This is a genomic window from Devosia sp. CN2-171, from assembly GCF_049354815.1.
Classification (GTDB): domain Bacteria; phylum Pseudomonadota; class Alphaproteobacteria; order Rhizobiales; family Devosiaceae; genus Devosia_A.
The window spans coordinates 1,459,715-1,571,593 of sequence record NZ_CP186479.1 but is presented as its reverse complement, the minus strand read 5'-3'; the positions used below and the strand labels follow the sequence as shown (position 1 = coordinate 1,571,593).

The following is a 111,879-nucleotide window of genomic DNA, read 5'->3' as shown; positions in this document are numbered from 1 at the left end:
GCCGCTACGACGTCGCCTGTCCGCCGCAGACCGCGTGGGACCTGCACCAGGCCTGGCCCGAGGCGGAGTTCATCATGGTCGAAGGCTCGGGGCACGCGCTCAGCCAGCCCGGCATCCTGCATCACTTGATCGAAGCGACCGATCGCTTCGCTGGAGGTGGAATGTGACCGACGACAGCTATCGTTTCCGCGAATATTCCGGCGGCTGCCAGTGCGGCGCGGTCCGTTTCCACGCCAAGGAGTTGCGCGACAACCCGCACTTCTGCCACTGCCGCATGTGCCAGAAGGCAAGTGGCAACATGTTCGCCGATCTCGTCGGCATCCGCCACGAGCATCTGACCTGGACCCGCGGAAATCCCAGCGAGTTTAACAGCTCGGATGTCGCAGCCCGCGGCTTCTGCAAGGATTGCGGCACGCCGCTGTACTATCGCTCGCTCGGCGGCCCGCACGTGTCGATGACCATCGGCTCGTTCGACACCCCGCACCTGATCCCCATCCTCTACGAAATGGGCCTCGAGAGCCGCCATCCGGGCCTTCGGCCCGTTCCGGGAGCCGAGCAGGTCGGCACCACTGAGGAGGGAGACGGCGTCGAGGCCGTAGAGCGCGTCCGCGCCTCCAATCACCAGCATCCCGACCACGACACGGCCGAATGGCAGGCGTACCATGGTTGACCTGCCCCTCACCGGCGGCTGCCAATGCGGCGCCGTGCGCTATCGCGTCGAAGGCACGGTAGTCGATGCTGGCGTCTGCCACTGCCGCATGTGCCAGAAGGCCGGTGGCAATTTCGGCATGGCCTTCTTCGGGGCACCGGATCTCGAGTTCACCCGCGGTGCGCCGGCAGCCTTCGAATCCTCGCCCGGCGTCCTGCGCGGTTTCTGTCGCGATTGCGGTACGCCGCTGTTCATGCGGTATGCCGGCCAGCCCTACGACGTCACCATCGGCTCGCTCGATCGGCCCGACGACGTGCCGCCGCTCAGGAGCCAAGTCGGCATCGAAAGCGAATGCCGCTGGTTCCGCGACCTCGCCGGCGTGCCCAAACATCTCACGACAGCCGTCGAGGGTGATCGCCCGCCCGGTACCACCTTCCAGCACCCCGACCACGACACCACCGACTGGGTCCCGAGGCCTCGCCATGACTGAAGTCCTCTCCGGCGGCTGCCAGTGCGGCGCCGTGCGCTATCGCTTCACCATAAGGCCTGACGGCGCGCATCTGTGCCACTGTCGCATGTGCCAGAAGGCATTCGGTGCGTTCTATGCTCCGCTAGTAGGCGGGCCCCGAGACACCTTCATGGTGACGCGAGGCGAGATCGCATTGTTCCGGTCCTCGGATCTCGTCGAGCGGGGCTTCTGTCGCGACTGCGGAACCCCGCTTTCGTTCGCCGATATCGGCGGCCGTCACATCAGTGTTTCCATCGGGTCACTGGATGATCCCGAGGCCTTTCCGCCGATCGACCAGCACGGCACCGACAGCCGCATGAGCTGGGCCAATGGTCTCGGCAGCCTTCCCGATGTCCCTACCATCGAGGAACGCCACCCCCAGTCCGCCGCAGCAATCCGCGCCTCCAACCACCAGCACCCCGACCACGACACGGCCGAATGGCCGCCCCGTAACTGAGTATCCTCCGATGACTGCCCAAGAATCTGGCAAGGAACGCCTCTACCTGTTCGACACCACGCTTCGCGACGGCGCGCAGACCGCCGGGATCGAGTTCTCGCTCGAGGACAAAATTTCGGTCACTGCGCTGCTCGAGCGGCTTGGCGTCGACTACATCGAGGGCGGCTATCCCGGCGCGAATGTCGTCGACGATCAGTTCTTCCAGGAATCCCGCACCCGAGACGCGACCTTCACCGCCTTCGGCATGACCAAGCGGGCAGGGCGGTCGGTCGGCAACGATCCGGGCGTGCAGGCCATCCTCAACTCCGCCGCCGACGCAGCCTGCTTCGTCGCCAAGGCCTGGGACCACCAGGTTCGCATCGCACTCGAAATTGCGCCCGAGGAGAACCTCAAGGGGTTGCGCGAGACGGTCGAGGCCGGCGTCGAAGCCGGCAAGGAGGTGCTGGTCGATTGCGAGCACTTCTTCGATGGCTTCAAGGGCAACCGCGACTATGCGCTGAGCTTCGTGAAGACCGCGCTCGTGGCCGGGGCGCGCTGGGTCGTGCTCTGCGACACCAATGGCGGCACCATGCCGTCGGAGGTTTCGGCCATCGTCGCCGAGGTGCTGAAGGTCGCCCCCGGCGACAGGCTCGGCATCCACGCCCATGACGATACCGGGCAGGCCGTCGCCAATACGCTGGCCGCCGTTACGGCCGGCGTGCGCCAGATCCAGGGCACGCTCAACGGCATCGGCGAGCGCTGCGGCAACGCCAATCTCGTCACCATCATCCCGACGCTGATGCTGAAGCCCAGCTTCGCCGATCGTTTTGAGGTCGGCATCAGCCCGGCGCAGCTCGAGGACCTGACTTCGATCTCGCGCGCCTTCGATGATCTGCTCAACCGCGCTCCCGCCCGGCAGTCGCCCTATGTCGGCACCGCCGCCTTCGCCACCAAGGCCGGCATCCATGCCTCGGCGCTGGCCAAGGACGTGTCGAGCTACGAGCACGTCTCGCCCGAAAGCGTCGGCAACGAGCGCCAGATCATGGTCAGCCAGCAGGCCGGCCGCTCCAATCTGCTCGCCGCGCTGAAGCGCCATGGCATCGTGCTCGCCAAAGACGATCCGCGCATCGACAAGCTGCTCCGCACCGTCAAGGAGCGCGAAGCGCGCGGCTATTCCTACGATGGCGCCGATGCCTCCTTCGTGGTGCTGGCGCGCGGCATCCTCGGCACGCTGCCCGAGTTCTTCGATGTCGAGAGCTACCGCGCCAGCGTTGAGCGCCGCCACAACGCCAAGGGCGAGCAGATCACTGTCACTGAGGCCGTGGTGAAAATCCGCATCGGCGATGAACTGCTAATGTCGGTGGCCGAAGGCAATGGTCCGGTGAATGCGCTTGACCTTGCCATGCGCAAGGATCTCGGCGTCTTTTCCGAGCGCATTTCCGATCTCGAGCTGGTCGATTTCAAGGTGCGTATCCTCGACGGCGGCACGGGCGCGGTCACCCGTGTGCTGGTCGAAAGCCGCGATGGGACGGGCGAGCGGTGGTACACGATCGGCGTGTCGCCCAACATCATCGACGCCTCATTTGAGGCGCTTTACGAGTCGATAACCTATAAGCTCATGAAGTCAGAGGCAGCCTGAATTCCGCTAACGGTAGTACAGGACAGGCTGTCCCGTATTGCCCGGAGGCCCTGCTGAGCCGGACCGACGACCGTAGAACTCTGCTTATCGCCCTCGCTGCGGCCGGGGTGACGGTCGTGATCGGCCTGGGCATCATCGGTGCTCCACTTGTACAGGCCTGCGCCGGCGACAGTCGCGGCGTGGTGACCTGCCTGCGCGAAATGGCCGACCGCCGGTTCGATCTGCCCGGCGAGGCGGATTCGCCCGCCCGCGTGGTGGACACACAGGCGGTGCCCGCCGCCGCTGTTCCAGACGTTGCTCTTGCAGAGGTGACCACCGAGGAGCAGGCTGCCGCAGCGGACGTTGTGCCCAAGTGGTCAGCGCCCTCCGACGAGGCCAAACCTGCCGAACCTGCTATGCCCGTCGCCAACCCGCCCCCGGGGCAGGGCGGTCCGCTGCTACCGGCGGCGCCGACTGCGATCAACTCCCCGCCTTCCAGGCCGGCGGAGCCGGCCCCACCGGTCCTGCGCGAAGCGGCTATCGATGAGACCGCCGCGACGCCGGAGACTGCACCTTCAGTGCCCGTCGTGCCGGCGCCGACGGGCCTGCCCGCGACGGAAGCCTTCTCGATCACGCCGTTGGAGAACCCGCCGGCCGAGGCCCGGGAGGCTTCGCTGCCTGACGCAGCCCCACCGGTTGCTCCGCCACCAGTGTTCGAGGCACCTGTCTCGCCGGCACCCGAGCCGCCAGCTGCGCAGAGTCCGCCCGCTCCGGAGCCCGTGGTCGAGGCGGCCGGCGACGAGCCACTTCCACCCCCGCCGGCGCCTGCAGTCACCGCGCCGCTGGTCCTCGCGCCGACCATCGATGCGATCGAACTCGAAGGCGCGTCGAGCTACATTTCCGGTTCCGGTCCGGCGGGTGCGGTTGTCCGGCTTTATTCCGATGGCAAGTTCCTGGGCGAGAGCCCGGTCGAGGAAGGACGCTGGCTGGTCGAGGCCGGCGACATCCTCGCTACTCCCAGCAGCGAGCTGCGGGCCGAGGCTATCGAGCCCGACAGCGGCAAACGGTTGGGCGAGTCCGTCATCACGATCGAGATCGAACTGCCGCAGAAGCAACCCGCTGGGCCGCCGCCAGACGCTGCGCCGGCTGAACTGGCCCCTTCGGAAGTCGCGCCACCACCGGTCTCGGCGCCGCCATCCGATCCTGAACCGGCACAGCGGGGCGGGAGCGATTCCGTCGCCCCCGCGCCCGATGCTGGGTCACCCTCCGACTTGCCGGAAACGGGCAGCGATACCCCCTCGACCGATGCCCTCGATCCGGCGGAACTCCCGCCCGTGCAGGAAGAGCCGTCGCCCGAGTCGCTATCGCCATCGAGCCCCGCTCCTGTCGACGCCGAACGGCCCGCGCCGCTCGTCGCCAATCCAGAGACGGACTTGCCTCCACCTGCGCCGGCCGCCCAGGGAATAGTTGAGCCCCCTGCGGTGCCCGACGCCCTGGCTTCCGAAGCAGATCTGCCCCCGCTCGCGGCCATCATCCCGGACAAAGACTCCGCCTCTGTAGAGATCCTGCCGCCCAGCCCGTCAGAACTCGACGCGCTGCCGCCCATCGGCGCCACCGACCACGAGTCCGCGACGATCGAACTCGACCCGCCCAGTGGCCCCGCCCTGATGGCCGAGTTCTCCTTGCCCAAGCCGAGGCCCAGTGCGCCATCGGTCACGGTGCTCCGCCTGTTTCCCTTCGGCGACCCGGTCTATGGCCGCTTCTCGGGCGGACAGGCGATCATCCGGCGCGGCGACACGCTATGGAGCCTCGCTCACCGCTACTATGGCGCCGGCATCCACTACCGCACGATCTTCGAAGCCAACCGCGACCAGATCAGCCGGCCCTCGAAGATCTACCCCGGCCAGGTCTTCGACCTGCCGCTGGTAACGAAGGAGTAGGCCGCGCAGCCGTCTCTCTCAGTCAGGCACAATCCCTGCCACCGTCACGTCAACCACAACCCACAACTCCCCCTTCAGGCAGGTCATTTCGCCTTGCCTTGCCGCGGCCGATCTTCTATCGGTCAAAGACGATGAACCCGCTGTCCGACGACGATATTGCCAACATGATGCGCGCCCTGGGCCACCCGGTGCGGCTCAGCATCATGCGCATTATTGCCGAGCAGAATGCGGGGGACTGTTGTTGTACCGACGTGACTCAATGCTTGCCGCTGGCGCAGTCGACTGTCAGCCAGCATATCAAGGTTCTGCTCGATGCCGGTCTGGTCGAGCGTCATGCCAAAGGCACGCGCAACTGCTACAAGCTGCGTGCTGATCGTCTGGCCGAGTTCAACTCCGCCTGTTCCGGCCTCTTCGCCGGCCTTGCCACCACCGTTTCCCCGGTCAAAGAGCTCGCCTGATGTCTGTCGCCGATGAGGCGCCCAAGAATCCTACCGTTAACGCGGAGGAGGGTGGGCTGCTTTCCACTGTTCGCAACCTTTGGCAGTACATGTGGCCGGCCGGCAGGCCGGACCTCAAGCTGCGGGTGATTCTCGCCATTGGCGCGCTGCTGGTTTCGAAGGTTGCGACGACGCTCGTTCCCTTCGCCTACAAGTGGATCATCGACAGCCTCGACGGCTCGACGCCCGATCCGGGGCTGGTCATGGGCCTTGCCGTCCCCATCGTGCTGGTCGTTGCCTATGGCGTCGGCAACATCATCGATGCCGGCTTCCAGCAGTTGCGCGACGTGCTCTTCGCCTCGGTCGGCCAGCATGCCGTGCGGAAGCTGGCGCTGCAGACCTTCGAGCACCTGCACAAGCTCTCGCTCCGCTTCCATCTCGCCCGCCGCACCGGCGGCCTTTCCCGCGTCATCGAGCGCGGCACCAAAGGCATCGAGACCATCGTGCGCTTCACGATGCTCAACACCGCCCCGACGCTGGTCGAGTTCATCATCACCGGCGTCATCTTCATCGTGATGTTCGGCGTGAGCTACCTTTCGGTGCTCGTCGTCACCGTCTGGCTCTACCTCTGGTTCACCATCAAGGCCTCGAACTGGCGCATCGCCATCCGTCGCGACATGAACGACAGCGACACCGACGCCAACGGCAAGGCCATCGACAGCCTGCTCAACTTCGAGACGGTGAAGTACTTCGCCAACGAGAAGATGGAGGCCGCGCGCTTCGACAAGTCGATGGAGAAGTACGAGCGCTCCGCCGTGCGCATCTGGACCTCGCTGGGTTTCCTCAACTTCGGCCAGGCGCTGATCTTTTACGCCGGCACCGTCGTCATCCTCATCATGGCCGTGATCGGCGTGATGAACCGCACGCTGACGCTCGGCGATTTCGTACTGCTCAATACCTTCCTGATGCAGATCTACCGGCCGCTCAACTTCATCGGCTTCGTCTACCGCGAAATCCGCCAGGGCCTCACCGACATCGAAGAGATGTTCAAGCTGCTCGATCGAGCTCCCGAGATCCAGAACAAGCCCGGCGCCCAGCCTATTCGCATCACCGGCCCGGTCATCCGCTTCGAGGACGTGAAGTTCCACTACGATCCCGATCGCCCGATCCTCAAGGGCGTCAGCTTCGAGGTTCCGGCCGGCAAGACCATCGCTGTCGTCGGCCCGTCGGGCGCCGGCAAATCGACCATCTCGCGCCTCCTCTATCGCTTCTACGATGTGAGCGAGGGCCGCATCACCATCGATGGGCAGGATCTGCGCGACGTCACGCAGGAGAGCCTCCGCGCCGCCATCGGCATGGTTCCGCAGGACACCGTGCTGTTCAACGACACCATTGCGTATAACGTCCGCTACGGCCGGCCCGACGCTTCCGACGAGGAAGTGCGCAAGGCCGCGGACCTCGCGCAGATCGGTCCCTTCATCGAAGCGCTGCCCAAGGGCTTTGACACCCAGGTCGGCGAGCGCGGGCTGAAGTTGTCCGGCGGCGAGAAGCAGCGCGTCGCCATCGCCCGCACCATCCTCAAGGCGCCGGCCATTCTCATCCTCGACGAGGCGACTTCGGCGCTCGACACCAAGACCGAGCAGGACATCAAGTCCGCCCTCGATCTCGTCTCGGCCAACCGCACCACCCTCGTCATCGCCCACCGGCTCTCGACCGTCGTCAATGCCGACGAGATCATCGTGCTTCGCGACGGCCAGATCGCCGAGCGTGGCAAGCACATCGACCTGCTGCGCGACGCCGGCCTCTATGCGCAGATGTGGAACCGCCAGCGCGAGGCCAGCGAAGTCGAGGAACTCGCCCGCAAGGTCGCCAACGACCCCGAAGGCTTTGTCAGGCGCGGACTGCCCGCGGCGGAGTAGCGGCTTTGGGGTTCGTTCGGTGGAACCGACCGCTTGACCAACCCGTTGCGCTCCACCACCACAGCGTCGGCCCATGGCTCCACCACCCTCCCGCAATGCGTCGCTCGACGCCCTTCGCGTTCTGAGCCTTCTTGGCATTGTCACCCTGCACGTCGCGGGCGGCGGTTTCGCCGACAACAGGCCGCTCGGCTTCCTCGTCGATGAGTTGAGCCGCTTCGCCGTCCCGGTCTTCTTCCTGCTGTCGGCCTACTTTTGGAAGGACGCCGACCTTGCGCGCCCGCTTCGCCTCGCCGGTAAAGTGGCGCGCCGCGTCCTCCCCGCCTTCGCCGCTATCCTGGCGATCACCATCGCCCTGCGCCTCATCGAGCACGGTCGCCCCGGTTTCTCGCCGAGCCCTGAGGGCGTCCTGCTGCTACTCTGGACCGGCGGCCCGGCCTTCCACCTCTGGTTCCTACCGGCCCTCGTCCTGGGAAGTTTGATCGTCGGCACGCTCTTGAAGCAGTTTGGCCTGGGCTGGACGATCGGGGTCGCCATCGCGCTCTACCTCACCGGCACCATCATCGGAGCCTACTCGAAGCCGCTCTTCGGCCACGGCTTCCCATTCTGGATGGACCGCAACGGCCTCTTCTTCGCGCCAATCTTCCTCGTCGCCGGCGTCACCCTGCGCCGCTACGGCGATCGGCTGGGCAACCTCCCGATCGCCACCATCGCCGCAGCCGTAGTGACATTCGCGGCCCTGCACGTCGCCGAAGGCTACTTCGTCGTCGGGCGCTATGCCCTCGGCCACGACTACTCGATTGCCACTCTCGGCTACGCCCTCTCGGTCGCGATCCTCTTCACCCGCCTCGAACTCAGGAGCCAGATCTGGTCGACCGTCGGCCAAGCCACCTTCGGCGCCTACCTCATCCACCTGCTGGTACTGGACGTCCTGGCTTCGGACCTGAAGCTCGGGGCCAACTCACTGCTGCTCATCGCCCTGACCTTCGCCACATCGCTGGCAATCGGACTGGGGTGGCAGTGGGTGGTCGGTGCTTTGCGCCCGAGACGGCCAGCCCACGCTGTGGAGTAAACGGAACCGAGCCTGGTTGCGATTACCTTCGCTTGCCGGAGAAGATGATTCGGCGGACGTCATCGGCGAAAAGCAAAAGGCCCGGGACTATGCCCGGGCCTTTCTTAACTCGCATTGTCGGAGGCTATTCCGCCGCTTGCCGGCTGACCACCGTCACGCCGTCCTGCTCCTTCTCCACCAGGCCCGAACCTTCGGTCTTGATGAAGCGCTTGGAGCTGTCGACGTCGGCCGGGATCTCGACCGTCTGGCCGTCCGGTGTCACTGCCACTGCCGTCTTGCGGCCGAACAGGCCGCTGAAGGCATTGGCGATGGCGGTTGCGATGCGACCGCGGCGGATGACGGAGGGCGCGGTGATCATCACCGGCACCATCACCAGCGTGAGGGCGGTGGAGACGAACAGGCCCGACACCAGCGCGGCCGAGAGGTGCGTGAACCACGACCCCGCAAGGCCACCCCACACCACCTCGCGGCGGATGAAGTCGAACTCCATGTTGATCGCCATCGGGATCACGCCCAGGGCCGTCACCGTTGCGGTGAGCAGCACCGGCCGCACGCGCTGGCTGGCAGTGATCAGCATGGCCTTCACCGGCTCGACGCCATCGCCACGGTTGTAGTGGTTGTAGGTGTCGATCAGCACGATGCCGTTCTTCACCACGATGCCCGCGAGAGCCACGATGCCGAGGCCGGTCATGATGGCCGAGAAGCTCATGCCGGTAATCGACATACCCAGCACCACGCCGGCGATCGACATGACCACCGTCGAGAGCGTCACGACCACCTGGTAGAAGCTGTTGTACTCAAGCAGCAGCACCAGGGCGATCATCGCCAGCGCGGCCATCAGCGCACCAACGATGAAGGTATTGGTGTCGTTGATCTGCTCGTCGGCACCTCCGAACACGACGTTCGTGGTCGACGGGAAGCCCTGCTCGGCAACCCAGGTCTTGAGCTGCTCGATCTTGGCATCCGCCGGCACGCCCGGCAGCAGGTTGGCGGCGACCGTCATCTGGTAGCTGCCGTTCTTGCGGGTGATGTTGGCGACCTTAGGCACGGCCGTCCGCTGGATAAAGTTCGACACCGGCACGAGACCTTGCGCCGTCACGATACGGAGCGAGTCGAGGCTGTCGAAGCTGCGTTCATCGAGCGGCAGGCGCACCTTGATGTCGAGTTCGTCGTCGGCATCGTCCGGCCGGTAGGAGCCGAGCGTTACGCCCGATGTAACCAACTGGACATAGGGGCTGAGCTCGCGCACGCCGATGCCATATTTGGCGGCAGCGGCACGATCGATCGTCACTTCCCAGTCGATACCGGGGGAGGGACGGCCGTCCTCGATGTCGATGGTGTCGCCGAGCTGGTTCTCGATATAGTCGCGCAGCTTGGTCACGACCGGAGCGAGGTCGTCGTAGACAGTGCTTTCAACGCTCAGGTTGATCGCCTTGCCGGCGGGTGGGCCGTTTTCCTGCGCCGCGATCTGAACTTCGAGACCCGAGATATCCTTCACCCGGTCGCGGATGTTCTGGAAGATCTCCTCGGCCTTGACGCGCTCGTTCCACGGCTGCAGCTGCAGATTGAACTGCCCGATGGTGTCCGGAGGACCGCCGCTCGAGAAGCCGTCGCCGCCACCGCCCGAGAAGGTCATGATCGAGTCCTGGACGCCCTGCACCTGCAGGATTTGCGTCTCGACCTCGGCCAGCATGTCGCGGATCTCGACCGGCGAGTAGTTGCCCCGGGCGATCACGTTGACCGTGCCGAACTCGGCCTCCGAAGCCGGGAAGGCTTCGACGCCGGTCGGATTGCTTATGTAGACGGCGAACATGCCTATGACGACGGCAAAGCCGACCGTCAGCGTGATGAGCGGGTGCCGGATCAGGTGCTGGAGCGTCCGCACATAGATGCCGGTCGCCCCCTTCACCTTGTTCACGTCGAACTTGTCCGGGTACATGACGACGTCGGCCGCTTCCTTGGCCTTCTCGTCGACATGGCTCGAAGCAATGATCGCGCCGATCACGGGCATGAATACCAGCGCCGAGAGCAGCGAGGCGATCATGACCACGATCACGATGATCGGCAGGTAGCTCATGAACTTGCCGATAATGCCCGGCCAGAACAGCAGCGGGACGAACGCGCCCAGCGTCGTGAACGTAGCCGAAACCACGGGCACGAACATCTTGCGCGCCGCGAGGATGAAGGCCTCCTTCTTGGAGACACCCTCCTGCAGCTTTCGTTCCGCGTATTCGACCACCACGATTGGATCGTCGACGAGCACACCCACCGCCAGCACGAGGCCGAACATGATCATCATGTTGATGGTCATGCCGAGCATCTGCACGACGAGGAAGGCGATCATGAACGAGATCGGGATCGAGGTGCCGATCATGAGGGCAGGGCGCACACCGAGGGTGGCGACACAGACCGTCATGACGAGCGCGACAGCAGTTAGCACCGCGGCTTCGAGCGAGCGGAACAGATTCTTGGTGGTGTCCGCCTGGTCGATCAGGAAGCTGTGCTGAATGCCGGCCGGCCACGCCTTGGTGAACTCGGTCGTGACCGCACGCACCTGGTCCGAGACATCGATGACGTTGGTCCCGAGCTCCTTGATAACGCCCAGGGTGATCGCCGGCTGTCCGTTGACGTGCGCATACTGCGTCGCGTCCTCGAAGGTACGGGTGATGGTCGCCACGTCGCCGAAGGTGACGACATTGTCGCCATCGGACTTGATCGGCAGCGAATAGACGTCCTCGGCCGAAGTAATGAGACCAGGCACCTCGACGTTGAACGAGCCCTGTCCGGTGTCGAGCGTGCCGCCCGGTACCACCATGTTGTTCTTGGCGAGCGCGTCCAGCAGTTCGCCGGCCGTGAGGTTATAGGCCTCGAGCCGGCTCATATCGATGGTGACCGCCAGCATCTCGTCGCGCGATCCGGAGATCGTGACGCTCTGCACGGTCGGAATTTCTTCGAGCCGGTCCTGCAGGTCCTTGGCGTTCTGGACCAGGGCGCGCTCCGGCACGTCGCCGTAGATCGCCACCGAGATGGAAGGCTGATTGGTGAACGAGATTTCGGTCACCGACGGCTCCTTGGCGTCTTCCGGCAGCTCTGAAGAGACGCCGTCGAGCTTGGCGCGAATGTCCGCAAGCGCCTTGTCGCTGTCGGCATTGACGTTGAACTCGAGGAAGACCGAGGCATGGCCGGTCGTCGCGGTCGAGGTGTAGTTCTCGAGCCCGTCGATGTCCTTGACGCGATCCTCGATCGGCTTCGCCAGGAGGCGCTCCGCATCACGTGGGGACACGCCGGTCTGGCTGACCGAGACGTAGAAATAGGGGATGTCGATGGCCGGGAAGCTTTCCTTGGGCAATGACATGTACGCGCCAAAGCCGGCAAAGAGCAGCAACGCCATCACCGTCAACACGACCCGCGGCATGCGCAGGACGCGTTCGAGGAAATTCATCATGACTGCACCCCTTCAGCAGCGGCCTCGGACTCTTCGGACTGAGGCGTCCCCGTAACGTTGGTCGCGTTGACCTTCTGGCCCGGCACGACATACTCCTGGCCCATCGTGATGACATCCACCGTCGGTGGCAGGCCAGTCACCCAGACGCCCTCGCGGGAGTCCGACAGGATGGTCACGGCGTAGAATTCCACCACACCATCCTTGACGGCGCGCACCCCAAGTGCGCCCTCGTCATTCAGCGTCAGCACCGACTGCGGCAGCAGGTGCGCCGGCAGCGTACCCATGCTCACCGTCGCGGTTGCCGTAACACCTGACAGCACCTTGCCATCGGTATTGGGCAGCTCGATCTCGATCGGGAACGAGCGGGTCGCCTCGTCGGCCAGCGAGGCGATATAGCTCACCTTGCCCTCCACCGACTGGCCGGTAACCGTCGTGATCTTGGCCGGCAGGCCGAGTTCAGCGCGCGCGATCCGGGCTTCCGGCACGTTGGCGACGAACAGCATCGGATCGAGCTCGACCACGGTGGCGCAGGGCTGGCCAGCCTGGATCATCGTCCCGACGGTCACGACAGGATCCTGCACGACGCCCGTTGCCCACGATTTCACCTGCGTGCGGTCGAATTCCTGCTTGGCCTGGTCGAAGGCCGCCTGCGCCGCCTTGAGGGCAGATTCCAGCGCATTGGCCGTATTGGCCGCTGCGAGGCCCTTCTCGCGCAACTGCTTGTTGGTGTCGAAGTCGACCTGCGCCTGAGCCAGCGACGCCTCGGCCTGCGCAACGGCGGCGGCACGAGTTCCCTCGTCGATAGTGCAGATCACTTCACCCTTGGCGACCTTCTGTCCCTTCACGACATTGACCGCGGACACGATGCCGGTGGTCTCCGGTGCAACCGAAACCACCGACTTGGCCTTGGTACGGCCACGCAGCGGCACCTCCAGCGGCATCGGCTGCACGCTGTAGGTTTCGGTGCGGACCGACTGCAGCGGCGCCTCGGCGCCCGTCGATTCCGCCACGCGCTCGGCAATGGTCAGATGCGGATCGATCTCGCCTTCGACGTGGTGCTCCGCACTCTCCGCCGACGGATCGATGAAGGCAATGATCGGGCGTTCGCCGTTGCCCGGCCCGTTGCCGCCGGCGACGAACGTGCCGCTGCCCAGCCAAAGGGCGCCAATAACGAGGATTGCCCCGGCCGTGCCGTAGGAATAGATCGCACGCATATTCTGAAAGTCCCTCTACTCAGCGGCGGCGGCCGCGTCCCGGTCCGGACGCGCCAACGCAATAAGTTCAGCCCCGTGCGCCTCGATGTAGTTACGGGCCGCCTGCATACAAGTCCGGCCGTAATCGATGACCCAGGCATCGCCGGGATGGTTGTGTTGTTGTTTGAGCCGATCGAAATCGGCAAGCATCGTGTCGACTTCGGCGAGTCGTTCGCTCAAACGCTCTTCGACCAGCGATTGCGGCAGCTCGGACGCGAAGCGTGCGAACAGCAGGAATTCGCTGCGGAACTCGTCTTCGCCGAGCTTCTCGAACAGCGACTGGATGAAGGCCGAACGGCCTTCCGTCGTAATCGAGTAAATCTTCTTGGCCGGCTTGCCGTCCTGCTGCTCAACCCTTGATGTGACGAGCTTTTCCTGCTCCAGCCGAGCCAGGGCCGGATAGATCGAACCGTAGCTGGCATCGATGAAATAGGAGTACTCGCCCTCGATGGAGAGCTTCCTGATCTCGTATCCGGTGGCTTCCTCGTCATACAAGATGGCGAGGCAGATCGTCCTGACGTTCATGGCTTCCTATCTGTCCGACATATAACGGACCAGCATATGCCGGGCCTATATATGGAACGGGCGGAAACCGCAACAAGGGGATGAGTCGGGGCTGCCATGCATTTTTCTCATGGCCCAACCGTTTGAATACTAACGGTATTCAGCCTCAGGTTTCGGCGAAGCGCACCATATGCGCCAGGGCCGCCAGTGCCAGGTCCCGGCTCGAAGCCGCCACGAACCAAGTGTTCAGGAACTTCTGTTCGGGGTGTCCGCAGGTCAGCGGCACCCCGTCGAGATCCAGCACGACGCCCCCGGCTGCTTGAAGCACGGCCTGGCCCGCGGCGGTGTCCCATTCCGAAGTCGGGGTGAATCGCGGGTAAAGTTGGGCCTCGCCGCTGGCGAGCAGGCAGAACTTCAGCGACGAGCCGACCGACACATCCTCGGCCACTTCGAGTGCAGCGCAGAGTTCGGCCAGCGCCGCGTGCCCATGCGACCGGCTGGCGACGATCCGCGGCCGCGGGGCGTGACTGACCTGGAGGGAGCCTACCCCCGTAATCTCGCCGTCGCGCACCTCACCGGCGAATGCACCTTCCGGACCGCCCCAGTAGATTTGCCCGGTCGCCGGTGCCAGCACCACGCCGCGCACCGGGTGCCCATCTTCGCAATAGGCGATGTTGACGGTGAACTCGCCGTTGCGCTTCAGAAACTCCTTGGTGCCGTCGAGTGGGTCGACCACGAAATAGCGTCCGCCCAGTTCGGGAATGCGGCCCGCGGCGACGCTTTCCTCCGCCAGCACCGGCAGCCCGGTTTCCGCCAGTATGGCGAGGATGATGGTTTCGGCCTTCTGGTCGGCCTCGGTCACCGGCGAGCCGTCCGCCTTCTCGGAGGCGATGGCGCCGCGCAGATAGACTTCCATGATCGCGTCGGCGGCAGCGATCGCCGCTTGGTTCATCAGCGCGGTAAAGTCGGCAGTCATCGGATCTCCACATCCAGTCCCAGGTCGAGCGGCTTCGCGCCCATCGTGATCTGGCTCGACGAAATGAAGTCGACGCCGGTCTCGGCGATCCCCCGCACCCGCTCGAGCTTCACCCCGCCCGAAGCCTCGAGCCGCGCCCGCCCATGATTGAGCCTTACAGCTGCCTTCAGCAGCTCGTTGTCCATGTTGTCGAGCATGACGACGGTCGCGCCGGCTTCGAGTACTTCCTCGAGCTCGCTCAGCGTCGTCACCTCGATCTCGATCGCAACCAGATGCCCCGCCGCCTCTCGTGCTGCGCGAAAAGCCTTGCCCGCCCCGCCGGCCACCGCGACGTGGTTGTCCTTGATAAGGATGGCGTCGCTCAGCGCGTAACGGTGGTTCGCACCACCGCCGCAGCGTACCGCGTATTTCTCGAAGGCACGCAGCCCCGGCGTGGTCTTCCGCGTATCGCAGATGCGTGCCGTCGTCCCCTCGACTGCTTCTACGAACTTATGCGTAAGCGATGCGATCCCGCTGAGATGATTCAGGAAATTGAGCGCCGTCCGCTCTCCGGCGAGCAGCTGCCGCGCGTCGCCCGACACCACCGCGACGATGTCACCCTTGCCAACCAGTGCCCCATCGTCGACCTGCGGATTGACGTCCACCCCGCCGCCAAGCTGCCGGAATACCTCGAGCGCCAGCGGCAACCCAGCGATGATACCCGGCTCGCGCGCCGAAAGCGTCGCCGTGGCAACTGCCGCCACCGGTATCGTCGCCTGGGACGTAAGATCGCCCGCCAGCCCGAGGTCCTCCGCCAAAGCGCGGCGCACCGCATCCTCAACGAGGGCAGGGGGCAGGACGGGAACGTGAAGGATATCGCGCATCGGGCGAGGATTTACGCGACCCGGCACCCCCGCGCAATGGCGCCAGTCCGAAAGGCAGTGACGACGCATATCTGCGGAATCGGAACAATTCGCCCTTCGTATCCGTTCTGACGGTGCGCAGTTCCGGGCCGGGTGGCTGTTGCATCATAAGAAGAATGGAGAAACCAATGCAACTCAAGCGCTTGTTGATAACGACCACAAGCCTCTGCATGCTGTCGCTGATGCCGCTTCCGGCGTTCTCGCAGGATGCTGGTCTGACAGCTGCCTACAACGCCTATGTCGAAGCGCAGAGCGGCGAAGATGCCGACGCCAAGGCGGCCGCCGAGGCTGCCTTCCTGGCCGAGTGCCAGCGTGTCGGCGCGCCGGACCTGCAACAATGCATCGCGATCGCGACCGGTGCGGCGACCGTGGAAGCCCCCGCACCGGCCGAGGAGCCGGCACCGCCGGCCGAGCAGCCCGCTCCGGCTGAAGGGCCTGCACCGGCGCCTGCGGAACAGCCCGCTCCGGCCCCCGCCGAACCGGCGCCCGCCCCGGCTGAGCCTGCTGCCGCGCAGCCTGCTCCCGCCGAGCCTGCACCAACCGAACAGGCACCGGCTGAGCCGGCGCCCGCCGAGCAGCCCTCTGCTGCCAGCGATCCAGCCCTCATTGCCGCCTATTCGGCCTATGTGTCGGCCAGCTCCGGTACGGATGCCGACGCCAAGACAAGTGCAGAAGCCGCCTTCCTCGCCGAATGCAACCGGCTGGGTATCGCCTCGCTTGACGAGTGTCTCGCCCTGATGGGCGGTGCGCCCGCTACGCCTACGGCGCCCACCGACCCGGCCCAGCCTGCGACCGATCAGTCAGGCCAGCCACTGGAGCAGGTCCCTGACCAGCAGACGCCGGATGCTCCTGTTGCTCCGGTTCTCGATAGCGCCAAGGACGCGAGCGGCGCCGGCACCGAGGCACCTGCACCGGCCGCCCCGGCTGAGGCCACGCCTCCGCCGGCCTCCGATACCGAAGCGCAGGCAGGCCCCCCGCCGGCCGCCACCGAGGTTACGGCGACCGTCGAGGCTCCCGGCGAGAAGGTGGATCAGCTGCCGGCCATAGAGCAAAAGCCCAACGCCAAGGACGTCCGCGAGACCGATGACAACCGGTTGATCATCACCATCGGGCTGAACATCAACCTCTTCACCCCGTACGAGGATCGCGACCGCATCGGCCGCGACAACGAGGTCACCTACGAGCGGCTCGAAAACGGCCGCTACCGCCAGACCGTCATCCGTCCCGATGGCACGCGCGTCATCACGGTGTGGAACCGCTACGGCGAGATCATCCGTCGTGTGAAGGTGCTGCCGGATGGAACCAAGATCATCATCATCTTCGCCCAGGACGACCGCGAGGACGGCGGTTGGCGCGATCCGGGCGATGACCTGCCGCCGTTCTACCTGCCGATCCCCGTCAACGAGTACGTGCTCTATAGCGAGCGGGCCGACGAGGACGATATCGAGCTGTTCCTCAGTGAACCGCCGCTCGAAAAGGCTGCCAGGGTCTACACCGTGGACGAGGTCAAGCATTCGGCCCGTCTGCGCGACACGATCCGCCGGGTGGAGATCGGTGATCTGACCTTCGACACCGGTTCGGCCCAGCTCGGCCGCGACCAGGTCGGCTCCTTGAGCAAGGTGGCCGCTGCAATGAAGAAGATTCTCGACCGCAACCCGGGCGAAGTCTTCCTCGTCGAAGGCCACACCGACGCCGTCGGGGCGGACGAGTCCAATCTCGTTCTCTCCGATGAGCGCGCCGAAACGGTCGCCAACCTGTTGAGCGAGTTCTACGACATCCCGCCGGAGAACCTCACGACGCAGGGCTATGGCGAGCGCTACCTGAAGGTTGAGACCGACGGTGAAGAGCGGGCCAACCGCCGCGCAACCATCCGCCGCATCACCAACCTGGTCGCCCCCAGCGCCAGCTGATCGGCCCCACGCAACGATCTCTCTCCCCTCTTGGGGAGGGAGACCCCACCAGATCGACGCCATCGACACGCCGCAATTGCCGGGCTAATTGAACATCGTTCACGGAGTTGCACGATGGCCCGTCGCGCCGATCATTCGAAGGAAGAGCTTGCCCGGCTGGTGGTGGATACCGCCGAGGAGCTGATCGCGGAGGAGGGGATCGACAATTTCTCCGCCCGCTCGCTGAGCCGCGCCATCGGCTACACGGCCGGCACGCTCTACCACCACTTCAAGGATCTCGACGACATCGTCACCCAGGTGAACACGCGCACGCTGGTCGGCCTCGCGCAGGCCTTCGCGTCCGCGACACCCTCCGACGATCCGCGCCGGATGCTCCACAACTACGCCGATGCCTTCCTCGGCTACATCACGCTCAAGCGGAACCTGTGGAACGCACTGTTCGAGTTCCGGCGCAAGCCCGGCCAGCCGGTGCCACCTTGGTATGTTGAAGCCATCGCCTCGCTGATCCGCATCGTCGCGCAGTGCTTTGTCGAGATACGTTCCGATCTCGGCGACGCCGCCGCCCGCCAGTCCGGGCAACTGGTCTTCGCCTCGATTCACTCCGTCGTCTCGCTAGAAAGCTCCGGTCGCCTGAGCCTCATCATGGACAGGGACATCGGTAGGGTCGTGCACGAACTGGTCGACATGCACATCCTCGCCTACACGCACCGCCCCTGATCCTCCCCCGCGGGGATGGGGAGGGGCGGCACCAAGTGCAACTCCGTCGCTTTGTTGCGCCAGATCGCGGCCCAGACAAGCTCACTCGCATTCGATTCAACTACAAAATAAACGCCGTTCAATTTAGCACTTGAACGGCGTTTAGAATTCGGTATGTTGCATTTCATGAACAGCGTTCAATTAACGCTGGGACCGCAACGATGGGAGACGACATAGCCATGCTGAACGTCCTGAAGACCCTTTTCTTGGGCGCATCTGCCCGTGCTGAAGAGCAGCTCACCGATCACTTCGCGATCGATCTGATCGAGCAGAAGATCCGCGAATCCGAGAATGCCCTCTCGCTCGCCAAGACCACGCTCGCCGCGCTGATCATCCGCCAGCGCAACGAGCAGACCACGCTCACCCGCCTCGATACGCAGGTCGCCGATCTCGAGGATCGGGCCCGGCAGGCCCTCGGCGCCGGCCGCGAAGATCTCGCTGCCGATGCCGCCTCGGCAATCGCCGATCTCGAAAACGAGCGGGCAGTGCGCCGCGACACCCTCGCGCAACTCGCCAATCGCGTCGCCCGCACGCAGCAGGCGGTGGAGAAGGCGCATCGCCGCATCATCGACCTGCGCCAGGGCATGATCTCGGCCCGCGCCGCCGACGCCGAACGCAAGGCCCAGAAGTCGCTCAACCGCTCGATCGGGTCGAATGCCTCGATCCGCGAGGCCGAGGAACTGATCGGCCGCGTGCTCAACGGACCCGATCCCTTTGTCGAGAGCGAAGTGCTGGACGAGATCGATGCAGGTCTGAGCGGCACCGACATTCGCGATCATTTGGGTCAGGCCGGCTTCGGCGCCAAAACCAAGGTCGATGCTTCGGATGTGCTGAAGCGGATTAAGGCTTCTTCCACGACTGCCTGACTATCAACAACAACAACTTAAGTTCAAATCCAAAGGAGACTTTATCGTGAATAATGAATCCAACAACGGCGTCTATATTGCTTTCAATGCTGCCGGCGTGGCCGCGGCTCTCTTCCTCCTGGCGCTGTCGCTCTGGCTGGCGCCGGTGGACCTGTCCACCAAGGGTTACTGGGGCATGGGCATCGTGCTGCTCATGGCGAGCCTGGTGAACCTCGTCAAATACCGTACCGACGACCGCCACAACCAGGAAATCGTCCGCCAGCTCGAGCAGGCCAAGAACGAAAAGATCCTAAAGGACTACGTGGGCAACCAGTAATCCCTGGGGTCACCGCCTTCTCTGTCCTCCCGCGAGGGGTGGCGGAAGGGCCAGCGAAGCTGATGGAGGGGGCATCCGCAAGCGCGGTTGCCTCCTCTTGTTGCGTAGTGTCTGACCACATTGCCTTTTCCGTCAGCCCGAACCATTCTGCTTTGACCAACCGGTAAAAGCCGGACGACGACCAAGGGCAGGGCCTCTATGCAGAAGATCATCGCCGCGCTTGAACAGCGGCGGAACGACGCCCGGCTTGGCGGCGGACAGAAGCGCATCGACGCACAGCACGGCAAGGGCAAGCTGACGGCGCGTGAACGCCTCGATGTCCTCCTCGACCCCGGCTCCTTCGAAGAATACGACATGTTCGTCACCCACCGCGCGGTGGATTTCGGCATGGAAGAGACCATCATTCCCGGCGACGGCGTGGTCAGCGGCTGGGGCACCATCAACGGCCGCCTCACCTACGTCTTCTCACAGGACTTTACGGTGTTTGGCGGCTCGCTGAGCGAGACCCACGCCCAGAAGATCTGCAAGATCATGGACCTCGCCGTGCAGAATGGCGCGCCGGTGATCGGCCTCAACGACAGCGGCGGCGCCCGCATCCAGGAGGGTGTCGCGGCCCTCGGCGGCTATGCCGAAGTGTTCTGGCGCAACGTCCAGGCATCGGGCGCCATCCCGCAGATCAGTGTCGTGATGGGCCCCACCGCCGGCGGCGCGGTCTACTCGCCCGCCATGACCGACTTCATCTACATGGTGAAGGACACGAGCTACATGTATGTCACCGGCCCCGATGTGGTGAAAACCGTCACCTCCGAGATCGTGACGCACGAGGAGCTCGGCGGCGCCAGCACCCACACCAAGGTCAGCTCGGTCGCCGATGCCGCCTTCGACAATGACATCGAAACCCTGCTCGAAGTCCGGCGCCTGTTCGATTTCCTGCCGCTGAGCGCCACGCAGAAACCGCCAGTCGTCGCTGTCGAGGATACGATCGGCCGCGAAGAGCCGAGCCTCGACACCATCATCCCCGACAGTGCCGCAAAACCCTACGATATGCGCGAGGTGATCGAGAAGATCGCGGACGAGGGCGACTTCCTCGAAATCCAGAAGGACCATGCCGGCAACATTCTCGTCGGCTTCATCCGCCTGAACGGCTCCACTGTCGGCGTCGTCGCCAATCAGCCGCTGGTGCTGGCCGGTTGCCTCGACATCAACTCATCGAAGAAAGCCGCCCGCTTCATCCGCTTCTGCGACGCGTTTTCGATCCCCATCCTCACCCTCGTCGACGTCCCCGGCTTCCTCCCCGGCGTCGCCCAGGAATACGGCGGCATCATCAAGCACGGCGCCAAGCTGCTGTTTGCTTATGCTGAAGCCACCGTACCCAAGGTCACGGTCATCACCCGCAAGGCTTATGGCGGCGCCTATGACGTGATGGCGAGCAAGCACATCCGCGCTGACGTGAACTACGCCTGGCCGACGGCCGAGATCGCGGTGATGGGCGCCAAGGGCGCGACAGAGATTCTGTACCGCTCCGAACTCACCGACAAAGAGAAGATCGCTCAGCGCACGGCGGACTACGAAGCGAGGTTCGCCAACCCGTTCGTGGCGGCAGAGCGCGGCTTCATCGACGACGTTATCATGCCAAGGGAAACGCGCCGGCGTGTAGTGCGGGCGTTCGAGACGCTGAAGGGCAAGAAAGCCGTGATCCCGGTTAAGAAACACGGGAACATTCCGCTGTGACCATGTTCTCCTCCCTCCTCATCGCCAATCGCGGCGAGATCGCATGTCGTGTCATCCGCACCGCCAAGCGCATGGGCATCCGCACCATTGCGGTCTATTCCGATGCCGACCGGGATGCCATGCATGTGAAGCTGGCCGACGAAGCCGTCCATATCGGCGGTTCTGCGGCCCGCGACAGCTACCTCTCGATCGAGAAGATCGTCGCCGCCTGCAAGGCGACCGGCGCCGACGCCGTCCATCCCGGCTACGGCTTCCTCTCAGAAAACGCCGCCTTCGCCGCTGCCTTGGAAGCCGAGAACATCATCTTCGTCGGCCCGCCGGTGAAGGCCATCGAGGCCATGGGCGACAAGATCACGTCCAAGAAGATCGCGGCAGAAGCCGGCGTTTCCACTGTGCCGGGCCACATGGGGCTGATCGCCGATGCCGAAGAAGCGGTCCGCATCAGCAAGTCCGTTGGCTACCCCGTGATGATCAAGGCTTCGGCCGGCGGTGGCGGCAAGGGGATGCGCATCGCCTGGAACGACGCCGAAGCCCGTGAAGGCTTCGAGCGCTCCAAGTCGGAAGCCGCGTCCTCGTTCGGCGACGATCGCATCTTCATCGAGAAGTTCGTCACCGAACCGCGCCACATCGAAATTCAGCTGATCGGCGACCAGCACGGCAACGTGCTCTGGCTCAACGAGCGCGAGTGCTCGATCCAGCGCCGCAACCAGAAGGTGATCGAAGAGGCCCCATCGCCCTTCCTCGATGCGGCGACCCGCAAGGCCATGGGCGAGCAGTCGGTCGCCCTCGCCAAGGCTGTCGGCTACACCTCGGCCGGCACGGTCGAGTTCATCGTCGACAAGGACCGCAACTTCTACTTCCTCGAGATGAACACCCGCCTGCAGGTCGAGCATCCGGTCACCGAGCTGATCACCGGCCTAGATCTCGTCGAGCTGATGTTCCTCGCTGCTGCCGGCGAGAAGCTGCCCATCACGCAGGCCGATGTCGGCGTCAACGGCTGGGCCCTCGAGAGCCGCATCTACGCCGAGGATCCGTACCGCAATTTCCTGCCTTCGGTCGGGCGCCTCACCCGCTACAGCCCGCCGGCGGAGGAAGCGAGCCCCGAACTCGCCATCCGCAACGACACCGGTGTCGCCGAGGGCGGCGAGATCTCCACTTTCTACGACCCGATGATCGCCAAGCTCTGCACCTGGGCGCCGAGCCGCATCGCGGCGATCGACGCGATGGAGGTTGCGCTCGACGAGTTCGAGCTCGAGGGCGTCGGCAACAATATCCCGTTCCTCTCGGCCGTCATGGCGCAGGATCGCTTCCGCGAGGGGCGCCTGACCACGGGCTACATCGCCGAGGAATTCCCCAGCGGTTTCAGCGGCGTAGAGCTCGATCCGGAATCTCTCACGCATCTGGCCGCGCTCGCCTGCACCTCTGCCTTCGCCCTCGACAAGCGTAATTTCCCGGCAACGCCCGAACCGCGTGCCGTCATAATCGGCGACCAGCGCTGGGACTTTTCCGTGCGTGCCGATGGCATCGAGTATTGGCTCACCGCGCCGGATGGAAAGAAGCTACTGGTCGAGACCGGCTGGAAGCCCGGCATGAGCCTCTGCATCGCCCGCGTCGATGGCCAGCTGCATCACGTTAAACTTCAACGAGTTACCGGCGGCTTCCGCCTGCGCTGGCGCGGCGCGGACCTCGTCGCCCGCGTCCTGCTCCCCCACGTCGCCGACCTGATGCCGCTGATGCCGGTGAAGGTGCCGCCCGATCTCAGCAAATTCCTCCTCTGCCCCATGCCCGGCCAGATCGTGCGCATCGATGTCGCCGAGGGTGATATCGTCGAGGACGGCCAGACCCTGGCCATCGTCGAGGCGATGAAGATGGAGAACGTGCTGAAGGCCGAGAAGCGCGCGCGGGTGAGCAAGGTGCGGGTGAAACCCGGCTCGGTGCTGGCGGTGGACGAGGTGATCCTGGAGTTCGAGGCGGTATGAGCGGGCCTACCTTCGCCGATTGGGCAAAGCTCGCCCAGAAGGACCTCCGCGACGCGCCGGTCGAATCCCTCAACCGCGACTACGGCGATCTCCCGATCCGTCCTGCCTATTTCGCCGAGGACGTCACCGCCGATCCCGGCCTGCCCGGCGCCGCCCCGTTCACCCGCGGCGTCCGGGCTACCATGTATGCCGGCCGCCCCTGGACCATCCGCCAATATGCCGGCTTCTCCACCGCGCGTGAATCCAACGATTTCTACCGCAAGAACCTCGCAGCCGGGCAAAAGGGCCTGAGCGTCGCGTTCGACCTCGCCACCCACCGAGGCTATGACAGCGACCATCCGCGCGTCACCGGAGATGTCGGCAAGGCCGGCGTGGCGATCGACAGCGTCGAGGACATGAAGATCCTGTTCGACGGCATCCCGCTCGATCAGATGAGTGTCTCGATGACCATGAACGGCGCCGTGCTGCCGGTGCTCGCCATGTTCATCGTCGCTGCCGAAGAGCAGGGGGTGAAGCAGGCGCAACTCGACGGGACCATCCAGAACGACATCCTCAAGGAGTTCATGGTCCGCAACACCTATATCTACCCGCCCGCGCCGAGTATGCGGATCGTCGGCGACATCATCGCCTACACGGCGCAGCACATGCCCAAGTTCAACTCGATCTCGATTTCGGGCTACCACATGCACGAGGCCGGGGCGACGGCGGTGCAGGAGCTCGCCTACACCATCGCCGATGGCATCGAGTACGTGCGCGCGGCACAAGCCCGTGGCCTCGACATCGATGGCTTTGCACCACGCCTCAGCTTCTTCTTCGGCATCGGCATGAACTTTTTCCTCGAGGTCGCGAAGCTCAGAGCAGCTCGCTTCCTCTGGCAGAAGTTCATGACGCAACTCGGGGCCAAAGATGGAAGATCACTTGTGCTGCGTACCCACTGCCAGACCAGTGGCGTGTCCCTCACCGAGCAGGATCCGCACAACAATATCGTCCGCACCACCATCGAAGCACTCGCGGCGGTGCTCGGTGGCACGCAGAGCCTCCACACCAACAGTTTCGACGAAGCCATTGCGCTGCCAACGGAATCCTCCGCCCGCATCGCCCGCAACACCCAGCTGATCCTCCAGCACGAAAGCCGCGTCACCGACGTCGTCGATCCCCTGGGTGGCAGCTACTTTATCGAAGCCCTCACCGCCGACTTGGTCGACCACGCCAGCGCATTGATTTCTCAGGTGGAATCCCAAGGTGGCATGACCGCCGCGGTGCAGGCCGGCACGCCGAAACTCGAGATCGAAAAAGCCGCCGCCCTCCGCCAGGCTCGTGTCGATCGCGGCGAGGACGTCATTGTCGGCGTCAACCGCTATCGCCTTGAAAACGAAGGCCCAATCGCCATCCGCGAAATCGACAACCACAAGGTCCGCGACGAGCAGATCGCCCGCCTCGCCGAAGTCCGCCGCACTCGCGACGCCGATGCGGTAGATGGGGGGCTCGCCGCCCTCCGCGAAGCCGCCCGCACCGGCGGCAACCTCCTCGCCGCCAGCATCGCCGCCGCCCGCGCCCGCGCCACCCTTGGCGAGATTTCCACCGCGCTCGAAGCCGAGTTCGGCCGCCACTCCGCCGTCACTCGTGTCATCTCAGGCGTCTATGCCGCGAGCTACACCGACGACCCACAATACGCCGAATTGCAGAAGCGGATCAAAGGCTTCGAAGCTGCCGAGCGCCGGCCGCCAGCCATCTTCATCGCCAAGATGGGGCAGGATGGCCACGACCGCGGCGCCAAGGTGATCGCTACCGCCTTCGCCGATCTGGGCTTCACCGTTCACATGGGCGACCTGTTCGAAACCGCCCCCGAAGTGGCGGATCACGTGGCGCAGATGCAGGTCGATGCCGTCGGCGTCTCCTCCCTCGCCGCAGGTCACAAGACGCTGGTTCCTGAACTGATCGGTGAACTCAGGGGCAGGGGCCTTGGCGATGTCACCGTCATCGTCGGCGGCGTGATCCCCGAGCAAGACTATGATTTCCTGCGGGAGGCAGGCGTGGCGGAGATTTTCGGCCCCGGCACCAACGTGCTCGAAGCCGCGTTCTCGGTGCTGAGTCAGATCGAGGGGAGGCTGAGTAATCGATGATCGGCCGCCTCAACCACGTCGCCATCGCTGTGCCCGACCTCGCCGCTGCCGCCGCGAAATATCGCGATCTGCTCGGTGCCGATGTGCACCACCCGCACGATCTGCCGGAGCATGGCGTCACGGTCGTTTTCGTGCATCTGGAAAACACCAAGATCGAGCTGATGACGCCGCTCGGCGCCAGTTCGCCGATCGCGAAGTTCCTCGCGGACCACCCGTCGGGCGGCATCCACCATGTCTGCTACGAGGTCGGGGATATCGCTTCGTCGATCCGCACGCTCACCGAGGCTGGCGCCCGGGTGCTGGGCGATGGCAAGCCGAAGATGGGTGCCCACGGACTGCCGGTCGTGTTCCTGCATCCCAAGGATTTCGACGGTACGCTGATCGAGCTCGAAGAGGTAAAGCCGGAACTCCAGCCAGCCTGACTTATCCCCTCGCACCGACGTGGCTTTATCCTTCGCAAAAGCCATGCGAGGGACATCGTGACCACCAGCACACACCTGAAACTGCCGTTCATCCTGCCGGCCCAGGCCGGCAAGCACATTACCCACAACGAGGCGATTGCCGCGCTCGATACCCTGGCGCAACTTGCCGTGCTCGACCGGGACCTCGCCGCGCCGCCCGGTAGTCCGGTGACCGGCGCGCGCTACATCGTGGCGGTAAGCCCGACCGGCGCCTGGGTGGGCAAGGCCGGGCAGGTCGCCGCTTGGGATGGTGCCGCGTGGCTGTTCCACGCACCCGAACCGGGCTGGCTCGCGTACCTCGTCGACGAGAACGGCCTCATCGTCTGGACTGGTGCGACCTGGCAGCCGACAGTAGGCCTCGATGGCCAGGTGGCAAAGCTCGGCATCAACGCAGCCGCTGACGACACCGACCGCCTCTCCGTCGCAAGCGAGGCGGTTCTGTTCAGCAACCCGTCAGGCGGCGTTCATCTGAAGGTCAGCAAGCATTCATCTTCGGATACGGCAGCATTGCTGTATCAAACCGGCTTCTCCGGCCGCGCCGAGATCGGCACGACCGGCGACGACAAGCTGCACATCAAGGTCAGTCCCGATGGCTCGGCCTGGACCGAGGCACTGGTGATCGATGCCGCTACCGGCCGCGTCGGCCTCGGCACGGCGACGCCTGCCGTGAAGCTCGATGTGGATGGCCCGGTCCGGGCCAAATCTTACACGGTCGCAGGCGTTCCGGCCGCCAACGCGGGGGCGGGGCAGATGATCTTCGTCTCCAACGAAGCCGGCGGCGCCACGCTGGCATTCTCGGATGGCACCAGTTGGCGCCGTGTCACCGATCGGGCCGTGATCAGCTAGGCCGATTGGCCTCGGCGCGCGCCTGTGCTAGGCGAGCGCCGACAACGCCGAAGGGGCCGGATGCGGAAGATTCTCGCCAATGCGTGGGCTGACATGGCGGCGGGTTACGACCGGCGCAGTGTGTGGATCGCGCTGGCCACCGAAGATATCGGCGATCAGCACCGGCGGACGACGCTTGGGCCGCTCTGGCTGCTGGTCAACTATTTCGCCTTTGCCGCCACCTTTATCTTCGTGTTCGCACCGGTCCCGTCCGCCCAGTTCGCGATCTACGTCGCCACCGGGCTGCTGGTCTGGAACTACATGAACGACTCGATCTCGCAGGCCGTAACCCTGTTCGAGCGCGAGCAGAGCTTCATCAAGGGCACCAACCTGCCGCTCTCGGTCTATGTGATGCGCGTCACGCTGCAGAACATCATCCGCGGCATCTATGCGGTGTTCGGCTGCGGCGTGATCCTAGTGCTCGCCCAGGTCGAGATCACGCCTGCCTGGCTGTGGTCGGGGCTCGGCCTGCTGATCATCCTCGTCTGCTCGCCGGCGGTGGTCGCTCTGTTCGGCTTTCTCGGCGTGTTCTTTCCCGATAGCCAGTTCGTCGTCACCAACCTGATGCGGGTGGCGATGTTTGCGACGCCGCTGTTCTGGACGCATGAAGGGGAGGGCGGCATCCGCGGCGCGCTATATTATTGGAATCCCTTCACTTATTTCCTCGATATGGTGCGCCAACCGATCGTCGATGGCACCGTGAGCTGGAACGCCTTCGGCGTCTCCATCCTCTTTACCCTGGTGATCTGGGCGCTCGCCGTGCTGCTGCTCGGCATCTATCGCCGCAAGGTGGCGCTGATCGTCTGATGGTCAAGATCTCCGCCCACGACCTGCGCCTTGTCTACGAAGTGCGTGAGAAGCTGTCGCTAAGGCCGCGCGACAAGCGCGTCGAGCAGAAGACCGGAGGCACCATTTCGGGCAGCGGCAACCGGCGGTTTGTGACGGCCCTCGATGGGGTGAGTTTTGAGCTGAAGGCTGGGGATAGATTGGGGCTCGTCGGGCCAAATGGGGCCGGAAAGACCACGCTTCTCAAGGTGTTATACGGGATCTACGAGCCGACAGCTGGCAGCCTCGAGGTGAGCGGGCGGATCGATGCGCTGTTCAACATCGACCTTGGCTTCCGGGCCGAAGCGACCGGGCGAAGGAACATCCTGCTGCGCGGGTTGATCAACGGGTGGAACGAGGATGAGATCGCGGCGAAGACCGATGAAATCATCGCTTTCTCCGAGCTCGGCGAGTTCATCGACATGCCGTTCAAGAGCTATAGTCAGGGCATGGGCGCACGGCTCGCGTTTTCTATTGCCACGTCGCTCGAACCGCAGATTCTGCTTATGGATGAATGGATTGGCGCCGGCGATGCTGACTTTCAGGCCAAGGCGGCGCGGCGCATGGACGAGCTGGCAGAGAAGGCCGGTATCATCATTCTTGCCAGCCACCAGCCGGACCTGATCGAGCGCACCTGCAACAAGGTGCTGGGGCTCGAGCATGGTAGGGTGACTCGTTTCGAGGCCATCGGACCGAGCTAGAACTCGCGGGCCAGCTCCATACCAAGTGCGGGATATTCCGCCGCTTCGTCATGGAAGTCTGGCCCTTACATCAGCCCCGTCATCATCATCAGCTTCTGCCGCAACGTGCCGTGCATCATCGGCTCGCCGCGCGCGGTGACGAGCGCGTGGAACTCGGCGAACTCGTCCTCGGTGAGGAACGGGGCAAAGCTGTCGAGCTCACCCAGCCCGTAGATCGAGCGCAGCACTAGGTCGAGCTTGATGATCGGCATCTGCAGGTACTGCGTCAGCAGCAGAGCGCCCCAATGGATCTGGCTGCCCTGGAACACATAGTCGAGCAGGTCGCGCTGCAGCTCGCGGCGAGACTGTGCCGTCAGGTCCTGTACCAGGTCCTCAGGCGAAAGCGGGACGGTCAGGCTGGCACTTTCGAGCAATGTTGCCCGGCTGATGGGTAGTGCATCACGAACCGGCTTTCTTGCCTCGTGCAGCAATGTCCGGATCGGGTTCTGGCCATGGTAGTTCGCAGGCATCCGCGACGCCGAGACCGCCAGCTCGCGCCAACTGGCCCGGTTCAGTGCGCGGTCGAGCCGTTGCAGCGAGTAGATTACCCGCGGCCGCACCTTGATCGTTTGCTCAACCAGCTTGCTGAGGGCGGCCTCACCCTGCCAGATCACGCGCGGCCGGATCTCGGTCGAACGATAGTCTTGCCAGTATTCGCGGAAGCGCGGATCGGTGATCACTTCCGGACCGAAGCTCAGGGCGTAGCTGCCGATATGGTGGCTGATCTCGTGGTTCTCACTCGCTCCGATGAAGCCGTTGCCGCGTGCCATTTCGGTGAAGAACTCGCGTAGCCCGCGGCGCGCATAGAAGATGCTGTCGTTGAGCAGCATCAGCCGTTCGGGTGCATGACTGTCGAGCACATGCAGCACGCCGCGCCGGTAGCCGCCGAAGTCGCGGCCGAAGTTTCGGCGCTGGATGAAGGTGTGGAGGTAAGGCTTCAGCCGCTCCAGTTCAGCCGCCGGGACCGGCAGATTGCTGACGGCGACGACGCGGACGCCGAGCTCCGCGAGCAGCTTCACGGCATGCACGACATTCTCGGGCAGCGTGTAGCGCTGGTAGAGATGGAACACACAGAACGTCCCGCCGGTTGCCTCCGCAAAACGCTCGATCGACACAACGTCGCCCTGCCGGGCCAGCCGATAGCTGCTGATCCAGTCCCCGATGATCAGCCCCGGCATCAGCAGGGCACGCACCAGCATCCGCAGGAACGGGAACAAGACCTGCCGGACGAACAGTCGGAAAATGTTCAATGTAGTCCTGTCAGTTGAAGAGGTCGGCCCGGTCGATTCCCGGCGCATCGGCATCCTTGCCCGAAAGGATGGGCGTCCCGGTCAGGGGCCAATCGATCGCCAGAGCGGGATCGTCCCAACGGATCGCACGTTCACTCGGCCCGTGCCAGAAATCCGTGGTTTTGTAGAGGAACTGGGTATTGTCCTCAAGGGCGAGGAATCCGTGGGCAAAGCCGGCCGGAATCCAGAACTGCCGCCGGTTGGTCGAGGTCAGCTCGACGCCGACCCACTGTCCGAAAGTCGGCGAGCTCCGGCGGATGTCGACAGCCACATCATAAGCGGCGCCGGACACGACGCGAACGAACTTGCCCTGCGCATGAGGATCGATCTGGTAGTGCAGCCCGCGGACGACGTCCTTGCGGCTGATCGAATGGTTGTCCTGCACGAACTGGCCGGTGAACCCCGTCGCCTCGCGGAAGGCGCGGTCGTTGTAGCTTTCGAAGAAGGCGCCGCGGTCGTCCGTGAAGGCGCGTGGCTCGAAGGTGAATAGCCCGTCGATCTCGAGCTTGGTGACATCCATCAGCTGCGGCCCTCGCGCAAAATCTGAAGCAGGTACGTGCCATAGCCGCTTTTCTTCAACGGCTCGGCGAGCTTTTCGAGCGCCGCGTCGTCGATCCAGCCGTTGCGCCAGGAGATCTCCTCGGGGCAGGCGACCTTGAAGCCCTGGCGCTTTTCCAGCGTGGCGATGAACTGCCCGGCCTCGAGCAGGGAGTCGTGTGTGCCGGTATCGAGCCAGGCAAAGCCGCGCCCCATGCGCTCGACGCTCAGTTGGTCCGCCTCCAGGTAGCGCTTGTTGAGGTCGGTGATCTCGAATTCGCCGCGCGCCGACGGCTTCAGTGACCTGGCGATGTCGACGACCTGTTCGTCGTAGAAATAGAGGCCCGTGACCGCGTAGTTCGACTTCGGCGCTGCCGGCTTCTCTTCGATCGAGATGGCGATGCCGCGGTGGTCGAACTCGACCACGCCATAGCGGCCCGGATCGTTGACGTGGTAGGCGAACACGCTGGCGCCGCTGACACGGCGGTCGGCCTGGTCAAGCAAGCGCGGCAGGTCATGGCCGAAGAAGATGTTGTCTCCGAGGATAAGCGTCGACGTCCGCCCGCGCACGAAATCGGCGCCGAGCACGAAGGCCTGCGCGAGACCGTCGGGCGTGGGTTGCACGATGTAGCTCAGCGCCATGCCCCACTGGCTGCCATCGCCGAGCAGGGTGCGGAAGCGTGGCAGGTCCTCCGGGGTCGAGATGACCAGGACCTCGCGCATGCCGGCATGCATCAGCGTCGACAGCGGATAGTAGATCATCGGCTTGTCGTAGACCGGCAGCAGTTGCTTGGAGACGGTCAGGGTCGCCGGGTGCAGCCGCGTACCGGCGCCGCCCGCCAGGATGATGCCGCGTCGCGACGTCATGTGATCTTCTCCGGTAGGATCGTGTCCAGCGTCCCCATCGCATCGTCCCGCCAGTCCGGCAAGTCAATGTCGAGCGCATCACGCAGCTTCAAGGTTGAGAGCCGCGAGTTGAGCGGCCGGCGAGCTGGGGTGGGGAACGCGGACGTGGGGACCGGCAATACCCGCTCCGGCGTCGCTTTCAGCGGCACGCCGCGCTTGAGCGCCTCGGCGATGGCGAAGCGGGCGTAGCCGTTCCAGGTCGTCTCGCCCGAGGCGACGAGATGGTAGATGCCGGATGGGATCGGCCGGTCATTGGCAATCTGCTCGATGGCGCGGCGGGTGATCTCGGCGATCAGCCTCGCGCTGGTCGGTGCGCCATGCTGGTCGTCGATGACCTTCAACTCGTCGCGGCTCTGCGCCAGGCTCAGCATCTTGGCGATGAAGTTGTTGCCGCCCGGCGCATGCACCCAACTGGTCCGGAAGATCAGGTACTTGGCCCCGGAAGCGACGATGGCTTCTTCGCCGGCACGCTTGGTTACGCCATAAACACTGAGAGGGCCGGTCGGATCGGTCTCGACCCGCGGCGTGGTGCCGGAGCCATCGAACACGTAGTCGGTCGAATAGTGGATCAGCCAGGCTCCTGTCTCGGCCGCCGCGCGGGCCAAGACAGCCGGACCATCGGTATTCACCAGCCGCGCCAGGTCCGGCTCGCTCTCAGCCTTATCCACCGCCGTATGGGCTGCCGCGTTGACGATTACGTCCGGCTGCTCGCGCTTCACTACGCCTTCGAGATCGTCGGGATGCGAGAAGTCCGCACCCTGCCGGCCATAGGCGGCGATGGCACCTAGTGGCGCGAGAATGTGCGTGAGAGCGGTGCCGACCTGGCCGTCGCGCCCGAGGATCAGCAGCTTCATCCGTACTGCCTCGCCACCCACTCGCGATAGGCGCCGCTCGTGACGTCGGTGACCCATGCCTCGTTGTCGAGGTACCAGTCGACCGTCATCGAGAGCCCGTGCTCGAATGTCTCGGCCGGCCGCCAGCCGAGTTCGCGCTCGATCTTGCGTGCATCGATCGCATAGCGCCGGTCATGTCCGGGGCGGTCGGTTACGTGCGTGATCTGGGTCGCATAGCTCGTGCCGTCGGCCCTGGGGCGCTTCTGGTCGAGCAGAGCGCAGAGCGTCCGAACCACATCGATATTGGTCTTCTGGTTGTCGCCACCGACATTGTAGGTCTCGCCGATGTTACCGGCTTCGAGCACCCGCCGCAGGGCCGAGCAGTGATCGCCGACATAGAGCCAGTCACGCACCTGCAGTCCGTCGCCGTAGATGGGTAAAGCCTTGCCCGCCAAGGCGTTGTGGATGATCAGCGGAATCAGTTTCTCAGGGAACTGGCGTGGCCCGTAATTGTTCGAGCAGTTGGTCACCAGCACCGGCAGCCGGTAGGTCTCGTGATAGGCGCGGACCACGTGGTCGGACGAAGCCTTGGACGCGGCGTACGGGCTGTTGGGCTTATAGGGGTTGGTCTCGGCGAAGGGGGGATCATCCCGCTCCAGAGTGCCGTAGACCTCGTCTGTCGAGACATGCAGGAGACGGAAACCAGGGCGCGTGCCGGCGAAGTGCCGCGCCGCTTCCAGCAGCCCGACCGTGCCCATCACGTTGGTTTCAAAGAACGGCGCCGGACCCGAGATCGAGCGATCCACATGGCTTTCGGCCGCGAAGTTCACCACGGCGCGGACGTCGTGCTGCTCCAACAACCGCATGACCAGCGCCGTATCGCCGATCGAGCCGCGCACAAAGGTGTGCCGCATATCGCCGTCGAGGCTCGAAAGGTTGTTCCGGTTGCCCGCATAGGTGAGCGCATCGAGCGTCACCAGCTTCTCGTCGCTCGTCTTGAACCAGTCGAGCACGAAATTCGCGCCGATGAACCCGGCACCGCCGGTCACCAGGATCGTCATGTAGGTTGGTCCTTTCCGCGGCGGGACCTTAGCTGCATTGCCGGCGCCGTACTACCAGCGTCAGAGCTTCCCCAACAAGCCTGCGGCGTAAAGCGTCAACTGCCCAAATCGGGTCTGGCGATAGACGCCGGACTGGCGGAGCTTGTGGAGACGCTCGAACAACGGCCCGCGGCGGGCCTCGCGGAACATTTCGAGCGTTGCCGCGGCTTCCGGCGTCAGCATGTCGCGGCAGACCTCGAGCGCCCGGACATTGTCCTCGTTCCACGTCGAGAAGCGGCCACCGAATGCCGCAAAGACCCGTTCGGCAAAGGCACGCCAGCCGTGATTCGAACCGACGAGGTTGCCCGGATGCTGCCTGTAGCGCACATGCGGCGTCTCGGCATAGGTCACGTCGCCGCCGGCGCCGGCGACCATGAGGTAGCTGAACCAGTCGTGGCTGACGAAGCGGGTGCGCTGCGCCGCCCGTTGCACCAGCCGGTGCGCCGCGCGGTTCATCACCATGGTGTTGCCACCACCGATGCTCTGTACCAGCGCGTTGGCGAAATTGGGCGGCCGCCGGAACAGCGGCGAGCGCAGCAGCTCATGCCCGCGTTCGTCGGCGATGATGGTCCGCGCGCAGTAAAGGGCAGGACGATCGCCGCTCGGGCGGAGAGTAGCCACCGCGGCATGCGTCTTGTCGCTGAGCCAGATGTCGTCCTGGTCGCAGAAGCAAAAATAGTCGGCGTCGATGTCGGTGTTGATCATCAGCGCGCGGAAATTGTCGGCAAAGCCGCGGTTCGGACCCGCGAGCACGGTGAACCGGCCCCGTGTCCAGCGTGCAGCCCAGCGCTCGAGCAGCTTGACCGTGCCGTCCGTCGAACCATCGTCGGACGCCCAGATGTCGATCTCGGCCCACTCCTGAGCCTCGATCGAGCGCAACTGCTCGTCGATGAACTTCTCGCCCTCGAACGTGGCCATCAGTACAGCCAGCCGGCCCCGCCGAGGTGCCGCGTCCAGTTTCAGGTCAACGTCATCGATTGCGGATATTTTGGCCGCTCCCAGGGTAGGACCCCTGTGTGTATCTGCCGGACGAGTATTCCCGCCGGAATGGGCGAGATTAGCCTATGTTCGCCTTGATATAGTGACGTACAGGATATTCGCCAGCGCTTAAGCATCAAATCGCAACTTGCGGCGTAAGCGTGGCAAATTCGGTCGGCCGTGCAGTTATCTGCCCAAGACCGACCGCATATGCGCCTCGATCAACCCAACGCCCTTCCAGCCAAGCTCCGCCGATGCCTGCCGAGCGCTCTCGGTGTACCACTTGCCGCCGTCGAGCCGCGCCTGCTCTACCGCCTCCGGGCACAGCGCCAGCATCAGCGAGGTTTCGCCGATCCCGGCATGGTCAAAGGGATATTGCGCAATGATCTCCTGCGTCATCAGCGGGTGGCCCTTGATCCAGTTGAACGGATCGTCTCCCACTGCCTGCTGAGCGTAATAGTCTCGCATCTCAGGATTGCCCCACCACCCTTCGCCACGGTGCTCCTCGATGAAGGCGAAGATCACCTGCCGGGCCGCGAACTTGAAGCTGAGGTCGGTCGGCATCCCCACGGCGAAATTCTCGCTCTGGTGGTGGATGAAGAAGTGGATGTTGCGAAAGCCGATGCGGAGGAGGCTGCGGAACAGGTCGCCGGCAAACGGCGCCAGCACCTGTTGGTTCACCTGGATCGAGCCGTTCCCCTCCGGCGGCTCGACCGCATAGCTCGCCGCACCGTAATAGAAGGGCGGCAGGATCACGAGGTTGAGTTCGCTTTCCAGCCGTTCGAGCATCTTGATCACCGCCAGCGTGTCCATGCCGACCGCCATGTGCTCGCCGTGGTACTCGAGCACGCCCAGCGGCAGCACCACCGGCCAGTTCTCCTCGATCGCCCGCCGGATCTGGTAGGGCATCATCATCTCGTAGCGCATCGTTCCCCTCGCTTGCGCCGCTCCGCAATCCGTGGACAGTAGCGGCAACAATGAGAAGGAGGAACTCATGCTCAAGGGGATCGACCCCATACTGAATGCCGACGTGCTGCACGCACTGAAATCCATGGGCCACGGCGACGACCTGATCATCGCCGACATGAACTTCCCCTCGGATTCGATCGCGCGGCAGACGGTCTACGGCAAGCTACTGAAGCTCGAGAATGTCACCGCCGGCCGTGCCGCCCAGGCGATCCTCTCGCTCATGCCGCTCGACAGCTTCGTCGAGCATCCGGCGCTGCGGATGGAGATCGTCGGCAAGCCCGGCGAGGTTCCGCCGGTACAGCAGGAGGTGCAAGCAGCCATCGACAAGGCCGAAGGCAGGTCCTGGCCGATGGGCTCCATCGAACGCTTCGCCTTCTATGAGGCGGCCAGGAAGTCCTATGTCGTGATTCAGACCGGCGAGCGCCGATTCTACGGCTGCTTCGCATTCAAGAAGGGCGTGCTGCCTCCGGATTAAGTCGCGGTGCAGAATTTATTGGTGAAGGACATGTTCGATCACCTATGAATGCAAGCCCCTAAATGTGAAGCTGGCGGTGGGGTCCCAATCGTCAGCTTGTTGACTTCCAACATGTTAGCTCCCTACCATCCAGCAAGCTTCCGCACAGACGGGAGCGCTCCCTGGGGAGGGATGTCGGCAGGGTTGTTGAGGGACTTCGGAGGGCGCATGCGCACTCCCCCTGTCCGTCCCCTTACCATCGAGCGCCTGTGTGGTCGCAGGAACGCCGCCTCATGCAGCGGCTTGATGGAGGAACCGTCGTGAAAGTCGAACTCTACAATAGCATCATGGCCATGCAGGCCAGCCGCCGCAACTTCATGAAGGGCGCGGCTGCGCTTGCCGCCGGCACCGCGCTTTCGAGCTCGTTCGCGGGCAGGGCCTTCGCTCAGGACAGCGTCCGCGCCCAGATCCTGCAGATCCCCGGCGTCGGCAAGGGTTCGCCCACCGACGCGGACTGGCAGAAGGTCGGTGAGCTCACGCTCGCCGCGACCAAGGCCAACGTCGCCGAAGGCGAGTTCGCCGGTGTCGAGCTCACCTTCATGGGCCTCAACAACCAGAACCTGCACAACTTCCTGTTCCGCGGCTTCCTGAAGCCGTGGGAGGCCTATACCGGCGCCAAGATCAACTGGATCGACCTAGCCCAGGCCGACTACAACCCGCGCCTGCAGCAGTCGATCGCGACTGGCACGGTGGATTTCGATATCGTCGAGATGGGTGCACCCTTCGAGGGCGATACCGCCAGCAAGGGCCTGCTCGACGAGATGCCCGACTGGGTCGCCACCCAGATCGAGGCCGACGACCTTGTGGGCTACCTGAAGCCGCCGGTCGGCACCTGGGACGGCAAGACCTACCGCATCAACATTGACGGCGACTGCCATACGTTCGCGTACCGCAAGGACTATTTCGGCGACGGCTCGATCAGCGGCATGGCCGACGTCCCGACGCACTGGGAGGATTTCCCGGCGCTCGCCACCGCCCTTGCCGGCAAGAACGACCCGGTCACCGGCACACCGGCCTATGGTTTTCTCGACCCGCTGAAGTACCAGTGGGGTGGCTTCGGCTTCTACTTCCTCGAGGATCGCGCCGCTGCCTATGCCAAGCATCCGGACGATCCGGCCTGGCTGTTCGATCCCGACACCATGAAGCCGCGCGTCAACAACCCGGCCTGGGTGCAGGCCATCCAGGACGTGCTCGATCTGGTCAAGGCCAACGCTTATCCGCCCGATCAGCTCAACGCCGATCCGAACGCCACTGCCTTCTCGCAGTTCCTCGGCGGTACCGGTGCGGCGCTCACCTGGTGGGGCGACGTAGGCTCCAACGCCCGCACGTCGGATACCTCCGTGGTCGGCGATGTCGTCGGCTTCTCGATCAATCCCGGCGCCAAGAAGGTGTACAACTCCAAGACCAGCGCTTGGGAGGAGAAGGAGAACTTCGCTCCGAACATGGCCTATATCGGCTGGGGCGTTTACGTCACGAGCCGCGTCTCCGGCGACGAGAAGAAGCGCAAAGCCGCCTGGTCTGCCGCTGCCCACCTGGGCGGCAAGGACATCTCGCTGTGGACCGCTGCCTACCCGTCGGGCTTCCAGCCCTACCGCAACTCGCACTTCCAGTACGAGGAATGGGAAGCGGCGGGTTACGACCGCGCCTTCGTCGAGGACTATCTCGGCTCCAACCTCGACAGCTACAACCATCCCAACGCTGCCATCGAGCCGCGTATCCCCGGCATCTTCCAATACTACTCGATCGCCGAGGACGAGCTGGTGAAGGGCATCAACGGCCAGTACGCCGGTGCACAGGAAACGGCTGACGCCATCGCCGCAGCCTGGGAGAAGATCACCGATCAGATCGGTCGCGACAACCAGATCAAGCTCTACAAGGCTTCACTCGGGCTCTGACGCGCGGTTGACCTCCGATTGACAATCCTCGGCTGGTGGCGGACCGTCACCAGCCGATTTAGTTCCGAGCCCGAACGGTCCAGAGGCGTGGATGGCGATAGCTGAATTACCGAACTACGGCGACATCTCGCGCCGCCGCAAGGATGCCGGGCAGGCGGTCATCGCCGCCGCATCCGTTCTCTTCATCGCTGTCGTCGTACTGCAGGCGCTCAACTCCGCCGGGATCCTGCCGCTGGGTCTCAGGGACTGGCGCCCCACCCTCTACGCCTACCTGCTTTGGGCCGTCGCGCTCGGCTATGGCCAGGTGCTGATGCGCGGGCAGGCCGGCCTCAAGGCGCTGTTCATCCTGCCGGCCGCGCTGTTCACGGCGGCGATGGCGATCTTCCCGACGCTGTTCGGCCTGTCCATCGCCTTCACCGACTGGAACCTCGCCTCGCTGACCGGCCAGAAGTTCAACGGCATCGACAACCTGATCCAGCTGATCCGCGATCCGTTCTACTGGAACGCCATGTTCAACATGGTGATCTACGTGCTCTTCGTCCTCGTCGAGTATGCGATTGCCTTCGCCCTCGCGCTGCTGCTCAACGCCGAAATCCGGGCGCGAAAATTCTGGCGCGTCGTCTTCCTGATCCCGCTGATGTTGTCGCCCGTCGCGGTGAGCTGGATGGTGGGCAAGTCGATGCTGGAATACCGCTTCGGCCCGGTAGCACGCTTCGCTCGCTGGCTCGGCATCAACAACCCGACCTTCTTTTCCGATCCGCTGGTCGCGCGCATCTGGATCGAGATCATGGACGCCTGGGTGTCGATCCCCTTCGTCATGATCCTGCTGCTCGCCGGGCTTCAGGCCATGCCCAAGGAGATCACCGAGGCCGCCAAGGTCGACGGCGCTTCCGCCTGGCAGCGCTTCTGGCAGATCACTTTCCCGCTGATGCTGCCCGTTTCGCTGACGGCCATCGTGTTGCGCATCATCTTCAAGCTGAAGCTGGCGGATATCATCATCACCGTCACCTCAGGCGGCCCGGGCGGCGCCACCGACAGCGTATCGAGCTTCATCTACCGCGAGTACCGCGACCGCTCGAATGTTGGCTACGGCACCATGCTGGCGATGTTCTATCTCGTGGTGATCGTCATCTTCATCACCATCCTGCTCAACACGCTAAGCAAGCGCATGCGGAGGATGACCTGATGGCCACGGAAGTCGCCGCCGCTCCGATGGCCCCCGCCGATACCGGCGCTGCCGCACGCCGCCTCAAACACGTTGCCGGCAAGGTCGGCATCTACTTTGCCCTGGTCGTCTGGGCCTTCGTCTCGCTGTTCCCGGTCTATTGGACCATCACCACCTCGATGAAGGTGGCCAAAGACGTGCAGCTCGGCCGCATGATCCCTTGGGTCGACTATCAGCCCAATTGGCTCGGCTGGCGTTCGCTCGGTCTGTCGCCCGACACCATCGGCCAAGTTTCCACCGTCCGCGACGAGTTCCTCGATCGCTTCCTCAACTCGATCTACACGGCTTTCGGCGCCTCGGCGCTGGCCGTTCTGATCGGGGCGCTCGCCGCCTACGGCCTGAGCCGCTTCCAGTACAAATTCCTCTGGATGAAGAACCAGGACCTGAGCTTCTTCTTCCTGAGCCAGCTCATCCTGCCGCCGGTGGTTCTCGCGCTGCCGTTCCTCGTGCTCTATCGCGAGCTGGCGCTGCTCGACACGACCATCGGCCTCATCGCGCTCTACACGCTAACCGTGCTGCCCATCGTCATCTGGATCATGAAAGACCAGTTCGACACCATTCCCATCGAGCTCGACGAAGCCGCGCAGGTCGACGGCCTCGGCCCCTGGGGCACCTTCTTCCGCATCATCCTCCCCATGGCGCTGCCCGGCATGGTGGCCGCCTTCATCCTCAGCCTGATCCTCTGCTGGAACGAGTACTTCTTCGCCGCACTCCTCACCGGCGCCGAAGCCAAGACGCTGCCGGTGATGGTCGCCAGCCAGACCGGCTCGCAGGGCATCAACTGGTGGAGCATGGCCGCTCTGTCGACGGCCGCCATCGCCCCGCTGGTGCTGGTCGGCATCCTGCTGGAGCGGTTCATCATCCGCGGTCTGACGGCGGGAAGTGTGAAGGGCTAAGCCAGTCCCCGCATCAGATCCTTGTTCCGCGCATAAAGCTCGCGGAACACCCGATAGCGCCGCGCGTACAACTCCGCGAGCCCGGCGTCCGGCGTGATCTGGTGATCCACAGGGTTCCAGTCGCGGATGTCGCCTGGCTGCACGTCGCCGATTGCCAGCGCTGCGAGGAACGCGTCGCCGTACGACGCGCCCACCGTCTTCTGGCGCACGATCTGTGTTCGCCCGGACACATCCGAGGTCGCCTGCGACCACACCCGGTTCTTTGTCCCGCCACCGGCAGCAAGGATCGCCTTGGGCGGCTGGCCGACATCGGCATAGGTCTCGAACACATGGTGCGTGCCGTAGGCGATGCCCTCGAAGACCGCCCGGTAGATGTCGCCGCGTGTATGCGTGAGGTCCAGCCCGAACAGCACGCCCTTGGCCTCGGTATCGTGGATCGGCGTTCGTTCGCCCGAGAAATAAGGCAGCATCACCAGCCCGTTCGCACCCGGCGGCGAGCCCTCGGCCTCGAGCGCCAATGCCATGACGGCGGTCGCCGGGTCGAGCTCCCGCGCGAACTGGTCGCGGAACCAGTGGCTGAGCGTGCCGGAGGTGGCGAGCCCGGACATGGCCGCGTGCTTGCCGGGGAAGAACCACGGCGCGTACCAGAGCCGTGCATCCGGCACCCGCACCGGCGTGATCTCGATGATGAAGATGGTCGAGCCATACATCAGCAGCATGTCGCCATCGTCGAGCACGCCCACGCTCAACGCCTCGGCGCCGGCGTCGATCGTGCCGCAGGTCACCGGCGTGCCGACCGCAAGCCCGGTCTCGGCGGCTGCCTCCGGTGTTACCGTGCCGGCGATTTCGGTGGTCCAGATCGCCTCGGGCAGCTTGTCGAGCCCGATGATGTCGTCGGCCAGTTCATCGGTCCAGGAAAGTGTGTTCACGTCATAGAGCGGCGAGAAGTTCGCAGCCGAGTAGTGGTCGATCACGTAGCGGCCGGTGAGCTTGTGCGTGATGTAGGTGGTCGAGGTCAGGATCTTGGCCGTCTTCTCGTAGAGCTCCGGCCGGTTCCGCTTGAGCCACAGAATCTTCGGCCCGATCGACTGCGACGTGAGCGCATTGCCGCACCGGGAAAGCAGCATGTCTTCGCCGATCCGCTCGGTCAGCTCGGCGATCTCCTTGGCCGCTCGTGTATCGACGCCATAGAGCACGCCGTTCATCAGCGGTTCGTCGTCGGCGTCGACCGGCAGCATGCAGGGGCCGATGGCGCTCGCCGCTACCGCCTTGATGTCAGCGGGCGCAACGCCGCTATCGGCAATCAGTTTGTTGGAGATGAAGCAGAAATCGCCCCACCAGTCCTCGCGCGGCCGGTGCTCGGCCCAGCCGGGCTGCAGCACCAGCATCTTGTGTGGCCGCGCCGCGCTGGCGACGATATTGCCCCCGGCATCGACGAGCACGCCCTTGCTCTCGTAGGTGCCGATATCGATGCCGAGATAGTACCTCATCCGATGTAGTCGTCCCGATCGAGGCTGAACTTGGCATCGATCCGCGGCAATGCTTCGACCAGCAGCGTCGTCAACTGCGCGAGATCGCTGAGATCGCAAACCTCGAGCGAGGAGTGCGAGTAGCGCATGGGGAAGCCGACGTCGATCGAGGCAACACCCTGACCGACCAGTTGCACGTAGCTGAGATCGGTGAGCGCCCCGATATGCGCGCTCCGTTGCAGGGGCAGCTTCGAAGCCGCGGCGCTGTCCTCGAACAACTTCACCATCGCCGGGTGTGGCAGGGTGCCATTGAGCGTGCCGCGGCCGTGGAAGGAGTAGAGCGAGATCGCCGGCCCGCCACCGAGCTTCACGTCGCCGCGCGCGGTCATGTCAGGGGTGTCCGTGGCGAGGATCAGGTCAAGCTGGATCGCCACGTCAGGCATCAGCACCTGCGCCGCGGTCACCGCTCCGCGCAGGTTGAACTCCTCCTGCACCGAGAAGACGAAATGCACCGTTGGCCGCTTCTTGATGTCTTTGAGAGCCCGCGCCACTTCGACCATTATTGCGCAGGCTGCGCGATCATCCACCGACGTCCCGGCGATCCGCCCGTTGGCGAGCTCGGTGACCTTGGGCGCGTACACAACCGGCGTGCCGACATCGATCCCCGCCGCCAGTACTTCGGCCGCCGACTTGAACCCGGCGTCGATATAGAGCTCGGGGTAGGGCAGCACCTTGTACTTCTCGTCCTGCCCGGTCGCGTGGTGGCTTTTGTGCGCGATCAGGCCGGGCACATCCTTGCCCTCGCCGATGCAGAACAGCACCTCGGTCGAGGGCAGCGCCCGCTCCGGGACGCCGCCCAGCCGCTCGACTCGGACGAGGCCGTTGGCCTCGATCTTCCGCACGATCAGCCCAAGCTGGTCCATGTGCGCGAACAGCATGACACTGGGCGCACTCTGGTCGCCCTCGAGGGTCGCGATCAGGTTGCCGAGCCGGTCGGTGGAGGACGAAATGCCCAGTTCATCCATGGCCTTGCGCAGGTATTTTCGCACGCGGCCTTCATAACCCGACAGCCCCGGGATCAGCATCAGGTCGGTGACGAGTTGCTTCAGCGCCATCAGTAGCCCCTGGCTTGCCGCACCAACCGCATGAACTCGGCGGCGCGATCCGGATCGACGGCTTTCCACGTATCGCCGTCGACCTTGAGCGACGAGCCGACGATGCAGCCATCCGCGACCTCAAGCACATCGGCGACGGTGGAGTGCTTCACCCCGGTATTGGCCAGCACCGGTGTCGTCGGTAGAACCGCCTTCACCGCCTCAAGGTCAACCATCTTCGCCGCCTCGCCGGTGATGGCCCCGGAGACGAGGATGGCGTCGGGGATCGAGGAGAACACCGCGCTCCGCGCCCGGTCGGGCAGGGAGCGCTGGTCGAGCGAGTAGGCGAACTCGGCGCTGACATTGTAGAGCAGAGCCAGATCCTGCCGGCCGAGCCGATCGCGATAGCGCATCGCCTTGCCGGCATCCGGAGTCCACGGACCCATATCGGAGGCATAGGTGCCGGTGAAGATTTCGCGCACGAAGCGGGCGCCGGTCGCTGCTGCGAGGGCGATGGAGCTTTCGGGATCCCACAGCACGTTGACGCCGAACGGCACCGTGATTTCGCTGCGCAGCCGGCCGATCACATAGCCCATGGTGGCGGTTGAGGCCGTATCGACTTCGAACTCGTAGGGCCGGTCGTTCTCGTTGCCGAACATGACCGCGTCGAACCCGGCCGCCTGCAGCGCCTTCAGGTCCTTGCGCGCGTTCTCGACGATGGCCCCGACGCCGGCCTCGTGGTCATGCAACGGCGAGCCGGGCAGGGCGCCCAGGTGAACCATCGCGATGACCGGCTTTCCCTCACCGAAAACAGTCTTGAACTTGGCTGTCATTGTTCTTGTAAACCGCTTTACTAACTTGCCATGCGTAGCAGGCGGAGAGGGTGTCGTCCATGGGGACGGCGCGGGCCTCCCACACCAATCCTTAACCATGCTTCGGTATGTTGAGAGGGCGTGTGTGCGAGGTTCCGCCGATGGAACTCCTCCTTCTATTGCTCCTGTTGATCCCTCTCGCCTGGCTGCTCCTCTTGAGCCGCATCGCCAAGGGCGCAAAGAAGTATCGCTTCACCGGTATCGGCGCGGTGATCCTCGCGCTTGCCGCCGCCTGGATCGGCATGCAGGTGACGGCCAAGCCCGCGAATGCTCCGGTGGACTACGCCGCCAGCGACGACGACCTCCGTGCCATCCTGCTCGAACCGGAATCGGCGCCGCGCTACAGCTTCCGCGATTAGACCGGCAACGACCGAACGTTCAGCTTGTCATCCAGCCAGATCGGCTTCGCCTTCGAGCCCGGCGAAAGTCGCCCGAGCGCTCTTGCGCCGATGGCCGTCGCTGGATAGAGCGAGGCCATCTGCAGGCACTCGTCCAGCTCAAGCCCGAATTCGAAGCGGGCGTAGCGCACGGCTGCGTCGAGCGTCAGGTCGGCGCCCGCCAGCGTGCCGTCAGCGAGACGCAGGGCGCCATCCCTCCGGACGATCGTCCGGCCGTCGAGTTCGAAACTCGCGATGTCGGTGCCCGCCTGGGACATTGAGTCCGAGACAAGGAACACCCGGCCAGCCGCCGCCTTGCTGCGGAGTGCGAGCCCGATTGTCGCCGGATGCACATGGATGCCATCTGCGATGAGACCCGTCCAGACGCTGCCATGGGCGAGCGCCGCTCCGGCAACGCCCGGGTCGCGGTTTCCGATCTGGCTCATTGCATTGAACAGGTGCGTCGCCATCGTCGCCCCGGCGCGGATCGCTGCAGAAGCGATCGCGAAGGACGCATCGGAGTGCCCGATGCTGACAATGATGCCGGCCCGCACCAGCCGCGCGATCTGCTCGGGCGTCACGGTCTCGGCAGCGACGGTGGTGACGAGGTGGGGAAGGGTGGATCGCGCCCGCTCGAGGCGGACGAGATCAGCCTCCTCCATCGGCCGGGTGAGGTTTGGGTCATGTGCGCCCTTCCGCGCCAGCGACAGGTGCGGACCCTCGAGGTGCAGTCCGAGAAAGCCCGACGTACCGGCTCGCGCAGCGGTCGCGCCGGCGGCGAGCACTGCGTCGGTGACCGCTGGGGTGTCGGTGATCAGCGTCGGCAGCAGCCCGACCACGCCGAACTGGGCGTGCGTCCGGCAGATCGTGCTCAGGTCGGCGGCTGTCGTGCCGGCACCGACGAGCAGTCCGGCGCCGCCGTTGACCTGGAGGTCGACATAGCCCGGCGCGAGCAGGCCGCCATTCAAGTGAACGACGTGCGCGTTGGCCGGAGCCGCGCCGATGGCGACGACCTCGCCATCCGCTATCACCAGCGCGGCATCATTGTGGAACGCCTCGCCATCGAAGATGCGGGCGCCGAGATATGCAGTGGATTGGGACATGGGGGACGGTGTCCCGGGCGGCAGGGTCAGCTCCCGCCCGGAACTTGGCCAATCAGTCTTCCCTGGCCATGGACTTCTTGAATTGCGGCAGGTGCTTCTGCTGCGCCTCGAGCATGCGCTCGCGGTAGACGCCGTAGATGATGTCGGTGTCGTGCAGCGTCACGCCCGGGATGGTCGGCGAGGCGAAGACCGGCAGCTCGATGCCGCGATCGGCGAGCTTCTGGGCGCTCTCGGCGAGGAGCTCGTGCATCATCATCATGGCGAGCACGGTCGATGACCCGGCGACCGGGCGCGACCAGCCCTTGATGTCGACTATGGCGTCCTCGACCGGCGAGCCGGTGTCGATCACGATGTCGGAGGCATGCGGTAGGCGCTTACCCGACGAGTGCGAGGCGGGCTTCCCGGCATTCGACTTCGCGGTGATGGCGATGACAGTGAGGCCGCGCTTCTTGGCGTAGAGGGCAGTGTCGATGCCTGAGGCGTTGCTGCCGGAGTGGCCGAAGATGACGATGGTGTCGCCGGCGTTGAGCGGCTGGTGATCGAGGAATTTCTCTGCGTAATTCTCGGTACGCTCGAGCCAGAGCAGCTCGCGCACGCCGCCGGCGCCGAGGATGTTGTGCCACATCACGCGCGGGTCGGTCAGCGGGTTGAAGCCGACATAGGAGCCGTAGCGCGGGTAGGTTTCTTGAACCGGCAGCACCGAATGGCCTGAGCCGTAGAGGTGCACGAGGCCCTTGTTGGCGAGGGTTTCCGCTACGGCGGACGAGGCCTTGTCGAAGGCGTCTGCATTGGCTGCGGCCGCCGCTTCGGCGATCTTCACCAGCTTGCTGATGTATAGGGAGGACATGGGTTTGCCTTTCAGAACAAAGCGTTAGACGTAAAGAGTGGAGCGGATCTCGTAACGGTCCGCACGCATGGTGGAGAGGGCGTATTCGAACGGCCCCCTCGTGTCGTAGGCGATACGTTCGACCTCAAAGGCCGGCGTACCCGCCACAAGCTGGATGAGTTCGGCATCGGCTTCAGCGACCCGGCCGACACGATAGACTTCCTTGGCCTTCACTGGAGCGATGCCGCAATGCTCGCGCAGCCAGCCGTAGAGCGATTGCACATTGGCGGCGTCCGCAAGCAGGCCAGGCACGCGGGATTCCGGCAGGTGGCTCGCCTGGATGCCGATCGGCATGCCGTTGCCGAGCCGCAGGCGCTTTAGCTGCACTACGGGATCACCCAGTGCGATCTCGAGCGCATCGGCGACTTCCTCGTTGGCTGCGACACGATGGGCTTCGATCAGCCGCGTGCCGGCCTGCAGCGACAGCGTCTTCATCTCCTCAGTGAAGCTGGTGAGCCCACGGACACCGGCGACGACGGTCGCTGAGCGCACGAAGGTGCCGCGCCCATGCTCACGTCGCAGCAGCCCCGCCTCCTCGAGATTACGCAGCGCGTGACGCAACGTGATGCGCGAGATGCCGAGCATGTCGCCAAGCCGATCCTCGTTCGGGATCTGCATGCCCGAGCTCCATTCGCCGCGCTCGATCAGCTCCCGCAGGGCCATCTCGGCCTGGTGCCACAACGGCTCGGGACGCCGACGATCAGGTTTCATCAGACCTGCCGGTTCATCCATGCCCATTCCTCCAGTTGACGCCGTGGGCACCCGCGAAGGCAGCGCCGACGAGTCCGGCCTTTGGCCCGAATTGTCCGGGTCTTATGTCGATTGATCTCAGATGCGGCGGCAGCTGCCGCCGCATCGCCGGCAGCACGATCGGCGCCAGCACATCGACCGAAGCCGCTACGCCGCCCGCGAGGATGATGGCCTCGGGATCGAGCAGCGCGACCGCACCGGCCAGCGCTGTGCCAAGTGCGCGCATCGGCGGCTCCAGGGCCTCGAGCGCCTCAGGATCACGCGCTCGCGCCGCCCGCACCAGCGCCGTGCCGTCGGGTAGCCCAATTCCAGCTGCGGCGGTGTCGAGCGCGCGGCCGGACGCTTGGCGTTCGAGCCAGCCGCTGCGATCCTCGCCGGCATCGGTCACGTCGGCAACAGCCCAGCCAAAGGAACATGCGCCGCCACGGCTGCCGGTGACGATGCGTCCTCCCGCAAGGACTGCCGAGCCGATGCCCGTACCGATCGCGAGCAGGATGGCGTCGCTCAGTCCGTTCGCCGCTCCCGCCCTGGCCTCGGCCAGCAGCGCCAGCTGTGCATCGTTGCCGAGCCCGATGGAGATGCCGGGCAGGGCCTCCGCGAGATCTAGCGCGTCGAGATAGCCGAGGTTCGGCACCCAGCGGCATGTGGTGCCCTGCGCGAGGCCGGGGATGCCGATGCCGAGGCGGCTGGCACCATGCGCGGCAAGCTGGCCTTTGAGCAAAGCCAGGAAGTCGTCGCGGCTTTGCGGTGCCGGCCACTCACCGACCACGGTCACCCCAGCGGGGTCCGCAGCGTCGGCGACGCCGGCGCGGAAGCGCGTGCCGCCGAGATCGATGGCAAGGATCGTGCTCATCCCTTCACCCCCGAGGAGACGACCGAGTCGACGAAGAACCGCTGCAGGATCACGAACAGCAGCACCGGCGGCAACACCGCGAGCGTCGCCCCGGCCATCACGAGGCCGGTATTAATTGCGCCGCGGTTGTAGCTGAGGAGCCGCGAGAGCGAGATGACGATCGGATACTCCTCGGCATTGCCTTGCAGGACGGTCAGCGGCCAGAGATAGCTGTTCCAGTGGTAGACGAAGGCGAACAGCACCAGCGCAGCGATAGCCGGCATCACCGCCGGGGCGACGATCTGGAACAGGATGCGCAGCTCGGACGAGCCATCCACTCGCGCCGCCTCGATCAATTCGTCTGGCACGCCCTTGATGAACTGGCGCATGAGGAAAATGCCGAACGCATTGGCGAGATTGGGGATCACGACGCCGGCGAGGCTGGCATTCAGCCCGAGATAGCCGGTGATCCGGTAGAGCGGGATCAGCGTCACGATCGGCGGCAGGAACATGGTCGCGATCAGGACGGCGAACAGCGCTTCCTTGTAGCGGAATTCGTACTTGGCGAAGGCGTAGCCAGCCATCAGGCTGGTGACGATAATGGCGACAGTGGTCGTCAGCGCAATCACCGCCGAGTTCCAGAACGAGCGGCCGAGGCTCACCACGTCCGCCACTTGAGTGAAGGCATCGAAGTTCGGGCTCGCCGGCAGCCAGACGGGCGGTACCTGCATCGTTTCCTGCGGCGTCTTGAGGCTGGTCAGGATCATCCAGGCCAGCGGAAAGGCGGCAATGACGGCCCCGATGATGATCAGCAGCACTAGCGCGCCGCTGGCGAATGTCAGCTTCTGGCGCGGCCGTTCGAGCGCGCGGGCGTCGGCGAGTGTCGTGCTCATGCGCGCTCCTTGTCCCGCGACCGTGCGAAGGCGAACAGCAGGGCGATGGCGACGATCAGCGCCAGCATCAGCGTCACGGCCATGGCCGAGCCAATCCCGCCCTGCGCCCGTTCGATGCCGACGCGGCGGATGTGATAGGTGAGGACATTGGTGGCATTCACCGGCCCGCCCTGGGTAATCAGCGCCACCGGCTCGAACACCTGCACTGCGTTGATGATGCAGATCACCGACGAAAACAGCAGCGTGTTGCCGAGCAAGGGCAAGGTGATCGAGAGAAAGCGCTGCACCGGATTGGCGCCGTCGATCTTGGCCGCTTCGTAGAGCGAGTCCGGGATCTGCGTCAGCCCCGCTACGGCAAGCACGGTGAAATAGCCCACCTGCTGCCAGACATTGAGGATCACGATCGAGACCAGCGCCGTCTGGGGCGCACTCAGCCAGGTCTGCGGAGGAATGCCGACCCAGCCGAGGACCTGGTTCAAGGGGCCTTCGGTGGGCGAATAGAGTTTCGAGAACACCAGCGCCACGGCGATCATCGGCACCATGTAGGTGGAGAACAACACGGTGCGGAGGAACACCCCGCCCGGCGCGAGCTTCTGGTGGACGAGAAGGCCAAGCATCACCGAGAGCGGCAGGATGATCATCACCGACAGCACGGTGTAGATCGCCGTATTGACCAGCGCCGCCTTGAAGTCGCGGCCGACGGAGTTGTTGGCGAAGATGTCGATGAAGTTCTGGACGCCGGCGAAACTCGCCGTCTCGAACCCGGTCTGCGTCGACCAGTTCTGGAAGCTGAGCCAGATGGTGAGCAGCATCGGGATGACGATGAACACGCCCAGCAGCCCGGTGGCGGGCGCGAGCATCATGATCGCCGATCGGTGCTGAGTTGAGTGCATGTTCTGCTGGTCATCAAGGACGGTGCGCCGGGCCACCCCCACCCTCAGTCCCTCTCACAAGGGGGAGGGAGGCGAAGGCTGCACTATCGGTTCTATCGTTTCCCTCCCCCTTGTGGGGGAGGGATCAAGGGTGGGGTGGCCAAGTGCTCTGAAGCACCTAGCCATCTCCGATTTACTTCGCCGCGTTGCGCTCGAGAATCTCGGTCGCGTCGGCTTGCGCCTGTGCAGCCGCATCGGCCGCCGAGACCTGGCCGAACTGGATGGCTTCCAGCGTCTTCTGCAGCGATTCCGAGAACTCCTGGCCGCCGAGCACGACCGGGAAACCCTTCGCGTTGGCGAGGGTGTCGGTATAGCCCTTGAGGAACGGGTCGCTGCTCAGGCGCTCGGCAAACGCCGCGCCGTCCGAAGTGCGCGAAGGCAGGATGCCCATCGACATCAGGATGTCGCCCATGGCGGATGCGCCGTCCGGACCCGACTCCGGCCCGTTGAGCCAGTTGAGGAAGTCCCAGGCCGCAGCCTGTTCCTCGGCCGAGGCCTTGGCGTTGACGACCGTCATCCACGAATAGGAGATCGAGCGCGGCACGTCGCCGGACGGACCGACCGGGATCGGAGCCGTCGCGACATTGGCGAAGTTGTCGCCCATGCCGGCCTTGAGGGCGGATTCCCACCAGTTGGCCATGATGATCATGCCGGTCTTGCCCGATACGAAGCTATCGAGGAACGGGCCGGTGGTGTTGGCGTCGGCGGTGGCCATGGCCGGGTCCGCATAGCCCGACTTGATCAGCTTCTCGTAGAGCTCGAAGGTCTGCTTGGCGGCTTCGGTGTCGAGCGTCGGCTTGCCGTCGACGACGAGGTCACCGCCGTTCGAGACGAGGAGCGACGAGAACGGGTGGAGGACGCCGGCCGCCCACGAGTTGATGAGGCCAAAGCCCTGCTGGCCCTTGGATTTGTCGGTCAGCTTTTCGGCAGCGGCGAGGAATTCGTCCCAGGTCTTGGGCGCTTCGGCAATGCCGGCTTCCTCAAACAGCTTCTTGTTGTAGTTGAGCGCGTAGACGTCGATCTCGTTCGGGATGCCGTAGAGCGTCCCGCCGATCGAAGCCGCGCCGATCACGCCGGCCGGCCAGTTGGCCTTGGTTTCGGCGGCAATTGCTTCGGGTACCGCGGCGACCAGTTGGTCCTTGGCGAGGTCCGGCAGCCAGGCGTCGTAGATGCCGGCAATGGTCGCCCCGCCGGCACCCCCGCCCGAGGTGCGGAGCGTCGTCAACAGGTCGCCGAACGGCACGGCGCGAACGGTGATCCTGGTGTCGGGGTGGCCGGCCGTATAGGTCGCGGCGGCAGCCTCGAGCTTGGCGACGGTGTCCGGCGCCCAGTGGGTGAGGAACGAGACATCGGCGGCCTGGACCAGCGCGGTGCTCGACAGAAGGATGGCAGCGGTGCCGATGGCACCCAGCGAAGCCCTGAATGGCATGATGTTGAAGTCTCCCTGCAGCGCCGGGCACACGGCTCGTCCGGCTGACGTTATAGAGTTATGACGTTATAACGACTTTGGTCAAGAGGGTGCGTGAGAGGGATCGTCCGGGGTAGGGACGCGCTGCTGGTTCGCGGGATTCCTGGCTAATCCCCGAGCCGGTGAAGGGTGGCATCTTGCTCGACCTATCGAGGAGGTACTCCCTATGTCCCCCAATCTCATTCGCCTGTTCACGGCGTTCGTGATCGCAATCTCACTTTACGCCGCGCCAGCCCCCGCCCAGGACATCGACACATTCGTCATGGTCCCGGATCATCCGCAGGGCGTCCGCGTCGATGGCTGCTTCCGTGCCACCCGCAATCTCTATGGTCCATACCGGCTGACATTCTGCCTCGAGCGGCGTGGCACCTACATGATCCGCGGCGGCGGCGCCCGTTGCGATGGTCGGCTGACCTTCCACACCCGCGGGCGCGATATCTTCGTCGACCTGCAGCGTGCATCTTGCGGCAATCGGCGCGCCTGGGAGGCGGCCCGCATGGAATGCCGATCCAACGGCAACCCACTATCCCGCTTGGCAGGTCGCATTCTCAACGTTCCGCACCTCGCCGGCCTGCGCTGCACCTACTTCCCGACCGTCCGCGGCGCCCGGAACGAGACCTTCACCGCCACGCGCCAGTAGACAGCTATGGATGCCAGCCGGCGTGAGGGTCCGGCGTTGCGCCGCTTTTCCAGGTGGGTGTTGTCCTATGTATCCCTGCCTGGCCTCGCGGTCGGCGCGGTCTGCTTTGCGCTGTCGCTGACGCCGTCACTGATCCCGCGGACGTTCCTTATCCAAGGCGTCCTGTCGGGCTGCGTCTTCGCCGTCGGCTATGCCGTCGGCGCAGTATTCGAGTGGCTGTGGTACTTCATGCAGTTGCCGCCGCCGCGTGGCTGGTTGCGCAACTGGCTGACCGCCATTGTCGCCATCGCCTGCGTCGTCCTCGTCATCTATTGCCTGTCACAGGCCGCCGAATGGCAGAACTCCGTGCGGGTGGCGATGGGTGCCGAGCCGGTCGAGACCGGCCACCCGGTAAAGGTGCTGCTGGTTGCTATCCTGCCGGCGGTACTGCTGATCACGATCGGCACGCTGATCGAGCGCGGCATCGAGGCTGTCGCTCGCCGGCTGCAGCGCATCGTACCGCCGCGTCTGGCGCTGGTGGGCAGCATCGTGCTGGTCGGGCTGTTCGCCGGCACCCTGTTCAGCGGCCTCCTGCTGCGCGGGACTCTCCGCGCTGCCGATGCCTTCTTCGAGCAGCTCGACGACGTCGCTTCCCGCTTCGTCGAACCGGCGCCGACCCGGCCCGATCAATCCGGGAGCGCGCAGTCGCTCATCGCCTGGTCGACCATCGGCCGCGATGGGCGCAACTACGTCCAGACCGGGCCCGACAAGGCAACCATCGAAAACCGGATCGACCGCCCTGCCATGGATCCGATCCGCGTCTCAGTCGGCATGCGCTCGGCTCCGACCGTAATGGCCCGCGCCGAACTCGGCCTCGCCGAGCTGAAGCGCGTCGGCGCCTTCGATCGCTCTATCCTGCTGGTGATCTCCCCGGTCGGCACCGGCTGGGTCGATCCGGCCGGCATGGACGCGCTCGAGTATCTGATGGCCGGAGATGTCGCGAGTGTCTCGCTGCAGTACTCGTACCTGCTGAGCCCGCTCTCGCTGCTGGTCGAACCGGACTATGGCAGCGAGTCCGCCAAGGCCCTGTTCGATGTGGTCTACAAATACTGGACCACGCTGCCGAATAACCGCCGGCCTCGGCTCTACCTAAACGGCTTGAGCCTCGGTGCCCACGCGTCGCAGGATTCGACGCAGATCCTCAACGTGCTGGGTGACCCCTATCAGGGCGCACTCTGGGCCGGTCCGCCCTTCACCAGCCCGATCTGGAACTGGGCGACGGCGACCCGGAACCCAGGCTCGCCTGAGTGGCGCCCCACGGTTGGCGATGGGCAGACGATCCGCTTCACCAACCAGGGCAACGGCCTAGCGGAGCCCGTCGGCATGCCCTGGGGGCCGATCCGCATCGCCTTCCTCCAATATGCCAGCGATCCCATCATCTTCTTCGACTTCGCCTCCTTCTACCGCGAGCCGGACTGGATGAAGGGTGAGCGCGGGCCGGACGTGTCGAAGGCCCTGACCTGGTACCCCATCGTCACCTTCTTTCAGCTCGGCATGGATATGGCGCTCTCCCTTACCTCTCCGCTCGGCCACGGCCACGTCTATGCGCCCGCCGACTACATCGATGCCTGGATGGCACTCGTCGAGCCGCCGGGCTGGAGTGCCGAGCAACTTCAACAACTGAGGCGCGAGATGACCGACGAGTTCGAGGCGCAGAGATGACGCGGTTCTGGGTCAATCTCGTCGCCGGCCTGTTGCTCACCGTCGGCGGATTGATCGCGGCCCGCACTATCGGCGTGCAGGTCGCCGGCCTCTACGAGAGCGCCGACGGCCAGCTCACCTGGGGAGCGCTGATCGCTGGCATCTTCGTCGCCGGGACGATCTGCTGGTGGCTACTCGTAGGGCTTTCGCGGCAACCGACCTTGCTGCGCGGCGCGATCGCCGGTGCGCTCAGTGGCGTGGTGTCCTACCCGATCGTCGCGACCGTTGTGGCGATCTTCCAGCGCCTGCCGCCGGGTACCGGCTTCGGCGATCGCCTGCTCGCCATAGTTGAGGTCAGCGCCTTCGCTCTCGCTACCACCGGCTTCGCCGCCATGTTTGTCATGGCGATCGCCGGTGCCATCTGCGCCCTGATCCTGCGTCGGCTCTATCCGCCGCTTCGCGAGGCCAGTGGTCTGATCGTCCGCCTGCTGCGCGGCCTGGGTGCGCTGCTCGGTGTCCTGGCCCTGGTCCTGCTCTCCGTCTTCGTCTGGCTGACGCTGATGCCGCTCGGCCGTGGAACGCTGGCCGACAGCCGAACACCCGGACCGGCGATGTCGCACGCGGAGGCTATCGCCACCTACGACAAGATCCTGGTCGAGGAAGCGGGCCTCCCACTTCACCCGCGCTGCAAGTCCAAGCTCCTGACCCACGGCAGCCGGGTGGCCGAGACGATCATATTTCTCCACGGCGTTACCAACTGCCCGGCCCAGGCCGACGAGCTCGCGCCCATGCTGTTCGAGCTCGGCTACAACGTCTACGTGCCGCGCCTGCCCGGACACGGCGAAGCGGACCAGATGACCTACGCCCTCGCACCGCTCACATCCGAGGACTATGTCGCGACCACCGAAAAGGCCATCGAGATCGGCCGTGGGCTTGGCGAAGAGGTCGTCGTCATGGGCCTCTCCGCCGGCGGCGCACTGACCATGTGGAGCGGGCAGAACCGCGCTGACGTGCAGCACACCATCGCCATGGCGCCGTTCCTCGGCCCCAACGTCGTGCCGCCTTGGGCCAACCGGGCCGCCACCAACCTGCTGCTCCTCCTCCCCAATATGATGCTGACCTGGAATCCGCTCGAGCCACTCGGCCCGTCGGATATGGACTACGCCTATCCCCGCGTTCCGACCCGCGCTCTGGCCCAGTTTATGCGCATCGGAGAAGTGGTGGCCGACAACGCTCGGACGACACCGCCGGCCGCGCAGGGGCTCGGGGTCATGGTCAACGAGGCGGATTATGCCGTGAACAACGCCCTGGCCCGCAATATCGTCGAGCTCTGGCGCACCCATGGGCGTGGCGTCGATCTCAAGGTCCTGCCGGTGTCGATGCGGTTGCTGCACGACCTCATCGATCCCCGGCAGGTCGATGCCAATACAGAGCTGGTCCACAAGCTGCTGCTCGAGATGTTGGAGCGGCGGCCGCGATAGGGCAGGGACACCCTGCCAAGGCATGGGACGGGCAGCCATTCTCGGGTCCCGACACGGGGCGCTATCCTCTGGCCTAACCACCGGCAATTCAATGCGAATTGAACCTTGTCGGCATTTCCTCGCACCTAAGGATATGTCATGGCCTCGGAACACAGCGGCAAGCTTTCGGCAGGCGCGCTCACGGCCATGGTCGTCGGTTCGATGGTGGGCGCCGGCATCTTCAACCTGCCGGGCCGCTTCGGGGCGGCGACTGGTCCATTCGGCGCCATCATCGCCTGGCTCATCGCCGGAACCGGCATGTACATGCTGGCCCGCGTCTTCCAGGCGCTGGCCGAGAAACGCCCCGATATTGACTCCGGTGTCTTCGCCTACGCCAAGGCCGGCTTCGGCGACTACATGGGGTTCCTGTCGGCCTTCGGTTACTGGCTCGGCAGTTGCCTCGGCAACGTCTTCTACTGGGTGCTGATCGGCTCGACGCTCGGCCGGTTCTTCCCGGAAATCTTCGGCGACGGCAGCAGCCTGATCGCTATCGTCGTCTCGCTGTGCGGCGTCTGGGCCTTCCACTTCATGATCCTGCGCGGCCTCGAACAGGCGGCCCTAATCAACACCATCGTCACCATCGCCAAGATCGTGCCGCTGCTGGTGGCGGTGCTGATCATGATCTTCGTCTTCAACTACGACCAGTTCGCCGAGAACTTCCTCGGCGGGGTGGGCATGCCGGAAAAATCACTGGTCGATCAGGTCCGCGACACGATGCTCATCACCGTGTTCGTGTTCCTCGGCATCGAGGGCGCCAGCGTCTATTCGCGCTTTGCCAAGAAGCGCTCCGATGTAGGCAGGGCCACTATCCTCGGCTTCCTCGGCGTCACCGGCCTGATGGTGGCGATCACGCTACTGCCCTATGCGGCGATGACGCAGCAGACCATGGCCGGCATCCAGCAGCCCTCGCTCGCTGGCGTTCTCGCCGAGATCGTCGGACCCTGGGGTGCCGTATTCATCTCGATCGCTGTGCTGATCTCGGTGCTCGGTGCCTATCTCGCCTGGTCACTGATCTGCGCCGAAGTCCTGTTCGCCGCGGCCAAGTCCGACGACATGCCAAAGCTCTTCGCCAAGCAGAACGCCGACAAGGTGCCGGCCAACGCGCTGTGGCTGACCAATATCGTCGTCTCACTGTTCATCATCTCGACCTACTTCTCGCAGGACGCCTTCAATTTCATGCTCGACATGACGAGCGTCACGGCCCTGCTGCCCTACCTGCTGGTTGCCGGCTACGGCGTGCTGATCGCGCGGCGCGGCGCGGGTTATGAGGAGACGCCGAACGAGCGCACCCGCGACCAGATCTTCGCCTGGATCGCCGTGCTCTACACCCTCGTCATGTTCGTCGCTGCCGGCCTCAAATACGTGCTGCTGCTCGCCGTGCTGCTGATCCCCGGCACCGTCCTCTACGTCTGGGCGCGGCGCGAGCAGAATGCCCGCCTCTTCAGCGGGGTCGAGCTTGTCATCTTCGGCATCGCGCTGATCGCTGCGCTCGTCGGAGTGTGGGGCTTGATCGCCGGCACCATCACCCCATGATCATCGAAAGGTCCACCGCCATGACGACTTCCTTCGGCGTCCACTCCGAGGTCGGCCAATTGCGCAAGGTGATGGTCTGCGCGCCCGGCAAGGCGCACCAGCGGCTGACCCCATCCAATTGCGACGACCTGCTGTTCGACGATGTGCTGTGGGTCGATGTCGCCAAGCGCGACCACTTCGATTTCATCAACAAGCTGCGCGATCGCGGCGTCGATGTCGTCGAGATGCACAATCTGCTCGAGGAGACGGTGGCGCTGCCCGAGGCCAAGGCCTGGATTCTCGACAACCAGGTGACCCCGAACCAGGTCGGCCCCGACCTCGTCGACGAAGTCCGCTCCTACCTCGATGGCCTCGGCAACCGGCAGCTTGCGGAGACGCTGATCGGCGGCCTCTCCACCTATGAGTTCCCCGATACGCATGGCGGCGGTATGATGGAGCTCGTCCGCGACGCAGCCGGGGTCAACGAGTATCTGCTGCCCCCGCTGCCGAACACGCTCTACACCCGCGATACCACCTGCTGGATTTACGGCGGCGTGACGCTCAACCCGCTCTATTGGCCAGCGCGGCACGAGGAGACGATCCTCACGTCCTCGATCTACAAGTTCCATCCCGACTTCGCCGGCAAGGTGAAGGTCTGGTGGGGCGACCCGACCAGGGACTGGGGCATGGCCACACTCGAGGGCGGCGATGTCATGCCCATCGGCAAGGGCAACGTGCTGATCGGCATGAGCGAACGCACCTCGCGCCAGGGAATCGCACAACTGGCCCAGTCGCTGTTCGACCAGGGCGCGGTCGAGCGCGTCATCATCGCCGCCATGCCCAAGCTGCGCGCCGCGATGCATCTCGACACGGTCTTCACCTTCGCCGACCGCGACTGTGTGCTGCTCTATCCCGACATCGTCGACAAGATCGAGTGCTTCTCCTACCGGCCTGACGGCAAGGGCGGGATCGAGCTCAGCAAGGATAAGGGCCTCGTCGAGACGGTGCGCGAGGCGCTTGGCCTCAAGGAGTTGCGCGTCGTCGAGACCGACGGCAACGATTATACGCGCGAGCGCACCCAGTGGGATTCCGGCGCCAATCTCGTCTGCGTCTCGCCCGGCGTGGTTTTCGCCTATGACCGAAACACCTACGCCAACACACTGCTGCGCAAGGCCGGCATTGAGGTCATCACCATCTCCGGCGCCGAACTCGGTCGCGGCCGCGGCGGCGGCCATTGCATGACCTGCCCGATCGCCCGCGATGCGGTGGATTATTAGGGTCTCGCCGTGTGGATGACGACGGTTTCGTCGGCCTCGACGTGACCGTCGTCGGCCTCGATCTTCTCGATCTTGAATCCCGTGAAGCCCAGCAGTAGCGTGATCAGCGGGCTTGCGATGTTGAACAGCGCGAACGACAGGTAGACCAGCGTCGGCACCCCCAGCACCGCCGCCATGTAGGCGCCGCACGAGTTCCACGGGATCAGCGGCGAGGTCACGCTGCCGCCATCGGCAACGGCACGCGACAGGTTGGTCGGAGCCAGCCCGCGCCGCCTGAACTCGGCCTTGAAGATGCGCGCCGGCAGGACGACCGCCACGTACTGGTCGCCGGCGACGAGGTTCAGCCCGAAGGCGGTGCCGACCACGGTGCCGACCAGCGTTCCGGTGGTCTTCGCCCGCGACAGTACGGGCGATACCAGCTTCAGCAGCAGCCCGAACTCGTCGAGCAGCGTGCCGAACACCAGCGCGCCGAGGATCAGCCAGATCGTCAGCAGCATGCTCGACATCCCGCCGCGCGACAGTAGGCTATCCACCGCCGCGATGCCCGAATTGGCCTCGTAGCCGGTGGCCATCGCCTGCCAGCCGGCCTTGATGAAGGCGATGACCGGCGGCAGCTCGGGCGCATCGACGAAGCGCAGCGTCGCCTCGGGCTGGAGGAACGGCGCCAGCGCGGCCGCACAGATCGCCGACGCGGCGATCGCCAGGGACGCCGGGACCTTCATCACCGACAGCCCCACCAGCAGCACCAGCGGCAGCAGCGTCCAAGCCGACACGTTGAACAGCTGCGACAGGGCCGAGAGTTCGGATTCCACGACCGCGATCGTCGCTCCGCCGGTGCCATCGCTATTGCTGAGGATAATGAAGCTGACCAGCGCGATGGCGAAGGCCGGCACGGAGGTCCAGACCTGGGCCCTCAGATGCGCGTTGATCTTTGTGCCGGTCAGCTGCGCCGCAAGGATTGCGGTCTCCGACAGCGGCGACAACTTCTCACCGACATAGGCGCCCGAAATGACCGCCCCTGCCGTGATCGGCGCCGAGACGCCCACCATCGCGGCGAGGCCAACCAGTCCGACGCCGATCGTTCCAGCCGTCGTCCACGAACTGCCGATGCCGAGCGCGATCGCCGCGCAGGTGACGAAGGCGGCGGGGTAGAACCAGTCCGGGTTCACGATCTGCATGCCGTAGTAGACGAGCGTCGGAATGGTGCCCGCCATGTTCCACGTCCCGATCAGCGCACCGACCGCGAATAGGATGAAGATGGCGCTGACAACCGACGAAACGCCCTTGCGGCTCGCCTCCGCCACCTCTTCCCAGCTGTGCCCGTTCTTGAGCACGATCATCGCCACGGCCATGGCCGAGAGGATGATCGCGACCTGCAGGGCGCCATCCATGGCTGACAGCCCGAAGAGGGATACGGCGCCGGTGATCAGCACCGCGAGCAGCACCAGCGGGGCGATGGCATCGAAATAGGACGGAGGCCGGACCGGACGCGTGCCTGGTTCCTGGCTCATGGCGGGCTCCTAATGTGCCGGCCGGCTGCCCAGCGCCTGGCTGTGAGTGATCGCGAGGCGCTTACTGGCGAGCGTCATGCTCCGCCTTGTTTTGCCTTTGCCGCAGCGGCGCCGCGTTCGTCTTCCCTGAGGATCACGAGGGCCGCCGCCATCAGCCCGGCAAACAGGCCGGAGAAGCCACCCAATACCGCACCGTCCATCACGTTCCACTTGAGGCCGAGATCGTGGGTGGCGAGGCCGCTGGCCAGCGCGATCACGCCGGCGACGAACAGCAGTGCCGGCGACGCGGTCGCGACATGGTGCGAGAACACGGTCGGGATCATGTTCGCCAGATAGCGGCGGGCTGCGTATTCGACGCCCACTGCTGCGAGGGCAGAGAGGACCGCCAGCGTTCGGGGGCCGGCGGGGATGACCGGGTCGAATATCGCGCCAAACAGAGTGCCGATCACGGCTCCGATTGCAGCGGCGGCGAGAATGTAGATCGGCGCATAGTTGGCCTGGCGTTCGGTCATTTGCGGTTCCGCCTTTCGCGATATTGCCCCTCATTCTAGTCCACTTCGGCTGTGATGCGCCAGGAATCCCACCGGCATGACCGCTGTCCCTAACTTTGCACCGGGCTGCCGCCCGGCAGGGAAGGCTCCGCCTCGCCATCGACCACGTCGCCGATGGCGAAGCTGAGCGCTACCACCACCCAAACCGCAAAGCCGCAGATGATGATGCCGGCTAGGCCGACCAGTCCGCCGAGCAGCACCACGAGACCATCGTGGTTGAGCACCCCGACGCAGATGACGGCGAGACCCAGCGAGGGTAGCGTGTTGGTGGCAGGGATCGGCGGCAGCATGAACAGCCCCAGGACGACGCCGAAGATCGCCAACACCGGCATGATGGCGTTGCCCGTCAGCCCCCGCCAGCGCGGCGAGGATATCCGCGCCGCCCAGCCGGCGAGCTTGCCGAGCACATCCATCAGCTTGAGGACGATCTTCACCGGCAGCTGCATGCGCCCGAAATAGCCCTTGAGCTGCATCTCACGCTTGAACAGCAACGACACGCAGAGCGCGATGATGATCAGCGCCATGACGAAGTTGTAGCCCGGCGGGGCAGGGAGCAGGTTGAGCAGTGCGAACAGCAGGATGGCGACGAGGTGCGAACGCGGACCGACCAGCGCGAGCAGGTCGTTGCAGCTGAGCGAGGCGTCCGGCGCTTCGGCATGCGCGCGCAAGCGCTCGATGACGCCGCCGACCACCGCCTCCATGGGGTCCTCTTCGCCAGCAAGCGCCTCGCTCGGGGACATGCCGCTCATCCTGTCCTCAGCGCAGGTTATAGAGCAGGGCGGTCAGCGTCTTGGCACTGCTGCGCGGTCGGGCCGGCAATACGTCGGTGCTCGCCCGGGCATCACTGGGCCGGTAGCCGAACTCCCGCTTGAAGGCGCGGCTGAACTCGGCCGGATCGATGAAGCCGCGTTCCGCCGCGATCGCCACGATGGATCGCCGATTTTCTGCATCGGCCAGCGCGATATGCGCGTCGAGCAGACGCCGGTAGCGGATGTAGTGCACCACGCCGCCCAGCGGTTCGAACAACCGGTAGAGCCGCGATCGGGACACCGCGAGATCGCGGCAGAGCTCGTCCACGCCGAGCGTAGGTGAGCCCAGGCGCTGCTGCACCAGGCGGCGCGCCCGCTCGAGGATCGTCGCCTGCACCGGCTGCAGATCGGAGGCGAGGCCGAGCCGAGTGGGCACCATGCAGCCTTCGATCATCGCCCGGATGCTCGAGCGCACGCCGGGATAGTCCGCCGGCTCCAGCTCGGACATGCGAGCCGCCAAATTGAGCAGGAACTCGGCGAGCAGCCGTCCGAGCGGCGAGTCGACGATCGCGCCGTTGAGGGCATCTATCGACAGCGCGGCGGGGCGAAGGAAATCACGCGGGACACAGAGATGGACCGCCTCCTCGGCAGCCCACCGCCCCGCGAACGGCTGGTTGAGGCAGACGAGGCTCAGAACGGTGGGGCCGGAACTCCGCGACGCCGTCAGCACCCAGTGGTCGAGACCATCGGAACGGCAGTGGCGGATCGTCCTGCGATAGGCGAGGGGGGGTATCCGGGCGTCGATCAGCAGCAGGCCGCCAAGGTCCCACGCCTTGAGCTCGGCCTTGTAGCCGCGGTTGGGATCAGACTCCGGCGTGGTTTCGACGACGGGACCGATCTGCTCGAGCCACGCCGCATACTGCCGATGTCCGGGCTGCTCTCGTGTATCGAGCTGGAGCGCTGGTTCGTAGACATAGGCATGCAGTCCGAGCACGCTCGGTGCGACTTGGGGAAGCCGTTCTGCCGCAAAGGTGAACATAGGCGCTGCCTCCGCTCAGGCCAGCGCCTTGGCCTTGATTGTCGCGAATTCCTGCTCGGTGATCGTGCCGTCCTTGAGCAGGGAGTGGGCCCGTGCAATCTGCTCGGCGGGTGAGGTGCCGGCGACCGTGCGGATGTAGCTTTCGGCCTCCGCGCGGGCCTCCTGCTCTGCCGCCACCTGCCGGCGACCCATGCCGCCGCCGCGGAAGAGGATGTAGGCCAGCGCCGTCAGCATCGGCACGAAGATCAGCGCAACGATCCACAGCACCTTGGCGAAGCCGCCCAGCGAGCGGTCGCGGAACAGGTCCACGATGATCTGGAACAGCACGATCAGGTAGGCCAGGAGGAAAAAGGTGGAAAGAATCAGCCAGAGAAATTCCCAGAAACTGCTCGACATCGGTACACCTGTTGACTGACGCGACAAGCAACACCTACTTGTAATAGCACAGGTATCGGCAAAGGTGCTACCAGCATGCTTTCTGGTGGAGCGGCAATTGAGTCTGTAACGGGAGAAATTGTTGGTTCGTCTGTACGAAAAGGTACAATACGATACGTTGTTTGCTCAGGGACAGAAAATACCGCTCCACAAGATAATCCGTTCGCTTCGAGGGCGCTTCTGCAACCCACCACCAGCCGCCATCCCGGCGAAAGCCGGGACCCACTGCTCAGGCGGGAGGTCGGGATGCGGGCGCCGCGCCTCCATCGCAGCTGAATCGGCACGGTCCAAGCGCTGGATGGTGCACCTTGGCCAGGTCAGACGTCGGCTTCTTCCGACGCCTTCTCTACAGCCGGAAGGTCCATCGCCTCGATCGAGGCGATCAGCGGTTCGATGCGGCCGACGAGGTCGATGTAGCGCTGCTCCATGACGAAGTTCAGCGTCATGTACTCGCGGCCGGGGCAGAAGGTGCAGATGTTCTGCGCCGGGTGGTAGGCGCCGCAATAGATCGGCTCCATCATCCACTGCGTCACCGGGCCGAAGGTGCGGTGTGGCGGCACCAGCGTCAGCACAGTGTCGGTACGGCCCGAGAAGCGCCAGAAGCGTTCGCCATAGAGGAAAGGGAAGAGCTTGTGCACCTTGCGGTGCAGGGCGAACAGGGCAAGGGTCGTCGTTTGGAACGACGTGACGTCGGAAGTCTCGATCTCGCTGACCACCTTGTCGACATTGCGTGCGTAATTGACGAAATCCGGGATGTACTTGAACTTCGCCATCAGCGCGCGGACGCGGAAGAAATCGTCATCGATGTCGGTCCGCTTGGTGTCGAGCATCGTGTAGGCGGCCGTGATCACCTCCTGGTTGTGGCGATGATCGGTCTCGGAATGGAGCGCGTGGGTGACGATCGCGAAGTAGAGCGAGCGCTGGCGCACCCCAAGCCGATTGGCGAGCTTGCGCATTCGGTCGCGGGTCAGCGGCAGGGTGCGATAGCCGAACGGCTTGTCGGGCGGCGACAGCACATGGGCAAAGAACAGGTGCAGCGTGACCGCAATGCCGGCCCCGATGGCGCCCTTGATGCGCTGGCCAAGCGCCACCTTGTTGGCCTTATTCTTCTGGATGCCGTGGCTGGCCGTCTGCGAGCGCGACAACAGCGCCGAGTCCGAGCCCTCGAGCACGCTATGGGCGGCGCGCACCTGAATGATGGAAACGCGGCCCTCTTCGTCCGGCCCACCCTTGCGGGTAGCGGCCATGAAGCGGAACAGCGGCAGATCGGGATGGTCGTAGATATCGGCGCTCTTACCCAGCCACTTGTCCGGATAGCCCTCGAACGTATCGACCATTTCGACCGAGGTGATGGCGTCGAGCTGGCTTTCGGTCAGCGGCTGGCCGGGGCGCGCGCCGATGAATCCGTGGGTGAGCTGCGGCGCAAGTCCGACCACCTGGGCGACAAGTTGCTTCAGCCGCTCCTTGTCGAACGTCTCTTTCGAAAACGCCGTGAAGAAGATCGTGTCCTTGCCGGCAAACAGGAACCACTGGAAATTAGTGAAAAGGGCCTGCGGATCTTTCTGCACGGCAGCAAAGGCAAGATCGAGTGCCTCGGTATGATCACCCGACGCAAAGCTCGACGACGAAAAACTCTTCATGAAACGAAAACTCGCTCAAATCCCTCGGACCTATAAGCCACGGGTTACGTTGCAGGGTCAATTGGCGAGGGACGTTCGGCAAATCTGCACCCAATGTCGTGTTGCGCCAGCACGCCACCGGCCCTATTGCTATCGGGCTTAGTTTCAATCCTAACTTTGCCTCGCCCAGAGGCTCCCGCCATTGCGCATCATTCCGCTCGTCCTTGCGGTCGCCCTGTTCATGGAGAACATGGACTCGACCGTGATAGCCACTTCGCTGCCCGCGATCGCCGCCGACATCGGCGCCGATCCCATTTCGCTGAAGCTGGCGCTGACCGCGTACTTCGTAGCGCTCGCCATCTTCATTCCGCTCTCGGGCTGGATGGCGGACCGGTTCGGGGCGCGCAACGTGTTCCGCTGGGCGATCCTGGTGTTCATGGCAGGCTCGATCTGCTGTGCCTTCTCGTTCTCGCTCGAAACCTTCGTCGGCTCGCGCTTCCTCCAGGGCATGGGCGCATCGATGATGACGCCGCTCGCCCGGCTGGTTCTGGTCCGCGCCACGCCCCGCACCGAGCTGGTGTCGGCGATGGCCTGGCTGACCCTGCCGGGCCTGATCGGCCCGCTGACCGGCCCTCCGGTAGGCGGGTTCCTCACGACCTATCTGAGCTGGCACTGGATCTTCTGGATCAACGTGCCGATCGGCATCCTGGGCATCGTGATGAGCACGATCTACCTGCCCAAGATCGACCCACGCACGCCCCGGCCGATCGATTTCCGCGGCTTCGCGCTCGCGGCGATTGCGTTCGCCGGCGTCATTTTCGGGCTCTCGGTCATCAGCCTGCCGGCCATACCGCTTGCCGCAGGATATGCGGCGGTGGGCGTTGGGGCGCTGGCCGGCATCGTCTACTGGCTCCACTCCAAACGAACCGAGCACCCGTTGCTCGATCCCGCGCTGTTCTGGCGCTACCGGCTGTTCCGCAGTTCCGTCATCGGTGGCTCGATATTCCGCATCGGCGTTGGCGCGACGCCGTTCCTGCTGCCGCTGATGCTGCAGATCTCGTTCGGGCTGACGCCGTTCGAGAGCGGCCTCATCACCTTCATCGGCGCCCTCGGCGCCATGTTCAGCAAGGTCGTTGCCGAGAAGGTCTTTGCGACCTTCGGTTTCCCGCGCGTCCTCGTCGGCGCCAGCATCGCGGCCTGCCTCGTGCTCGGCTTCAACGGCTTCTTCGACCCCGACACGCCGCACATCTACCTCTACGCGACGCTGCTGGTTTCCGGCGTGCTGCGGTCCATCTTCTTCACCGGCGTGAACGCCCTCGGTTTTGCCGATGTCGAGGAGCAGGACGCGAGCCAGGCCTCGGCGATCACCGTCGTCAGCCAGCAGCTCGCCGTCGCCTTCGGCGTCGCGGTGGCGGGTGGTGCGCTGGAACTGAGCTCGCAATTCACCGGCGGCGGCCTGCAACTGATCAACTTCCACATCGCCTGGTTTGTTGTCGCCGGAGTGTCCCTGCTCGGCGCCGTGCCCTTCATCCGCCTTCCCGCAGACGCCGGCGCCGATGTTTCGGGCCACAAGGGCGCCATCGCCAAGCCCACTCTCCCCGCCAGTTGATCCGATGTCCGCCCTTCGCCTGACCCCGCTGATCCTCGCCGTCGCCCTGTTCATGGAGAACATGGATTCGACCGTGATCGCGACCTCGCTGGCGGCCATCGCGCACGATATCCAGACCGAGCCGATCGCGCTGAAGCTCGCGCTTACCACCTACATGGTGGCGCTCGCCATCTTCATCCCGATCTCGAGCTGGATGGCCGACAAGTTCGGCGCCAAGCGCATCTTCGCCTGGGCCATCGTCGTGTTCATGGCCGGCTCGGTCTGCTGCGCCATCTCGGATTCGCTGCTGACGTTCGTTCTATCGCGGTTCCTCCAGGGCATGGGTGGCGCGATGATGACGCCGGTGGCGCGGCTGGTGCTGGTGCGCGTCACCCCGCGCCAACAACTGGTCGATGCCATGGCCTGGCTGTCGATCCCCGGCCTCGTCGGCCCCATCGTCGGCCCGCCCATCGGTGGCTTCATCACCACCTTTGCCAGCTGGCACTGGATCTTTCTGATCAATGTGCCGATCGGCATTGTCGGCATCATCCTCGTCAATAAATACCTGCCCGAATGGCACCGGAACGAGCCGCGGAAGATGGACTTCACCGGCTTCCTGCTCGCCGGCCTCTGTTTCGCCGGCCTCGTCTTCGGCATCTCGGTGCTGACCCTTCCGGCGCTGCCGGCAAGTTTTGGGTATGGGTCGCTGTTCCTCGGCGTGATTGCGGCGGCGGTGTACTGGTTCCACTTCCAGCGTACCGAGCACCCGATCCTCGACCTCCGGATCTTCCGCCAGCGCCTGTTCCGGCTGACCATGATTGGCGGCACCATCTTCCGGCTCGGCACCGGGGCGATGCCGTTCCTGTTCCCGCTGATGCTGCAGCTGACCTTTGGACTCAGCCCGTTCGAGAGCGGCATGGTCACCTTTGCCTCGGCCGTCGGTGCCTTCGCGCTGAAGTTCGTGGCTGAACGGATCATCGAGCGGCTGGGCTTCCGCCTGAGCCTCGTGCTCGCCTGCACCATCACCGCTGGCGGCGTGCTGGCGATGGGGCTCTACAGCCCGGGTACGCCGACGCCGCTGATGATGGCGCTGCTCGTCGTCACCGGTTTCTTCCAGTCGCTGTTCTGGACCGCCACCAACGCCTTTATCTTCGCCGACGTCGCCGACAAGGATGCCGGGCAGGCCAACGTGATCAGCCAGGTGAGCGTGCAGCTTTCGCTGGCGTTCGGCGTCGCGATCGGCGGCGGCGTGCTCGAAGGCGTCCGGCTCATGCATGGCGGGGGCGAACCGCTGCTGGGCGACTTCCACATCGCGTTCTGGGTGATGGCGGTGCTGACTCTGGTCTCGGCGCTGGTCTTCACCCGTGTGCCCAAGGCGGCGACGATGCACAGCCACCGTGCCGAGAGCGGTTCGGCAGCGGAGTAGGGGCTACTCGCTCGGCGCGCCCTTGAACCCGCGGGCGACGAGATAGGTCTCGGCCGAATCCTGCCGACTGGCTTTGGGCTTGGCGTGAATGGTGGTGGCGAAGTTCTGCTTGAGGAGGTGCAGCAGTTCGTGCTCGGTGCCGCCCTGGAACACCTTGGCGATGAACGTGCCGCCCGGCGCCAGCACCTGCACGGCGAAATCGGCGGCGAGTTCGACCAGCTGCATGATGCGGATGTGGTCGGTCGGCCGGTGCCCCGTGGTCGGGGCCGCCATGTCGGACATCACGATATCGGCCTTGTGCCCGCCCAGCGCCTCGATCAACGCCTGCGGGGCGTCCTCGTCGTTGAAATCCTTCTTGAGCAGGATCACGCCGGGTATGGCGTCCATGTCGAGATAGTCGATGCCGACGATGAGCGGGTTGGCCTCGGTCGAACCGACGATCGGGGCGGCGACCAGCGACCAGCCGCCGGGGGCGGCGCCGAGATCGACGACCCGCATGCCCTTCTTGAACAGGTGGTAGCGCTCGTCGAGCTCCTTGATCTTATAGGCAGCGCGCGAGCGAAGCCCCTCGGTGCGCGCTCGCGCCACATAGGGGTCGTTGAGCTGGCGCTGCAGCCACAAGGTCGAGCCGATCTTGCGGCCCTTGGAGGTCTTCACCCGCACCTTGAGGTCGGTTGCCGAGCGCCGCCCGCTTCCCTGTCCGGTACCTTTGGGCATCAGCGGCTCCTGCGTGGATTGGGGCGGGACGCGCGATCGGCGTCGATCAGCGAGATCAGGATGCCTTCGCGCAACCCGCGATCGGCAACGCGGACGCGTTCGGTCGGCCATTCCCTGCGGATGGCTTCGAAGATGGCGCAGCCGGGGAGGACGAGATCGGCGCGGTCCTTGCCGATGCAGGGATGGGCGACGCGGCGGTCGAAGGTCATGCCGAGCAGCGCCTTCATCGTGGCATCGACATCGGCACGGCTCATCCAGAGACCATCGACCTTCTGGCGCTCGTAGCGCTCGAGCCCGAGATGGAGGCCGGCGAGCGTGGTGACGGTGCCTGAGGTGCCGATCAGGTGGACCGGGTGTTCGGCGATCATCTGCCTGAGCTTGTCGCGGCCGCGGAACTGGCGCAGGTGCCCGGAGACGAACTGCACCATGTCCTCGAACGTATCGTTGGTGACATCCACGCCGCCGAACTTCTCGGCGATCGAGACGACCCCCACCGGCAGCGACTGCCAGGAGCGGATCGAGGAGGACATGCGGCCCTGCCGGCGTGGCCGGCCGCCGCGGAAATCGAGCCAGGCGAGCTCCGACGAGCCGCCGCCGATATCGAACATCAGCGCCCCGGCCGATTTTTCCTCGATCAGGTCGGCGCAGCCGGTGACCGCGAGCGAGGCTTCGGTCTGGCGATCGACGATCTCGAGCACGAGGCCGAGCTCGCGCTCGACTCGGGCGATGAACTCCTCGCCGTTTGAGGCGGAACGGCAGGCCTCGGTGGCGATGAGGCGCATGCGGGTCGGCTCGTGCTCGCGCAGCTTGTTGCGGCAGAGCCGGAGCGCTTCCATGGTGCGCTCCATCGCGGCATCCGATAGGCGCCCGGTGACCGACAGGCCCTCGCCGAGCCGGACGATGCGGGTAAAGCCGTCGAGCACGCGAAAGCCGTTCTCGTGCGGACGTGCGATCAGCAGGCGACAGTTGTTGGTGCCGAGGTCTAGCGCAGCATAGAGCGGTCCGCGCGCGCGGCGGCCGGCATGGGCTGGTGGATGCGTCCGCCGATCCGTACCGCCCCGATCCGGTTGCCCCCCGGCTGTTGCGGTCGTCTGGGCAAGACTCGCAACCTGGGTTGCGCCTTGCCCTTCACGGGTCCGCAGCGGGGCGTCAGCCTCGACTGCGGTGGCGGACCGATCGGAATCGGCCAACCTCAATCTCCATCTCCCGCGCGGTCGCTGCTGCCGGCCGAAACCGGGGCGCCCGAGCGCGGGCTTGTGTTCAGTGTCACCGGAAAGGGTAGTGGAGATGGGCCCCGGGCGCAACGCCCAGAATTGCCCCGAAACTGCCTCCGGATTGCCGTGCCGATGAACGCTGTCTGAACGATGAAATCGGGTGTTGATCCCGGCCGTGAATGCCGCTAGAAGGCGCTCCGAATGCTGATGGCCACGCGCCCCGGCATCCAGGCCCAGCGCTTGGGGAATAGTTCAATGGTAGAACTACGGACTCTGACTCCGTCAATCTTGGTTCGAATCCAGGTTCCCCAGCCAGCCGCCTTCTCCTTCAAATGACATGCTGATGCATCCGACGGCCAATCGGCCTCGGAGGATTGTTGCGATCAGGCGGGGCCGGCGCGGCTCTGGCCACGCGGTTAGTCCGCAGATGTAACGGCCGTCGCCGCGCCGGTCTGGATCGGGAATGAGTTGGACTTGTGGGATCCAAGGAGCGTACCCCCATCTCGCCTCGCGTCCACATTGCTGTGCCGGAGCCTGGATGGGTGGCCGGTTGTCGGTCCTACAAACCCGCCATGGCACGACTGCCATGGCTCCCGATATCCACTCACCGTTCGTTCGTCGCGAACGCCGCCCAGTGCGAGGACGGGGTGAGAATAAGGCTGGGTGGAGGGTAGGGGGATAAGGTGGGGACGCCAATCTTCGCTTAGTCGGGCCAGCCCGCCGAAATGCTGTCGAGAAAACTCCAAACCACCCCTGCCTTGAGGATGTAGAAGCTTTCCTTCCCCCTCGAACAATGAGTCCGGCGAAGTCAGCACGAAAGGCCCCTTCGATGTCCTGTAGTACAAAGGCTGCACCACCACTCATACCGTCCGGATTGAAGTCTACCTCATTGACAGGGATGAGCCGCAGCAATGCTCCCGGCGCACCTTGTGCTGCATCCTATCAGGTTCCCCGAGTTCTCAAACGAAGTGCAACACCGGCTAGGGTGGGAGAGCATCGAGGCGTCAGCCGTACTCAAGTAAGTTACTGTTTTTAAATCGCTTTTGTCCGTTCTGCTATTCCACTGCGGCTGTCGTTTGCCGCTGACACCCACCACTCCTCGTTGTCCGCCGACCATCACCGTGATACGGCAACCGTGCCGCGCCGGGCCCCTCCCGGAGTGCGGCGATGACGCGCCGGTCTGATGCCGGCCAGCAAAGGAAGTGCCATGTCTCTCGACGAGACCCCGCTCGTGCTCGGCCGTCCGGCCGAAATCCCCACCGATCCGGAAACCGCGACGCTCGACCGGGTGCCCAATCCGCACCCCGATGTCGATTATCTCATCCGCTTCGCCGTGCCCGAATTCACCGCGCTCTGCCCGATCACCGGCCAGCCCGATTTCGCCCACCTGGTCATCGACTATGTCGCCGATCAGTGGCTGATCGAGTCCAAGTCGCTGAAACTCTTCATGCACTCGTTCCGCAACCACGGCTCGTTTCACGAGGCGACCACGGTGATGATCGGCAAGCGGCTGGTCGAACGGCTGGCGCCGCGCTGGCTCCGGATCGGCGGCTACTGGTACCCGCGCGGCGGCATCCCCATCGACGTGTTCTGGCAGACCGGCCGGCCGCTCGACGGCGTCTGGCTGCCCGACCAGGGCGTCGCGTCGTACCGCGGTCGCGGCTAGTTCAGGTGCATGCCGAGGGGGGAACTCATCCCCCCGCGTGGTGCCTCCCGTATTTCCCCGCTACCTCTTCCGCCAAGCGCCCGCCGATCTCGGCCAGGTGGTCGAACTCCTGCACGAAACTGCCGACGCCCGCCGTGGCGGAGCGCAGTTCGATGATCAGGTCCTGCATCTCGGAGGCGGGGACCAGCGCGTGGATTTCGTCCCAGCCGTCCCAGCCGTCGCGGGCATCCGAGCCGATGATCTGGCCGCGGCGGCGGGGGAGGATGGCGTTGATGCGGGCGGTAGCGTCGCTTGGGCAGCGGACCGTGACGTCCATCACCGGTTCGAGCAGCACCGGCTCGCATTGCGGCATGCCTTCGCGCATGCCGACCTGCGCCGCCTGTCGGAACGCCATGTCGGACGAGTCGACCGTGTGGTACGAGCCGTCGGTCAGCGTCACCGCCACATCGACGACCGGGAAGCCGAGCGGGCCGCCGAGGTCGAGATACTCGCGCACGCCGGCCTCGACCGAGCTGATATACTGGCGCGGCACCACGCCGCCGGTGATCTTTTCCTCAAAGCCGTTGCCCGAACCACGCGGCTGCGGCCGGATGGTCAGCACCACGTCGCCGAACTGGCCGTGCCCGCCCGACTGCTTCTTGTGCCGGCCGCGCACATTGGCGGCCTTACGGATGGTTTCGCGATACGCGATGCGCGGCACCGAAGTGGTGACGGGGACGCCGTAGCGCGTGGCGATGCGGTCGACGACGACGCGCAGGTGCATCTCGCCGTGCCCCTCGAGCACGGTCTCGCCGGTCTCGGGCACATGCACGAGCCGCAGCGAGGGATCCTCCTCGAGGATGCGCTGCAGCGCCGACGAAAGGCGGACGTCGTCCTTGCGCTCCTTGGGTGCGACGGCGATCGACATCATCGGCATGCTTTCGGGCATCGCCGCGATGTCGGGCACCATCGCGGTCGAAAGCGTGTCGCCGGTGCGGGCCGCCTCGACCTTGCCGAGGGCGACCGTCTCGCCTTCCTGTGCGGCATCGCGCTTCTGCGTGTCCTGACCCATCACCCGGAACAGGCCGGAGACTTTGCAGTCGCGGCCATCGGCCGAACGCAGGGTCATGCCGTCGCTGACCGAGCCGGCCAGCACGCGGGCGACGCACATCTTGCCACTGCGCGCTGTCTGGATGGTCTTCATCACCTGCACCACGGTGCCTGAAGGCTTGCCGAGCCCCAGCCGCTCGCGGGTCTCGCGCACGGTGGGCGCCTCGTGGCGGATGGCCTTGAGCAGGCGCGAGATGCCGTTGCCGTGTTCCGCCGAGCCGATGAACACCGGGCTGATCTTGCCCATGCGCATCTCCTCGACGAGGTCCTTGAAGATGAGGCTCTTTTCCGGCGCGACATCCTCGAGCAACTGCTCCATCAGCACGTCGTCATAGTCGGCGATCTGCTCGAGCATGGCGGTGCGCGCCTCGACTTCGGCCGCTTGCTCGCCTTCGGGCAGGGCGACGATCTCGCTCTCCTTGGCCTCGTGGTAGACATGGGCGCGCTCGAGCGCGAGGTCGATGCAGCCGGTGACGATGCCGTTTTTGGTCATCGGCAGCTGGCGCAGCACCAACGGTACGCGGCTCGCCGGCTGCAGCATCGTGAGGATGTCGCGCACCGAGCCCGAGAGCTTGTCGATCTTGTTGAGGAAAAGCAGGTGCGGCAGCTGCCGCGCTTCGAGATCCCTGAGGATCATCTGCAGCGCCGGGACCTTCTTGGGGTCGGCCTCGGCGACCACCACGGCCATATCGACGCCGGCCAAAACCGGCAGGGATTCAAACTGGAACTCGACCGATCCGGGGCAGTCGATGAAGGTGTAGCGGTCGCCCATGTAATCGGCTTCGGCGACGTTGAGCTCGATGCTCATGCCGGCGGTGCGGGCTTCCGGCGAGGCATCCCCCACCATGTTGCCGTCGCGGGCATGGCCTTGTCTCGTGATGGCCCCAGTACGCATCAGGATCGCCTCGAGCAGCGATGTCTTGCCACTCGCGAACGGCCCCACCAGCGCAATGCACCGGGGCCCGGCTTGTCTGCCGTTGTCTGCCATCTCTTCCTCCTCGCTCTGCTTTTTCGGTCGGCGTCTCCCTCTCCGGTGCGCATTGAACCCGCACCGTGAAGGCGCGTCCGCGAATGAGCTTACCCCCTTTCCGGCACACATGTCAGCCATGTGGAAAGCCGCTTCCCAAAGCCCGGACCCGGTGCTATTCACCCTCGCCAACCCGCAGTCGGACGTCGAGTCGTTCCCGCTGCGGGCTTCCATTTTTCTGTTGCGCAGAAGGAAGGGCCCACCCCTTGGCGAAGATCATTACCTCCATCACCGGCGATAGCGCGTTGACGTTCGACGACGTGCTGCTGCAGCCCGCGGCCTCCGATGTGCTGCCGACCGATGTGGACATCCGTACGCGGGTGACCAAGGACATCTTCCTCAACATCCCGATCCTTTCGTCCGCCATGGACACCGTCACCGAGCACCGCATGGCCATCGCCATGGCTCAGGCCGGCGGGATGGGCGTGATCCACAAGAACCTCGAGGTCTTCGAACAGGCCGAGCAGGTCCGCCAGGTGAAGAGCTTCGAGAGCGGCATGGTGGTGAACCCCATCACCATCGGCCCGGACGCGACGCTCGCCGACGCGCTGGCGCTGATGGAAGCCAACCACATCTCCGGCATTCCGGTGGTCGAGAACGGCGGCACGGGCGGCCGCCGGCTCGGCCGGCTGGTCGGCATCCTCACCAACCGCGACGTGCGCTTCGCCTCCAACCCGAACCAGCGCATCGCCGAACTGATGACGCACGAGAACCTCATCACCGTCCGCGACGGCGTGAGCAAGGAAGACGCCAAGCGCCTGCTGCACCAGCACCGCATCGAGAAGTTGGTGGTGCTTGACGACGACGGCCGCTGCGTCGGCCTGATCACCGTCAAGGATATCGAGAAGGCGCAGCTCAACCCGCACGCGGTGAAGGATGCCCAAGGTCGCCTGCGCGTTGCCGCCGCGACCGGCGTCGGCGATGCCGGCTACGAACGCTCGCTGGCGCTGATCGATGCCGGCGTCGACCTGCTGGTGGTCGACACCGCGCATGGCCACTCGGCCGGCGTGTTGAAATCGGTGGAGCGGGTGAAGCGGGAGAGCAATTCGACCCGCATCGTTGCGGGCAACGTGGCGACCGCGGAAGCCACCCGGGCGCTTATCGATGCGGGTGCCGATTGCGTCAAGGTCGGCATCGGGCCCGGTTCGATCTGCACCACCCGGATCGTTGCGGGCGTCGGTGTGCCGCAGCTGGCAGCGGTGATGGCCTGCGCCGAAGAAGCCGACAAGCAGGGCATTCCGGTGATCGCCGACGGCGGCATCAAGTTCTCAGGCGATATGGCGAAGGCCCTCGCCGGTGGCGCCAGTGTCGTGATGGTGGGCTCGCTCCTTGCCGGCACCGATGAGAGCCCGGGCGAGGTCTACCTCTACCAGGGCCGCTCCTATAAGTCCTACCGCGGCATGGGCTCGGTGGGTGCCATGGCCCGCGGTTCCGCAGATCGCTACTTCCAGCAGGATGTGCGCGAGAGCCTCAAGCTCGTGCCCGAGGGCATCGAGGGGCAGGTGCCGTACAAGGGCGCCGCCGGCAACGTGCTGCACCAGCTCTCGGGCGGCCTGCGCGCCGCCATGGGCTATACCGGCGCACCCGACCTGCAGTCGTTCCGCGACAACTCGGTCTTCGTGAAGATCTCGGGCGCCGGGCTCAACGAGAGCCACGTCCACGACGTCTCGATCACTCGCGAAAGCCCGAACTATCGCGGCGGCAACTGACGCCGATGGCGCCCAACGCGCCATGGCTGGTGATCGCCATGCTGCTCCAGGGCGCGCTTGCCCTGGGGTTGCTCTGGTACCTCGGCACTGTCCGCATCCCGATGGTGATGGACGGCAAGGTGAAGATCCGCGACATCGCGCTCAGCCGGGACGGCTGGCCCGAGCATGAGCGGAAGGCATCGAACGCCTTCGACAACCAGTTCCAGTTGCCGGTGCTGTTCTATGTTGCGAGTCTCGTTGCGCTGTGGCTCGGCCCGACGCTGCTTGAACTGGTCCTCGCCTACGCGTTCGTCGCGACGCGCTATGTCCACGCTGCGATCCATATCACCACCAACAACGTCGTTCGCCGCTTCGCTGCCTACACGGCCGGGCTGGTCGTCCTTTGCGTTTTCTGGGCGGACTTGCTAGTCCGCACGCTCCTTATCGCGTTTGGAGCCAACTGATGCGCCTGCCGGGCCGGATTGCCGCTGCCATCGACGTGCTGGCCGATATCGACGCGCACAAGCGCCCGGTGGCCGAGGCGCTGAAGGCCTGGGGCCTCAACAACCGCTTTGCCGGTGCCGGCGATCGCGCCGCCATCGGCAATCTCGTCTACGACGCGCTGCGCCGCCGCTCGTCGCTGGCCTGGATCATGGGCGCCGATGAGCCGCGGGCGCTGGTGCTGGCCGTCGTCGTGCGCGAGTGGGGCGAGGATATTGCCGCGCTCAACGACAGTTTTGGCGGCGATCGCTTCGCCCCGGCGCCGATCACCGATGAGGAAGCCGTCCGGCTGACCGCAGCGGACCCGCTCGCCGGCGCGCCGGACCATGTCCGCGCCGATGTGCCCGAGTGGATCGGGCCGCATCTCAAGAAGAGTTTTGGCGACGACTGGGTTGCCGAAGCGCAGGGCCTCGCCGGCCGGCCGCCGCTCGACCTGCGCGTCAATACGCTCAAGGCCAATCGCGACAAGGTGCTGCGCGGCCTCGGCCGCTTCGCCCCGGAAGCCGAGGTGCGGTTCGCCGAGGGCGTGCGCTTCCCGGCCGGTGCGCGTGACAGCCGCACGCCGAACGTCACCAGCGAGGAGGGCTACCTCAAGGGCTGGTTCGAAGTGCAGGATTTCGGGAGCCAGATCGTCGCGGCGCTGGCCAGCCCCCGCGGCGGCGAGCAGGTGCTCGATCTTTGCGCCGGGGCAGGGGGCAAGACCCTCGCCATGGCGGCGGCCATGCAGAACCGCGGCCAGATCTTTGCCTATGACAGCGACCGGCAGCGCCTCGCCCCGATCTACGACCGGCTGAAGCGCGCGGGCGTCCGCAACGTGCAGGTCCGCGCCCCCGGCCCGGGCGTGCTCGATGACCTCAAGGGCAAGCTGGATCGTGTCGTTGTCGACGCCCCGTGCACCGGCACGGGGACCTGGCGGCGGCAGCCGACGACCAAGTGGAAGCTCACGCCCGAGCAGCTCGCGCTGCGAGTTGGGGAGCAGGCTGCCATTCTCGCCGAAGCCGCCACCTACCTGAAGCCGGGCGGTACGCTGGTCTACATCACCTGCTCGGTCCTGCCCGAAGAGAATGCCGACCAGATCGCGACCTTCCTCGCCGCCAACCCCGGTTTCACGGCGATCCCCGGCAACAAGCAGTGGATGGCGCATTTCTCCGGGGCCAAGCTGCGCGCACGATTTTCGCCCGAGGGTGGGGTGTCTCTCACGCCTCATACGACCGGAACGGACGGCTTCTACTGCATCGCGATGCAGGCGGGTTGATGGGTGAAACTCTAGCTCCGCGAGTGCGTTACTCGCGGTATGAGCACCCAGACCGTTACTGACCTCAAGTCCCCGCGTTCCCTCGTCATCCTCGCGATCTTCCTCGTCGTGGTCATCGGCGTCGGCGCGCTGATCGGCATCAACACCGCGCCCGGCGAGTGGTACGCCCAGCTGAACAAACCGCCGTTCAATCCGCCCAACTGGCTGTTCGGCCCGGTCTGGTTCACGCTCTATGCGCTGATCGCGATTGCAGGCTGGCGGACATTCCTCGCCGAGCCGAACGGACTGGGCATGAAGCTCTGGTACGGGCAGATGGCGCTCAACTGGTTGTGGTCGCCCGTATGGTTCTCGCTGCACCTGCTGTGGCCGGCTTTCATCGTGATCATCGCCATCTTCGCGCTGGTCCTAGCCTTCATCGCCAATCGCTGGGATCGCGACCGACTCTCGGCATGGCTTTTCGTGCCCTACGCGCTCTGGGTGGGTTTCGCGAGCTTGCTGAACCTCTCCATAGCCGTACTCAACTGACGACGGGCGACAGCCCCGAGCGGGTAGCGCCGCCTAGTTCCCGGCGCCGCGCCCACCGGATCATCGGTTCCTCCAGCATCGTGTAGGAGATGTGCGCGACGACGATGGTGACGCCGGTGATGATCGTCGACGTCACGGCGAAGCGCACCGGATCGACCGCAGTACCGTGCTGGATCAGCGGATCCCAGTAGAGGCGGACCAGTTCCAGCACCAGATAGTGCCAGATGTAGATGCCGAACGATATGCGGGCGATGTAGCGCATCAGCGCGTTGTCGAGCGCACGACCCAGCCATAGGCCTGAAGGGGCCGCGGCTAGGAACAGGGCCACCGCCAGTACGAACCACGGGAAGCCGTAGGGAACGCCGAGCCAGCCCCAGCTGTCCGGTGTGGGCGCGTCATACTGCACGACCATGCGCTGCACGGCCCAGCCGATTGCGATCAGCGCTACGAGATCGAACAGCCCTTTGCGGTACTTCGTCCAGCGCACCTGCAGGCCCGCCGCCAGCGAGCCGATGGCGAACATGGCGAAGAAGCCGAAGGGGTTGAAGCGCGGCATCCAGAATTTGGCGCCGCCGATCAGCCCATAATCCCAGCCGCGCTGGCGCAAGTCGACCCGGTAGTAGCGGGTGAACAGCCAATGGGCGAGGATGGGGAGCGCGAGAACGCCCACCCACATCAGCCGCGACTGCCAGCCCTGGCCGGCCCAGCGCGAAGCGACGAACAGCAGCGCAAAGCCCAGCGGCAGCAGCAGGTAGGACGTCACCTCGAAGCTGATCGACCAAAGCGGGCCGTTCACCTCAACCGGGAACAGCGTCACCCAGTGCCAGTCGGCGACGACGAAGATTCCGGCAACGAGGCGCAGGACCAGTTGCCAATCGAGCGCGAAGCCGAACACCGTGATGGTGAGCGCGAACGTCACCAGCAGCGCCGCCCAGTAGCCAGGCAGTATGCGCGCGGCGCGCCGCATGGCGTAGGTGCGCAGCGACGGCATGGGCTCGCCGCGATCGAGCGCCTGCCAGAATGGCCGCGCCAAGAGGAACCCCGAGAGCACGAAGAACATTGCGACGCCAAGCGTGCCCATGTCGGAGAACGGGCGTAGCCACTCCATCCAGCCGAGATCGTGCTGTTTGCTCATCCGCTGCGCCAGGTGATGGAACAGCACCGTGAGGCAGGCTGCTGCGCGAACGAAGTCAGCGCCTGGAAGGCGGTTTTCAGTCATATATCCCCTCCGCACGGACTCCCGGTCTGCTGCCGGGCTTATTCGTGCAATCGATTACAAATGGCATCACGCCGAGGCTCCGCGCAAGCCATGTTGTGGCATTGGGAGCGGCTGTGGATTTTGACGGGTCAAACCGGCCGTGCGCGGTTGACGCGGGCCGAAGCGGGGCCCTTACTCAGATCTTTCATTAAGGTATTGGCACAGATGGATTTCTCGGACTTCGCGGCCCAGCTGCTGGACCCGGCCCAGTTCCTGACTCACCTGCCTTATGCCCTGCTTGTGATCTCGATGATGATGAACGACATGGGCTGGCTGCGCGCCATCGCCATCTGCGCGGGTGTCACCCGGATCATCAACCGGGCCTTTATCCAGGTCGATTCGATCATCGTGTTCCGGGAAATCATCTTCGTCGCCGTGAACGTCATCCAGCTGGCGATCCTGTGGTGGTACGCCAAGCGCCATCGCTTCACCGGTGACGAAGAGCGCTTCGCCTCGATCATGCCGGCCAGCATCGAGCGGCGCACCGTCCGCCGGCTGCTGCGGCTCGCCCGGCTGCGCCACGTGGATGCCGGCCAGCGGCTGACCGGTGAAGGCGAGGCGGTCCACGAGCTGATCTTCATCGCCGAAGGCGTGGCGCAGGTCGAACGCGGCGGCCGCATCGTCGGTGTCTGCGGGCCGGGCGATTTTCTGGGTGAGATGAGTTTTGTCTCGGGTGGCGCGGCATCGGCGACGACGGTAGCGGCCGGCCGATGCGCTACCTCGCCTTCGATCAGAAGCGCTTGCGCGCCGCCATGGCCAATGACGGTGAACTGCGCCAGGCACTCGACGCCAGCTTCAACGCCAATCTCGTGGGCAAGCTGGCAAAAGCCACGCAGCGGTCGGCTGAATCGCCTGCGCTCCAATGACTTGGGACCGTCATAAAACTGTCAGCAAAGTGTCACGCAAAAATCAGAGAAGTGGGCATTTGGGACAGGGAACCGGGGCTTTCGCGCCTGCGGTGATGCATCACATGAACGGCAGCTTCGTCGACTTCACGCTCCTCGCGCGCGCCACCGAGGACTCGCAGATGGCCAAGGCCGGCGAGATTATCTTCCGCGAAGGTGACAACGGCGCCGAGTTCTTCGTGGTGAAGTCGGGCTCCGTCGCCATCCGCCACGGCAACAAGACATTGCAGGTGCTGGGCGAGGGCGAGATCTTCGGGGAGATGGCGCTGATCGATAGCGAGCCGCGTAGTGCCACTGTTGTCGCCGAGACCGATGCCGTAATCGTCCCCGTGAGCGAGAAGCAGTTCCTGTTCATGACCAGCGAGGCGCCGTATTTCGCCCTCAACGTCATGCGCGTGTTGGCGAAACGTCTACGGACCTCTAACAACGCTCTCCCGGGCGGCTGAGGCCGAGTCGCCATACAGCGCCGCATTTCGGTGGGGCGCCAGCCGTTGCGGTTACCATGGATGCATTGCTCGAACAGCTCCTAGAGGGGCTTACCAATCCCGTCATTCTGTTCGGGCACTTCACGTACTTCCTGCTGATCGTCTCCATGTTGCAGCGGCGCATGGTGATGCTCCGCCTCTTCGCCGTGGCGGCAGGACTGGCCAAGATCGTATATCGCTCGGTCTTCCTGTTCGATCCCGTCAGCGTTCTGTGGGAAGCGATCTTCGTTCTCGTCAACGTCGTGCAGCTGCTGCTGATCTGGTACTACGAGCGTCATCACCGTTTCGCCGATGACCACCAGCACTTCGCCGACAGCATGCCGGACGATGTCGACCGCCGCGCCATCAAGCGTCTGCTCGATCAGGCCGAACTGAAGCGCTTCGACGTGGACACGAAACTTACCGTGGAAGGCGAGCCGGTAAAGCAGCTCATCTACCTTGCTGACGGGATAGCCAAGATCGAGCACAACGGTCGGCTGGTCGCGATCTGCGGACCGGGGGACTATATCGGTGAGCTGAGCTTTCTCTCCGGCAAGCCAGCGACGGCAACGGCGACGGTGGTCAAGCCGACGCGCGCGCTGGCCTTCGAGCAGGCCAGACTGTCTGAGAGCGTCGCCGCCGATCCCCAGCTCCGTCGCACGCTGGAATCGGCGCTCAACAAGAACCTCGCGGGGAAGCTAACCCGGGCCAACGACCCAACCTCGGGGGAGGCGGTTGCGTAAGGCTTGCGGAATCCCCGGGGGCGCTTTATTTCCGGCCCATGCAAGACATCGCTGCCGCTCCCGCTGAATCCATCCTCATCATCGATTTCGGCTCGCAGGTGACGCAGCTGATCGCGCGACGCCTGCGCGAGACGGGTGTCTACTGCGAAATCCACCCGTTCCAGTCGGCCGGCGAGGCCTTCGCCCGGATGCAGCCCAAGGGCGTCATCTTCTCGGGCGGCCCCGCCTCCGTGACCGACAAGGGCAGCCCCCGCGCCCCGCAGGCCGTGTTCGACTCCGGCGTCCCGATCCTCGCCATCTGCTATGGCCAGCAGACGCTGGCCCTTCAGCAGGGCGGCGTGGTCGAGGGCGGCCATGCCCGCGAGTTCGGCCGTGCCGATGTCGAGATCAAGGAAGCCTCGCCGCTCTTCGCGGGCTTCTGGGATGTCGGCAGCCGCTACCCGGTGTGGATGAGCCACGGCGACCGCGTCACCGAACTGCCGCCCGGCTTCAAGGTTGTCGGCACCTCCGAGAACGCGCCCTTTGCCATCGCGGTGAATGAGCAGAAGCGCTACTACACCACAATGTTCCACCCCGAGGTGGTGCACACGCCCGATGGCGGCAAACTGCTTGCAGCCTTCGTTCACAACATCGTCGGACTTCGTTCAGACTGGACCATGACCGCCTACCGTCAGCGCGCGATCGAGAAGATTCGCGCCCAGGTGGGCAAGGGCAGGGTGATCTGCGCCCTCTCGGGCGGCGTGGATAGTTCGGTGGCGGCCATCCTGATCCACGAGGCGATCGGCGACCAGCTCACCTGCGTCTTCGTCGATCACGGCCTCATGCGGATGAACGAGGCAGACGAAGTCGTCTCGATGTTCCGAGATCACTATAATATCCCGCTCGTACATGTTGATGCTGCTGATAAATTCATCGGCGCGCTGGAAGGCGAAGCGGACCCCGAGACCAAGCGCAAGACCATTGGCCGGCTGTTCATCGAAGTGTTCGAGGAAGAGGCGAAGCGGATTGGCGGCGCGCAGTTCCTGGCCCAGGGCACGCTGTATCCCGATGTCATCGAGAGCGTCAGCTTCTCGGGCGGCCCCTCGGTCACCATCAAGTCGCACCACAATGTCGGCGGCTTGCCGGCGCGCATGAACATGCAGCTGGTCGAACCCTTACGCGAGTTGTTCAAGGACGAAGTCCGCGCGCTCGGCCGCGAACTCGGGCTCCCGGACCGCTTCGTCGGCCGCCACCCGTTCCCGGGCCCCGGCCTCGCCATCCGCCTGCCGGGCGGCGTGACCCGCGAAAAGCTCGATATCCTCCGCCGCGCCGACGCCATCTATCTCGATGAGATCAGGAAGGCCGGGCTTTACGACAAGATCTGGCAGGCCTTCGCCGTGCTGCTGCCGGTGCAGACCGTCGGCGTGATGGGCGACGGCCGCACCTACGAGTTCGTCTGCGCCCTGCGTGCAGTGACCTCGGTCGACGGCATGACCGCCGACTTCTTCCCCTACGACATGAACTTCCTCGGCCGCGCCGCCACCCGCATCATCAACGAAGTGCGCGGCATCAACCGTGTGGTCTACGACGTGACCAGCAAGCCGCCGGGCACGATCGAGTGGGAATGAGTCCGAGGCTCTAGCAGCTCTCGGAGGCGCCGACGTGGTGATCGGCTTTCCGGGGGGCGAGGAATTAGGGCGATGGCGAAAAAGCGGGTGGCGGAGACCGAGGAGTTGGCGGAGCCACGCAAGCGTGGCCATGGCGCGCAGACGGTCTACGAAAAGCTGCGCCGGTCCATCCTAGACCTGAGCCTGCCACCCGGAAGCCCGCTCGACGAGATGCGCCTTTCCGAGGAGTTCAACCTCTCGCGGAGCCCGATCCGCGAGGCTATGGTGCGGCTGGCGGCCGAGGGGCTGCTGACGACACTGCCCAATCGCAACACGATCGTCGCTCCGATCGACTTCGTCAATCTGCCGGTCTATTTCGAGGCCCTGACGCTGATGTACCGCGTCACGACCCGGTCAGCGGCGGTGCACCGGCGTCCCGAACAGATGGGTCGCATCAGGGCGCTCGAGGCGGCTTATGCCGACGCCGTCGAGCGTCGTGATGCCCTGGGGATGATCGCAACCAACCGTGAGTTTCACGTCGCGGTGGCCGAGGCCGGCGGCAACGTTTACTTCACCCAGCTCTTCGCGCGGCTGCTCGACGAGGGGCGCCGGGTGCTACGTCTCTACTATCAATCGTTCGATGACGACCTGCCGCGCCGGTATGTCGACGAGCACAGCGACATGGCCGCGGCCATCGAGGCCGGCGACGCCGATCGTGCCGACCAGCTGGCTGCGGCGCACGCGGCGCAGATCGTGCGGCAGATCCAAGCCTATATGGCGCGCGACACTGTCAGCGGGATCGATCTCTCCGGGAAGGCCAAGTGAGCCGCATCGCGGTTATCGGTGCCGGCATTGTCGGTAGTGCTTCGGCGACCTGGCTGGTGGCGCAAGGGCACGATGTTTCGGTGTTCGACGCCGATCCCGACGGCCTGCCGACGTCGTCCGGCAACGCGTCGCTGATTGCGCTGCCGGAGATCGCGCCTCTCGCCAGTCCGGGCGTGCTGGCTGCGGTGCCGGGCTGGCTGCTGGATCCGCTCGGGCCACTGGCCCTGCGCTGGCCTGATCTGCCGGCGCTCGTTCCGTGGCTGCTGGCCTTCCTCGCATCGGCGACGCCCTCGCGCGGACAGCATGTGCGGCAGGCGCTTGCCGGCCTGATGCGGACGACGCTGGCCGACCACGAGGCCATGGCGGCCGTCGCCGGCATCACTGGCCACCTGCGCCAGAGTGGCTACCTTTCGGTGCACGCGAACCAGCGCGGGGTCGCTGCTGCAGCCGACGAGGCGCGGCGGGTAAATAGTGTGCTCGGCCTCGATTTCGAGGTGCTGGACGCCGCGGCGGCGCGGCGGCATGTGCCGCCGCTCGAAGGCGAGTTCGCCGGCGCCGTCTATCAGCCAGGATACTGGATGGCCACCAATCCACTCACCGTGCTGCGGCAGTACCAGACGTTCCTGCGGCAACGGGCACGGCTGCTGGCTGGTCGCGTTCGCGCCATCGAGCCACAGGCAAGCGGGGTCGCTGTCTCCTTGGAATCCGGTGAGACGCAGAGCTTCGACCAGGTGGTCGTCGCGGCCGGAGTGTGGTCGCGCGATCTGGTTCGCCGGCTTGGCCTCAAGGTGCTGCTAGAAACCGAGCGCGGCTACAACACCACCTTCAGCGATCTCGGTTGGAACCTGCCGATGCCAGTGGGCTTCTCGGACCATGGCTTCGTCGCGACGCCACTGGTCGACGGGTTGCGGGTGGGCGGTGCAGTGGAACTGGCGAAGCCGGATACACCGCCCAACTACAAACGGGCCGCGGGGATGCGGGCAAAGATGCGGGCCTATGTGCCGTCCTTGCCCGAGGGCGGTGCCGAATGGATGGGTCGACGCCCGTCCACGCCGGATTCGCTACCGGTCATCAGTCGGCATCCGGGTGACCGCCGGGTATTGTTCGCGTTTGGCCACGGTCACCTCGGCCTGACGCTCAGCGCCACGACCGGCCGCTTGATCGCCGAAATGGCGGCAGGCGGCGAGGAGCGGCCGGAGTTCTCCATCAGCAGGTTCCAGCATCGAGTCCGGCCCGCCGCGTGATTCACTGGGTGGCGAAGATCAGGCGGCCCAGGCGCCGTACCAGCTGCGGAAACGCTGCAGCGACTGTTCGGCAAAGGCGCGCTGCGAGGGGCTGAGCGCGTCGGTCTCGTTGAAGTGAAGCTCGTATTCCTCCTCGCCATTGAGGACGAGAAGGTACTTGAAGTAGAGCACCAGGTCCGGGCCGGCGTCCCAGGTCGAGAGGTTGATGAGTGCTTCTTCCAGCTCCTTGGCGCGGCGCCGCGCGACCGGGTCGCCCTTCTGGCCCCTCTGGCAGAGATCGACCAGATGCAGCACTTCCTTGGGCAGGCAGTTGCCGATGCCGGTGATCGCTCCCGCGGCGCCGCACTGGATGAAGCCGTGGTAGACTGCGGTATCCACGCCCACCATCAGCGTCAGGTCCGGGTCGGCCGAGGTGATGTGTTCGGCCGCGTAGGAAAGATCGCTCTCGCCGCCGAACTCCTTGAAGCCGACGAGGTTGGCGTGCTCGGCGCGCAACGCGAAGAACAGGTCGGCGCGGGTGGCGAAGCCATAGTAGGGGCTGTTGTAAATCACGGCCGGCAGGCCGGGAGCCGCAGCGAGCAGGGCCTTGAAGTGCGCCTTCTGCGCGGCGGCGGATGAACCGCGCGAGAGGACGCGCGGGATCAGCATCAGTCCGGCGGCCCCGACCTTCTGAGCGTGCGCGGCATGGGCTACGGCGGCCGGGGTGTTCACCGCGCCAGTCCCCACGATAACAGGGATGCCGGCGGTAACGAGGCGCTCGACGCCTTCCATGCGCTGCGCATCGGTCAGCAGCGGCCAGTCGCCCATCGACCCGCAGTAGACGACCCCGGACATGCCCAGTCCGATCAACTCCTTGGCCTTGCGGACTAGCGCATCGAAATCAGGCGTCCGGTCGGCACGGCAGGGGGTCATCAGGGCAGGAATGCACCCAGTGAACGGGCTCTTGTCCATAGGATCAGCTCCAGGGGCAGAAAATCACGATCGAGCAAGCGAAGTGCGCTTCGCTTCGGTCTCCCAATAGCGGCCAGCCGACAGTTTGTCGACAGGTGGGTAGGGGGGTCGGTGTGCGCGGGTCCCAGCCCTTAACGAGCGAAATGGGTCGACCGCCGTCGACTGTCGTTGTAACCAGCCCAGGTCGACGCGCCGAATAGGCCAGCAAAACCGCGTCGCGGAAAGCGTCGGTCATGAACCGGCCTTCAATGTTGCCGGAAGATATGTTTCAGGTGCAAACACAATCACTTAGCAGAGGCATCACGGTCGAGTGGGCGTAGGCGAGGGCGACGAGCCGATAGTTGTGGGTACCAAGCGCGCCGCCGCGTTGCGCTTCGCCTATCTTGTTGCCGGCTTCGTGCTGCTCGGCCTTGGCATCATCGGCGCCTTCCTGCCGCTGATGCCCACCACCATTTTCGTCATCCTCGCCGCGGGCTGCTTTGCCCGCTCGTCCGAGCGGATAGAGGGTTGGCTGCTGAACCACAAGCGCTTCGGCCCCGTCATCAAGGCGTGGCGCGCCGAGGGCGCCATCCCGCGCCGCGGCAAGGTCCTGGCCGCCATCGGCATGGTGGTTGGCTATGTGCTGTTCCTCATCGGCGCACGCCCCGACTGGATGCTGGCGCTGTTCGTGCTCGCCGTGTTCGGCGGCTGCGCCTGGTTCGTGCTGTCGCGTCCGGAACCCCGCGGAAACTAGCGGCGCCGCAGCGTTTGCATTCGCAGTGACGCCTCTCTATGTTGCGCGCAAATTTCGACCCCGTTTCACTGAGCTACATGTCCAACGAAAACATCATTCGCGAAATCGACGAGGAACTGCGCAGCGACCGCGCGCGCAAGCTCTGGAAGACTCTTGGCCCGTTCGTGATCGGCGCCGCCGTGCTCGTCGTCCTCATCGTCGCGGTGAACGAGGGCTGGAGCTGGTGGCAGAACTCCAATTCGTCCCGCTCGTCCGACCAGTTCTACAGCGCGCTCGAGATTTCGGACGGTACCGACCTCGCCGCGGCCCAGAAGGCGCTCGATGACGTGATCGCCGCGAACCACGGCGGCTATCCGGCGCTGGCGAAGTTCCGCGAGGCAGCGCTGCTCGCCAAGAACGGCAAGACCGCCGAGGCGATCGCCGCCTATGATGCGCTCTCCACTTCGGAGACGAACAAGTATCTGCGCGAACTGGCGCTGATCCTCTCGGGCAGCCTGCTTGTCGACGATGGCGATGTGGCCAAGGTCGAGCAGCGTGTCGGCGGCATGGTCAACCCGAACTCGGTGTTCCGCAACGCGGCGCGCGAAGCCATCGGGCTCGCCAAGTACAAGGCCGGCGACCTCGCCGGCGCGCGCCAGAGCTTCGAGGACGCAGCGAACGATCCGCTGGCGAGCCAGGAACTCCGGGCCCGCCTCAACATCTACCTGGGTCAGCTGACCGCCGAAGGCGTTGCGCCGCCCGCTCCCGCAGCTGCCGCCGAAGCGCCTGTCGTCGTCGATCCAGCCACGGCCGCTCCTGCCGACAGCTCGGTGGGCGACGCGCCCGCGCTCGACACCACGCCGCCTGCCGACGCCGGTGGTGCGATGGCCCCGGCCGCCGATGCACCGGCGACGGACGCTCCCGCCATGGCCCCGGCCACCGAAACCGCTCCCGCGGCTCCGGCCAACTGATCTAGACGCCTGGCGTCGCATCTGGGGTCACGATGACCGTTACCGTCGCCATTGTTGGCCGCCCCAATGTCGGCAAGTCGACGCTGTTCAACCGGCTTGTCGGCAAGAAGATCGCGCTCGTCGATGATACACCCGGCGTGACCCGCGACCGGCGAGAGGCCGAGGGCCGCATCGCCGACCTGCGCTTCAAGGTGCTCGACACCGCCGGCTACGAGGATCGCACCGACGGCTCGCTCGAAGACCGCATGCGCCAGCAGACCGAGATCGCCATTCGCGATGCCGACGTCATCCTGTTCATGATCGACGCACGCGCCGGCGTGACGCCGCTCGACGAGCGCTTCGCCCAGGTCCTCCGTCGCGCCAGCAAGGACGTGCATCTCATCGCCAACAAGGCCGAGGGCAAGGCCGCCGACCCCGGGTTGATGGAGGCCTACAGCCTTGGCTTCGGCGAGCCGGTGGCCCTGTCGGCCGAACACGGTCTCGGCCTGTCTGACCTGCATGCGATCGTCTCCAAGGCTGTGGATGCGGCGGCCGAGAAGGCCGAAGCCGCGGCGGTGCCGGAAGACCTGATGCCGGAGGTCAACGTCGATCTGCCCGAGGACGACGGCTCGACCGAGGACGGGCCGGCCAAGCGTTGGGACCCCAACCGCCACCTCAATGTCGCGATCATCGGTCGCCCGAACGCCGGCAAGTCTACGCTCATCAACCGCATGGTTGGCGAGGAGCGGCTGCTCACCGGCCCCGAGGCCGGCATCACCCGCGACTCGATCCTGGTTCCGTGGGAATACAACGGCCGGGTCATCAATCTGGTCGATACCGCCGGCATGCGGCGCAAGTCGCGCATCGAGCAGAAGCTGGAGAAGCTCGCCGTCAGCGATTCCCTTCGCTCGATCCAGTATGCCGAAGTGGTGGTGCTGCTGCTCGACGCGCAGATCCCTTTCGAAAAACAGGACCTGACGCTGGCCGATCTCGTCGAGCGCGAGGGCCGGGCCCTGGTGATCGCGGTCAACAAGTGGGACACGATCGAGGACAAGAATGCCAAGCTTGCCGAGTTGCGCGAGCAATGCGAACGCTACCTGCCGCAGCTCAAGGGCGTGCCGCTGGTTACCATCTCGGGCCTGCAGGGGCGCAACATCGACAAGCTGATGTCGGCGATCTTTGCCATCGAGGCCAAGTGGAACAGCCACGTCTCGACGGCGCGGCTTAACCGCTGGCTCGCCGGCATGACCGAGAGCCATCCGCCGCCGGCTGTGTCCGGCCGGCGTCTGAAGCTACGCTACATGACTCAGGCCAAGATCCGGCCCCCGAGCTTCATCCTGTTCGCCTCCCGTCCCGAGGTGGTGCCCAACGCCTACCAGCGCTATCTGGTAAACGGGCTGCGTGACGCCTTCGATATGCCGGGTACGCCGATCCGGCTATGGCTTCGCGGCGGCAAAAACCCGTTCGACAAGAGCGACAAGTAGGGGCCAGGACTGCACGATCCGCAGGTCAGGAGGGCTTGTTCGCGCTAATCCCGGCGGTCTGGACAAGCTCGGTGACAGCCTGGAGCAGCGCCTCGTCGCTAAATGGCTTCGCCATTACTCGGGCATCCGGAAAGTGCTCCAGGACCTCATCTGCGCTCGCGGCGGTGCAGAAGATGAAGGGAACGCCGCTGCGCGACAGCCGGGCGACCAGCCCGTTGGGTTCGCCATGCTGAAGGCGGAAGTCGATCAGTGCAAGGCGAATGTCTTCGCGGTCGAGCAGCTCGAACGCCTCTTCGGGATTGGTCGCGATCATCACGCGGTAGCCAGCGGCCACCAACGGCGCCTCGAAAACGGAAGCGACCAGATAGTTGGTCTCGACGACCAGTGCCGTGGGGCGAGAAGTGAGCTGTGTCATTGATCTTTCAAACGCAGGAGTACCACCCACTCAAAGTGGGCAGGTGAATGAGTGCGCTTGCTAAACGCCCGGATGCAGCGTCTTTGGTGAGATGTCGGGAGGGCATCCGCTCGTCCGGTCCGGGTATACGTCTACGCCGATACAGCCACTTCCGCACCAAACTATGACATGTGAGGTGTAGTTTCTGCACGTCGTTGCCCGGTGCTCGTGCAGTGCGGGGCGCTGAGCTCGGTCATTGCGCCCCGGTACATCCCCGCTATACTCGCCGCCTCCTAAGCGACCCGATGCTGAGTGCGGGGCCGCAACTCTGATACGGCATTGTTCCTCGAAATCCTGATTGTCGCCGTCCTGACGCTCGTCAACGGCCTGCTTGCAATGAGCGAATTGGCGGTGGTTTCGTCCCGCCCGGCTCGACTCAAGGTCCTCGCCGCCGAGGGCCGCCGCGGCGCCACGGTGGCGCTGAAGCTGCAGGAGGACCCCGGCAAGTTCCTCTCCTCGGTGCAGATCGGCATCACCCTCGTCGGCGTACTCTCGGGCGCTTTCTCCGGCGCAACGCTCGGCGAGCGGCTTGGCAATGGGCTGGTCGGCGTTGGCATTGATGCCGGCATCGCCCTGCCGCTTGGCGTCGGCATTGTCGTCATCATCATCACCTACCTCTCGCTGATCATCGGCGAGCTGGTGCCCAAGCAGATCGCGCTGCGTGACGCCGAGGGCGTGGCGGCCCGCGTTGCGCCGCTGATGGCCTTCATCGCTTCCGTTGCCGCGCCCCTGGTCTGGCTGCTCGACGTGTCGGGCCGGCTGGTGCTGCGCCTCTTGGGGCAGGGTGGAGAGAGCGAGGAGACGGTCACCGACGAAGAGGTCAAGACCATCATCGCCGAGGCCGAGAGCGCCGGCGTGCTCGAGACCGAAGAGCGCCACATGATCTCGGGCGTCATGCGGCTAGCCGACCGGTCGGCGCGCGGGTTGATGACGCCGCGCCTCGATGTCGAGTTGCTCGATTTGAGCGAGACGCGCGAGGAGATGATCGAAAAGCTCCGCACGACGCGGCACTCGGTGCTGCCGGTGCAGGATGGACCGGTCGATTCGATCGTCGGCGTGATCGTGCGCAAGGACCTCGTGCAGAACGTGCTGGCCGCCGAGCCGCTCGACCTGCGCTCGCTGGTCAAACAGGCACCGGTGGTGATGGACCGCTCGAGCGCGCTCGACGTGCTCAAAGCGCTGCGCGGCTCGCTGGTGCATATGGCGCTGGTGTTCGACGAGTACGGCCACTTCGAGGGCATCGTCACCCCGGGCGACATCCTCGAAGCCATCACCGGCGCCTTCCAGGAGGAGGAGGGCGACGAGAAGGCCTATGTTACGCGCGAGGACGGCTCGTACCTTGTTTCGGGCTGGATGCAGGCTGACGAGTTCCAGGCCCATCTCGGCGTACCGGTGCCCAAGGATGCCAAGTTCGAGACGGTAGCCGGTTACGTGCTCGCCGAACTCAACCACCTGCCGGTTGTCGGCGAGGTGTTCGAGCGCGGGGCGTGGCGCTTCGAGGTGCTGGACATGGATGGCCGCCGCATCGACAAGGTGCTGGTGACGCGGCTGAGGTAATCTAGAGGGCGCGGAGCTCGGACTTTTCCCAGTCGTAAAGCATGCGGTTCTCGGTGAAGCCGGGCTCGATCATGTCGATCAGCCTCGGCGCCACGGCCGACGGATGCGGCAGGGTCTCGGGATCCTCTCCCGGCGCGGCCTTGGCCCGCATCGCGGTGCGCACGGCACCCGGGTGGAAGACGTTCGCCCGGATCGCAGTCGCGCCGCCGGTCTCGGCCGCGTAGCTCTTCACCAGCGCTTCGAGTGCGGCCTTGGTGGCGGCGTACGGGCCCCAGAAGGCTCGAGCCGAGTGGGCCGAGGACGACGACACGAAGACCAGACGGCCGGCTTCGGACTGGCGCAGCAGCAGGTCGAGCGAGCGGATCAGCCGGTAGTTGGCGGTGACATTCACCGCCATCATCTTCTCGAAATCCTTGGGGTCAAAATGCACGACAGGGCTGAGGACGCTCAGCATGCCGGCATTGCCGACGAGACCGTCGAGCTTGCCCCAGCGCTCGAAGATGGCGGCGCCGAGCCGGTCGATACCGTCGCCCTCGCGCAGGTCGAGCGGCACCAGCGTGGTCGAGCCGCCGAAGCGCTGGATCTCGTCATCGAGGTCCTCGAGACCGCCCACGGTGCGGGCCACCGCGATCACATGCGCCCCGCGTCGCGCCGCCTCGAGCGCCGCCTGGTACCCGATCCCGCGCGACGCGCCGGTGACGAGAACGATCTTGCCCGCGAGGGTCTGGGAGGTGGTCATGCGATGGTTCCGGTTGGACTGCGCGGGGTAATAGCGGGCCGTTCTGCAACAGGGAAGGGTGCGGTTGCCGCAGACAGTCGCCTAAACCACCATGTCATCCCTGCGAAGGCAGGGATCCAAGGTTCCGCCAGCTCGGGCTGTGAGATGGATCCCTGCCTTCGCAGGGATGACATCGAGTAGATAGGACCTCTATGCGGCCCTCAGCTCGCTTCGCGCATCAGCGACAGGGTCTTCGGGCCGCCCTGGCTGAGGCCGCGGAGGTCGGTGAGGCCGGTCGGATAGTCGCCGGTGAACTGGTGGTCGGTGAACTGCGGGTTCAGCGGATCGCGCTTCACGCCGCCCACGGCATCGTAGAGCCCGTCGATCGACAGGAAGGCCAGCGAGTCGGCGCCGATATATCGGCACATGGATTCGAGGCTGTCGTGCTGGTTGGCAAGGAGGTGCTCGGGATCGGGCGTGTCGATGCCGTAATAGTCGGAGTAAAAGATCATCGGCGAGGCGACGCGGATATGCACTTCGCGGGCGCCGGCTTCGCGGATCATCTGCACGATCTTGAGTGAGGTGGTGCCACGGACGATCGAATCGTCGATCAGCACGACGCGCTTGCCCTCGATCTCGGCGCGGTTGGCCGAGTGCTTGAGCTTGACGCCGAAGGCGCGGATCGACTGGGTCGGCTCGATGAAGGTGCGGCCGACATAATGGTTGCGGATGATGCCGAGCTCGAACGGGATGCCGCTCTGCTGCGCATAGCCGATCGCGGCGGGCGTGCCGCCATCGGGCACCGGCACGACGACATCGGCCTCGACCGGCGCCTCCTTGGCGAGGTTGATCCCCATCTTCTTGCGGGCCGCATAGACCGGGCGGCCGGCGACGACGGAGTCGGGGCGGGCGAAATAGACGTACTCGAACAGGCAGATGCGCTCGGGGCGCTGCACCTTCGGCTTGACCGAGTCGATGGTGATCGAGCCGTCGGGCTGGATCTCGCAGATCACCACCTCGCCATTCTCGACGTCGCGCACGAACTTGGCGCCGATGATGTCGAGCGCGCAGGTCTCCGACGCAAAGATCGGCTTGCCGTCGAGATCGCCGAGCACCAGCGGACGGATGCCATTGGCGTCGCGCGCGCCGATCAACTTGGTGCGGGTCATGGCGACGAGCGCGAAGGCGCCCTCAAGATGCTGCAGCGCGTCGATGAAGCGGTCGGAAGAGGACACTTTCTTGGAGCGCGCGATGAGGTGGAGCACCACCTCGGTATCCGACGTCGACTGGCAGATGGCGCCCTGTGCGATCAACTGGCGGCGGAGGGTCAGCCCGTTGGTGAAGTTGCCGTTATGCGCAATGGCGATGCCGCCGACCTCGAGCTCGGCGAACAGCGGCTGGACGTTGCGGAGGATGGTCTCGCCGGTGGTCGAGTAACGCACGTGGCCCATGGCCATGTGGCCGGGGAGGCGCTTCACCGTTGCCGGGTCGGTGAAGTGGTCGCCGACGAGGCCGAGCTGGCGTTCGGAGTGGAATTGCCTTCCATCGAAGCTGACGATGCCCGCCGCTTCCTGGCCGCGGTGTTGCAGGGCGTGCAGCCCGAGTGCGGTCAGCGTCGCCGCCTCGGCATGGCCGAGGATACCGAACACGCCGCACTCTTCGTGCAGCGTGTCATGGTCCCATTCGTTCAACGGTTTGGCGGGCTGGGTCACGGCGCTACCTCGATGTCTCAGGCCAAAAGCAGACGGGACCGCGATATGCGGTCCCCGTCACGAATTTGCAATGTCGTCACCTGAACGTCATCAGGTGTTGGTGGCCGACGGCTCCGGCGGAGTCGCGTCTTCCGGTACGTCGGTGCTGTCGTCCGGCGGTGCTTCCGGCGTCGTCGGCGCCTCGGTCGGCGACTCGTCTTCGCCACCGGTGCCGCGCTGCAGCAATGTACTGATCTGCTTTTCGAAGTCGTCCGGCAAAACCGCCATCAGGCTATCGCCGACATCGGCCAGCACTGGCCAGGATCGCGAATCCTTGGCCCAGGATTGCCCGCTGAGATTGAGCAGGTTGCCGCCGAAGATGACGAACACCACCGCGATCAGCACGCCACGGGCCACGCCGAAGACGAAGCCGAGCGTGCGATCAAGCGGACCGATTCTGCTGTCGACGACGAAATCCGCGATCTGCATCGTGATGAGATGCAGCACGATGAGCGCGATGAGGAAGCTGCCGATACCGACGACGAGCTTTCCGACGATGTCATCGGCGAAATAGGGTTTGATCAGATCGGCCTGATAGAGCACCAGGTAAGCGGCAATCGCGGCAGCACCGGCCCAGGTGGCCAGCGACAGGACTTCGCGGGTGAAGCCGCGGGCCGTGGCCAGGATCGCCGAGATCAGCACGAGCACGCCGACACCGACGTCGAATGCAGTCAACATGTAGAAACCCGCTGATCCGGACCCGCTTCAAGCCCCATGTAGCCGCTAATCCGGGCAAAGCCAAGTCGACTCGCGGGGCTGCATGCCCGATGTTCACGGAAAGCGCGGCGCGTGGCCAAACCGCTACTCCGCCGCCTGCCGCTGGCCGCGGGCCGCGATCTTGCCGATGAGCTCGGCGAGTTCGGCATATTCGCCCACCGCGATCCCGCCCGGCAGGTCGCCCTTGCCCAACCGCCCCGTCACGGCCCCCTGGAAGCCGAGCTTCTGCGCCTCGCGCAGGCGCAGTGCCGCATGCGCCACCGGCCGCACGCCACCGGCGAGCGAGATCTCGCCGAAATAGACGTTGCTCGAGGGGAGGGGCGAGCCGGTGAGGGACGAGATCAGCGCCGCGGCAACCGCGAGGTCCGCGGCCGGCTCGTTGATCTTCAGCCCACCGGCGACATTCAGGTAGATGTCGTTGGCGCCGATCCTGACGCCGCAGCGGGTTTCGAGCACAGCGAGGACCATCGAAAGCCGAGAGGAATCCCAGCCGATCACGGCGCGTCGCGGCGTGCCGAGTGGGGACGGGGAGACCAGTGCCTGGATTTCGCACAGCACCGGGCGGGTCCCTTCCATGCCGGCGAAGACGGCAGAGCCCGCCGAATCCTTGTCGCGCTGCTCAAGGAAGAGCGCGGAGGGATTGGCGACCTCGCGCAGGCCCAGCGTCGACATCTCGAACACGCCGATCTCGTCGGTGGCGCCGTAACGATTCTTCACCCCGCGCAGAATGCGGAAAGTGTGGCTGGCATCGCCCTCGAAATAGAGCACCGCGTCGACCATGTGCTCGACGACGCGTGGCCCGGCAATCTGCCCGTCCTTCGTGACGTGCCCGACCAGCACTACTGCCGCGCCGGACTTCTTGGCGAAGCGCGTGAGCGCCTGCGCAGAGGTGCGTACTTGCGTCACCGTGCCCGGCGCGCTCTCGACGCGGTCGGTCCACAGGGTCTGGATCGAATCGATGATCACGAGATCGGGGGCAGGGCCGTTCTGCAGGGTGGCGAGGATGATCTCGACATTGGTTTCCGAGGCGAGCAGCACATCGCTTTCGCTGAGTTCCAGCCGCTGCGCGCGTAGCCGCACCTGCGCCACCGCCTCTTCGCCCGAGACATAGACGACGCGGCGTCCGAGCTGCGCCATAGCTGCGGCCGCCTGCAGCAGCAGTGTCGACTTGCCGATGCCGGGGTCACCGCCCACGAGGACGGCCGAGCCCTTGACGAAACCACCGCCGGTCACCCGGTCGAGTTCGCTGATCCCGGTTGTGACGCGTGCCGCCGTCTCGATCTCGCCGGCGAGTGGCACGAGCTGGATCGGCCGGCCGGCCGCTGTAGCGGATTTCGGGCCGGCGCCGACACCCGAGTCGACAATCTCCTCCGAAATTGTGTTCCATTCGCCGCAGGCTTCGCAGCGCCCCTGCCATTGCGCTGTGACAGCGCCACAGGCCTGGCAGACACAGTTGGTCTTGGTGCGCGCCATGGAGAGCCCCGATAGGTCTTCGACTGGTAGCTGAGGATACGTTGGAAGGCAAGAACGAAGAGTGAACGATGGGTGGTCCCCAGCGGTGTCTTCTGCGACGGGGTGTGACATGGTGGATGGGTCGAGGACCAGGACCGTGCCACTGACTCGGTGTCATCCCAGCGCAGGCTGGGATCCAGCTTGCAGCTGGCGCGGGCGGAAGTTTGGATCCCTGCCTTCGCAGGGATGACAGCTGGTTGTGGGCTGGACTAGGGCCTCCATTGGACGCGCTGCTACATCCGGCCGCCCTTTGGCTCCGGAGTATTGGGTGGGCGGGGACCGGCGCGGTTTTCGGCCACGCGGTTAGTCCGCAAATGAAACGGCCGTCGCCGCGCCGGTCCTCAAAGGGATGAGTAGGATCGGTGGAATCCAAGGAGCGTGCCCCCATCGCACCTCTCGTCTGCATTACTGCATCGGAGCCCGGATGGGTGGTCGGTTGTCGGTCCCACAAACCCGCCATGACACGACTGCCATGGCTCCCGATGTCCACTCACCGTTCGTTCGTCGCGACCGCCGCCCGTGACTGGACGCGAGGAGAATACGACGGGTGGAGGAATGGGGGGACAAGAGAGGCGAAAAGAGATAGACGGCTGCCCCTCCACCAGCCTCGCTGGTCCCCGCGGGGGAGGATACAGAGGCGCCGGTGGATGTCAGCCCGTGGGCGACGCACCCTCGGTGTATTGCCGCGTATACCGCCCCTTGAGGCTGGTCAGCACTTCGTAGCCGATGGTGTTGGCAACATCGGCGTGATCGTCCACCGATACGTGCGGGCCGAGGATCTCGACCATTTCGCCGGGTCTTGGCGGCTCGGACAGGTCGGTGACGTCGACGCCGATCATGTCCATCGAGACGCGGCCGACGACAGGGCAAAGCTGGCCGCGGATCGCAACGTTGGTGCCGCGGTGGTTGTTGGACGAGCTGAGCGAGCGGAAGAAGCCGTCGGCGTAGCCGATGGCGACGACCGCGATGCGGCTGTCCTGGCTCATCGTCTGCAGCGCGCCATAGCCGACTGTCTCGCCGGTCTTGACGTCCTTGGTCATCAGCACCGGCGCCTCGAGCGTCACCACCGGCGCCATCGGGTTGCGACGGCCAGCAACGGCGCGGCCGCCATAGAGGGCGATGCCCGGGCGGACCATCTGGAAGTGGTTCTCGCGGTTGGTCATCAGCCCGGCCGAATTGGAGAGCGAGGCCGGAATGCCCGGGAACTGCGCCATCACCGAGGTGAAGAGAGCCAGTTGCGTGCGGTTCTTCTCATGCGCCGGGGTATCGGCGCAGGCGAGGTGGCTCATGATCATCTGCGGCTGGTAGCCGATCTGGTCGATCATGCGCTTGACGATCGAGACTTCGTTCAGCCGGAAGCCGAGCCGGTTGATGCCGGTGTCGAAGTGGAGCGCCGCCGGCAGCGCCTGGTTGGAGGCGATGCAGGCCTGTAGCCATTCCTCGAGCATCGGGATCGAAGCGATGCAGGGCATCAGCCGTTCGCCGACATAGAGCGGGGCCGAACCGGGATAGAGCCCGGAGAGAATGAAGATATGCGCGTCCTCGGGCAGGGCGGCGCGGACGGCGATGCCCTCATCGGGAGTGGCGGCGAAGAAGAACCGGGCGCCTGCTTCGTGGAAGGCGCGCGAGGCCTGGGTGATGCCGGTGCCATAGGCGTCGGCCTTCACCACGGCGCCCGTCAGCGCGCCGCGGCTCACCTTGCTGAGGGCAATCCAGTTGCGCTTCAGCGCGCCCAGGTCGACCGTCAGTCGCCCGCCGTAACCGGTCGCAATGGCCGGTGCCGCCATCACTATTCCATCCTCTCCGGCAGGTAATCGGCGCGCGCAAGGTTGCCGAAGCGGGTGAACTGGCCCTCAAAGCTGAGCTGCACGGTGCCCGTCGGGCCGTGTCGCTGCTTGCCGATGATGACTTCGGCTTTCCCGTGCACTTGTTCCATCTCGCCCTGCCACGCCAGATGTTCCGGCGTGCCCTCTTTGGGCTCCTTGTTCTTGAGGTAGTACTCTTCGCGATAAACGAAGAGGACCACGTCGGCGTCCTGTTCGATGGAACCGGATTCGCGCAGGTCTGCAAGCTGCGGATGCTTGTCCTCGCGATTTTCGACCTGTCGGCTCAACTGGCTGAGCGCAATGATCGGCACTTCGAGTTCTTTCGCCAGCGCCTTGAGCGTGGTGGTGATCTCGGTGAGTTCCTGCACCCGGTTCTCGCTCGCCTTCTTGGACGAGCCGGAGAGCAGCTGCAGGTAGTCGACGATCAGCAGGTCGAGGCCCTTTTGGCGCTTGAGGCGCCGCGCGCGAGCCGCGAGCTGGGCGACGGAGATGCCGCCGGTGTCGTCGATATAGAGTGGCACTTGCGCCATCAGGTTCGATGTATCGACGAGTTTCGAGAACTGGCTCTCGTGGATATTGCCGCGCCGGATGTCGGCCGAGGAGATCTCGGCCTGCTCGGCGAGCACGCGGGTCGCGAGCTGCTCGGCGCTCATTTCGAGCGAGAAGAAGCCGACATGCCCGCCATCGACGGTCTTGATGTGACCGTCCGCCTGCACTTCGCCCTTGAAGTTCTTGGCGACATGGAAGGCGATGTTGGTGGCGAGCGCCGTCTTGCCCATGGCGGGACGGGCCGCGAGGATGATCAAGTCGCTGCGCTGCAGCCCGCCCATCAGCCGATCGAGATCGGTGAGGCCGGTGGCGGTACCCGACAGCGAGCCGTCGCGGCCATAGGCTTCGCCGGCCATCTTGATGGCTTCGGTCAGCGCGGCGCTGAAAGTCTGGAAGCCGCCGTCGTAGCGGCCCTTCTCGGCGAGGTCGAAGAGCTGCTTTTCGGCTTCCTCGATCTGCTTGTTGGCGGTTGCCTCGACGTCGGAGTCGTAGGCGGTCTGCACCATCTCCTCGCCGATCTGGATCAGGTTCCGGCGGATCGCGAGATCGTAGATGCTCTGGCCATAGTCGGCCGCGTTGAGGACGGTAGTGGCTTCCGCCGCGAGCCGCGCCAGGTACTGCGGCATGGTCATTTCGGCAGTCAGCTGGTCGGCGAGATAGGTCTTGGCGGTGATCGGCGTCGCCGTCTTGCCGGCACGGATGATCTTGGCCACCACCTCGTAGATCGTGCGGTGGATCGGCTCGTAGAAGTGCTCCGGCATCAGGAAGTCCGACACGCGGTAGAAGGCCTCGTTGTTCACGAGAACAGCGCCAAGCAGGGCCTGCTCCGCCTCCACGTTGTGGGGCGCGAGGCGGAAGGCTTTCTCGTCTTCCGGACGCAGGCGATGCACGTTGTTGTCGGCCATGGCGACTCGGATTCTCCCCCTCGCTCGTTAACGTTCTGCTTACCAGCGCCGGTCCGCCGAGCCCGCATCATTTGTGACGCAGCCGTGACCGAATCGCGCCGCTCGCGCGGCAGCTTGTGGGTAGTGTTGAAAGCGGGGGAAACCAAGGCGGGAAGTTGCATTCCAGCCACCTCGGCCGGCAGGCGATTCGCTGCCTAGTCGGCGTTAGTGTCGCGCTCAAGCGCCGCCACGATACGTCGCATCATATCGTAGAAGAGCGGCCGTTCCTCGGGCTTCAGTGGGTCCGTCGCGATACCGTTGACCTCGAGGGCGACCTTGAATGCGGCTTCGGCTCGCTCCAGCCCGAGGGGGGTAAGCGACACCTGCGCGCTGCGCCGGTCGTTGGGGTCGGGCGTGCGGACGACGAGGCCGTCGCGCTCCATGCGGTTGAGGGTGTTGGCCATCGTCGGCTGCTCCACCGTCGCGGAGATCGCGAGCTCTTTCTGCGTCAGGGCGCGTCCATCCTGAAGCGCGAAGAACACCGGCATCGGGCCTGAGCCGGTTCCCAGCCGCCGCTCCAGCGCCCGCGCGAACAGGCGCGCCGCCCAGTTGGTGAGATAGCCGGCCGAAGTCTCGCGAACATAGCTCATGTGCATAGCTTGCTATTTAAATTCATAGTGTGCTATGTAAATCCCAAGGGAGCGTTGGACGCAAGGAGATTCCAATGTCTTTGAAGAGCACTTCGAGCCGCTACGGCAGCGTCGCCGTCGCCATCCACTGGCTGTCCGCATTGATGATCGTGCTGTTGTTCGCGACGGGCCTCCTCGCCGCGGCGCAGGTGGATTCGGATGCCAAGGTTGCGCTGCTGCGCGCCCATACCCCGCTTGGGGCAGGGGTGCTGGTGCTGACGCTGTTCCGGATTGTCTGGTGGTTCGTCGCCGACAAGCGTCCGGCGCTGCCCGCCGGCCAGCCGGCCTGGCAGCAGTGGGTGGCGAGGGCCACCCATATCGGACTCTATGTCGTGGTGCTGGTCACCGCCTCGAGCGGTATCGCCACCATCGTGCTGTCCGGAGCGCTGCCGGCGATCGTCGGGTCCGCGACCTTGCCGAACCTCGAGACTGTTTTGCCACGGGCTGTCCACGGCGTCGTTTCGCGCCTGATGCTGGGGCTGCTGGCGCTTCATATCGGCGCCGCCCTCTATCATCAGTTCATCCGCCGCGACCACCTGCTGGCGCGGATGGGTATCGGCGCCGCATAACGAAAAAGGCCGGGATCGCTCCCGGCCTTTGCAGTCGAAATGATCGAAACCGTTATTCTTCGCTGGTGTCGAGGTCGGCAGTCGCGGCCTGCTGCTCGGCGGCGAAGGCTTCGTTTGCTTCGTCATCGTAGTTGATCGCGGTCAGGTCTTCGCCGGCTGCCTGGCGGGCAGCCTCGTCCTCGGAGCGAGCAACGTTGACGTTGATCGACACTGCGACTTCCGCGTGCAGGTGCAGCGGCACGGCGTGAACGCCGACGTTCTTGATCGGGTTCGCGAGATCGACCTGCGAACGCGAAACGCTGAAGCCTTCAGCGATAAGTGCGTCGGCTACGTCACGCGAGGAGACCGAGCCGTAGAGCTGGCCGGTTTCGCCGGCCTGGCGGATGATGACCACCGTCTTGCCGTTGAGGCCCGAAGCGATGCCGGCAGCGGCCTCGCGACGCTCCTGGTTGCGCTTCTCGATATCGTCCTTGTCGCGCTCGAAGCGCTTACGGTTGGCTTCGGTGGCGCGGAGCGCGCGGCCGGTGGGGAGGAGGAAGTTACGGGCGAAACCGTCCTTCACGCTCACTTCGTCGCCGATGTGACCGTGCTTGCCGATGCGCTCGAGCAGAATGACTTTCATGGTGCTTTCCTTAGCTGTCCCGTTCGGGTCGAACGGTTAGGAGCCGCGAACCATTCGCGACCCCAGCGAGTCCCAGTGCGTTCTTACTGAACGGCGTAGGGCATGATGCCGATGAAGCGGGCGCGCTTGATGGCCTTGGCCAGTTCGCGCTGCTTCAGGGCGGAAACCGCGGTGATGCGGGAGGGGACGATCTTGCCGCGCTCGGAAACGTAGCGCTGCAGCAGACGGACGTCCTTGTAGTCGATCTTGGGCGCGTTCGGGCCCGAGAACGGGCAGGTCTTGCGACGGCGCTGGAACGGACGGCGGGCGGTCTGGGTGGTGAGTTCTTTGATTGCCATTTTTCTCTATCCTTCCAGAATCAGAACCGGCGGGGCGGGCGACGGTCGCCGCGGTCGAAACCGCCACGATCACCGCGCGGACCACCGCGCTCGCCACGATCGTCATCGCGATCGCGCTTCTGCATCATGGCCGACGGGCCTTCCTCGAGCTCATCGACGCGGATGGTCATGAAGCGGAGGATGTCTTCGCTGAGGCCCTGCTGACGCTCCATCTCGGCAACGGCCGAGTGCGGCGCGTCGATGTTGAGCAGCGTGTAGTGCGCCTTGCGGTTCTTGTTGATGCGGTACGAGAGGGACTTCAGGCCCCAGTACTCGTTCTTGGTGACCTTGCCACCGCCCTGGGTGATCAGGTCGGTGAAAGCCGTGGTCAGTTCCTCGACCTGGGTCGGGGACACGTCCTGGCGGGCCAGGAAAATGTGTTCGTAAAGGGCCATAAGCGCCTTCCTTCAAGTTGGTTCACAACACATCCCCTCGGCGCGGAGCCTCCTTGAAGCCGGAAAGGCGTCAAAGCAGTCTTCTAAGAAGCGGGAACACGGGAGGACGGGCGGACCCTATCTCACCAATGGCAAGACCCTCCGTTCAGCCCCCGGCCGACGAATGTGAGCGGGGCTATAGGGGAAAAGGGCCGGGATGGCAAGCGGCGCGGGCTTACGCCAGCCGCGCTTCCTTCGGCACGTCGAAGCCCTGCGAGACCAGCAGGGAGACGATGGACGGGGTTAGCGCGCGGCAGGCGCAGTGTTTGGCGTGCTCGAAGTGCCACTCGGCGCGCTGCTTCTTGGTCGGGTTCGCGGGCATGCGGTTGGCCTTGTGCCAGTCGGAATTGATCCTGCCCATGCGCCGCGACCTCTTTTCGCCACAACGCTATTGTGCCATGCAAACGAGGCGGCTCCAACTCCTCAAGGTTCCCCCCACGATATGACTGCCGCCGTCAGCGCGCCCCTCAGCATCCCCGATCGCAACGCCGTTCGCGCCACCGAAGCGGTGATCCGCAGCCATGTCCGGCGTACGCCGGTAATAGAGACGGCGCCCGAGGATTTCGGCCTCCGCGGCGCGCCGCTGGCGTTCAAGCTCGAGTTCATGCAGCACTCGGGCACGTTCAAGGCGCGCGGCGCCTTCGCCAACCTGCTGCTGCGCGAGGGCGCCGAGCGTGGCGTGGTCGCGGCTTCGGGCGGCAATCACGGCGCGGCCGTGGCCTTTGCCGCCATGAAGCTTGGCATCAAGGCGCATATCTACGTGCCGCGCATCTCCTCGCCGGCCAAGATAGACCGCATAAAGCAGTATGGCGCCGAAATCACCGTCGGCGGCGAGGCCTATGCCGACGCTTACGCGGCGAGCCGGACTTTCGCGGCCGAGCACGGGCTGATCGAGGTCCACGCCTATGACGGCTTCGAGACGCTGAGCGGGCAGGGCATGGTCGGGCTCGAGTGGCTGGAACAGTCCCCTGGCATCGATACGCTGCTCGTCGCGGTTGGCGGCGGCGGCTTGATCGGCGGCATAGCCGCGGCGGCCGAGGGCAAGGTGCGCATCATGGGGGTCGAACCGGAAAACGCGGCGACGCTTTATGAGGCCACCAAGGCCGGCCATCCGGTCGATGTGCCGGTGAGTGGCGTGGCCGCTGACAGTCTCGGCGCCCGCCGTATCGGCGCGCTGTGCTTCGCACTCTCGGGCTATATCGACCGTACGGTGCTGGTGACGGACGAGGCGATCGTCGCGGCGCAGAAGAAGATCTGGGATGTGCTGCGCGTGGTCGCTGAGCCGGGTGGCGCAGCAGCTTTGGCCGCGCTGCTGTCGGGCCGATACGTGCCCGCGCCGGGCGAGCGGGTGGGGGTGCTGCTCTGCGGCGCCAACACGACGGCGGTGAAATTCGACTAAACTGCCGCCCCGCCTTGACTTTGCCATCCCCCTCCGGCAAACGCCGCCGCCAACTGGACGCTGGTCCGGGCGGGGCTTAGGCTGGCCTCAAGATCAAGAATAATCGGCGGAGGCCTTAGTGACCAAGCGCGCATTCACCTTCCCCGGCCAGGGTAGCCAGGCCGTGGGCATGGGCAAGGACCTTGCCGACGCCTACCAGGAGGCCCGCAACGTGTTCGCCGAAGTCGACGACGCGCTGGGGTTCAAGCTCTCTGCCATCATGTTCGAGGGGCCGGACGAGACGCTCCGCCTTACCGAGAATGCCCAGCCCGCGCTGATGGCCGTCTCCGTCGCGGTGACGCGCGTGCTCGAAGCGCGCGGCGTATCGCTGAAGGATCACGCGGCCTATGTGGCCGGCCACTCGCTCGGCGAGTATTCGGCCCTGGCCGCGGCCGGAGCGTTCAGCCTCGCCGATGCGGCGCGGCTGCTGAAGATCCGCGGCCAGGCCATGCAGCAGGCTGTGCCGGTTGGGCAGGGGGCCATGGCGGCGATCCTCGGGCTCGATCTCGAGACGGTGCTGAAGGCAGCCAATGATGCCCAGGATGGTGAGGTTTGCGGCGTCGCCAACGACAACGCGCCCGGCCAGGTGGTGATCTCTGGCCATGTCGGAGCGGTGAACCGCGCGATCGAGCTGCTGAAGGCCGCTGGTGCCAAGCGCGCCCTGCCGCTGCCGGTGAGCGCCCCGTTCCACTGTGCCCTGATGCGGCCTGCAGCCGATGCCATGGAGCATGCGCTGAACCAGGTGACGGTGAAGGCGCCGGTGGTGCCGGTCGTCGCCAACGTGCTGGCGGCGCCGATCTCGGACCCCGAGGAAATCAAGAAGCGCCTCGTTGAGCAGGTCACCGGCATGGTCCGCTGGACCGAATGTGTCGGGTGGCTGGTCAAGGACGGTGGCGTGATGCAACTGGTCGAGCTCGGCTCGGGCAAGGTGCTGAGCGGGCTGGCCAAGCGCATTGCGCCGGAGACGGCGACAGTTTCCATCGGCGCGCCCGCGGACGTGGATGCGTTCGTGGCTGAAGTCACCGCTTGAATCAGACTCTCCAAGGGAGCCGATAAATGTTTGATCTGACTGGCAAACGCGCCCTCGTCACCGGAGCTTCCGGCGGTATCGGACGCGAGATTGCCAAGGCCCTCGCCGGTGCGGGCGCTCGCGTCGCGTTGAGCGGCACCCGGGTTGGTGCGCTCGAGGAAACGCGCGATGCCCTCGGCGGTGGCGATCACCCGATCATCCCGACCAACCTCTCCGACCTTGATGCGGTCGACAAGCTCGTCCCCTCGGCCGAGGCGGCGCTGGGCGGGATCGACATTCTCGTCAACAATGCCGGCGTCACCCGTGACAATCTCTTTATGCGCATGAAGGACGAGGAGTGGGACGAGGTGCTGGCGGTGAACCTCACCTCGGCGTTCCATCTCACCCGCGCGGTGCTGCGCGGCATGATGAAGCAGCGCTTCGGCCGCATCATCGGCATTGCCTCGGTGGTGGGCGTGGTCGGCAATCCGGGGCAGGGCAATTATGCGGCGTCGAAGGCTGGCCTGATCGGCATGAGCAAGGCGCTGGCCTACGAGGTCGCCTCGCGCAATATCACCGTAAACACCGTGGCGCCGGGCTTCATCGGCTCGGCCATGACCGACGAGTTGAACGAGAAGCAGCGCGAAAGCATTCTCACCAAAGTTCCGGCCGGACGACTGGGCAATGCCCATGAAGTTGCGGCGGCTGTGGTGTTCCTCGCCTCCGCCGAGGCGGGCTACATCACCGGCCATACCTTGAACGTCAACGGCGGCATGGTGATGCTCTAAGCATGGTCAAGCGCGAAGGCTGGGGAAACCGGGCGTCGCGGAATATGGCATTGGCGGGGGAAGTGTGTTACCTCCGCCGCTGATTTCAGGCTTGGACCATACTTGCGAGGGTATGGAACCCTGGCCTACAGTCGGCCGCGAACGGCGGCAGGTCTGAGGAAAAGCTCTAACCAGCACCTCCCGGCCGAATGAGAACGAACAACCAGTCTGGTAACAAGGGAAGTCAAATATGAGCGATATCGCTGATCGCGTCCGCAAGATCGTTGTCGAACACCTCAACGTCGATGCGGAGAAGGTCGTCGATAAGGCCAGCTTCATCGACGATCTGGGCGCTGACTCGCTCGATCAGGTCGAGCTGGTTATGGCTTTCGAGGAAGAATTCAACGTCGAGATCCCCGACGATGCCGCGGAGTCGATCCAGAGCTTCGGCGACGCCGTTGCCTACCTGACGAAGGCCGTCGGCTAATCGCCGACCGGTAATCGGCATCTCTTCGATGGAACTGCGCCGCGTCGTCGTCACCGGGATGGGGATCGTCAGCCCTTTGGGCTGCGGGATCGAAGCAACCTGGTCCAATATTCTTGCCGGTAAGAGCGGCGCCAAGCGGATCGATGACTTCCAGGTCGACGATCTCGCCTGCCAGATCGCGCATCGGGTCCCCCTCGGCAGCTATGCCGAGGGCGGGTTCAATGGCGATGAATGGATGGATGTGAAGGATCAGCGCAAGGTTGATCCGTTCATCGTCTATGCCATGGCGGCGGCCAAGCAGGCCATCGACGATGCCGGCGTCGAACCCAGGACCAAGGAAGAGCAGGAGCGGACCGGTACGCTGATCGGCTCCGGCATCGGTGGCCTCGGCGGCATCTACGAGACCTCGATCATCCTGCACGAGAAGGGGCCGCGCCGCATCAGCCCGTTCTTCATTCCCGGCCGGCTGATCAACCTCGCATCCGGCTACGTGTCGATCCGCTTTGGCCTCAAGGGGCCGAACCACTCGGTCGTTACCGCCTGCTCGACCGGCGCACATGCGATCGGCGACAGCTGGCGGCTGATCGCCATGGGCGATGCCGATGTGATGGTGGCGGGTGGCGCGGAATCCTGCGTCAACCGTATCGCCATCGCCGGTTTCGCTGCTTGCCGTGCGCTTTCCACCAATTTCAACGATGCGCCCGAAAAGGGCTCCCGCCCTTACGACAAGGACCGGGACGGCTTCGTCATGGGCGAGGGCGCCGGGGTGGTCGTGCTCGAGGAATATGAGCGCGCCAAGGCCCGCGGCGCCAAGATCTACGGCGAGCTGGTGGGCTATGGCCTCTCCGGCGACGCCTATCACATTACCGCCCCGTCCGAGGACGGCGACGGTGGCTTCCGCGCCATGGGGGCCGCCATAAAGCGGGCCGGCATCTCGGTGTCCGAGATCGACTACATCAACGCCCACGGCACCTCGACGCCGCTGGGCGACGAGATCGAGCTCGGCTCTGTCACCCGCATGCTGGGTGCTGCTGCCGGCAAGGCGGCGATGAGCTCGACCAAATCGGCCATCGGGCACCTGCTCGGCGCCGCCGGTTCGGTGGAGGCGATCTTCTGCCTCCTCGCCATGCGCGACAGCATGCTGCCGCCGACGATCAACCTCGACAATCCATCGGTCGAGACGGTGATCGACCTGGTGCCCCACAAGGCCAAGAAGAAGGAGATCAATGTTGCGCTCTCCAACTCCTTCGGCTTCGGCGGGACCAACGCTTCGCTGATCTTCCGCAAGGCGAGCTAGCATAACGGCGCTGCGGCGCCGCTTTCGTACTGTTGTCAATATTTCCAGCGACTGGTGTCGTCGCATTGGGAGGTGCGACCGATGGCCGATGAGCGCAAACAGAAGCGGAAGCGCCGCGGAGGCGGGCTGGTCAGCGTGCTGAACGCGCTGCTGACGCTTGTCGTGATCGGCATCCTCATCTCCGTCGGTGTCTTCCTCTACGGCGCCAACGAATTCTACACAGCCGGGGCGGTGAAGGCCGACACCAATTTCACCGTCGAGCGGGGCTCGTCCGTGATGACCACGGCGAACCGGCTCCAGGAACAGGGCATCATCCCGTCCGGAAAACTCCTGCCCTCGAACTGGGTGTTCTGGGCCGGAACCCGCGGGCTTAAGCGCGAGGGCGACATCAAGGCGGGCGTGTACCTGCTCAAGGCCAACTCTTCGATGGCTGATGTGCTCAAGGAGATCACCGAGGGTAAGCCGCTCGACTTCTTCGTCAATGTGATCCCTGGCGATACGTCCTACCTCGTCGCCGAGCGGCTGAACGCCGACAATCCGAACCTCACGGGCGAGCCGGTGCCCCTGCCGGCAGAGGGCTCGCTGCTCGCCATCCGCTACGACTTCTTCCCCGGCGATTCCCGCCAGTCGGTGCTCGACAAGATGCAGTCCGAGATGAAGGCCAAGGTTGCCGCCATCTGGGCCGGGCGCGATCCCGCTATCGACAGCGTTATCAAGTCGCCCGAGGAGATGGTGACGCTCGCCTCGATCGTCGAGAAGGAAACGGGCCTTGAGAGTGAGCGCCCGCAGGTGGCCGCCGTCTTCATCAATCGGTTGAAGAAGGGCATGCGGCTGCAGACGGACCCGACGGTTCTCTATGGCGTCACGGAGGGCAAGACCGTGCTCAGCCGGGGGCCGACTTCGTCGGAACTCAAGGCCAAGACGCCCTACAACACCTACCAGATCGACGGCCTGCCGCCGGGCCCGATCGCCAATCCGGGTGAGGCAGCGCTCAAGGCGGTCGCCAACCCGGCCGCGATCAAGGATCTCTATTTTGTGGCCAAGAGCGCCGACCCGGCCGACGGGCACCTGTTCGCCGAGACCTATGCCCAGCACCGGAAGAACGTGACGCTTTACCGCAAGGCTGCTGCCGAGGCAGATTCTGAGCTCGCCAGGGAAGAACTGGAGGCCGAGCAGGCCGAGGGCGCCGGCGAGACCGTCGAGTAATGGCCGCTTCGCTCGCCAGCATGACCGGCTACGGCCGTGCCGCCGGCGCCTTGCCCGGCGTCGATTTCGCCATCGAGCTGAAATCGGTGAATGGCCGCGGCCTCGACCTGCGCATGCGGCTCGCCCCCGGCTTCGACGCGCTGGAAGGCGAAATCCGGCGGCTGATCGGCAAATCCATCACCCGTGGATCGCTAACGATTTCGCTCTCGGTTGATCGCGAGGGTGAGGGCGGCCGCGTGGTGGTCAACCACCAGGCATTGGAGGCCGTGCTCGATGGCTTCAAGTGGCTCGAAGGCCGCGTCGACGCCGACAAGCCGCGCCTCGATGGCATCCTCGCGTTGCGCGGTGTGCTGGAGCAGCACGAGAGCCCGATGTCCGCCGAGGCCGAAGAAGCCCTGCACGCGGCTATCCTCGCCGCAGCCGAGCGGGCTGTCGCCGGGCTCGTTGCCGCGCGACGGGAGGAGGGGGGGCGGATTGCCGCCATCCTCAACGAGCGCATCGACGAGATTGCCGCCCTCACCAAGGCCGCCGAAATCCATCCCGGCCGCAGTCGCGACGCCATTCTCGCCCGGCTGCGCCAGCAGATCGCCGAGCTGACCGAGGCGAGCCCGACCCTCTCCGAGGAGCGCCTCTCGCAGGAAGCGATGCTGCTCGCGACCAAGGCAGATATCCGCGAGGAACTCGACCGGCTGGGTGCCCACATCGCTGCGGCGCGTCAGCTGATCGCGGGTGGTGGCCCGGTGGGCCGCAAGCTCGATTTCCTGTCACAGGAATTTAACCGCGAAGCGAATACGCTTTGCTCCAAGTCCAATGACGTGGCGCTCACCGCCATCGGCCTCGATCTGAAGGCCGTGATCGATCAGCTCCGCGAGCAGGTCCAGAACATCGAGTAGCCGATGGAACATGCGCGCCGTGGAGTGATGCTGGTATTGGCCTCGCCTTCGGGCGCGGGCAAATCGTCCATTTCGCGGGCGCTGTTCGAGGACGATCCGAATATCGCGCTGTCGGTGTCGGTGACCACGCGGGCCCGCCGCACCGACGAGATCGACGGCAAGCACTACCACTTCATCGACGTGCCGACGTTCCAGAAGATGCGCGCCGAAGGCGAACTGCTCGAGAGCGCCGAGGTGCACGGCAATTTCTACGGCACGCCTCGCTCGCGCGTCGAGGAGCGCCTCTCGGCCGGCCGCGACATCCTGTTCGACATCGATTACCAAGGCACGCTGCAGCTCTACGAGAAGTGCCGCGCCGACATGGTGACGATCTTCATCCTGCCGCCTTCGATCAAGGAACTGCGCAAGCGCCTCGAACGCCGCGCTCAGGACAGCGTCGACACCATCGAGAAGCGCCTGAAGAACGCCCGCATCGAGATGCAGCACTATGACGAGTACGACTACGTGCTGATCAACGAAGATCTCGAGGATTCGACCAGCCGCGTCCGCACCATCCTCGCGGCGGCGCGCCTCACGCGCTCACGCTTCCTGCAATTGGATAAGTTCGTCAAGGACTTGCAGGATCAGATCGACTCTCTTTAGGAGAGGGTGCGAGGAAATCGTGAACTCTTCGACCGTCATCAGACGGCGATGCCGTTAAGGTAATGCCTTAACTCTGCGATCAGCTGTGTGTGGATAACTCATGCACATCTGTGGATGGTTCGCGCCGCCCTGCTTCCGGAACGACCGGAACAGGCGGAGTCTGTGCATGCGGGGGACCTGATCATGCCATTCGAAGTAAAGGCATGCACGATCGACGATCTACACCGGCATCCGACCTTTGCCGATCGGACCCAGGCAAGAGTCAAAGTCGTTTTGCGTGAGATCACCGCCCACAAGGCATTCGACCACAACCTGACGCTGAAGGTGTGGGCCAATACGCATACCGGGATGACCACGGCCGAGGTCAACACCGCGCTGCTGACGCGCGCCGCGACGATCCTCAAGCGGACGATGTCGGTCGCCGAGGTTGAGGTGACGAGCGACGGGACGGTGAGCAAGCCGACGGTGAGCGGGTAGGGACCGGCGGCTTCGCCGCCAGGCATCCCCCCTCGGGAGAGGCCCATCGTCTGAATCACCTTCTCTCTAGCAGCATCACGAACTTCGCGATTACGCCCGCGCCGAACCCGAAGAGTGCGAGGCCGAAGACGAAGGGGCCGAGCGCCTGCGTCATGCCGGCCGGGTTAGCGAGGTCGAATGTCACCCAGGTGAAGAACAGCGCGCCAGCCGCCACGACGATGGCGAAGCTCCGCCAGTTCTGGACGAACAGCGGGACGCCGATCGGCACCGAGAACGCCAGGAACGCCGCGACCAGCGCGATGACGCCACTCATACGCGGCGGGCCTTCGCCAGCTTGAGGAATGTCTCGACCGGCAGGGTCTCGGCCCGCTCGTCGCCTTTGAGTTCGCCGGCGGCGAGGAGCGGCTCCATGGGCACGCCCAGCGACTTGAGGCTCTGGCGCACCATCTTGCGGCGCTGGCCGAAGGCGGCGCGCGTCACAGCTTCGAGGTCGCGGACTTCGACACCATCACTGCTGGCCTTGGGCTTGAGGTGCACGACGCTCGAGGTGACCTTGGGGGGCGGCGTGAAGGCTTCGCGGCCGACATTGAAGGCGATGCGCGCATCGGTGCGCCAGCCGCAGAGCACGCCGAGCCGGCCATAGGCATCATCGTTCGCCTTGGCGATGATGCGCTCGGCCACCTCGCGCTGGAACATCAGGGTCAGGCTCTCGAAATAAGGCGGCCACGGATCGACCGTCAGCCAGCGGATGAGCAGCTCGGTGCCGATATTGTAGGGCAGGTTGGCGACGATCTTGGTCGGCCCATCCGCCAGCGCCGCATAGTCGATTTCCAGCGCATCGCCGGAGATGATCTCGAGCCGACCGGGATAGGCCGCAGCGATTTCCGCAAGGGCGGGCAGGGCGCGTTCGTCGCGCTCGATGGCGATGACCTTCTTCGCGGCCTCGGCGAGCAGGGCCCGGGTCAGCCCGCCCGGACCGGGCCCGACCTCGATGACGGTCACGCCCTCGAGCCCGCCGGCCGCACGGGCAATGCGCGAGGTGAGGTTGAGGTCGAGCAGGAAATTCTGTCCGAGTTCTTTCCTGGCCCTGAGATCATGCGCGGCGATGACGTCGCGCAGCGGCGGTAGGTTGTCGATCTGCATGCCAGCCGGGATAGCGGATTTCCGCGCGAAGGCAAATGGCGCTTGACCTTGCCACGATGGGAAGGTGCAGGAACGACGCATCTGTCGGCAACGTTTGCCGGCCAAAGAGAGGAGTTTCACCATGCTCAAGCAACTGATCGCCGCACTCGCCCTGGCTACGCTACCGGGCGCCGCCACCGCGCAAGAGCCTGTCACCGTGTCCGCCGGCCTGCCAGCCGTCTGTACCGCAAACGCCGGGCACGGGGGGATGATGATGGGAGGCGACGCCGACTCGATGATGGGTGGCGGCATGGCGATGGGAGGCGGCGATGCGGCGCACACCGATCTGATGGACGGTATGGGAAAGATGAATGCCGACATGATGGCCGGCGGCACCGCCACCGACATCGACGTCGCCTTCGTCTGCTCGATGATTCCGCATCACCGCGGCGCCATCGATATGGCCAAGGCCGAATTGGCGCATGGCGACGATCCGTGGGCGAAGGAACTGGCGACGGCGGTCATCGCGGCGCAGGAGAAGGAGATCGCCGATATGCTGGCGTGGTTGGAGAAGCAGGGGCAGTAGGCGCAGTAGCGGCGGCCAACTTCACCCCCGTCATTCCCGCGAAAGCGGGAACCCAGTGCCGGACTATCTGCATGAGAGGGTGCTGAAGCATCCCACTGGGTCCCGGCTTTCGCGGGGATGACGCCGGTGGGTAGGGCAAAGGTCACGCTACGGCTGCAGCCGATCACCGGATGAACTCAGCGATCAGGCACGGTGTGGCGGCTCAGAACCGCTCCATCGCCCGCTTTACCTTGTCGATGAAGCCGGTCAATCCGGCTGGGGTTTGGTTGTTCATGTCGTAGAGCGCGAGGTACTTGGGCGGCAGCAGCGTGCCGAAGGTGACCCAGGCCCAGCGCATGGCAAGGCGGCGGGGCGGGTCGCCCATGATCCAGGTGCGCCAGCGGTCGCCGCCATAGGTGGTGACGTAGGCGACCTTCTTGATGTTCTTCATGTTGGGCACGAGCTTGCCCTTGTCGGACTCGGTGCCGCCGACCAGCACGAAACTCACCCCCGGCAGGAAGATACGGTCGAAAAAGCCTTTGAGAATGGCCGGATAGCCGTAGTTCCACACCGGATGGACGAAAACGATCTTCTCGGCCGCACGGATGCGGTCGACATAGGGTTTGGTCAGTGCCGTGAGGTTGCCCGGCACATCGTGATACTCGAGCCGCTCGGTTCGGCTCATCACGGCGGGGAACTCCTCGTCGTAGAGGTTAAGCGCGTCGACCTCGTCGCCCTTGGCCTGCAGTGTCTCGCACACGGCGTTGAACAGGGCCCGGTTGAAGCTGGTTTCGACCGGATGGGCATGGACGACGAGAACCCGCATCAGGCCGCGCCCAGCGTGTGCAGTCCGTCGAACAGCCAGGTGCGGCCGGATTCGAAATCGAAGTCCGGATCGTCCCAGGCGATCATCTTGCCCGGGTTGAGGATACCCTTGGGATCGGCCTCCTTCTTGAACTGAAGTTGCGCCCGGTCGGTCTTCTTCATCCCGCCCTCTTCGAGGGTGTAGCGGTGCGGGTTGAAGACGAAGCAGCCATTGTCCTCGTGCAGCTTGATGATCTCTTCGAGCCGCTCCTCGGAGGTGTAGCGCACGATTGGCAGGCCCGAGAATACGACGCGCCCGTCAAAGCGGGTCATCTCGATATGCATCGGCAACTCGTCTCCGAACGTGTCGACGGCCCATTGGACGTGAGCGAGGTCGGGATACTGGGTCTGGAGGTAGGTGATGGTCGGATCGATCTTCAGGCCGCGCAGGGTCGTGTGATTCCAGGCGAGCTCGTAAATCGGGGGGAGCTTGGCCTTCTCCTCGGGCGCCAGCGTGTCCATGCGGAGCAGCAGGTCGCCTTCGTGGAAATTGATGAAATCAACCATCGCCGGCACGGCGGCGGGCGCCACCATCAGCAGGACGACCGACTGCTCGCGGCTGCGGATATATGGGCGGTGGCGGTTGAAATAGTCGTGCGCGACCGGCGCAGCGACGGGCGAGATCTCCTTGCACAGCAGGCCATCCTGCAGCGCCACCTGCTCGGCGAAGGCGCAGGCCTCCATGATCGAGTCGAAGCCAACCATCATGTCGACCCAGTCATAGTGGGCCGCGAGCGGCATCTCGGCCTCGACGATAATGCCGTTGGTGCCGTAGGCATGCGCCACCTTGAGGATATCGGGACCGCGCAGGTCGAGGACGCGCGGCTCGGCTTCGCAGGTCACAACCTTCAGACCAAGGATGTTGCCGAAGTTGCGCAGCCCGCCCCAGCGGATGGAGCCGACACCGCCCGAGCCGCCGGCAATAAAGCCGCCGAGCGAGGCCATGCGATAGGTCGAGGGGTGGAAGCGCATCTCGCCGTTGACGGCGTGGATGGTCTGCTCGTCGAGCTGCTCGAGGATGACGCCGGCTTCGGCGCGCACCCGGTCCTGCTCGATCTTGATCACCTTGTTGAGGTTCATGAGGTTGAGCATCACGCCGCCCGAGAGCGGCATGGCCTGCCCGTAATTGCCGGTGCCGGCGCCGCGCGGCGTGACCGGTACTTCATGCGCGAAGGCGGCCCGAAGCGTGGCGACGACCTCGTCGACCGAGCGCGGCGAGACGACGAGCTGCGCCGTGACGTTCTCGAGCTGCTGCTTGAGGCGCGGCGAGTACCAGTAGTGGTCGCGGCTCTTCTGCTGGACGATGCGGGGATTGTCTTCGACGGGAATGTCGCCGAGGGCGGCACGGAAGGCGGCAATGTCCATCAACTACTCCATCAGGTCGTCGAGTTCGCGATAATCGGGCAGGGTCGTATCGATCTGCCGGCCACGGCGAAGCACGATGCGGTCATATTGCGGGCGGGCGTTAAGCTCGGTCCAGGTGCGGGCACGGAATAGAACGAGATCGGCGGGCGCGCCGACTTCGATCACCGCTTTGTAGCTGAAGCCAGCATGCGCCGATGGCGCCGAGCCGACGGCGCGGACCCAGTCCCACGCCTTGTCCTGCGGGTGGTCGAACTGGAGGATGCGGGCGCCTTCGCGCAGCACCTCGACCCCGTCGAGATCGCCATAGGCGTAGAACGGGTCGCGCGTATTGTCGGACGCGATGGCGACGACGGCGCCGGCCGCCTTGAACTCGTTGAGCAGCGTCGCGCCGCGGCGGATCGGGGTGCGGACGGCGCCGTTCCCGTTCTCGCGGTCCTGCAGGTAGATATTGCACATGGGCAGAGAGACGATGGCGATGCCGGCTTCGACCGCCTTGTCGATGGTGTGCCGGACCGTCTGCTCGTCTTGCACGGTGAGGACGCAGCAATGGCCGGCCATCACCTTGCCCTTGTAGCCGGTTTCAAGCACGGCCTCGGCGAGATGCAGCAGGGCCTGTGCGGATGGGTCGCCGGTCTCGTCGGTGTGGAGATCGAGATCGAGTCCCAGCTCGC

At 65.0% G+C, this 111,879-nt stretch carries 108 protein-coding genes and 1 tRNA gene (2 of these 109 only partly in view); 59 read left to right on the top strand and 50 right to left on the bottom strand.

The genetic code is table 11. The annotated features are described in order from the left end of the window. From pip to ACOYW5_RS07785, 9 genes are all read left to right on the top strand, one after another. Positions 1-167 carry the end of a prolyl aminopeptidase gene (gene pip / locus ACOYW5_RS07825; RefSeq protein ID WP_423068687.1) on the top strand. It extends 793 nt beyond the left edge of the window, so 167 of the gene's 960 nt are visible here — the last part of the coding sequence; the start codon falls outside the window, past its left edge; its stop codon occupies positions 165-167. Further along, positions 164-670 (top strand): GFA family protein, encoded by a 507-nt coding sequence (locus ACOYW5_RS07820; protein WP_423068686.1) that lies wholly within the window; start codon positions 164-166, stop codon positions 668-670. The genes pip and ACOYW5_RS07820 overlap by 4 nt, the downstream gene beginning before the upstream one ends. Beyond that, positions 663-1,139, top strand: coding sequence for a GFA family protein (locus tag ACOYW5_RS07815; RefSeq protein WP_423068685.1), 477 nt, complete (start codon positions 663-665; stop codon positions 1,137-1,139). The genes ACOYW5_RS07820 and ACOYW5_RS07815 overlap by 8 nt, the downstream gene beginning before the upstream one ends. Continuing rightward, positions 1,132-1,614 (top strand): GFA family protein, encoded by a 483-nt coding sequence (locus ACOYW5_RS07810; protein ID WP_423068684.1) that lies wholly within the window; start codon positions 1,132-1,134, stop codon positions 1,612-1,614. The genes ACOYW5_RS07815 and ACOYW5_RS07810 overlap by 8 nt, the downstream gene beginning before the upstream one ends. Before the next feature lie 10 nt (positions 1,615-1,624). Next, positions 1,625-3,232: a citramalate synthase gene (cimA, locus tag ACOYW5_RS07805; RefSeq protein WP_423068683.1), complete on the top strand. Its 1,608-nt coding sequence runs from the start codon at positions 1,625-1,627 to the stop codon at positions 3,230-3,232. Positions 3,233-3,348: 116 nt separating this feature from the next. Beyond that, entirely contained in the window at positions 3,349-5,151 is a 1,803-nt protein-coding gene (locus tag ACOYW5_RS07800; protein ID WP_423068682.1) for a LysM peptidoglycan-binding domain-containing protein, read from the top strand. A 131-nt stretch (positions 5,152-5,282) separates the two neighbouring features. Continuing rightward, positions 5,283-5,609: an ArsR/SmtB family transcription factor gene (locus ACOYW5_RS07795; RefSeq protein WP_423068681.1), complete on the top strand. Its 327-nt coding sequence runs from the start codon at positions 5,283-5,285 to the stop codon at positions 5,607-5,609. After that, positions 5,609-7,507 carry an ABCB family ABC transporter ATP-binding protein/permease gene (locus tag ACOYW5_RS07790; protein ID WP_423068680.1) on the top strand — a complete coding sequence of 633 codons (1,899 nt, stop codon included), beginning with the start codon at positions 5,609-5,611 and terminating at the stop codon, positions 7,505-7,507. The genes ACOYW5_RS07795 and ACOYW5_RS07790 overlap by 1 nt, the downstream gene beginning before the upstream one ends. A gap of 73 nt (positions 7,508-7,580) precedes the next feature. Continuing rightward, positions 7,581-8,576: an acyltransferase gene (locus tag ACOYW5_RS07785; protein WP_423068679.1), complete on the top strand. Its 996-nt coding sequence runs from the start codon at positions 7,581-7,583 to the stop codon at positions 8,574-8,576. Positions 8,577-8,700: 124 nt separating this feature from the next. Here the strand turns inward: ACOYW5_RS07785 and ACOYW5_RS07780 are convergent, their stop codons facing one another. The 5 genes from ACOYW5_RS07780 to nadC form a co-directional block, all read right to left on the bottom strand. Then, the gene (locus tag ACOYW5_RS07780; RefSeq protein ID WP_423068678.1) at positions 8,701-12,021 is read right to left on the bottom strand and encodes an efflux RND transporter permease subunit; all 3,321 of its coding nucleotides are present in this window, start codon (positions 12,019-12,021) and stop codon (positions 8,701-8,703) included. Then, positions 12,018-13,235 carry an efflux RND transporter periplasmic adaptor subunit gene (locus tag ACOYW5_RS07775; RefSeq protein WP_423068677.1) on the bottom strand — a complete coding sequence of 406 codons (1,218 nt, stop codon included), beginning with the start codon at positions 13,233-13,235 and terminating at the stop codon, positions 12,018-12,020. The genes ACOYW5_RS07780 and ACOYW5_RS07775 overlap by 4 nt, the downstream gene beginning before the upstream one ends. Positions 13,236-13,250: 15 nt before the next feature. Next, positions 13,251-13,769 (bottom strand): helix-turn-helix transcriptional regulator, encoded by a 519-nt coding sequence (locus ACOYW5_RS07770; RefSeq protein WP_423068676.1) that lies wholly within the window; start codon positions 13,767-13,769, stop codon positions 13,251-13,253. A 175-nt stretch (positions 13,770-13,944) separates the two neighbouring features. Beyond that, a complete protein-coding gene (gene cysQ / locus ACOYW5_RS07765; protein ID WP_423068675.1) occupies positions 13,945-14,754 on the bottom strand; it encodes a 3'(2'),5'-bisphosphate nucleotidase CysQ in 810 nt (269 codons plus the stop codon). Beyond that, positions 14,751-15,617 (bottom strand): carboxylating nicotinate-nucleotide diphosphorylase, encoded by an 867-nt coding sequence (nadC, locus tag ACOYW5_RS07760; RefSeq protein ID WP_423068674.1) that lies wholly within the window; start codon positions 15,615-15,617, stop codon positions 14,751-14,753. Before nadC ends, cysQ begins: the two co-directional genes overlap by 4 nt. 167 nt (positions 15,618-15,784) lie before the next feature. Here nadC and ACOYW5_RS07755 point away from each other — a divergent pair, with 167 nt between their 5' ends. The 11 genes from ACOYW5_RS07755 (at position 15,785) to ACOYW5_RS07705 (ending at position 28,209) form a co-directional block, all read left to right on the top strand. Continuing rightward, positions 15,785-17,566, top strand: a complete 1,782-nt coding sequence (locus tag ACOYW5_RS07755) for an OmpA family protein (protein ID WP_423068673.1) — start codon at positions 15,785-15,787, stop codon at positions 17,564-17,566. 114 nt (positions 17,567-17,680) lie between these two features. Continuing rightward, on the top strand, positions 17,681-18,283 hold the full coding sequence (locus tag ACOYW5_RS07750; RefSeq protein WP_423068672.1) for a TetR/AcrR family transcriptional regulator: 603 nt from the start codon (positions 17,681-17,683) through the stop codon (positions 18,281-18,283). A 218-nt stretch (positions 18,284-18,501) separates the two neighbouring features. Then, a complete protein-coding gene (locus tag ACOYW5_RS07745) occupies positions 18,502-19,188 on the top strand; it encodes a PspA/IM30 family protein (protein ID WP_423068671.1) in 687 nt (228 codons plus the stop codon). A gap of 46 nt (positions 19,189-19,234) precedes the next feature. Further along, complete coding sequence (locus tag ACOYW5_RS07740; protein ID WP_423068670.1) at positions 19,235-19,504, top strand: YiaA/YiaB family inner membrane protein; 270 nt, start codon at positions 19,235-19,237, stop codon at positions 19,502-19,504. Positions 19,505-19,702: 198 nt separating this feature from the next. After that, on the top strand, positions 19,703-21,235 hold the full coding sequence (locus ACOYW5_RS07735) for an acyl-CoA carboxylase subunit beta (protein ID WP_423068669.1): 1,533 nt from the start codon (positions 19,703-19,705) through the stop codon (positions 21,233-21,235). Positions 21,236-21,237: 2 nt separating this feature from the next. Continuing rightward, positions 21,238-23,214, top strand: coding sequence for an acetyl-CoA carboxylase biotin carboxylase subunit (locus ACOYW5_RS07730; protein ID WP_423068668.1), 1,977 nt, complete (start codon positions 21,238-21,240; stop codon positions 23,212-23,214). Then, positions 23,211-25,337, top strand: coding sequence for a methylmalonyl-CoA mutase (gene scpA, locus ACOYW5_RS07725; protein ID WP_423068667.1), 2,127 nt, complete (start codon positions 23,211-23,213; stop codon positions 25,335-25,337). Before ACOYW5_RS07730 ends, scpA begins: the two co-directional genes overlap by 4 nt. Continuing rightward, positions 25,334-25,759, top strand: coding sequence for a methylmalonyl-CoA epimerase (mce, locus tag ACOYW5_RS07720; RefSeq protein WP_423068666.1), 426 nt, complete (start codon positions 25,334-25,336; stop codon positions 25,757-25,759). Before scpA ends, mce begins: the two co-directional genes overlap by 4 nt. 57 nt (positions 25,760-25,816) lie before the next feature. Next, positions 25,817-26,644, top strand: coding sequence for a DUF2793 domain-containing protein (locus ACOYW5_RS07715; RefSeq protein WP_423068665.1), 828 nt, complete (start codon positions 25,817-25,819; stop codon positions 26,642-26,644). Positions 26,645-26,704: 60 nt separating this feature from the next. Then, positions 26,705-27,490, top strand: coding sequence for an ABC transporter permease (locus ACOYW5_RS07710; protein ID WP_423068664.1), 786 nt, complete (start codon positions 26,705-26,707; stop codon positions 27,488-27,490). Beyond that, positions 27,490-28,209, top strand: a complete 720-nt coding sequence (locus ACOYW5_RS07705; protein ID WP_423068663.1) for an ABC transporter ATP-binding protein — start codon at positions 27,490-27,492, stop codon at positions 28,207-28,209. The genes ACOYW5_RS07710 and ACOYW5_RS07705 overlap by 1 nt, the downstream gene beginning before the upstream one ends. Before the next feature lie 65 nt (positions 28,210-28,274). On the opposite strand, the gene ACOYW5_RS07700 is transcribed toward ACOYW5_RS07705, so the two are convergent. From ACOYW5_RS07700 to ACOYW5_RS07670, 7 genes are all read right to left on the bottom strand, one after another. Further along, entirely contained in the window at positions 28,275-29,498 is a 1,224-nt protein-coding gene (locus tag ACOYW5_RS07700) for a rhamnan synthesis F family protein (RefSeq protein WP_423068662.1), read from the bottom strand. Between the two features lie 10 nt (positions 29,499-29,508). Beyond that, positions 29,509-30,057, bottom strand: a complete 549-nt coding sequence (gene rfbC, locus ACOYW5_RS07695) for a dTDP-4-dehydrorhamnose 3,5-epimerase (protein ID WP_423068661.1) — start codon at positions 30,055-30,057, stop codon at positions 29,509-29,511. Beyond that, complete coding sequence (rfbA, locus tag ACOYW5_RS07690; RefSeq protein ID WP_423068660.1) at positions 30,057-30,941, bottom strand: glucose-1-phosphate thymidylyltransferase RfbA; 885 nt, start codon at positions 30,939-30,941, stop codon at positions 30,057-30,059. The genes rfbC and rfbA overlap by 1 nt, the downstream gene beginning before the upstream one ends. Continuing rightward, positions 30,938-31,834, bottom strand: coding sequence for a dTDP-4-dehydrorhamnose reductase (gene rfbD / locus ACOYW5_RS07685; protein WP_423068659.1), 897 nt, complete (start codon positions 31,832-31,834; stop codon positions 30,938-30,940). Before rfbD ends, rfbA begins: the two co-directional genes overlap by 4 nt. Beyond that, positions 31,831-32,874 (bottom strand): dTDP-glucose 4,6-dehydratase, encoded by a 1,044-nt coding sequence (gene rfbB / locus ACOYW5_RS07680; RefSeq protein WP_423068658.1) that lies wholly within the window; start codon positions 32,872-32,874, stop codon positions 31,831-31,833. Before rfbB ends, rfbD begins: the two co-directional genes overlap by 4 nt. A 60-nt stretch (positions 32,875-32,934) precedes the next feature. Continuing rightward, on the bottom strand, positions 32,935-33,831 hold the full coding sequence (locus ACOYW5_RS07675) for a glycosyltransferase family 2 protein (protein ID WP_423068657.1): 897 nt from the start codon (positions 33,829-33,831) through the stop codon (positions 32,935-32,937). Between the two features lie 246 nt (positions 33,832-34,077). Continuing rightward, the gene (locus tag ACOYW5_RS07670; protein ID WP_423068656.1) at positions 34,078-34,818 is read right to left on the bottom strand and encodes a creatininase family protein; all 741 of its coding nucleotides are present in this window, start codon (positions 34,816-34,818) and stop codon (positions 34,078-34,080) included. 67 nt (positions 34,819-34,885) lie between these two features. On the opposite strand from ACOYW5_RS07670, the gene ACOYW5_RS07665 reads away from it, so the two are divergent. The 4 genes from ACOYW5_RS07665 to ACOYW5_RS07650 all read left to right on the top strand — a co-directional run bounded on the left by ACOYW5_RS07665 (position 34,886) and on the right by ACOYW5_RS07650 (position 39,390). Beyond that, complete coding sequence (locus ACOYW5_RS07665; protein WP_423068655.1) at positions 34,886-35,335, top strand: RbsD/FucU family protein; 450 nt, start codon at positions 34,886-34,888, stop codon at positions 35,333-35,335. A 299-nt stretch (positions 35,336-35,634) separates the two neighbouring features. Then, positions 35,635-37,269, top strand: coding sequence for an extracellular solute-binding protein (locus ACOYW5_RS07660; protein ID WP_423068654.1), 1,635 nt, complete (start codon positions 35,635-35,637; stop codon positions 37,267-37,269). 91 nt (positions 37,270-37,360) lie between these two features. Then, a complete protein-coding gene (locus ACOYW5_RS07655; RefSeq protein WP_423068653.1) occupies positions 37,361-38,455 on the top strand; it encodes a carbohydrate ABC transporter permease in 1,095 nt (364 codons plus the stop codon). A gap of 26 nt (positions 38,456-38,481) precedes the next feature. After that, positions 38,482-39,390, top strand: coding sequence for a carbohydrate ABC transporter permease (locus ACOYW5_RS07650; RefSeq protein ID WP_423069427.1), 909 nt, complete (start codon positions 38,482-38,484; stop codon positions 39,388-39,390). On the opposite strand, the gene ACOYW5_RS07645 is transcribed toward ACOYW5_RS07650, so the two are convergent. The 3 genes from ACOYW5_RS07645 to ACOYW5_RS07635 are packed head-to-tail and all read right to left on the bottom strand — an operon-like array spanning position 39,387 to position 42,786. Continuing rightward, complete coding sequence (locus ACOYW5_RS07645; protein WP_423068652.1) at positions 39,387-40,880, bottom strand: FGGY-family carbohydrate kinase; 1,494 nt, start codon at positions 40,878-40,880, stop codon at positions 39,387-39,389. The genes ACOYW5_RS07650 and ACOYW5_RS07645 overlap by 4 nt on opposite strands. Continuing rightward, a complete protein-coding gene (locus ACOYW5_RS07640) occupies positions 40,877-41,974 on the bottom strand; it encodes a M42 family metallopeptidase (RefSeq protein ID WP_423068651.1) in 1,098 nt (365 codons plus the stop codon). Before ACOYW5_RS07640 ends, ACOYW5_RS07645 begins: the two co-directional genes overlap by 4 nt. After that, positions 41,974-42,786 carry a BtpA/SgcQ family protein gene (locus ACOYW5_RS07635; RefSeq protein ID WP_423068650.1) on the bottom strand — a complete coding sequence of 271 codons (813 nt, stop codon included), beginning with the start codon at positions 42,784-42,786 and terminating at the stop codon, positions 41,974-41,976. Before ACOYW5_RS07635 ends, ACOYW5_RS07640 begins: the two co-directional genes overlap by 1 nt. Positions 42,787-42,926: 140 nt before the next feature. Here ACOYW5_RS07635 and ACOYW5_RS07630 point away from each other — a divergent pair, with 140 nt between their 5' ends. Next, entirely contained in the window at positions 42,927-43,184 is a 258-nt protein-coding gene (locus tag ACOYW5_RS07630; RefSeq protein WP_423068649.1) for a hypothetical protein, read from the top strand. Here ACOYW5_RS07630 and nagA read toward each other — a convergent pair. From nagA to ACOYW5_RS07595, 7 genes are all read right to left on the bottom strand, one after another. Beyond that, positions 43,181-44,305, bottom strand: coding sequence for an N-acetylglucosamine-6-phosphate deacetylase (gene nagA, locus ACOYW5_RS07625; protein WP_423068648.1), 1,125 nt, complete (start codon positions 44,303-44,305; stop codon positions 43,181-43,183). The two genes, ACOYW5_RS07630 and nagA, sit on opposite strands and share 4 nt — an antisense overlap. Positions 44,306-44,357: 52 nt before the next feature. After that, positions 44,358-45,152 carry a sugar isomerase domain-containing protein gene (locus ACOYW5_RS07620; protein WP_423068647.1) on the bottom strand — a complete coding sequence of 265 codons (795 nt, stop codon included), beginning with the start codon at positions 45,150-45,152 and terminating at the stop codon, positions 44,358-44,360. Between the two features lie 24 nt (positions 45,153-45,176). Further along, positions 45,177-45,923 carry a GntR family transcriptional regulator gene (locus ACOYW5_RS07615; RefSeq protein ID WP_423068646.1) on the bottom strand — a complete coding sequence of 249 codons (747 nt, stop codon included), beginning with the start codon at positions 45,921-45,923 and terminating at the stop codon, positions 45,177-45,179. Continuing rightward, entirely contained in the window at positions 45,916-46,794 is an 879-nt protein-coding gene (locus tag ACOYW5_RS07610; RefSeq protein WP_423068645.1) for an ROK family protein, read from the bottom strand. Before ACOYW5_RS07610 ends, ACOYW5_RS07615 begins: the two co-directional genes overlap by 8 nt. Further along, positions 46,791-47,666, bottom strand: coding sequence for a carbohydrate ABC transporter permease (locus ACOYW5_RS07605; protein WP_423068644.1), 876 nt, complete (start codon positions 47,664-47,666; stop codon positions 46,791-46,793). The genes ACOYW5_RS07610 and ACOYW5_RS07605 overlap by 4 nt, the downstream gene beginning before the upstream one ends. Beyond that, positions 47,663-48,529, bottom strand: coding sequence for a carbohydrate ABC transporter permease (locus ACOYW5_RS07600; protein ID WP_423068643.1), 867 nt, complete (start codon positions 48,527-48,529; stop codon positions 47,663-47,665). Before ACOYW5_RS07600 ends, ACOYW5_RS07605 begins: the two co-directional genes overlap by 4 nt. Before the next feature lie 202 nt (positions 48,530-48,731). Continuing rightward, complete coding sequence (locus tag ACOYW5_RS07595) at positions 48,732-50,027, bottom strand: ABC transporter substrate-binding protein (RefSeq protein ID WP_423068642.1); 1,296 nt, start codon at positions 50,025-50,027, stop codon at positions 48,732-48,734. 205 nt (positions 50,028-50,232) lie between these two features. On the opposite strand from ACOYW5_RS07595, the gene ACOYW5_RS07590 reads away from it, so the two are divergent. The 5 genes from ACOYW5_RS07590 to ACOYW5_RS07570 all read left to right on the top strand — a co-directional run bounded on the left by ACOYW5_RS07590 (position 50,233) and on the right by ACOYW5_RS07570 (position 56,695). Further along, positions 50,233-50,706 (top strand): hypothetical protein, encoded by a 474-nt coding sequence (locus tag ACOYW5_RS07590; RefSeq protein ID WP_423068641.1) that lies wholly within the window; start codon positions 50,233-50,235, stop codon positions 50,704-50,706. A 57-nt stretch (positions 50,707-50,763) separates the two neighbouring features. Further along, positions 50,764-52,407, top strand: a complete 1,644-nt coding sequence (locus ACOYW5_RS07585) for an alpha/beta hydrolase (protein WP_423068640.1) — start codon at positions 50,764-50,766, stop codon at positions 52,405-52,407. Next, complete coding sequence (locus ACOYW5_RS07580; protein WP_423068639.1) at positions 52,404-53,867, top strand: alpha/beta hydrolase; 1,464 nt, start codon at positions 52,404-52,406, stop codon at positions 53,865-53,867. The genes ACOYW5_RS07585 and ACOYW5_RS07580 overlap by 4 nt, the downstream gene beginning before the upstream one ends. A gap of 138 nt (positions 53,868-54,005) precedes the next feature. Beyond that, the gene (locus ACOYW5_RS07575) at positions 54,006-55,439 is read left to right on the top strand and encodes a basic amino acid/polyamine antiporter (protein ID WP_423068638.1); all 1,434 of its coding nucleotides are present in this window, start codon (positions 54,006-54,008) and stop codon (positions 55,437-55,439) included. A gap of 20 nt (positions 55,440-55,459) precedes the next feature. Beyond that, the gene (locus tag ACOYW5_RS07570; protein WP_423069426.1) at positions 55,460-56,695 is read left to right on the top strand and encodes an arginine deiminase; all 1,236 of its coding nucleotides are present in this window, start codon (positions 55,460-55,462) and stop codon (positions 56,693-56,695) included. On the opposite strand, the gene ACOYW5_RS07565 is transcribed toward ACOYW5_RS07570, so the two are convergent. From ACOYW5_RS07565 to ACOYW5_RS07540, 6 genes are all read right to left on the bottom strand, one after another. Next, entirely contained in the window at positions 56,692-58,206 is a 1,515-nt protein-coding gene (locus tag ACOYW5_RS07565; RefSeq protein WP_423068637.1) for a Na+/H+ antiporter NhaC family protein, read from the bottom strand. The two genes, ACOYW5_RS07570 and ACOYW5_RS07565, sit on opposite strands and share 4 nt — an antisense overlap. Positions 58,207-58,280: 74 nt before the next feature. Further along, positions 58,281-58,718 (bottom strand): hypothetical protein, encoded by a 438-nt coding sequence (locus tag ACOYW5_RS07560; protein ID WP_423068636.1) that lies wholly within the window; start codon positions 58,716-58,718, stop codon positions 58,281-58,283. 89 nt (positions 58,719-58,807) lie between these two features. Next, on the bottom strand, positions 58,808-59,497 hold the full coding sequence (locus ACOYW5_RS07555; protein WP_423068635.1) for an exopolysaccharide biosynthesis protein: 690 nt from the start codon (positions 59,495-59,497) through the stop codon (positions 58,808-58,810). A 16-nt stretch (positions 59,498-59,513) separates the two neighbouring features. After that, complete coding sequence (locus ACOYW5_RS07550; protein WP_423068634.1) at positions 59,514-60,545, bottom strand: helix-turn-helix domain-containing protein; 1,032 nt, start codon at positions 60,543-60,545, stop codon at positions 59,514-59,516. A 15-nt stretch (positions 60,546-60,560) separates the two neighbouring features. Continuing rightward, positions 60,561-60,941, bottom strand: a complete 381-nt coding sequence (locus ACOYW5_RS07545; protein WP_423068633.1) for a PLDc N-terminal domain-containing protein — start codon at positions 60,939-60,941, stop codon at positions 60,561-60,563. 356 nt (positions 60,942-61,297) lie between these two features. Continuing rightward, positions 61,298-62,620: a hypothetical protein gene (locus ACOYW5_RS07540; protein ID WP_423068632.1), complete on the bottom strand. Its 1,323-nt coding sequence runs from the start codon at positions 62,618-62,620 to the stop codon at positions 61,298-61,300. Positions 62,621-62,840: 220 nt separating this feature from the next. Between ACOYW5_RS07540 and ACOYW5_RS07535 the strand changes: the two genes are divergently transcribed. Next, positions 62,841-64,208 carry an MFS transporter gene (locus ACOYW5_RS07535; RefSeq protein ID WP_423069425.1) on the top strand — a complete coding sequence of 456 codons (1,368 nt, stop codon included), beginning with the start codon at positions 62,841-62,843 and terminating at the stop codon, positions 64,206-64,208. A gap of 4 nt (positions 64,209-64,212) precedes the next feature. Continuing rightward, positions 64,213-65,613, top strand: a complete 1,401-nt coding sequence (locus tag ACOYW5_RS07530; protein WP_423068631.1) for an MFS transporter — start codon at positions 64,213-64,215, stop codon at positions 65,611-65,613. A 3-nt stretch (positions 65,614-65,616) separates the two neighbouring features. Here the strand turns inward: ACOYW5_RS07530 and ACOYW5_RS07525 are convergent, their stop codons facing one another. Both ACOYW5_RS07525 and ACOYW5_RS07520 read right to left on the bottom strand, forming a co-directional pair. Continuing rightward, a complete protein-coding gene (locus ACOYW5_RS07525) occupies positions 65,617-66,330 on the bottom strand; it encodes an RlmE family RNA methyltransferase (RefSeq protein WP_423068630.1) in 714 nt (237 codons plus the stop codon). Next, positions 66,330-67,520 carry a Ppx/GppA phosphatase family protein gene (locus tag ACOYW5_RS07520; RefSeq protein ID WP_423068629.1) on the bottom strand — a complete coding sequence of 397 codons (1,191 nt, stop codon included), beginning with the start codon at positions 67,518-67,520 and terminating at the stop codon, positions 66,330-66,332. The genes ACOYW5_RS07525 and ACOYW5_RS07520 overlap by 1 nt, the downstream gene beginning before the upstream one ends. Before the next feature lie 265 nt (positions 67,521-67,785). Here ACOYW5_RS07520 and ACOYW5_RS07515 point away from each other — a divergent pair. After that, a tRNA-Gln gene (locus tag ACOYW5_RS07515) sits at positions 67,786-67,859 on the top strand. An 892-nt stretch (positions 67,860-68,751) separates the two neighbouring features. Continuing rightward, positions 68,752-69,210 carry a preQ(1) synthase gene (gene queF, locus ACOYW5_RS07510; protein ID WP_423068628.1) on the top strand — a complete coding sequence of 153 codons (459 nt, stop codon included), beginning with the start codon at positions 68,752-68,754 and terminating at the stop codon, positions 69,208-69,210. A 25-nt stretch (positions 69,211-69,235) separates the two neighbouring features. Here the strand turns inward: queF and ACOYW5_RS07505 are convergent, their stop codons facing one another. After that, positions 69,236-71,287: an elongation factor G gene (locus ACOYW5_RS07505; protein ID WP_423068627.1), complete on the bottom strand. Its 2,052-nt coding sequence runs from the start codon at positions 71,285-71,287 to the stop codon at positions 69,236-69,238. A 245-nt stretch (positions 71,288-71,532) separates the two neighbouring features. On the opposite strand from ACOYW5_RS07505, the gene guaB reads away from it, so the two are divergent. Genes guaB through ACOYW5_RS07485 form a run of 4 tightly spaced genes read left to right on the top strand, consistent with a single transcriptional unit; the run spans position 71,533 to position 75,295 of the window. Then, the gene (gene guaB, locus ACOYW5_RS07500) at positions 71,533-73,035 is read left to right on the top strand and encodes an IMP dehydrogenase (RefSeq protein WP_423068626.1); all 1,503 of its coding nucleotides are present in this window, start codon (positions 71,533-71,535) and stop codon (positions 73,033-73,035) included. A 5-nt stretch (positions 73,036-73,040) separates the two neighbouring features. Continuing rightward, positions 73,041-73,478, top strand: a complete 438-nt coding sequence (locus ACOYW5_RS07495) for an MAPEG family protein (RefSeq protein ID WP_423068625.1) — start codon at positions 73,041-73,043, stop codon at positions 73,476-73,478. Beyond that, a complete protein-coding gene (locus tag ACOYW5_RS07490) occupies positions 73,478-74,770 on the top strand; it encodes an RsmB/NOP family class I SAM-dependent RNA methyltransferase (RefSeq protein ID WP_423068624.1) in 1,293 nt (430 codons plus the stop codon). Before ACOYW5_RS07495 ends, ACOYW5_RS07490 begins: the two co-directional genes overlap by 1 nt. A 39-nt stretch (positions 74,771-74,809) precedes the next feature. Then, the gene (locus ACOYW5_RS07485; protein ID WP_423068623.1) at positions 74,810-75,295 is read left to right on the top strand and encodes a TspO/MBR family protein; all 486 of its coding nucleotides are present in this window, start codon (positions 74,810-74,812) and stop codon (positions 75,293-75,295) included. On the opposite strand, the gene ACOYW5_RS07480 is transcribed toward ACOYW5_RS07485, so the two are convergent. Continuing rightward, positions 75,288-76,514, bottom strand: coding sequence for an acyltransferase family protein (locus ACOYW5_RS07480; protein WP_423068622.1), 1,227 nt, complete (start codon positions 76,512-76,514; stop codon positions 75,288-75,290). The two genes, ACOYW5_RS07485 and ACOYW5_RS07480, sit on opposite strands and share 8 nt — an antisense overlap. A 60-nt stretch (positions 76,515-76,574) precedes the next feature. Between ACOYW5_RS07480 and ACOYW5_RS07475 the strand changes: the two genes are divergently transcribed. The 6 genes from ACOYW5_RS07475 (at position 76,575) to ACOYW5_RS07450 (ending at position 82,320) form a co-directional block, all read left to right on the top strand. Further along, positions 76,575-77,435, top strand: a complete 861-nt coding sequence (locus ACOYW5_RS07475; protein WP_423068621.1) for a cyclic nucleotide-binding domain-containing protein — start codon at positions 76,575-76,577, stop codon at positions 77,433-77,435. 79 nt (positions 77,436-77,514) lie between these two features. Next, positions 77,515-77,904, top strand: coding sequence for a Crp/Fnr family transcriptional regulator (locus ACOYW5_RS07470; RefSeq protein ID WP_423068620.1), 390 nt, complete (start codon positions 77,515-77,517; stop codon positions 77,902-77,904). Positions 77,905-77,960: 56 nt separating this feature from the next. After that, on the top strand, positions 77,961-78,665 hold the full coding sequence (locus ACOYW5_RS07465) for a Crp/Fnr family transcriptional regulator (protein WP_423068619.1): 705 nt from the start codon (positions 77,961-77,963) through the stop codon (positions 78,663-78,665). 38 nt (positions 78,666-78,703) lie between these two features. Beyond that, entirely contained in the window at positions 78,704-80,272 is a 1,569-nt protein-coding gene (gene guaA / locus ACOYW5_RS07460) for a glutamine-hydrolyzing GMP synthase (RefSeq protein WP_423068618.1), read from the top strand. Positions 80,273-80,344: 72 nt separating this feature from the next. Further along, positions 80,345-81,076: a GntR family transcriptional regulator gene (locus ACOYW5_RS07455; RefSeq protein WP_423068617.1), complete on the top strand. Its 732-nt coding sequence runs from the start codon at positions 80,345-80,347 to the stop codon at positions 81,074-81,076. Continuing rightward, positions 81,073-82,320, top strand: a complete 1,248-nt coding sequence (locus ACOYW5_RS07450; protein ID WP_423068616.1) for an NAD(P)/FAD-dependent oxidoreductase — start codon at positions 81,073-81,075, stop codon at positions 82,318-82,320. The genes ACOYW5_RS07455 and ACOYW5_RS07450 overlap by 4 nt, the downstream gene beginning before the upstream one ends. Before the next feature lie 18 nt (positions 82,321-82,338). Here ACOYW5_RS07450 and ACOYW5_RS07445 read toward each other — a convergent pair whose 3' ends face one another. Further along, complete coding sequence (locus ACOYW5_RS07445) at positions 82,339-83,271, bottom strand: dihydrodipicolinate synthase family protein (RefSeq protein ID WP_423068615.1); 933 nt, start codon at positions 83,269-83,271, stop codon at positions 82,339-82,341. Positions 83,272-83,614: 343 nt separating this feature from the next. Between ACOYW5_RS07445 and ACOYW5_RS07440 the strand changes: the two genes are divergently transcribed. From ACOYW5_RS07440 to der, 3 genes are all read left to right on the top strand, one after another. Beyond that, positions 83,615-84,004: a YbaN family protein gene (locus ACOYW5_RS07440; protein ID WP_423068614.1), complete on the top strand. Its 390-nt coding sequence runs from the start codon at positions 83,615-83,617 to the stop codon at positions 84,002-84,004. Positions 84,005-84,081: 77 nt separating this feature from the next. Next, the gene (locus ACOYW5_RS07435; protein ID WP_423068613.1) at positions 84,082-84,954 is read left to right on the top strand and encodes a tetratricopeptide repeat protein; all 873 of its coding nucleotides are present in this window, start codon (positions 84,082-84,084) and stop codon (positions 84,952-84,954) included. Between the two features lie 32 nt (positions 84,955-84,986). Continuing rightward, positions 84,987-86,417: a ribosome biogenesis GTPase Der gene (gene der / locus ACOYW5_RS07430; protein WP_423068612.1), complete on the top strand. Its 1,431-nt coding sequence runs from the start codon at positions 84,987-84,989 to the stop codon at positions 86,415-86,417. Positions 86,418-86,442: 25 nt separating this feature from the next. On the opposite strand, the gene ACOYW5_RS07425 is transcribed toward der, so the two are convergent. Then, positions 86,443-86,832 carry a response regulator gene (locus ACOYW5_RS07425; protein WP_423068611.1) on the bottom strand — a complete coding sequence of 130 codons (390 nt, stop codon included), beginning with the start codon at positions 86,830-86,832 and terminating at the stop codon, positions 86,443-86,445. 333 nt (positions 86,833-87,165) lie between these two features. Between ACOYW5_RS07425 and ACOYW5_RS07420 the strand changes: the two genes are divergently transcribed. Then, positions 87,166-88,428 carry a hemolysin family protein gene (locus ACOYW5_RS07420; RefSeq protein WP_423069424.1) on the top strand — a complete coding sequence of 421 codons (1,263 nt, stop codon included), beginning with the start codon at positions 87,166-87,168 and terminating at the stop codon, positions 88,426-88,428. Between the two features lies 1 nt (position 88,429). Here ACOYW5_RS07420 and ACOYW5_RS07415 read toward each other — a convergent pair whose 3' ends face one another. The 7 genes from ACOYW5_RS07415 to ACOYW5_RS07385 form a co-directional block, all read right to left on the bottom strand. Next, positions 88,430-89,167 carry an SDR family NAD(P)-dependent oxidoreductase gene (locus tag ACOYW5_RS07415; RefSeq protein WP_423068610.1) on the bottom strand — a complete coding sequence of 246 codons (738 nt, stop codon included), beginning with the start codon at positions 89,165-89,167 and terminating at the stop codon, positions 88,430-88,432. 200 nt (positions 89,168-89,367) lie between these two features. Continuing rightward, positions 89,368-90,858, bottom strand: a complete 1,491-nt coding sequence (purF, locus tag ACOYW5_RS07410) for an amidophosphoribosyltransferase (protein WP_423068609.1) — start codon at positions 90,856-90,858, stop codon at positions 89,368-89,370. Positions 90,859-90,948: 90 nt separating this feature from the next. After that, entirely contained in the window at positions 90,949-91,575 is a 627-nt protein-coding gene (locus ACOYW5_RS07405; protein WP_423068608.1) for a CvpA family protein, read from the bottom strand. Positions 91,576-91,698: 123 nt separating this feature from the next. Further along, entirely contained in the window at positions 91,699-93,087 is a 1,389-nt protein-coding gene (gene radA / locus ACOYW5_RS07400; protein ID WP_423068607.1) for a DNA repair protein RadA, read from the bottom strand. 689 nt (positions 93,088-93,776) lie between these two features. Further along, positions 93,777-94,913 carry an alanine racemase gene (gene alr, locus ACOYW5_RS07395; RefSeq protein ID WP_423068606.1) on the bottom strand — a complete coding sequence of 379 codons (1,137 nt, stop codon included), beginning with the start codon at positions 94,911-94,913 and terminating at the stop codon, positions 93,777-93,779. Positions 94,914-94,915: 2 nt separating this feature from the next. After that, complete coding sequence (locus ACOYW5_RS07390; protein ID WP_423068605.1) at positions 94,916-96,406, bottom strand: replicative DNA helicase; 1,491 nt, start codon at positions 96,404-96,406, stop codon at positions 94,916-94,918. 194 nt (positions 96,407-96,600) lie between these two features. Then, positions 96,601-97,035: a MarR family winged helix-turn-helix transcriptional regulator gene (locus ACOYW5_RS07385; protein ID WP_423068604.1), complete on the bottom strand. Its 435-nt coding sequence runs from the start codon at positions 97,033-97,035 to the stop codon at positions 96,601-96,603. A 74-nt stretch (positions 97,036-97,109) separates the two neighbouring features. On the opposite strand from ACOYW5_RS07385, the gene ACOYW5_RS07380 reads away from it, so the two are divergent. After that, on the top strand, positions 97,110-97,643 hold the full coding sequence (locus ACOYW5_RS07380) for a cytochrome b (protein ID WP_423068603.1): 534 nt from the start codon (positions 97,110-97,112) through the stop codon (positions 97,641-97,643). A gap of 52 nt (positions 97,644-97,695) precedes the next feature. Here the strand turns inward: ACOYW5_RS07380 and rplI are convergent, their stop codons facing one another. The 4 genes from rplI to ACOYW5_RS07360 form a co-directional block, all read right to left on the bottom strand. Then, positions 97,696-98,265, bottom strand: coding sequence for a 50S ribosomal protein L9 (rplI, locus tag ACOYW5_RS07375; RefSeq protein WP_423068602.1), 570 nt, complete (start codon positions 98,263-98,265; stop codon positions 97,696-97,698). A gap of 83 nt (positions 98,266-98,348) precedes the next feature. Continuing rightward, positions 98,349-98,603: a 30S ribosomal protein S18 gene (gene rpsR, locus ACOYW5_RS07370; protein ID WP_423068601.1), complete on the bottom strand. Its 255-nt coding sequence runs from the start codon at positions 98,601-98,603 to the stop codon at positions 98,349-98,351. A gap of 20 nt (positions 98,604-98,623) precedes the next feature. Then, positions 98,624-99,037 (bottom strand): 30S ribosomal protein S6, encoded by a 414-nt coding sequence (gene rpsF / locus ACOYW5_RS07365; RefSeq protein WP_423068600.1) that lies wholly within the window; start codon positions 99,035-99,037, stop codon positions 98,624-98,626. Between the two features lie 214 nt (positions 99,038-99,251). Beyond that, the gene (locus ACOYW5_RS07360; RefSeq protein WP_423068599.1) at positions 99,252-99,437 is read right to left on the bottom strand and encodes a hypothetical protein; all 186 of its coding nucleotides are present in this window, start codon (positions 99,435-99,437) and stop codon (positions 99,252-99,254) included. A gap of 81 nt (positions 99,438-99,518) precedes the next feature. On the opposite strand from ACOYW5_RS07360, the gene ACOYW5_RS07355 reads away from it, so the two are divergent. The 9 genes from ACOYW5_RS07355 to ACOYW5_RS07315 all read left to right on the top strand — a co-directional run bounded on the left by ACOYW5_RS07355 (position 99,519) and on the right by ACOYW5_RS07315 (position 107,292). Continuing rightward, positions 99,519-100,475, top strand: coding sequence for a threonine/serine dehydratase (locus ACOYW5_RS07355; protein ID WP_423068598.1), 957 nt, complete (start codon positions 99,519-99,521; stop codon positions 100,473-100,475). A 118-nt stretch (positions 100,476-100,593) separates the two neighbouring features. Further along, positions 100,594-101,544: an ACP S-malonyltransferase gene (fabD, locus tag ACOYW5_RS07350; protein ID WP_423068597.1), complete on the top strand. Its 951-nt coding sequence runs from the start codon at positions 100,594-100,596 to the stop codon at positions 101,542-101,544. A 26-nt stretch (positions 101,545-101,570) separates the two neighbouring features. Beyond that, complete coding sequence (gene fabG / locus ACOYW5_RS07345; RefSeq protein WP_423068596.1) at positions 101,571-102,311, top strand: 3-oxoacyl-[acyl-carrier-protein] reductase; 741 nt, start codon at positions 101,571-101,573, stop codon at positions 102,309-102,311. 229 nt (positions 102,312-102,540) lie between these two features. After that, positions 102,541-102,777 (top strand): acyl carrier protein, encoded by a 237-nt coding sequence (locus ACOYW5_RS07340; RefSeq protein WP_423068595.1) that lies wholly within the window; start codon positions 102,541-102,543, stop codon positions 102,775-102,777. 34 nt (positions 102,778-102,811) lie between these two features. Then, the gene (gene fabF / locus ACOYW5_RS07335) at positions 102,812-104,074 is read left to right on the top strand and encodes a beta-ketoacyl-ACP synthase II (RefSeq protein WP_423069423.1); all 1,263 of its coding nucleotides are present in this window, start codon (positions 102,812-102,814) and stop codon (positions 104,072-104,074) included. Between the two features lie 81 nt (positions 104,075-104,155). Next, on the top strand, positions 104,156-105,280 hold the full coding sequence (gene mltG / locus ACOYW5_RS07330) for an endolytic transglycosylase MltG (protein WP_423068594.1): 1,125 nt from the start codon (positions 104,156-104,158) through the stop codon (positions 105,278-105,280). Then, positions 105,280-106,173: a YicC/YloC family endoribonuclease gene (locus ACOYW5_RS07325; RefSeq protein WP_423068593.1), complete on the top strand. Its 894-nt coding sequence runs from the start codon at positions 105,280-105,282 to the stop codon at positions 106,171-106,173. The genes mltG and ACOYW5_RS07325 overlap by 1 nt, the downstream gene beginning before the upstream one ends. 3 nt (positions 106,174-106,176) lie before the next feature. Further along, positions 106,177-106,815, top strand: a complete 639-nt coding sequence (gene gmk, locus ACOYW5_RS07320) for a guanylate kinase (RefSeq protein ID WP_423068592.1) — start codon at positions 106,177-106,179, stop codon at positions 106,813-106,815. Positions 106,816-106,929: 114 nt separating this feature from the next. Then, positions 106,930-107,292: a hypothetical protein gene (locus tag ACOYW5_RS07315; protein ID WP_423068591.1), complete on the top strand. Its 363-nt coding sequence runs from the start codon at positions 106,930-106,932 to the stop codon at positions 107,290-107,292. A gap of 55 nt (positions 107,293-107,347) precedes the next feature. Here the strand turns inward: ACOYW5_RS07315 and ACOYW5_RS07310 are convergent, their stop codons facing one another. After that, the gene (locus ACOYW5_RS07310; RefSeq protein ID WP_423068590.1) at positions 107,348-107,605 is read right to left on the bottom strand and encodes a hypothetical protein; all 258 of its coding nucleotides are present in this window, start codon (positions 107,603-107,605) and stop codon (positions 107,348-107,350) included. Continuing rightward, positions 107,602-108,435, bottom strand: coding sequence for a 16S rRNA (adenine(1518)-N(6)/adenine(1519)-N(6))-dimethyltransferase RsmA (gene rsmA, locus ACOYW5_RS07305; protein ID WP_423068589.1), 834 nt, complete (start codon positions 108,433-108,435; stop codon positions 107,602-107,604). Before rsmA ends, ACOYW5_RS07310 begins: the two co-directional genes overlap by 4 nt. A gap of 121 nt (positions 108,436-108,556) precedes the next feature. On the opposite strand from rsmA, the gene copM reads away from it, so the two are divergent. After that, a complete protein-coding gene (copM, locus tag ACOYW5_RS07300) occupies positions 108,557-109,000 on the top strand; it encodes a CopM family metallochaperone (RefSeq protein WP_423068588.1) in 444 nt (147 codons plus the stop codon). A 202-nt stretch (positions 109,001-109,202) separates the two neighbouring features. Here copM and ACOYW5_RS07295 read toward each other — a convergent pair whose 3' ends face one another. The 3 genes in view from ACOYW5_RS07295 to ACOYW5_RS07285 are tightly spaced (each overlapping or abutting the next) and all read right to left on the bottom strand, a layout consistent with a single transcriptional unit that may run on beyond the window. After that, a complete protein-coding gene (locus tag ACOYW5_RS07295) occupies positions 109,203-109,805 on the bottom strand; it encodes an NAD(P)H-dependent oxidoreductase (protein WP_423068587.1) in 603 nt (200 codons plus the stop codon). Continuing rightward, entirely contained in the window at positions 109,805-111,211 is a 1,407-nt protein-coding gene (locus tag ACOYW5_RS07290; protein WP_423068586.1) for an FAD-binding oxidoreductase, read from the bottom strand. The genes ACOYW5_RS07295 and ACOYW5_RS07290 overlap by 1 nt, the downstream gene beginning before the upstream one ends. Further along, positions 111,212-111,879, bottom strand: partial view of a cytosine deaminase gene (locus tag ACOYW5_RS07285; RefSeq protein ID WP_423068585.1) — the 3' portion only. 649 nt of this gene lie beyond the right edge of the window; only the last 668 of its 1,317 coding nucleotides appear in the window; its start codon lies beyond the right edge, outside the window; its stop codon occupies positions 111,212-111,214.

What these genes read in the sequence shown, in the direction of transcription:
- ACOYW5_RS07815 (WP_423068685.1), top strand. Translation starts at nt 663, where the DNA reads ATGGTTGACCTGCCCCTCACCGGCGGCTGCCAATGCGGCGCCGTGCGC.
- ACOYW5_RS07810 (WP_423068684.1), top strand. Translation starts at nt 1,132, where the DNA reads ATGACTGAAGTCCTCTCCGGCGGCTGCCAGTGCGGCGCCGTGCGCTAT.
- cimA (WP_423068683.1), top strand. Translation starts at nt 1,625, where the DNA reads ATGACTGCCCAAGAATCTGGCAAGGAACGCCTCTACCTGTTCGACACC.
- ACOYW5_RS07795 (WP_423068681.1), top strand. Translation starts at nt 5,283, where the DNA reads ATGAACCCGCTGTCCGACGACGATATTGCCAACATGATGCGCGCCCTG.
- ACOYW5_RS07790 (WP_423068680.1), top strand. Translation starts at nt 5,609, where the DNA reads ATGTCTGTCGCCGATGAGGCGCCCAAGAATCCTACCGTTAACGCGGAG.
- ACOYW5_RS07785 (WP_423068679.1), top strand. Translation starts at nt 7,581, where the DNA reads ATGGCTCCACCACCCTCCCGCAATGCGTCGCTCGACGCCCTTCGCGTT.
- ACOYW5_RS07780 (WP_423068678.1), bottom strand. Translation starts at nt 12,021, where the DNA reads ATGATGAATTTCCTCGAACGCGTCCTGCGCATGCCGCGGGTCGTGTTG.
- ACOYW5_RS07775 (WP_423068677.1), bottom strand. Translation starts at nt 13,235, where the DNA reads ATGCGTGCGATCTATTCCTACGGCACGGCCGGGGCAATCCTCGTTATT.
- cysQ (WP_423068675.1), bottom strand. Translation starts at nt 14,754, where the DNA reads ATGACTGCCGACTTTACCGCGCTGATGAACCAAGCGGCGATCGCTGCC.
- nadC (WP_423068674.1), bottom strand. Translation starts at nt 15,617, where the DNA reads ATGCGCGATATCCTTCACGTTCCCGTCCTGCCCCCTGCCCTCGTTGAG.
- ACOYW5_RS07755 (WP_423068673.1), top strand. Translation starts at nt 15,785, where the DNA reads ATGCAACTCAAGCGCTTGTTGATAACGACCACAAGCCTCTGCATGCTG.
- ACOYW5_RS07750 (WP_423068672.1), top strand. Translation starts at nt 17,681, where the DNA reads ATGGCCCGTCGCGCCGATCATTCGAAGGAAGAGCTTGCCCGGCTGGTG.
- ACOYW5_RS07745 (WP_423068671.1), top strand. Translation starts at nt 18,502, where the DNA reads ATGCTGAACGTCCTGAAGACCCTTTTCTTGGGCGCATCTGCCCGTGCT.
- ACOYW5_RS07735 (WP_423068669.1), top strand. Translation starts at nt 19,703, where the DNA reads ATGCAGAAGATCATCGCCGCGCTTGAACAGCGGCGGAACGACGCCCGG.
- ACOYW5_RS07730 (WP_423068668.1), top strand. Translation starts at nt 21,238, where the DNA reads ATGTTCTCCTCCCTCCTCATCGCCAATCGCGGCGAGATCGCATGTCGT.
- scpA (WP_423068667.1), top strand. Translation starts at nt 23,211, where the DNA reads ATGAGCGGGCCTACCTTCGCCGATTGGGCAAAGCTCGCCCAGAAGGAC.
- mce (WP_423068666.1), top strand. Translation starts at nt 25,334, where the DNA reads ATGATCGGCCGCCTCAACCACGTCGCCATCGCTGTGCCCGACCTCGCC.
- ACOYW5_RS07710 (WP_423068664.1), top strand. Translation starts at nt 26,705, where the DNA reads ATGCGGAAGATTCTCGCCAATGCGTGGGCTGACATGGCGGCGGGTTAC.
- ACOYW5_RS07705 (WP_423068663.1), top strand. Translation starts at nt 27,490, where the DNA reads ATGGTCAAGATCTCCGCCCACGACCTGCGCCTTGTCTACGAAGTGCGT.
- rfbC (WP_423068661.1), bottom strand. Translation starts at nt 30,057, where the DNA reads ATGGATGTCACCAAGCTCGAGATCGACGGGCTATTCACCTTCGAGCCA.
- rfbA (WP_423068660.1), bottom strand. Translation starts at nt 30,941, where the DNA reads ATGACGTCGCGACGCGGCATCATCCTGGCGGGCGGCGCCGGTACGCGG.
- rfbD (WP_423068659.1), bottom strand. Translation starts at nt 31,834, where the DNA reads ATGAAGCTGCTGATCCTCGGGCGCGACGGCCAGGTCGGCACCGCTCTC.
- rfbB (WP_423068658.1), bottom strand. Translation starts at nt 32,874, where the DNA reads ATGACGATCCTGGTGACCGGCGGTGCCGGGTTCATCGGCGCGAATTTC.
- ACOYW5_RS07675 (WP_423068657.1), bottom strand. Translation starts at nt 33,831, where the DNA reads ATGGCCACGTTCGAGGGCGAGAAGTTCATCGACGAGCAGTTGCGCTCG.
- ACOYW5_RS07670 (WP_423068656.1), bottom strand. Translation starts at nt 34,818, where the DNA reads ATGCGCTACGAGATGATGATGCCCTACCAGATCCGGCGGGCGATCGAG.
- ACOYW5_RS07665 (WP_423068655.1), top strand. Translation starts at nt 34,886, where the DNA reads ATGCTCAAGGGGATCGACCCCATACTGAATGCCGACGTGCTGCACGCA.
- ACOYW5_RS07655 (WP_423068653.1), top strand. Translation starts at nt 37,361, where the DNA reads ATGGCGATAGCTGAATTACCGAACTACGGCGACATCTCGCGCCGCCGC.
- ACOYW5_RS07650 (WP_423069427.1), top strand. Translation starts at nt 38,482, where the DNA reads ATGGCCCCCGCCGATACCGGCGCTGCCGCACGCCGCCTCAAACACGTT.
- ACOYW5_RS07645 (WP_423068652.1), bottom strand. Translation starts at nt 40,880, where the DNA reads ATGAGGTACTATCTCGGCATCGATATCGGCACCTACGAGAGCAAGGGC.
- ACOYW5_RS07640 (WP_423068651.1), bottom strand. Translation starts at nt 41,974, where the DNA reads ATGGCGCTGAAGCAACTCGTCACCGACCTGATGCTGATCCCGGGGCTG.
- ACOYW5_RS07635 (WP_423068650.1), bottom strand. Translation starts at nt 42,786, where the DNA reads ATGACAGCCAAGTTCAAGACTGTTTTCGGTGAGGGAAAGCCGGTCATC.
- ACOYW5_RS07630 (WP_423068649.1), top strand. Translation starts at nt 42,927, where the DNA reads ATGGAACTCCTCCTTCTATTGCTCCTGTTGATCCCTCTCGCCTGGCTG.
- nagA (WP_423068648.1), bottom strand. Translation starts at nt 44,305, where the DNA reads ATGTCCCAATCCACTGCATATCTCGGCGCCCGCATCTTCGATGGCGAG.
- ACOYW5_RS07620 (WP_423068647.1), bottom strand. Translation starts at nt 45,152, where the DNA reads ATGTCCTCCCTATACATCAGCAAGCTGGTGAAGATCGCCGAAGCGGCG.
- ACOYW5_RS07615 (WP_423068646.1), bottom strand. Translation starts at nt 45,923, where the DNA reads ATGGATGAACCGGCAGGTCTGATGAAACCTGATCGTCGGCGTCCCGAG.
- ACOYW5_RS07610 (WP_423068645.1), bottom strand. Translation starts at nt 46,794, where the DNA reads ATGAGCACGATCCTTGCCATCGATCTCGGCGGCACGCGCTTCCGCGCC.
- ACOYW5_RS07605 (WP_423068644.1), bottom strand. Translation starts at nt 47,666, where the DNA reads ATGAGCACGACACTCGCCGACGCCCGCGCGCTCGAACGGCCGCGCCAG.
- ACOYW5_RS07600 (WP_423068643.1), bottom strand. Translation starts at nt 48,529, where the DNA reads ATGATGCTCGCGCCCGCCACCGGGCTGCTGGGCGTGTTCATCGTCATC.
- ACOYW5_RS07595 (WP_423068642.1), bottom strand. Translation starts at nt 50,027, where the DNA reads ATGCCATTCAGGGCTTCGCTGGGTGCCATCGGCACCGCTGCCATCCTT.
- ACOYW5_RS07590 (WP_423068641.1), top strand. Translation starts at nt 50,233, where the DNA reads ATGTCCCCCAATCTCATTCGCCTGTTCACGGCGTTCGTGATCGCAATC.
- ACOYW5_RS07580 (WP_423068639.1), top strand. Translation starts at nt 52,404, where the DNA reads ATGACGCGGTTCTGGGTCAATCTCGTCGCCGGCCTGTTGCTCACCGTC.
- ACOYW5_RS07575 (WP_423068638.1), top strand. Translation starts at nt 54,006, where the DNA reads ATGGCCTCGGAACACAGCGGCAAGCTTTCGGCAGGCGCGCTCACGGCC.
- ACOYW5_RS07570 (WP_423069426.1), top strand. Translation starts at nt 55,460, where the DNA reads ATGACGACTTCCTTCGGCGTCCACTCCGAGGTCGGCCAATTGCGCAAG.
- ACOYW5_RS07565 (WP_423068637.1), bottom strand. Translation starts at nt 58,206, where the DNA reads ATGAGCCAGGAACCAGGCACGCGTCCGGTCCGGCCTCCGTCCTATTTC.
- ACOYW5_RS07560 (WP_423068636.1), bottom strand. Translation starts at nt 58,718, where the DNA reads ATGACCGAACGCCAGGCCAACTATGCGCCGATCTACATTCTCGCCGCC.
- ACOYW5_RS07555 (WP_423068635.1), bottom strand. Translation starts at nt 59,497, where the DNA reads ATGTCCCCGAGCGAGGCGCTTGCTGGCGAAGAGGACCCCATGGAGGCG.
- ACOYW5_RS07550 (WP_423068634.1), bottom strand. Translation starts at nt 60,545, where the DNA reads ATGTTCACCTTTGCGGCAGAACGGCTTCCCCAAGTCGCACCGAGCGTG.
- ACOYW5_RS07545 (WP_423068633.1), bottom strand. Translation starts at nt 60,941, where the DNA reads ATGTCGAGCAGTTTCTGGGAATTTCTCTGGCTGATTCTTTCCACCTTT.
- ACOYW5_RS07540 (WP_423068632.1), bottom strand. Translation starts at nt 62,620, where the DNA reads ATGAAGAGTTTTTCGTCGTCGAGCTTTGCGTCGGGTGATCATACCGAG.
- ACOYW5_RS07535 (WP_423069425.1), top strand. Translation starts at nt 62,841, where the DNA reads ATGGAGAACATGGACTCGACCGTGATAGCCACTTCGCTGCCCGCGATC.
- ACOYW5_RS07530 (WP_423068631.1), top strand. Translation starts at nt 64,213, where the DNA reads ATGTCCGCCCTTCGCCTGACCCCGCTGATCCTCGCCGTCGCCCTGTTC.
- ACOYW5_RS07525 (WP_423068630.1), bottom strand. Translation starts at nt 66,330, where the DNA reads ATGCCCAAAGGTACCGGACAGGGAAGCGGGCGGCGCTCGGCAACCGAC.
- queF (WP_423068628.1), top strand. Translation starts at nt 68,752, where the DNA reads ATGTCTCTCGACGAGACCCCGCTCGTGCTCGGCCGTCCGGCCGAAATC.
- ACOYW5_RS07505 (WP_423068627.1), bottom strand. Translation starts at nt 71,287, where the DNA reads ATGGCAGACAACGGCAGACAAGCCGGGCCCCGGTGCATTGCGCTGGTG.
- ACOYW5_RS07495 (WP_423068625.1), top strand. Translation starts at nt 73,041, where the DNA reads ATGGCGCCCAACGCGCCATGGCTGGTGATCGCCATGCTGCTCCAGGGC.
- ACOYW5_RS07490 (WP_423068624.1), top strand. Translation starts at nt 73,478, where the DNA reads ATGCGCCTGCCGGGCCGGATTGCCGCTGCCATCGACGTGCTGGCCGAT.
- ACOYW5_RS07485 (WP_423068623.1), top strand. Translation starts at nt 74,810, where the DNA reads ATGAGCACCCAGACCGTTACTGACCTCAAGTCCCCGCGTTCCCTCGTC.
- ACOYW5_RS07480 (WP_423068622.1), bottom strand. Translation starts at nt 76,514, where the DNA reads ATGACTGAAAACCGCCTTCCAGGCGCTGACTTCGTTCGCGCAGCAGCC.
- ACOYW5_RS07475 (WP_423068621.1), top strand. Translation starts at nt 76,575, where the DNA reads ATGGCATCACGCCGAGGCTCCGCGCAAGCCATGTTGTGGCATTGGGAG.
- ACOYW5_RS07470 (WP_423068620.1), top strand. Translation starts at nt 77,515, where the DNA reads ATGCATCACATGAACGGCAGCTTCGTCGACTTCACGCTCCTCGCGCGC.
- ACOYW5_RS07465 (WP_423068619.1), top strand. Translation starts at nt 77,961, where the DNA reads ATGGATGCATTGCTCGAACAGCTCCTAGAGGGGCTTACCAATCCCGTC.
- guaA (WP_423068618.1), top strand. Translation starts at nt 78,704, where the DNA reads ATGCAAGACATCGCTGCCGCTCCCGCTGAATCCATCCTCATCATCGAT.
- ACOYW5_RS07455 (WP_423068617.1), top strand. Translation starts at nt 80,345, where the DNA reads ATGGCGAAAAAGCGGGTGGCGGAGACCGAGGAGTTGGCGGAGCCACGC.
- ACOYW5_RS07445 (WP_423068615.1), bottom strand. Translation starts at nt 83,271, where the DNA reads ATGGACAAGAGCCCGTTCACTGGGTGCATTCCTGCCCTGATGACCCCC.
- ACOYW5_RS07435 (WP_423068613.1), top strand. Translation starts at nt 84,082, where the DNA reads ATGTCCAACGAAAACATCATTCGCGAAATCGACGAGGAACTGCGCAGC.
- der (WP_423068612.1), top strand. Translation starts at nt 84,987, where the DNA reads ATGACCGTTACCGTCGCCATTGTTGGCCGCCCCAATGTCGGCAAGTCG.
- ACOYW5_RS07425 (WP_423068611.1), bottom strand. Translation starts at nt 86,832, where the DNA reads ATGACACAGCTCACTTCTCGCCCCACGGCACTGGTCGTCGAGACCAAC.
- ACOYW5_RS07415 (WP_423068610.1), bottom strand. Translation starts at nt 89,167, where the DNA reads ATGACCACCTCCCAGACCCTCGCGGGCAAGATCGTTCTCGTCACCGGC.
- ACOYW5_RS07405 (WP_423068608.1), bottom strand. Translation starts at nt 91,575, where the DNA reads ATGTTGACTGCATTCGACGTCGGTGTCGGCGTGCTCGTGCTGATCTCG.
- radA (WP_423068607.1), bottom strand. Translation starts at nt 93,087, where the DNA reads ATGGCGCGCACCAAGACCAACTGTGTCTGCCAGGCCTGTGGCGCTGTC.
- alr (WP_423068606.1), bottom strand. Translation starts at nt 94,913, where the DNA reads ATGGCGGCACCGGCCATTGCGACCGGTTACGGCGGGCGACTGACGGTC.
- ACOYW5_RS07390 (WP_423068605.1), bottom strand. Translation starts at nt 96,406, where the DNA reads ATGGCCGACAACAACGTGCATCGCCTGCGTCCGGAAGACGAGAAAGCC.
- ACOYW5_RS07385 (WP_423068604.1), bottom strand. Translation starts at nt 97,035, where the DNA reads ATGAGCTATGTTCGCGAGACTTCGGCCGGCTATCTCACCAACTGGGCG.
- ACOYW5_RS07380 (WP_423068603.1), top strand. Translation starts at nt 97,110, where the DNA reads ATGTCTTTGAAGAGCACTTCGAGCCGCTACGGCAGCGTCGCCGTCGCC.
- rplI (WP_423068602.1), bottom strand. Translation starts at nt 98,265, where the DNA reads ATGAAAGTCATTCTGCTCGAGCGCATCGGCAAGCACGGTCACATCGGC.
- rpsR (WP_423068601.1), bottom strand. Translation starts at nt 98,603, where the DNA reads ATGGCAATCAAAGAACTCACCACCCAGACCGCCCGCCGTCCGTTCCAG.
- rpsF (WP_423068600.1), bottom strand. Translation starts at nt 99,037, where the DNA reads ATGGCCCTTTACGAACACATTTTCCTGGCCCGCCAGGACGTGTCCCCG.
- ACOYW5_RS07360 (WP_423068599.1), bottom strand. Translation starts at nt 99,437, where the DNA reads ATGGGCAGGATCAATTCCGACTGGCACAAGGCCAACCGCATGCCCGCG.
- ACOYW5_RS07355 (WP_423068598.1), top strand. Translation starts at nt 99,519, where the DNA reads ATGACTGCCGCCGTCAGCGCGCCCCTCAGCATCCCCGATCGCAACGCC.
- fabG (WP_423068596.1), top strand. Translation starts at nt 101,571, where the DNA reads ATGTTTGATCTGACTGGCAAACGCGCCCTCGTCACCGGAGCTTCCGGC.
- ACOYW5_RS07340 (WP_423068595.1), top strand. Translation starts at nt 102,541, where the DNA reads ATGAGCGATATCGCTGATCGCGTCCGCAAGATCGTTGTCGAACACCTC.
- mltG (WP_423068594.1), top strand. Translation starts at nt 104,156, where the DNA reads ATGGCCGATGAGCGCAAACAGAAGCGGAAGCGCCGCGGAGGCGGGCTG.
- ACOYW5_RS07325 (WP_423068593.1), top strand. Translation starts at nt 105,280, where the DNA reads ATGGCCGCTTCGCTCGCCAGCATGACCGGCTACGGCCGTGCCGCCGGC.
- gmk (WP_423068592.1), top strand. Translation starts at nt 106,177, where the DNA reads ATGGAACATGCGCGCCGTGGAGTGATGCTGGTATTGGCCTCGCCTTCG.
- ACOYW5_RS07315 (WP_423068591.1), top strand. Translation starts at nt 106,930, where the DNA reads ATGGTTCGCGCCGCCCTGCTTCCGGAACGACCGGAACAGGCGGAGTCT.
- ACOYW5_RS07310 (WP_423068590.1), bottom strand. Translation starts at nt 107,605, where the DNA reads ATGAGTGGCGTCATCGCGCTGGTCGCGGCGTTCCTGGCGTTCTCGGTG.
- rsmA (WP_423068589.1), bottom strand. Translation starts at nt 108,435, where the DNA reads ATGCAGATCGACAACCTACCGCCGCTGCGCGACGTCATCGCCGCGCAT.
- copM (WP_423068588.1), top strand. Translation starts at nt 108,557, where the DNA reads ATGCTCAAGCAACTGATCGCCGCACTCGCCCTGGCTACGCTACCGGGC.
- ACOYW5_RS07295 (WP_423068587.1), bottom strand. Translation starts at nt 109,805, where the DNA reads ATGCGGGTTCTCGTCGTCCATGCCCATCCGGTCGAAACCAGCTTCAAC.